This window comes from Paraburkholderia sp. RL18-085-BIA-A (assembly GCF_046027075.1).
In the GTDB taxonomy this organism is placed as follows: domain Bacteria; phylum Pseudomonadota; class Gammaproteobacteria; order Burkholderiales; family Burkholderiaceae; genus Paraburkholderia.
This window is the reverse complement of record NZ_JARESU010000008.1, coordinates 1-111,993: the sequence shown is the minus strand read 5'-3', so window position 1 is coordinate 111,993 and position 111,993 is coordinate 1. Positions and strand designations below refer to the sequence as shown.

106 protein-coding genes and 12 pseudogenes (1 of these 118 only partly in view) are annotated in these 111,993 nt (G+C 59.5%); 69 read left to right on the top strand and 49 right to left on the bottom strand.

Annotated elements, in window-relative coordinates; translation table 11 throughout:
* From garD to P0D89_RS08090, 7 genes are all read left to right on the top strand, one after another.
* Positions 1-924: the 3' portion of a galactarate dehydratase gene (gene garD, locus P0D89_RS08120; protein WP_408358779.1), read on the top strand. It extends 666 nt beyond the left edge of the window; only the last 924 of its 1,590 coding nucleotides appear in the window; its start codon lies off the left edge, out of view; its stop codon occupies positions 922-924.
* 65 nt (positions 925-989) lie between these two features.
* Positions 990-1,832 (top strand): NAD-dependent epimerase/dehydratase family protein, encoded by an 843-nt coding sequence (locus tag P0D89_RS08115; protein ID WP_408358777.1) that lies wholly within the window; start codon positions 990-992, stop codon positions 1,830-1,832.
* Complete coding sequence (locus tag P0D89_RS08110) at positions 1,829-2,764, top strand: SMP-30/gluconolactonase/LRE family protein (protein ID WP_408358775.1); 936 nt, start codon at positions 1,829-1,831, stop codon at positions 2,762-2,764. The genes P0D89_RS08115 and P0D89_RS08110 overlap by 4 nt, the downstream gene beginning before the upstream one ends.
* A 585-nt stretch (positions 2,765-3,349) precedes the next feature.
* Positions 3,350-4,342 carry a TRAP transporter substrate-binding protein gene (locus tag P0D89_RS08105; protein WP_408358773.1) on the top strand — a complete coding sequence of 331 codons (993 nt, stop codon included), beginning with the start codon at positions 3,350-3,352 and terminating at the stop codon, positions 4,340-4,342.
* Between the two features lie 161 nt (positions 4,343-4,503).
* The gene (locus P0D89_RS08100) at positions 4,504-4,983 is read left to right on the top strand and encodes a TRAP transporter small permease (RefSeq protein ID WP_408376407.1); all 480 of its coding nucleotides are present in this window, start codon (positions 4,504-4,506) and stop codon (positions 4,981-4,983) included.
* 7 nt (positions 4,984-4,990) lie between these two features.
* Entirely contained in the window at positions 4,991-6,343 is a 1,353-nt protein-coding gene (locus P0D89_RS08095; RefSeq protein WP_408358769.1) for a TRAP transporter large permease, read from the top strand.
* Positions 6,344-6,423: 80 nt separating this feature from the next.
* Entirely contained in the window at positions 6,424-7,644 is a 1,221-nt protein-coding gene (locus P0D89_RS08090; RefSeq protein WP_408358767.1) for a porin, read from the top strand.
* Positions 7,645-7,955: 311 nt separating this feature from the next.
* Here the strand turns inward: P0D89_RS08090 and P0D89_RS08085 are convergent, their stop codons facing one another.
* From P0D89_RS08085 to P0D89_RS08075, 3 genes and pseudogenes are all read right to left on the bottom strand, one after another.
* Positions 7,956-8,168, bottom strand: coding sequence for a 4-oxalocrotonate tautomerase (locus P0D89_RS08085; RefSeq protein WP_408358913.1), 213 nt, complete (start codon positions 8,166-8,168; stop codon positions 7,956-7,958).
* Between the two features lie 40 nt (positions 8,169-8,208).
* Positions 8,209-8,985 carry a class II aldolase/adducin family protein gene (locus tag P0D89_RS08080; RefSeq protein WP_408358765.1) on the bottom strand — a complete coding sequence of 259 codons (777 nt, stop codon included), beginning with the start codon at positions 8,983-8,985 and terminating at the stop codon, positions 8,209-8,211.
* Between the two features lie 66 nt (positions 8,986-9,051).
* Positions 9,052-9,992 (bottom strand): annotated as a pseudogene (locus tag P0D89_RS08075) (urea transporter).
* 255 nt (positions 9,993-10,247) lie between these two features.
* On the opposite strand from P0D89_RS08075, the gene P0D89_RS08070 reads away from it, so the two are divergent.
* Entirely contained in the window at positions 10,248-10,802 is a 555-nt protein-coding gene (locus tag P0D89_RS08070) for a putative glycolipid-binding domain-containing protein (protein WP_408358763.1), read from the top strand.
* A gap of 372 nt (positions 10,803-11,174) precedes the next feature.
* Here P0D89_RS08070 and P0D89_RS08065 read toward each other — a convergent pair whose 3' ends face one another.
* The 3 genes from P0D89_RS08065 to P0D89_RS08055 form a co-directional block, all read right to left on the bottom strand.
* A complete protein-coding gene (locus P0D89_RS08065; RefSeq protein ID WP_408358761.1) occupies positions 11,175-11,834 on the bottom strand; it encodes a GNAT family N-acetyltransferase in 660 nt (219 codons plus the stop codon).
* Positions 11,835-11,979: 145 nt separating this feature from the next.
* Positions 11,980-12,882, bottom strand: coding sequence for a sap1 transcriptional regulator SapR (sapR, locus tag P0D89_RS08060; RefSeq protein WP_408358759.1), 903 nt, complete (start codon positions 12,880-12,882; stop codon positions 11,980-11,982).
* 144 nt (positions 12,883-13,026) lie between these two features.
* Positions 13,027-13,914, bottom strand: coding sequence for a DMT family transporter (locus P0D89_RS08055; protein WP_408358757.1), 888 nt, complete (start codon positions 13,912-13,914; stop codon positions 13,027-13,029).
* Positions 13,915-14,028: 114 nt separating this feature from the next.
* Between P0D89_RS08055 and P0D89_RS08050 the strand changes: the two genes are divergently transcribed.
* Positions 14,029-15,468 (top strand): aminotransferase-like domain-containing protein, encoded by a 1,440-nt coding sequence (locus P0D89_RS08050; protein ID WP_408376406.1) that lies wholly within the window; start codon positions 14,029-14,031, stop codon positions 15,466-15,468.
* A 30-nt stretch (positions 15,469-15,498) separates the two neighbouring features.
* Here P0D89_RS08050 and P0D89_RS08045 read toward each other — a convergent pair whose 3' ends face one another.
* From P0D89_RS08045 to P0D89_RS08035, 3 genes are all read right to left on the bottom strand, one after another.
* Positions 15,499-16,578: a TAXI family TRAP transporter solute-binding subunit gene (locus P0D89_RS08045; RefSeq protein WP_408358753.1), complete on the bottom strand. Its 1,080-nt coding sequence runs from the start codon at positions 16,576-16,578 to the stop codon at positions 15,499-15,501.
* A 191-nt stretch (positions 16,579-16,769) separates the two neighbouring features.
* A complete protein-coding gene (locus tag P0D89_RS08040; RefSeq protein WP_408358750.1) occupies positions 16,770-18,170 on the bottom strand; it encodes a hypothetical protein in 1,401 nt (466 codons plus the stop codon).
* Positions 18,171-18,566: 396 nt separating this feature from the next.
* Entirely contained in the window at positions 18,567-20,102 is a 1,536-nt protein-coding gene (locus P0D89_RS08035; protein ID WP_408358748.1) for an MDR family MFS transporter, read from the bottom strand.
* Positions 20,103-20,204: 102 nt separating this feature from the next.
* Between P0D89_RS08035 and P0D89_RS08030 the strand changes: the two genes are divergently transcribed.
* Entirely contained in the window at positions 20,205-20,954 is a 750-nt protein-coding gene (locus tag P0D89_RS08030; RefSeq protein ID WP_408376405.1) for a TetR/AcrR family transcriptional regulator, read from the top strand.
* A gap of 141 nt (positions 20,955-21,095) precedes the next feature.
* Here P0D89_RS08030 and P0D89_RS08025 read toward each other — a convergent pair whose 3' ends face one another.
* Complete coding sequence (locus tag P0D89_RS08025; RefSeq protein ID WP_408358745.1) at positions 21,096-21,815, bottom strand: ribonuclease activity regulator RraA; 720 nt, start codon at positions 21,813-21,815, stop codon at positions 21,096-21,098.
* Between the two features lie 517 nt (positions 21,816-22,332).
* Between P0D89_RS08025 and P0D89_RS08020 the strand changes: the two genes are divergently transcribed.
* Positions 22,333-22,845, top strand: a complete 513-nt coding sequence (locus P0D89_RS08020) for a response regulator (protein WP_408358743.1) — start codon at positions 22,333-22,335, stop codon at positions 22,843-22,845.
* Between the two features lie 154 nt (positions 22,846-22,999).
* Here P0D89_RS08020 and P0D89_RS08015 read toward each other — a convergent pair whose 3' ends face one another.
* Positions 23,000-23,593 (bottom strand): Fur family transcriptional regulator, encoded by a 594-nt coding sequence (locus P0D89_RS08015; RefSeq protein ID WP_408358741.1) that lies wholly within the window; start codon positions 23,591-23,593, stop codon positions 23,000-23,002.
* 210 nt (positions 23,594-23,803) lie between these two features.
* A complete protein-coding gene (locus P0D89_RS08010) occupies positions 23,804-24,430 on the bottom strand; it encodes a glutathione S-transferase family protein (RefSeq protein WP_408358739.1) in 627 nt (208 codons plus the stop codon).
* A 180-nt stretch (positions 24,431-24,610) separates the two neighbouring features.
* On the opposite strand from P0D89_RS08010, the pseudogene P0D89_RS08005 reads away from it, so the two are divergent.
* A pseudogene (locus tag P0D89_RS08005) lies at positions 24,611-25,021 on the top strand (NERD domain-containing protein); the annotation flags it as partial.
* A 349-nt stretch (positions 25,022-25,370) separates the two neighbouring features.
* On the opposite strand, the gene P0D89_RS08000 reads toward P0D89_RS08005, so the two are convergent.
* Complete coding sequence (locus P0D89_RS08000; RefSeq protein WP_408376404.1) at positions 25,371-25,706, bottom strand: helix-turn-helix domain-containing protein; 336 nt, start codon at positions 25,704-25,706, stop codon at positions 25,371-25,373.
* A gap of 492 nt (positions 25,707-26,198) precedes the next feature.
* Here P0D89_RS08000 and P0D89_RS07995 point away from each other — a divergent pair, with 492 nt between their 5' ends.
* The 6 genes and pseudogenes from P0D89_RS07995 to P0D89_RS07970 form a co-directional block, all read left to right on the top strand.
* Complete coding sequence (locus P0D89_RS07995; RefSeq protein WP_408376403.1) at positions 26,199-26,540, top strand: hypothetical protein; 342 nt, start codon at positions 26,199-26,201, stop codon at positions 26,538-26,540.
* A gap of 95 nt (positions 26,541-26,635) precedes the next feature.
* Entirely contained in the window at positions 26,636-27,358 is a 723-nt protein-coding gene (locus tag P0D89_RS07990; protein WP_408376402.1) for a hypothetical protein, read from the top strand.
* Entirely contained in the window at positions 27,355-27,735 is a 381-nt protein-coding gene (locus tag P0D89_RS07985) for a hypothetical protein (protein WP_408376401.1), read from the top strand. Before P0D89_RS07990 ends, P0D89_RS07985 begins: the two co-directional genes overlap by 4 nt.
* Before the next feature lie 55 nt (positions 27,736-27,790).
* Positions 27,791-28,417: an RNA 2'-phosphotransferase gene (locus P0D89_RS07980; RefSeq protein ID WP_408376400.1), complete on the top strand. Its 627-nt coding sequence runs from the start codon at positions 27,791-27,793 to the stop codon at positions 28,415-28,417.
* A 51-nt stretch (positions 28,418-28,468) separates the two neighbouring features.
* Positions 28,469-28,894, top strand: coding sequence for a putative phosphothreonine lyase domain-containing protein (locus P0D89_RS07975; protein WP_408376399.1), 426 nt, complete (start codon positions 28,469-28,471; stop codon positions 28,892-28,894).
* A gap of 99 nt (positions 28,895-28,993) precedes the next feature.
* Positions 28,994-29,419: pseudogene (locus tag P0D89_RS07970) on the top strand (SIR2 family NAD-dependent protein deacylase); the annotation flags it as partial.
* A gap of 58 nt (positions 29,420-29,477) precedes the next feature.
* Here P0D89_RS07970 and P0D89_RS07965 read toward each other — a convergent pair.
* On the bottom strand, positions 29,478-29,831 hold the full coding sequence (locus tag P0D89_RS07965) for a hypothetical protein (protein ID WP_408376419.1): 354 nt from the start codon (positions 29,829-29,831) through the stop codon (positions 29,478-29,480).
* 948 nt (positions 29,832-30,779) lie between these two features.
* Here P0D89_RS07965 and chrA point away from each other — a divergent pair.
* Positions 30,780-32,123 (top strand): chromate efflux transporter, encoded by a 1,344-nt coding sequence (gene chrA / locus P0D89_RS07960; protein ID WP_408376418.1) that lies wholly within the window; start codon positions 30,780-30,782, stop codon positions 32,121-32,123.
* Positions 32,124-33,591: 1,468 nt separating this feature from the next.
* On the opposite strand, the gene merR is transcribed toward chrA, so the two are convergent.
* On the bottom strand, positions 33,592-34,008 hold the full coding sequence (merR, locus tag P0D89_RS07950) for a mercury resistance transcriptional regulator MerR (protein ID WP_408376398.1): 417 nt from the start codon (positions 34,006-34,008) through the stop codon (positions 33,592-33,594).
* A 67-nt stretch (positions 34,009-34,075) separates the two neighbouring features.
* Here merR and P0D89_RS07945 point away from each other — a divergent pair, with 67 nt between their 5' ends.
* The 3 genes from P0D89_RS07945 to P0D89_RS07935 are packed head-to-tail and all read left to right on the top strand — an operon-like array spanning position 34,076 to position 34,935.
* Positions 34,076-34,426, top strand: a complete 351-nt coding sequence (locus P0D89_RS07945) for a mercuric transporter MerT family protein (protein WP_408376397.1) — start codon at positions 34,076-34,078, stop codon at positions 34,424-34,426.
* Positions 34,427-34,435: 9 nt separating this feature from the next.
* Positions 34,436-34,723 carry a mercury resistance system periplasmic binding protein MerP gene (gene merP / locus P0D89_RS07940; protein ID WP_408376396.1) on the top strand — a complete coding sequence of 96 codons (288 nt, stop codon included), beginning with the start codon at positions 34,436-34,438 and terminating at the stop codon, positions 34,721-34,723.
* Positions 34,723-34,935: a GDCCVxC domain-containing (seleno)protein gene (locus P0D89_RS07935; RefSeq protein ID WP_408376417.1), complete on the top strand. Its 213-nt coding sequence runs from the start codon at positions 34,723-34,725 to the stop codon at positions 34,933-34,935. The genes merP and P0D89_RS07935 overlap by 1 nt, the downstream gene beginning before the upstream one ends.
* Positions 34,936-34,987: 52 nt before the next feature.
* Here the strand turns inward: P0D89_RS07935 and P0D89_RS07930 are convergent, their stop codons facing one another.
* From P0D89_RS07930 to P0D89_RS07920, 3 genes are all read right to left on the bottom strand, one after another.
* The gene (locus tag P0D89_RS07930; protein WP_408376395.1) at positions 34,988-35,602 is read right to left on the bottom strand and encodes a class I SAM-dependent methyltransferase; all 615 of its coding nucleotides are present in this window, start codon (positions 35,600-35,602) and stop codon (positions 34,988-34,990) included.
* Between the two features lie 70 nt (positions 35,603-35,672).
* Entirely contained in the window at positions 35,673-36,326 is a 654-nt protein-coding gene (locus P0D89_RS07925; protein ID WP_408376394.1) for an NrsF family protein, read from the bottom strand.
* Positions 36,323-36,982, bottom strand: coding sequence for a sigma-70 family RNA polymerase sigma factor (locus tag P0D89_RS07920; protein WP_408376393.1), 660 nt, complete (start codon positions 36,980-36,982; stop codon positions 36,323-36,325). Before P0D89_RS07920 ends, P0D89_RS07925 begins: the two co-directional genes overlap by 4 nt.
* Positions 36,983-37,115: 133 nt before the next feature.
* Between P0D89_RS07920 and P0D89_RS07915 the strand changes: the two genes are divergently transcribed.
* The 5 genes and pseudogenes from P0D89_RS07915 to P0D89_RS07895 all read left to right on the top strand — a co-directional run bounded on the left by P0D89_RS07915 (position 37,116) and on the right by P0D89_RS07895 (position 39,828).
* On the top strand, positions 37,116-37,436 hold the full coding sequence (locus P0D89_RS07915) for a BufA1 family periplasmic bufferin-type metallophore (protein ID WP_408177513.1): 321 nt from the start codon (positions 37,116-37,118) through the stop codon (positions 37,434-37,436).
* 16 nt (positions 37,437-37,452) lie between these two features.
* Positions 37,453-38,343 carry an MNIO family bufferin maturase gene (gene bufB, locus P0D89_RS07910; RefSeq protein WP_408376392.1) on the top strand — a complete coding sequence of 297 codons (891 nt, stop codon included), beginning with the start codon at positions 37,453-37,455 and terminating at the stop codon, positions 38,341-38,343.
* Positions 38,315-39,130 carry an HvfC/BufC family peptide modification chaperone gene (locus P0D89_RS07905; protein ID WP_408376391.1) on the top strand — a complete coding sequence of 272 codons (816 nt, stop codon included), beginning with the start codon at positions 38,315-38,317 and terminating at the stop codon, positions 39,128-39,130. Before bufB ends, P0D89_RS07905 begins: the two co-directional genes overlap by 29 nt.
* Complete coding sequence (locus P0D89_RS07900; protein ID WP_408376390.1) at positions 39,127-39,609, top strand: DoxX family protein; 483 nt, start codon at positions 39,127-39,129, stop codon at positions 39,607-39,609. The genes P0D89_RS07905 and P0D89_RS07900 overlap by 4 nt, the downstream gene beginning before the upstream one ends.
* A gap of 4 nt (positions 39,610-39,613) precedes the next feature.
* Positions 39,614-39,828: pseudogene (locus P0D89_RS07895) on the top strand (GDCCVxC domain-containing (seleno)protein).
* A gap of 39 nt (positions 39,829-39,867) precedes the next feature.
* Here the strand turns inward: P0D89_RS07895 and P0D89_RS07890 are convergent.
* Both P0D89_RS07890 and P0D89_RS07885 read right to left on the bottom strand, forming a co-directional pair.
* Positions 39,868-40,419 (bottom strand): annotated as a pseudogene (locus tag P0D89_RS07890) (YncE family protein); the annotation flags it as partial.
* Between the two features lie 100 nt (positions 40,420-40,519).
* Positions 40,520-41,581, bottom strand: coding sequence for a DMT family transporter (locus P0D89_RS07885; protein ID WP_408376389.1), 1,062 nt, complete (start codon positions 41,579-41,581; stop codon positions 40,520-40,522).
* Between the two features lie 149 nt (positions 41,582-41,730).
* Here P0D89_RS07885 and P0D89_RS07880 point away from each other — a divergent pair, with 149 nt between their 5' ends.
* The 4 genes from P0D89_RS07880 (at position 41,731) to P0D89_RS07865 (ending at position 44,819) form a co-directional block, all read left to right on the top strand.
* Complete coding sequence (locus P0D89_RS07880; protein WP_408376388.1) at positions 41,731-42,006, top strand: metal/formaldehyde-sensitive transcriptional repressor; 276 nt, start codon at positions 41,731-41,733, stop codon at positions 42,004-42,006.
* A gap of 12 nt (positions 42,007-42,018) precedes the next feature.
* Complete coding sequence (gene dmeF / locus P0D89_RS07875; protein WP_408376387.1) at positions 42,019-43,296, top strand: CDF family Co(II)/Ni(II) efflux transporter DmeF; 1,278 nt, start codon at positions 42,019-42,021, stop codon at positions 43,294-43,296.
* 3 nt (positions 43,297-43,299) lie between these two features.
* Positions 43,300-43,518, top strand: a complete 219-nt coding sequence (locus tag P0D89_RS07870; protein ID WP_408376386.1) for a DUF1289 domain-containing protein — start codon at positions 43,300-43,302, stop codon at positions 43,516-43,518.
* Between the two features lie 95 nt (positions 43,519-43,613).
* Positions 43,614-44,819 carry an MFS transporter gene (locus tag P0D89_RS07865; protein ID WP_408376416.1) on the top strand — a complete coding sequence of 402 codons (1,206 nt, stop codon included), beginning with the start codon at positions 43,614-43,616 and terminating at the stop codon, positions 44,817-44,819.
* Positions 44,820-45,036: 217 nt separating this feature from the next.
* On the opposite strand, the gene P0D89_RS07860 is transcribed toward P0D89_RS07865, so the two are convergent.
* From P0D89_RS07860 to P0D89_RS07840, 5 genes and pseudogenes are all read right to left on the bottom strand, one after another.
* Positions 45,037-45,657: a cation diffusion facilitator family transporter gene (locus P0D89_RS07860; protein ID WP_408376385.1), complete on the bottom strand. Its 621-nt coding sequence runs from the start codon at positions 45,655-45,657 to the stop codon at positions 45,037-45,039.
* 73 nt (positions 45,658-45,730) lie between these two features.
* Positions 45,731-47,035 carry an Nramp family divalent metal transporter gene (locus tag P0D89_RS07855; RefSeq protein ID WP_408376384.1) on the bottom strand — a complete coding sequence of 435 codons (1,305 nt, stop codon included), beginning with the start codon at positions 47,033-47,035 and terminating at the stop codon, positions 45,731-45,733.
* Between the two features lie 65 nt (positions 47,036-47,100).
* Positions 47,101-47,499 carry a CopM family metallochaperone gene (copM, locus tag P0D89_RS07850; RefSeq protein ID WP_408376383.1) on the bottom strand — a complete coding sequence of 133 codons (399 nt, stop codon included), beginning with the start codon at positions 47,497-47,499 and terminating at the stop codon, positions 47,101-47,103.
* 60 nt (positions 47,500-47,559) lie between these two features.
* Positions 47,560-48,729 carry a permease gene (locus P0D89_RS07845; RefSeq protein WP_408376382.1) on the bottom strand — a complete coding sequence of 390 codons (1,170 nt, stop codon included), beginning with the start codon at positions 48,727-48,729 and terminating at the stop codon, positions 47,560-47,562.
* Between the two features lie 23 nt (positions 48,730-48,752).
* Positions 48,753-49,400: pseudogene (locus P0D89_RS07840) on the bottom strand (YncE family protein); the annotation flags it as partial.
* Between the two features lie 182 nt (positions 49,401-49,582).
* On the opposite strand from P0D89_RS07840, the gene P0D89_RS07835 reads away from it, so the two are divergent.
* The 23 genes and pseudogenes from P0D89_RS07835 (at position 49,583) to cueR (P0D89_RS07725) (ending at position 70,363) form a co-directional block, all read left to right on the top strand.
* On the top strand, positions 49,583-49,987 hold the full coding sequence (locus tag P0D89_RS07835; RefSeq protein WP_408376381.1) for a hypothetical protein: 405 nt from the start codon (positions 49,583-49,585) through the stop codon (positions 49,985-49,987).
* Positions 49,988-50,071: 84 nt separating this feature from the next.
* Complete coding sequence (locus P0D89_RS07830; protein ID WP_408376380.1) at positions 50,072-50,374, top strand: hypothetical protein; 303 nt, start codon at positions 50,072-50,074, stop codon at positions 50,372-50,374.
* The gene (locus tag P0D89_RS07825) at positions 50,371-51,816 is read left to right on the top strand and encodes a TolC family protein (RefSeq protein WP_408376379.1); all 1,446 of its coding nucleotides are present in this window, start codon (positions 50,371-50,373) and stop codon (positions 51,814-51,816) included. Before P0D89_RS07830 ends, P0D89_RS07825 begins: the two co-directional genes overlap by 4 nt.
* A gap of 1 nt (position 51,817) precedes the next feature.
* Entirely contained in the window at positions 51,818-53,113 is a 1,296-nt protein-coding gene (locus tag P0D89_RS07820) for a multicopper oxidase domain-containing protein (RefSeq protein WP_408376378.1), read from the top strand.
* A 58-nt stretch (positions 53,114-53,171) separates the two neighbouring features.
* Positions 53,172-53,519 (top strand): copper-binding protein, encoded by a 348-nt coding sequence (locus P0D89_RS07815; RefSeq protein WP_408376415.1) that lies wholly within the window; start codon positions 53,172-53,174, stop codon positions 53,517-53,519.
* Positions 53,520-53,586: 67 nt separating this feature from the next.
* Positions 53,587-53,961 carry a copper homeostasis periplasmic binding protein CopC gene (gene copC, locus P0D89_RS07810; protein ID WP_408376414.1) on the top strand — a complete coding sequence of 125 codons (375 nt, stop codon included), beginning with the start codon at positions 53,587-53,589 and terminating at the stop codon, positions 53,959-53,961.
* Entirely contained in the window at positions 53,961-54,899 is a 939-nt protein-coding gene (locus P0D89_RS07805) for a CopD family protein (protein WP_408376377.1), read from the top strand. Before copC ends, P0D89_RS07805 begins: the two co-directional genes overlap by 1 nt.
* A 367-nt stretch (positions 54,900-55,266) precedes the next feature.
* Positions 55,267-55,641 (top strand): annotated as a pseudogene (gene cueR, locus P0D89_RS07800) (Cu(I)-responsive transcriptional regulator); the annotation flags it as partial.
* A 116-nt stretch (positions 55,642-55,757) separates the two neighbouring features.
* A complete protein-coding gene (locus P0D89_RS07795; RefSeq protein WP_408376376.1) occupies positions 55,758-55,955 on the top strand; it encodes a heavy-metal-associated domain-containing protein in 198 nt (65 codons plus the stop codon).
* Between the two features lie 48 nt (positions 55,956-56,003).
* Positions 56,004-58,496 carry a heavy metal translocating P-type ATPase gene (locus P0D89_RS07790; protein WP_408376375.1) on the top strand — a complete coding sequence of 831 codons (2,493 nt, stop codon included), beginning with the start codon at positions 56,004-56,006 and terminating at the stop codon, positions 58,494-58,496.
* Positions 58,497-58,705: 209 nt separating this feature from the next.
* Entirely contained in the window at positions 58,706-59,068 is a 363-nt protein-coding gene (locus P0D89_RS07785) for a hypothetical protein (RefSeq protein ID WP_408238474.1), read from the top strand.
* 92 nt (positions 59,069-59,160) lie between these two features.
* Positions 59,161-60,456, top strand: a complete 1,296-nt coding sequence (locus P0D89_RS07780) for a TolC family protein (protein ID WP_408376374.1) — start codon at positions 59,161-59,163, stop codon at positions 60,454-60,456.
* A gap of 11 nt (positions 60,457-60,467) precedes the next feature.
* The gene (locus P0D89_RS07775; RefSeq protein WP_408376413.1) at positions 60,468-61,994 is read left to right on the top strand and encodes an efflux RND transporter periplasmic adaptor subunit; all 1,527 of its coding nucleotides are present in this window, start codon (positions 60,468-60,470) and stop codon (positions 61,992-61,994) included.
* Positions 61,991-65,197: an efflux RND transporter permease subunit gene (locus tag P0D89_RS07770; protein WP_408376373.1), complete on the top strand. Its 3,207-nt coding sequence runs from the start codon at positions 61,991-61,993 to the stop codon at positions 65,195-65,197. The genes P0D89_RS07775 and P0D89_RS07770 overlap by 4 nt, the downstream gene beginning before the upstream one ends.
* Positions 65,194-65,541 carry a copper-binding protein gene (locus P0D89_RS07765; RefSeq protein WP_408376372.1) on the top strand — a complete coding sequence of 116 codons (348 nt, stop codon included), beginning with the start codon at positions 65,194-65,196 and terminating at the stop codon, positions 65,539-65,541. The genes P0D89_RS07770 and P0D89_RS07765 overlap by 4 nt, the downstream gene beginning before the upstream one ends.
* 95 nt (positions 65,542-65,636) lie before the next feature.
* Positions 65,637-67,484, top strand: a complete 1,848-nt coding sequence (dsbD, locus tag P0D89_RS07760) for a protein-disulfide reductase DsbD (protein ID WP_408376371.1) — start codon at positions 65,637-65,639, stop codon at positions 67,482-67,484.
* A gap of 66 nt (positions 67,485-67,550) precedes the next feature.
* Complete coding sequence (locus P0D89_RS07755) at positions 67,551-67,910, top strand: hypothetical protein (RefSeq protein WP_408376370.1); 360 nt, start codon at positions 67,551-67,553, stop codon at positions 67,908-67,910.
* Between the two features lie 133 nt (positions 67,911-68,043).
* Positions 68,044-68,358, top strand: a complete 315-nt coding sequence (locus P0D89_RS07750; protein WP_408205857.1) for a hypothetical protein — start codon at positions 68,044-68,046, stop codon at positions 68,356-68,358.
* Between the two features lie 54 nt (positions 68,359-68,412).
* The gene (locus P0D89_RS07745) at positions 68,413-68,640 is read left to right on the top strand and encodes a DUF2933 domain-containing protein (RefSeq protein ID WP_408376369.1); all 228 of its coding nucleotides are present in this window, start codon (positions 68,413-68,415) and stop codon (positions 68,638-68,640) included.
* A 91-nt stretch (positions 68,641-68,731) separates the two neighbouring features.
* The gene (locus P0D89_RS07740) at positions 68,732-68,887 is read left to right on the top strand and encodes a hypothetical protein (protein ID WP_408376368.1); all 156 of its coding nucleotides are present in this window, start codon (positions 68,732-68,734) and stop codon (positions 68,885-68,887) included.
* Positions 68,888-68,916: 29 nt separating this feature from the next.
* A complete protein-coding gene (locus P0D89_RS07735; protein WP_408376367.1) occupies positions 68,917-69,492 on the top strand; it encodes a PCYCGC motif-containing (lipo)protein in 576 nt (191 codons plus the stop codon).
* A 43-nt stretch (positions 69,493-69,535) separates the two neighbouring features.
* On the top strand, positions 69,536-69,853 hold the full coding sequence (locus P0D89_RS07730) for a P-II family nitrogen regulator (RefSeq protein ID WP_408376366.1): 318 nt from the start codon (positions 69,536-69,538) through the stop codon (positions 69,851-69,853).
* 111 nt (positions 69,854-69,964) lie between these two features.
* Complete coding sequence (gene cueR / locus P0D89_RS07725) at positions 69,965-70,363, top strand: Cu(I)-responsive transcriptional regulator (RefSeq protein WP_408205847.1); 399 nt, start codon at positions 69,965-69,967, stop codon at positions 70,361-70,363.
* Positions 70,364-70,435: 72 nt separating this feature from the next.
* On the opposite strand, the pseudogene P0D89_RS07720 reads toward cueR (P0D89_RS07725), so the two are convergent.
* From P0D89_RS07720 to P0D89_RS07675, 10 genes and pseudogenes are all read right to left on the bottom strand, one after another.
* Positions 70,436-70,589, bottom strand: a pseudogene (locus tag P0D89_RS07720) (arsenical-resistance protein); the annotation flags it as partial.
* Positions 70,590-70,766: 177 nt separating this feature from the next.
* Entirely contained in the window at positions 70,767-72,038 is a 1,272-nt protein-coding gene (locus P0D89_RS07715) for an arsenic transporter (protein WP_408376365.1), read from the bottom strand.
* Positions 72,039-72,045: 7 nt separating this feature from the next.
* A complete protein-coding gene (locus P0D89_RS07710; RefSeq protein WP_408376364.1) occupies positions 72,046-73,353 on the bottom strand; it encodes an MFS transporter in 1,308 nt (435 codons plus the stop codon).
* Entirely contained in the window at positions 73,347-74,447 is a 1,101-nt protein-coding gene (locus P0D89_RS07705; protein ID WP_408376412.1) for a metallophosphoesterase family protein, read from the bottom strand. The genes P0D89_RS07710 and P0D89_RS07705 overlap by 7 nt, the downstream gene beginning before the upstream one ends.
* A 129-nt stretch (positions 74,448-74,576) precedes the next feature.
* A pseudogene (locus tag P0D89_RS07700) lies at positions 74,577-75,122 on the bottom strand (hypothetical protein); the annotation flags it as partial.
* Between the two features lie 24 nt (positions 75,123-75,146).
* Positions 75,147-75,713 (bottom strand): hypothetical protein, encoded by a 567-nt coding sequence (locus P0D89_RS07695; RefSeq protein WP_408376363.1) that lies wholly within the window; start codon positions 75,711-75,713, stop codon positions 75,147-75,149.
* Between the two features lie 386 nt (positions 75,714-76,099).
* Positions 76,100-77,473 carry a sigma-54-dependent transcriptional regulator gene (locus tag P0D89_RS07690; protein WP_408376362.1) on the bottom strand — a complete coding sequence of 458 codons (1,374 nt, stop codon included), beginning with the start codon at positions 77,471-77,473 and terminating at the stop codon, positions 76,100-76,102.
* Positions 77,455-79,035: a sensor histidine kinase gene (locus tag P0D89_RS07685; protein ID WP_408376361.1), complete on the bottom strand. Its 1,581-nt coding sequence runs from the start codon at positions 79,033-79,035 to the stop codon at positions 77,455-77,457. The genes P0D89_RS07690 and P0D89_RS07685 overlap by 19 nt, the downstream gene beginning before the upstream one ends.
* Positions 79,036-79,314: 279 nt before the next feature.
* Positions 79,315-80,127: a DUF2971 domain-containing protein gene (locus tag P0D89_RS07680; RefSeq protein WP_408376360.1), complete on the bottom strand. Its 813-nt coding sequence runs from the start codon at positions 80,125-80,127 to the stop codon at positions 79,315-79,317.
* A gap of 148 nt (positions 80,128-80,275) precedes the next feature.
* Entirely contained in the window at positions 80,276-80,782 is a 507-nt protein-coding gene (locus P0D89_RS07675) for a LysR substrate-binding domain-containing protein (RefSeq protein WP_408376359.1), read from the bottom strand.
* 32 nt (positions 80,783-80,814) lie between these two features.
* Here P0D89_RS07675 and P0D89_RS07670 point away from each other — a divergent pair.
* Both P0D89_RS07670 and P0D89_RS07665 read left to right on the top strand, forming a co-directional pair.
* Positions 80,815-81,193, top strand: a pseudogene (locus P0D89_RS07670) (efflux RND transporter permease subunit); the annotation flags it as partial.
* Between the two features lie 419 nt (positions 81,194-81,612).
* Positions 81,613-82,761, top strand: coding sequence for a DUF3800 domain-containing protein (locus P0D89_RS07665; RefSeq protein ID WP_408376358.1), 1,149 nt, complete (start codon positions 81,613-81,615; stop codon positions 82,759-82,761).
* 304 nt (positions 82,762-83,065) lie between these two features.
* On the opposite strand, the gene P0D89_RS07660 is transcribed toward P0D89_RS07665, so the two are convergent.
* On the bottom strand, positions 83,066-83,284 hold the full coding sequence (locus P0D89_RS07660) for a hypothetical protein (protein ID WP_408376357.1): 219 nt from the start codon (positions 83,282-83,284) through the stop codon (positions 83,066-83,068).
* Positions 83,285-83,357: 73 nt separating this feature from the next.
* Complete coding sequence (locus P0D89_RS07655) at positions 83,358-83,588, bottom strand: hypothetical protein (protein ID WP_408376356.1); 231 nt, start codon at positions 83,586-83,588, stop codon at positions 83,358-83,360.
* Between the two features lie 125 nt (positions 83,589-83,713).
* Here P0D89_RS07655 and imuA point away from each other — a divergent pair, with 125 nt between their 5' ends.
* From imuA to P0D89_RS07635, 4 genes and pseudogenes are all read left to right on the top strand, one after another.
* Complete coding sequence (gene imuA, locus P0D89_RS07650; RefSeq protein WP_408376355.1) at positions 83,714-84,421, top strand: translesion DNA synthesis-associated protein ImuA; 708 nt, start codon at positions 83,714-83,716, stop codon at positions 84,419-84,421.
* Positions 84,351-85,820 carry a Y-family DNA polymerase gene (locus P0D89_RS07645; RefSeq protein WP_408376354.1) on the top strand — a complete coding sequence of 490 codons (1,470 nt, stop codon included), beginning with the start codon at positions 84,351-84,353 and terminating at the stop codon, positions 85,818-85,820. The genes imuA and P0D89_RS07645 overlap by 71 nt, the downstream gene beginning before the upstream one ends.
* A gap of 6 nt (positions 85,821-85,826) precedes the next feature.
* Positions 85,827-88,976, top strand: coding sequence for an error-prone DNA polymerase (locus tag P0D89_RS07640; RefSeq protein WP_408376353.1), 3,150 nt, complete (start codon positions 85,827-85,829; stop codon positions 88,974-88,976).
* A 48-nt stretch (positions 88,977-89,024) separates the two neighbouring features.
* A pseudogene (locus tag P0D89_RS07635) lies at positions 89,025-89,555 on the top strand (SOS response-associated peptidase family protein); the annotation flags it as partial.
* A 178-nt stretch (positions 89,556-89,733) separates the two neighbouring features.
* On the opposite strand, the gene P0D89_RS07630 reads toward P0D89_RS07635, so the two are convergent.
* A complete protein-coding gene (locus P0D89_RS07630; RefSeq protein ID WP_408376352.1) occupies positions 89,734-90,213 on the bottom strand; it encodes a hypothetical protein in 480 nt (159 codons plus the stop codon).
* Between the two features lie 112 nt (positions 90,214-90,325).
* Between P0D89_RS07630 and P0D89_RS07625 the strand changes: the two genes are divergently transcribed.
* A complete protein-coding gene (locus P0D89_RS07625; RefSeq protein ID WP_408376351.1) occupies positions 90,326-90,712 on the top strand; it encodes a hypothetical protein in 387 nt (128 codons plus the stop codon).
* Positions 90,713-90,887: 175 nt separating this feature from the next.
* On the opposite strand, the gene P0D89_RS07620 is transcribed toward P0D89_RS07625, so the two are convergent.
* The 3 genes from P0D89_RS07620 to P0D89_RS07610 are packed head-to-tail and all read right to left on the bottom strand — an operon-like array spanning position 90,888 to position 95,210.
* Positions 90,888-92,531, bottom strand: a complete 1,644-nt coding sequence (locus tag P0D89_RS07620) for a hypothetical protein (RefSeq protein ID WP_408376350.1) — start codon at positions 92,529-92,531, stop codon at positions 90,888-90,890.
* A complete protein-coding gene (locus P0D89_RS07615) occupies positions 92,521-94,032 on the bottom strand; it encodes a site-specific integrase (protein ID WP_408376349.1) in 1,512 nt (503 codons plus the stop codon). The genes P0D89_RS07620 and P0D89_RS07615 overlap by 11 nt, the downstream gene beginning before the upstream one ends.
* Positions 94,029-95,210 carry a site-specific integrase gene (locus P0D89_RS07610; RefSeq protein WP_408376348.1) on the bottom strand — a complete coding sequence of 394 codons (1,182 nt, stop codon included), beginning with the start codon at positions 95,208-95,210 and terminating at the stop codon, positions 94,029-94,031. The genes P0D89_RS07615 and P0D89_RS07610 overlap by 4 nt, the downstream gene beginning before the upstream one ends.
* 88 nt (positions 95,211-95,298) lie before the next feature.
* On the opposite strand from P0D89_RS07610, the pseudogene P0D89_RS07605 reads away from it, so the two are divergent.
* The 4 genes and pseudogenes from P0D89_RS07605 to P0D89_RS07590 all read left to right on the top strand — a co-directional run.
* Positions 95,299-95,733 (top strand): annotated as a pseudogene (locus tag P0D89_RS07605) (SOS response-associated peptidase family protein); the annotation flags it as partial.
* A 203-nt stretch (positions 95,734-95,936) separates the two neighbouring features.
* Positions 95,937-97,625 (top strand): hypothetical protein, encoded by a 1,689-nt coding sequence (locus P0D89_RS07600; RefSeq protein WP_408376347.1) that lies wholly within the window; start codon positions 95,937-95,939, stop codon positions 97,623-97,625.
* 345 nt (positions 97,626-97,970) lie between these two features.
* Positions 97,971-98,513 (top strand): hypothetical protein, encoded by a 543-nt coding sequence (locus tag P0D89_RS07595; protein WP_408376346.1) that lies wholly within the window; start codon positions 97,971-97,973, stop codon positions 98,511-98,513.
* 87 nt (positions 98,514-98,600) lie between these two features.
* Positions 98,601-98,831, top strand: coding sequence for a hypothetical protein (locus P0D89_RS07590; RefSeq protein WP_408376345.1), 231 nt, complete (start codon positions 98,601-98,603; stop codon positions 98,829-98,831).
* A gap of 115 nt (positions 98,832-98,946) precedes the next feature.
* On the opposite strand, the gene qatD is transcribed toward P0D89_RS07590, so the two are convergent.
* The 5 genes from qatD to P0D89_RS07565 all read right to left on the bottom strand — a co-directional run bounded on the left by qatD (position 98,947) and on the right by P0D89_RS07565 (position 104,081).
* Positions 98,947-99,693 (bottom strand): Qat anti-phage system TatD family nuclease QatD, encoded by a 747-nt coding sequence (gene qatD, locus P0D89_RS07585; protein WP_408376344.1) that lies wholly within the window; start codon positions 99,691-99,693, stop codon positions 98,947-98,949.
* Positions 99,693-100,829, bottom strand: a complete 1,137-nt coding sequence (gene qatC, locus P0D89_RS07580; protein WP_408376411.1) for a Qat anti-phage system QueC-like protein QatC — start codon at positions 100,827-100,829, stop codon at positions 99,693-99,695. Before qatC ends, qatD begins: the two co-directional genes overlap by 1 nt.
* A gap of 122 nt (positions 100,830-100,951) precedes the next feature.
* Positions 100,952-101,836 carry a Qat anti-phage system associated protein QatB gene (locus P0D89_RS07575; RefSeq protein ID WP_408376343.1) on the bottom strand — a complete coding sequence of 295 codons (885 nt, stop codon included), beginning with the start codon at positions 101,834-101,836 and terminating at the stop codon, positions 100,952-100,954.
* On the bottom strand, positions 101,836-103,677 hold the full coding sequence (locus tag P0D89_RS07570; RefSeq protein ID WP_408376342.1) for a KAP family P-loop NTPase fold protein: 1,842 nt from the start codon (positions 103,675-103,677) through the stop codon (positions 101,836-101,838). Before P0D89_RS07570 ends, P0D89_RS07575 begins: the two co-directional genes overlap by 1 nt.
* A 182-nt stretch (positions 103,678-103,859) precedes the next feature.
* A complete protein-coding gene (locus P0D89_RS07565; protein ID WP_408376341.1) occupies positions 103,860-104,081 on the bottom strand; it encodes a hypothetical protein in 222 nt (73 codons plus the stop codon).
* 473 nt (positions 104,082-104,554) lie between these two features.
* Here P0D89_RS07565 and P0D89_RS07560 point away from each other — a divergent pair, with 473 nt between their 5' ends.
* Positions 104,555-105,451, top strand: coding sequence for a Hachiman antiphage defense system protein HamA (locus tag P0D89_RS07560; protein ID WP_408376340.1), 897 nt, complete (start codon positions 104,555-104,557; stop codon positions 105,449-105,451).
* Positions 105,435-108,575, top strand: a complete 3,141-nt coding sequence (locus P0D89_RS07555; protein WP_408376339.1) for a DEAD/DEAH box helicase — start codon at positions 105,435-105,437, stop codon at positions 108,573-108,575. The genes P0D89_RS07560 and P0D89_RS07555 overlap by 17 nt, the downstream gene beginning before the upstream one ends.
* An 84-nt stretch (positions 108,576-108,659) precedes the next feature.
* Here P0D89_RS07555 and P0D89_RS07550 read toward each other — a convergent pair whose 3' ends face one another.
* Together P0D89_RS07550 and P0D89_RS07545 are read right to left on the bottom strand one after the other, a co-directional pair.
* On the bottom strand, positions 108,660-108,980 hold the full coding sequence (locus P0D89_RS07550) for a hypothetical protein (protein WP_408376338.1): 321 nt from the start codon (positions 108,978-108,980) through the stop codon (positions 108,660-108,662).
* A gap of 12 nt (positions 108,981-108,992) precedes the next feature.
* Entirely contained in the window at positions 108,993-109,673 is a 681-nt protein-coding gene (locus tag P0D89_RS07545) for a hypothetical protein (RefSeq protein WP_408376337.1), read from the bottom strand.
* Between the two features lie 211 nt (positions 109,674-109,884).
* On the opposite strand from P0D89_RS07545, the gene P0D89_RS07540 reads away from it, so the two are divergent.
* The gene (locus tag P0D89_RS07540) at positions 109,885-110,088 is read left to right on the top strand and encodes a hypothetical protein (protein WP_408376336.1); all 204 of its coding nucleotides are present in this window, start codon (positions 109,885-109,887) and stop codon (positions 110,086-110,088) included.
* A gap of 257 nt (positions 110,089-110,345) precedes the next feature.
* Positions 110,346-110,750, top strand: a complete 405-nt coding sequence (locus tag P0D89_RS07535; RefSeq protein WP_408376335.1) for a hypothetical protein — start codon at positions 110,346-110,348, stop codon at positions 110,748-110,750.
* Between the two features lie 185 nt (positions 110,751-110,935).
* Here the strand turns inward: P0D89_RS07535 and P0D89_RS07530 are convergent.
* Positions 110,936-111,993, bottom strand: a 1,058-nt coding sequence (locus P0D89_RS07530; RefSeq protein WP_408376334.1) for a tyrosine-type recombinase/integrase, incomplete at its 5' end; no start/stop codon positions are given.

Below are 111,993 nucleotides of genomic sequence, written 5' to 3'. Positions count from 1 at the left end.
ATCGCGGCAGCTGCGAATGTCGGCGAAGTCGCGGACATCGGCGAGGTCGCCGCCGACCAGAATGGCGACGTGGTGGTGCTGCAGGACGAGGCGCACGTCGGCTTCCAGTCGATGATCGAATCGATCATGCGAACCGCCGAAGGCCATCTGAGGCGCCTGAACAACCGTCGCCGCGAAACCTGCCCGGCGTCGGATCTCGTAATCGGCGTGCAATGCGGCGGCAGCGACGCGTTCTCCGGACTGACCGCGAACCCCGCCGTGGGTTTCGCCACCGACCTGTTGGTGCGCGCCGGCGCGACGGTGATGTTCTCGGAAGTCACGGAAGTGCGCGACGGCGTCGATCAGCTGACGGCGCGCGCGGCCAACGCGGACGTCGCCGCGGCGATCATCCGGGAAATGCAGTGGTACGACGATTATCTGAAGCGCGGCGGCGCTGACCGCAGTGCGAACACCACGCCGGGCAACAAGAAGGGCGGTCTGTCGAACATCGTCGAAAAGGCGATGGGCTCGATTATCAAGTCGGGCAATTCGGCGATCTCCGGGGTTCTGTCGCCCGGTGAAAAGGTGCGCCAGAAGGGCTTGATCTACGCGGCCACGCCGGCGAGCGATTTCATCTGCGGCACGCTGCAACTCGCCGCGGGCATCAACCTGCACGTGTTCACCACCGGCCGCGGCACGCCGTATAGCCTCGCCGAAGTGCCCGTCATCAAGGTCGCGACGCGCTCGGATCTCGCGCGCCGCTGGCATGATCTGATGGACATCAACGCCGGCACGATCGCCACCGGCGCGGCGTCGATCGAAGAGGTGGGCTGGGAGTTGTTCCGCCTGATGCTCGACGTCGCCAGCGGGCGCAAACAGACTTGCGCGGAAAAGCTCAAGCTGCACAACGCGTTGACGCTGTTCAACCCGGCGCCGGTGACCTGATTCCCGGCGGCGCGGTTTGCCCGTTGCCCCAAGCTGATCCGATTGCAATCACATAACAGAAAGACATGACTGACTCGAATCCTGACCGCCTTGCGGCACAAAAACCTTTCCGCCGTCTGCTGCTGACGGGCGCCGCGGGCAACCTCGGCAAACAGTTGCGCGGCGCGCTCGCCGCATGGGCCGATGTCGTGCGCGTGACCGATATCGCGCCGCTCGGCGAAGTGGCGGCCCATGAAGAAGCGTCCGTCGTCGATCTCGCCGACGAAGCTGCGGTGCACGCGTTGCTCGAAGGCGTGGACGCGGTGATCCATCTCGGCGGCATTTCCGTCGAAGCGCCGTTCGAAGACCTGCTCGAAGCGAATATCCGCGGCCTGTACAACCTGTACTCGGCGGCGCAGAAGCAGGGCGTGAAGCGCATCATCTACGCCAGCTCAAATCACGCGGTGGGTTTCCATCCGGTGACTTCGGTGGTCGATGTCGACGCGCCGCTGCGTCCCGATAGTCTGTATGGCGTGACCAAGTGCTTCGGCGAATCGCTATCGCGCTATTACTTCGACCGCTTCGGGCTGGAGACGGTGTGCCTGCGAATCGGCTCGTCGTTCGAGCAGCCGAAGAACCCGCGCATGCTTGTCACCTATCTGAGCTACCGCGACTTCATCGAACTGGTGCGCTGCTCGCTGCTGACCAACCGCGTCGGCCACGCGATCGTCTACGGCGTGTCGAACAACCGTATCTCGTGGGTGGACAACACGAAGGCGGCGTTCCTCGGCTTCCGTCCGCAGGACAGCTCGGCGAAATTCGAGCACCTGTTCCCGGCCGGCGCCCCCGACGCGAACTTCGACGATCCGACCCAACTGTTCCAGGGCGGCCCATTCGTGCTCGCCGGTCCGATGGAGCCGAAACGGTGAGCGCCCCGCAGAATCCGCGCGTGGAACGGCTCGAAGGAGCGGGGCAGGCGCCGGCGTTAGTCGGTGAAAGCCCGGTCTGGCGAGCGGCGGAACAGGCGCTCTACTGGGTGGACATCCCGGCGCGGAAGATCGTGCGGCTGCGGGTCGAGTCGGGCGAACGCTCGGAATGGGTGTTGGCGGAGCAGGTCGCCTGCATCGCGTTCGACCGTCACGGCACGGTGCTGGGCGGCTGTGACACCGGACTCTTCGCGATCACGCTGAGCGAAGCGGCGCAAGCCGGCAGCGGCGGACCGCTCGCGGCAAGCATGCGCAAGCTCGCCGCGCCGGAGTTCGGTGCCGAGGGCATGCGCTTTAACGACGGCCGTTGCGACCGGCAAGGCCGCTTCTGGTCCGGCACGATGGTGCAGAACATGGCGGCGGCCAACCCGGCCGGCGCGCTGTACCGCTTCGATGCGCAAGGCGTGTTGTCGGCACCGGTGGTCGACGCGCTGATCACGCAGAACGGCCTCGGCTGGTCGCCGGACGGCACGACCATGTATCTGTCGGACTCGCATCCGTTGCGCCGGCTGATCTGGGCGTTCGACTACGACATCGAGTCGGGCGAGCCGCGCAATCGGCGCGTGTTCGCCGATCTGCATCATCACGCGGGCCGTCCCGACGGCGCGGCGGTGGACGCCGACGGCTGCTACTGGATCTGCGCGAACGACGCGGGCCTGCTGCTGCGCTTCACGCCGCACGGCAAGCTCGACCGGCAAGTGCCGGTGCCGCCCACCAAGCCCGCGATGTGCGCGTTCGGCGGGCGCGATCTGGATACGCTGTTTGTCACCTCGATTCGCCCCGGCGCGGGCGCGAGCGAGCACGACGGCCATCTGTTCGCGTTGCGTCCCGATGTAACCGGCTTGCCGGAGCCCGAATTCGCAGGCGTGCTGTAAGGTAGCTTGTACGCAATGAACGCCGGGCAGAGGTTTTGCCCGGCGCTTTGCTTTCAGATTGCTAATTAATTCATCACTCGTCGTACAACACTGTGGCGTATAGACCACGGTCGGCGATGACTTTCCACGAAAAAACCGAGCGCTGCGATTCGCCGTCGATATCTCCCCCATTTCTCCCCCCAAGCGGCGCGGGGCTTGGCGGGCACGCATCGGCCGATTCTGCGGGTAAATACTGTCTGTACAATTTAAACAGCGTTTTATAGACTTCTTCGTATGTCGTCGTACAACATATAAGCCCAAACAAATTCCTTTCTTTGAATTTTGGGATTGCAGGAAACGAGGCGGCTTCTGAGCGCGACCGAAGGTCCGCGAGATGACGCCCAGGTCACTGAGGTAACAGAAGTGAAGTGGTCTGACAGGAGTACTGAGCATCTGTGCCGGGGACGTTGTACAGGCCAGTACGGCAACGCGGTCGTTGGCCCTTGGGGCTGCGGCGCCGAGCCGGGAGACGCATCAAAACCATGTCGCATCCGCAAGCGGCCCTCCGCAATCGATTGGATGGTCAATTTTTCAAGGAATGTCACGATGAACAATAAATTTGCCTATTCCCGTGTGTCGATGATCGTCGCGGCCGCCGCGCTGGCGTTCAGCGCTGTGTCGGCTGAAGCGCGCGTGTTCCGCGTTTCGGACGTGCATGGCGACACCTATCCGACCAATATGGCCGTGAAGTACATGGGTGAACAGATCAACAAGGCAACCGGTGGCAAGGATTCCGTGAAGGTATTCGGCAACAGCGCGCTGGGTTCCGAAAACGACACGATCGACCAGGTGCGCATCGGTGCGCTGGACATGGCGCGCGCCAACGGTGCCGCGTTCAACGAAATCGTTCCTGAATCGATGATCCCGTCGCTGCCGTTCCTGTTCCGCGACATCGACCATTTCCGCAAGGTAATGTACGGCCCGGAAGGCCAGAAGATTCTCGACGCGTTCGCGGCGAAGGGCATGATCGCGCTGACGTTCTACGAGAGCGGCGCACGTTCCATCTACACGAAGAAGCCGATCCATTCGCCGGCTGACATGAAGGGCCTGAAGGTGCGCGTTCAGCCTTCGGACCTGATGGTCGACGAAATCAAGGCAATGGGCGGCACGCCGACCCCGATGCCGTTCGCCGAAGTCTATACGGGCCTGAAGACCGGTCTGGTCGACGCTGCGGAAAACAACATTCCGTCGTACGAAGAAACCAAGCACTTCGAAGTCGCGCCGGTGTACTCCGAAACCCAGCATTCGATGACGCCGGAAGTGCTGGTGTTCTCCAAGAAGATCTGGGACACGCTCACGCCGCAGGAACAGACGATCATCAAGAAGGCCGCGGCTGACTCCGTGCCTTACTACGAGAAGCTGTGGACCGCGCGCGAAGCCGACGCGAGCAAGACGGTCACCAAGGGCGGCGCGACCATCGTCGCTTCGTCGCAGATCGATCGTGCGGCTTTCGTGAAGGCGATGCAGCCGGTGTGGGTGAAGTATGAAAAGACCCCGCAAATGAAGCAACTCGTCGACGAAATCCAGGCAGTCAAATAAGGTCCGCGTTCCGGACCGGCAGTAGCACTGGCAGCAGCGGCGGACACAGTCTTGCGGGAAGTCCCGCAGGCTGTTCCGCCGCGCGACGTGGTGCGCCGGTCTGGTCGAGCAGGATTGCTGAAATATTAAAGACAGGTCTGTCGTGAGCAAGGACGGGGTCAATGAGTTTCTTGAAACGCCCAAATGATTTACTTTTTCGCGCGCTGGCTATCGTGGCATCGACAAGCCTGGCCGTGCTCTGTGTGCTGGTGATCTATAGCGTCGTGATGCGCTATGTCTTCAGCGACGCACCCGATTTCGTCGAGCCCATCGCGTTGTTGCTGGTGATCGTGATCGCCATGTTCGGCGCCGCGCTGAAGGTCCGCGAGGGCGGCCATATCGGTCTCGACTCGCTCGTCAAGAATTTGCCGGAGAAAGGCCAGACCATCGCGGCGGGGATTCAGCATCTGTGTCTGATCGCGTTTGCGGTGGCGGTGTTCTTCGGCTGCATGGAGATGGCGATCACCACGCGAGAAGACCGGATCCCGATTCTCGGCTTGCCCGAAGCGTTGCGTTACTGCATCCCGGTCGTTGCCAGCGTCTGTATTGCAATGTTCTCGTTCGAGCACCTGCTGGCGCTCTTCGCAAAGAAACAAAAATAGAACAATCATGGAACTTGCCCTCCTTGCCGTTAGTTTTCTCGTATTCCTCCTTCTCGGGGTTCCGGTTTCATTTGCATTGGGATTGTCGTGCGTCCTGACGTACCTGTATGAAGGCTTGCCGGCGGCAACCGCGATGCAGTCGATGATCTCGGGCATGAACGCGTTCTCGTTCCTCGCGGTCCCGTTCTTCATCTTTTCCGGCGAGCTGATGCTGCACGGCGGCATCGCGGACCGCATCCTGCGTTTCGCACAGGCCACGGTCGGGCATTTCCGCGGTGGCCTCGGCATGGCCAACGTGGTCGCGTGCACGCTGTTCGGCGGCGTGTCGGGTTCGCCGACGGCGGACACTTCCGCGATGGGCGGCGTCGTGATTCCGCTGATGAAACGCGAAGGCTACAGCGCCGCGTATGCGGTCAACGTCACGACCCACTCGTCGCTGGCGGGCGCGCTGATGCCCACGTCGACCAACATGATCATCTACGCGTTCGCGGCGCAGGGCATCACCGGCACGCTGAACGGCGTGCACATGAGCGGCGTGTCGATCGGCGATCTGCTGTTCTCCGGTCTGCTGCCGGTGCTGTGGGTGATGGGTCTCGTGCTGATCGCCGCTTACTGGCAAGCGGTCAAGTACGGCTATCCGCGCCGTCCCGATGGTTCGACCGAACTGCAGCGCTTCCCGGGCTGGATGGCGGTGTTGCGTACGTTCATCGGCGCGGTGCCGGGCCTGATGGTGATCGCGATCATTCTGGTCTGCGTGGCGAAAGGCATCGCCACCGCGACCGAAGCTGCCGCGATTGCCGTCGGGTACTCGCTGATCCTCACGATCGTCGTGTATCGCACGCTGACCATGAAGAAGCTCGGTCACGCGCTGTCGAAGGCGGCCAAGACCACCGGCGTGGTGCTGCTGCTGATCGGCGTGTCGAACATGCTGCGCTTCCAGATGGCCTTCCTGGAGATTCCGGACGCGATCGAACGCATGCTCGACGGCGCGACGACGCTGCCCTGGCTGATGCTGCTGTACATCAACCTGATCCAGATTTTCCTCGGCACGTTCGTCGACATGGCGGCGCACATCCTGATCACCACGCCGCTGTTCCTGCCGATGGCGATGCACAACGGCGTGGGTCCGGTGCAGTTCGGCATCATGATCCTGCTGAACTGCGCATTGGGTCTCGTCCATCCGCCGATCGGCTCGGTGCAGTTTATCGGCTGTGCAATTGGCAATGTGTCGATCGGGGAAACCACCAAGGTGGCGTGGCCGTATTACCTGGCTATCTTCAGCGCGATCAACATCGTGACGTACGTGCCGTGGTTTTCGACGTGGTTGCCGAGCCTGATCAACGGACACCCGGTGTTTTGATTCGAAAACGTATGAGTCCACACTCGGCGGCGCTCTGACAAGGCCGCAAACAAAGAAAAATTTTTAACAGAGGAGTAGAAATGAAAAAGGCAGTGGTAACCTCGGCCCTGGGGTTGGTCGCCCTGGGCGCGCATGCGCAAAGCAACGTGACGTTGTACGGTATCGTCGATACGGGTATCGGCTATCAAAACAGCTCGACGACGCTGAGCCCGACGACGGGCGCGGCATCGGCGCGACCGTCCCCGGGCGGCAGCTCGCAAGTCAAGATGATCAACGGCATCTGGGCTGGCAGCCGTTTCGGCCTGAAGGGCGCGGAAGATCTGGGTGGCGGCACGAAGGCGATTTTCCAGTTGGAGCAGGGCTTTAACAGCGCAACCGGCGCGCAAAGCGTGTCGGGTCTGGCGTTCAACCGTCAGGCATGGGTAGGTGTGACGAATGGCACGTTCGGTACGCTGACGGCTGGCCGCCAGTACACGTCGTACTACACGCTGCTGTCGCCGTACAGCCCGACCACGTGGCTGACAGGTGCATACGGCGCCCACCCGGGTGATATCGACTCGCTGGATACGCTGTACCGCGCCAACAACTCGCTGGTCTATACGTCGCCGAGCTTCAGCGGTCTGACGATCAGCGGTTCGTACTCGCTGGGCGGCAACCCGGGCAGCTTCAGCGCCGGCCAGACCTGGAGCGCGGCAGTCCAGTACCTGAACGGCCCGTTCGGTATTGCAGCAGGCATCCAGCGTATCGACAACGCGTCGAACGGCGGTACGACGTGGAACTCGACGACGTCGAACAACGGCTCGCAGCCGGCCGTGTCGGCGATCAACAACGGTTTCCAGACGGCAGCCAAGCAGCAGCGCGTTGCAGTGACGGGCGGCTGGGCGTTCAACTCGCAGTGGGACGTTTCGTTGGCCTACTCGAACGTGCAATACTCTCCGGGCGTCAACTCGTTCTTCCACAACACCGCGATCTGGAACACGGGCGGTGCTGTGCTGCACTGGAAGCCGTTCACGGCGCTGGACCTGGCCGCTGGCTATAGCTACACCCGTGCGACGGAATCGAACGGCATCACGAGCGCGGCGACCTACAACCAGTTCAATCTGTCGCAGTACTACTCGCTGTCCAAGCGTACCGGCCTGTATGCGCTGGAAGCGTATCAGCGTGCTAGCGGCCAGACGCTCGCCGGGAACGGCAGAAGCATCATCGACGCAACGGCAAGCATTGGCGACGGTCAGAACGGCTCACCGTCGTCGTCGCGCAGCCAGGTTGCTGTCGGCGTGGGTATCATCCACAAGTTCTGATCGGGTAGCGTAGTGGCGGCTTAGCGTTATGCCGCCACGACAACGGATTGCAAAAGCGTTGTTGAGCAACAACAGCTGCGCGCGCAACGCGCGCAGCTTTTTCGGCGATGCGCGGCTTTTCAGCACCGCGCGGGCGGGCCCGACGATCGTTTCGAGCCAGATAGACGTCATCCCTGCAAGCCGGCTAATTTCGCACCGGCAGCCATTCCCAGCATCTCGTTCATCGCGGCTCGTGTGCGATCCGATGCGTCACGTACCGGCTCCGCGACGCTCAGATTTCCAGACTTTCAAGCACTCAAGCTCTCAAACGCTCAAGCTTCGGCGTCCGACCATAAACGTCCGCCCGTTGCCCAGTTCTCGCGTTTTACGTCGGTGAGGATAATGTCCACCGAGTTCGGCTCGACGCCGAGCGAATCGCAAGTCGCCTTGGTGATGGCTTCGACGAACTTGCGTTTCTGTTCCAGCGAGCGGCCTTCGAAGAGTTCGATATGAAACGTGGGCATGGCATGACTCCGTTGAGCAATGAAATAGAGGCGAGTGAGGCGCGGCTTCAGTCACGGTAGTTCAGTCGCGGTAACCGCGATCGATCCGGTCGAGCTTGCGCAGCAACGCAGGCCATTCGAGCGCGCCTTCGATTGCGCCGCCATCGTACAGTTGTTCCGCCGTGCGTGCGGCGACCGCGTGGTTCGGCACCACGAGTTCCGTGCCGCATGCCTGCGCCTGCAGCTGGATCTCGCAGGCCTTCAGCAGCGTCGCCATCAGCACATAGGCTTCGGCGACCGTGCGTCCGGCCGTCAATGTGCCGTGATTGCGCAGCAACATCGCGGGTTTGTCGGCGAGATGCGCGACGAGGCGCTCGCCTTCGGCCGGCGTGAACGCGAGACCTTCGTAGTCGTGATAGGCGAGCTGACCGTAGAAACGCAGCGCATGTTGCGAGGCCGGCAGCAAGCCGGCCGGTTGCGCGGACACCGCGACGCCCGCCGTATTGTGCAGATGCATTACGCAGAACGCGTCGGCGCGCGCCGCGTGGACGGCGGCGTGCAACGCGAAGCCGGTCGCGTTCACCGCATGGTCGCTGGCGCCGACGATGTTGCCCGCGATGTCGATCTTCACGAGATTCGACGCGCGCACTTCATCGAATGCGAGGCCGAACGGATTGATCAGGAAGTGGCCGGGTTCGCCGGGGACGCTGGCCGAGATATGCGTGTAGATCAGATCGTCCCAGCCGTTGAGCGCGACGAGCCGATAGGCTGCGGCGAGGTCGACGCGGGTTTGCCGCTCCGAGTCGGAGAGCGGGCCGGACTCGGCAATGCGGGCCGCCGGTGTGTGAGTGAACGACATGTCTGTCTCCTGAAATTGCCGGGTCGCCAACGCGTGCAAACCGTCGCGCGATGCCGCGGCATTGCGTCAATTCGCGCGCGTGGGCGGAGTCGTGACCGAGCTTGCGCTGTGCGTGCGGTGTGCCGGTTCGGATGCGATGGCGCGGCGCTTAACGCGCTGTATGAGCCATTGCATGCACCACGTCGCGAGTACGAAGGGCGCTGTCATGAACGGCCAGCCGAAGTAAGCGGCTGCCGCTTGCAGCACGACCGCAAGCGCGACGCCGCCGAGCATCAATGCCACGCCGCAATCGGCGAGCGCGAGCGCGGTGAGCGTGCCATTGAATCCTAACAGGCCGGCGCCGAACGAGCTTGTGCTTGCGCCGAACAGCAGGTGCGCGGCGCTTGCGAGTGCCGCGCCGGTCAGCGCGCACAGCGCATGCCGGCGCGATGCCGCGGCAATGCCGGTCAGCACGAGCAATCCCGCTAACGCGCCAGGCGCAAAGGCGGTTTGTGCGAGGCCGGCGAGTACGCCGCTGCTCCATTGCGCCGCGCCGTACACGTGCAGCGGTGCCGCGCTGGTTGGCAACGTGCCGCTCGTCATCGTGGGCAGCCAGAGCCACGTAACGATCAGGCACGGGCTCGAATAAACGCCCAGTCCACGCGCACGCAGCCAGCGCGACCCCACGGCTCCAGAAGCCACGCGGCGCCCGTCGCCGCGAGAATCGCCACGGCCGCGGCGGTCGCGGGGTCGGCGCTGAAGCTGAACGCGGCGAGACCCGCCAGCGCGCCGTTGAAGCCGTGCAGCCCGGCGCGTGTGTCGTCGTCGCGATGGCCGGCCAGCACCGCGCTCACGTTGGCCGCGACCGCGCCCATCAGCGCCGCACACGCGAGGCGCAAGTCGGTCAGCAGCCACGCGGCGAGCAGGCACGCGCCGGTGAAGGCGTTCGGTTGCAGCACGATCTGGCCGAGGCTGCGCAACAGCGTGCGCAAGGCGGCGGATTGGGCTTCGGTCGCGGCGGCGTGCATGGTTTGGCGGCGGCTTGATGATGGGCTTTCGATGATGCCGTGCATGCCGCAACGTGAGGGTCGGCGCGGCAGTCAGCCCGGTTGATGGCGAACCGCGAGCATAGTGCAGCTACGCTTTATCGGGCATCGTCGCGGGTTGATAGTGGTTATTTGCAACACATGCGCATCGCGCGCGCCATGTCGGCGCACCGCCATCTTTTCGCGCTACGATAGTTGCCCGGCGCAGGCCGCGCCGTTTCGCGAGGAGACAGATCGATGCGTGAACTACGGTGGGTATCGGAAGAGGGCGACGGTCTCGAACATCTGGCGTTCGACGCGAGCGCGGACGGCTTCACGGTGGAGAGCGTGGTGGTCGGGCAGCGCTACGGCCATGCGTACGGGTTGCACTACACGGTGCGCTGCGACGCGCAATGGCGCACGCGGCATGCGTGGCTGAAGATCGTCGGCGGCGCGGAGCTGGAGTTGCACGGCGACGGCGCCGGCCATTGGCGCGACGGCCACGGTCTCGTGCTGAGCACGATCGAGGGCTGCATCGACATCGACATCGCCGCGACGCCGTTTACCAACACACTGCCGACCCGCCGTCTGCAACTGGCCGAGGGCGAGCGCCAGCCGATTCCAGTCGCTTATATCTCGACGCCCGATTTGCAGGTCACGCGCGTCGAGCAGGCGTACATGTGCATCGCATTGAATCGCGAGTATCGCTACGAGGGCATCTTCCGCAACTTCACGGCGAACATGCAGGTGGACGACGACGGCCTCGTGATCGACTACCCGACGTTGTTCACGCGCCTGCCGCGTGCGCGTTGAGCGTTGCCGCAGCTTTCCCAATGCTCGGCGACGAAGCGCTCGATGCTCGCCGCGATTCGCTCGCGCTCGCGCGGCAGGACCCAGTGGCCCGCGTCGATTTCGATCCGCCGGTATGCGCCGAGCCAGCCCTTCTAGTCCAAGCGACAAAGCCAGACCCACGTAGCGGTCGCGCAGCGGCACGATGAATTGCACCGGCGCATGCGCATGACGCGCAGGCGGCGAGTTAATCGACGGTGTATTCGCTGCGGGGTGTGGCGCTTGCCGGTTCGACGGAGCCGGCGGGCGAAGGCGGAGAAAGCGGCGTCCTGGGGACGGCGGGATTTTTAACGCAGTGGCCAATGCGGTAGCCAGACGAGCCACCAGCGCGTTGCTTCAGCCGCGTCGCTGCGCCGCGCTGTCTGTCACATCGCGGGTCGCATCGCCGGCCAGGTCGTCGGGCACGGTAGAGTCGCCGCGGCCTAGCTTGCGCTGCATCAGCGTGGTGTCGAGCCAGCGGCCGTGTTTGAAGCCCACCGCCTTCAACGTGCCGGTCAGCTCGAAGCCCAGCTGCTTGTGCAGCGACAGCGAACCGCCGCTGCCGCCGTCGGCGATCACGGCGACCATCTGACGCCACGGCCCGGCTTCGCAGCGCTCGATCAGCGCCTCCAGCAACACGCGGCCGATACCGCGTCCGCGATAGGCGTTGCTCACGTAGATCGAATCTTCGATCGTGTTGCGATATGCGGCGCGGGGCCGGTAGGGCGTCGCGTAGCAATACCCGGCGATTTCGCCCTCGATCTCCGCGACCATGTACGGCAAGCCGTGACTGCGCACCGACGCGAGCCGCGCGCGCAGATCGTCGACAGAAGGCGGCGTTTCTTCGAACGACGCGACGCCGGTCAGGACGTGGTGCGCATAGATCGCCTGAATCGCGGGGAGATCGGCTTCGGTGGTGTCGCGGATTCGTGCGGCGGCGAGTGCGGCTGCGAGTGCGGCGGCGCTGGCTGTGTCCGTTGCTGCGGAAGGCGAGGGCGCGGGTTTGGTGTTACTCATACGTGTTCCTGGCGTGGCCGCTGACTATGATGAGACGTTTTACTATGCCTGCCGCGCGCGCCGATTTGAAGCGCGTCAAAAATCGGCGCAATGGGCGCTTGCCGTTGTCGCTCGGCGATTTCCGCGGCGAACGAAGCGGCGCGCTTCACAAGTCGAACTGATCGAATTCGCTTTGCAATTGCCGGTTTCGTGCGACGCGTTCGTCGATTGCCGGCCCGAGCCGCTCCACGATCGCCGAGATCAGCAGATTGAACAGGCAGGTGAGCGGCGCGAGCGAATCCCAAAACTGTCCGACATCGGTCTTCACCTGCAACAGATCGCCGTCGAAATCGCGCGCCCACGGACAGTAGATATCGGTGACGAGCGCGAACGGCAGCCCGCGCCGCGCGGCGGCCTCGCAATAGCGGCGCGCGGCCTTCGAGTAAGCGCGGGTGTCGGTGACGATCAGGTACGGCGACTTGAATTCCGAGTTCAACGAATCGACGTATGAGCCCGACATGCCATCGGAATAGAACACGCGCGGGCGGATGTATTCGAGGTAGCTGTAGAACGCGTTGCTGATGCCGCGCGTGGATTGAATGCCGAGGATGTAGACGGCGTCGGCGTTCGCAATGCGCTCCGCCACGCGGGCGAACACCGGCGATTGCGCGAGCTGGTAGACATGCTGGATCGCGCCGGTCTCGAGTTCGAGCCAATGGGCGAGCGCCGCCTGATGAGCGTTCGGCGCGCTGGCGTGCGTTGCGGTTTCATCGGCTTGACTGGTGGTGCCGGCCGCGCGGCGGAACGCGTCGAGCCGGTCGGTGATCAGCCAGGGACGCTCCTGCGCGCCGCGCAATTCGCGCTTCAGATCGTCGAGGTTCCGATAGCCGATGCTGCGCAGGAAGCGCCCAACCGAAATGCCGCTGGTGCCGGCTTGCTGCGCGATCTGATCGGCGGTTTCGAGACCGAGCCGGTCGAGGTTCGCGAGCATGTAACTGGCGACGCGCTTGGAGGTCGGCGTGAGTTCGGCAAAGCGGGCTTCTACGGTTTGGGCAAAAGCGGTCGGCATTGTGAGTCGCGGCGCGGTGGTTGGTCGATCATCGGGATGATGACATATTCAACTGGCCGCCCCCGCAGTTCGGGCATGTAACTCGCGGTGGTTGCGGCAACAGCGGCTCGCGTGACCGCAACCGCGCTCCTGGCCCGTGCTCTTTCAAACCGCCGGCCGCACCGGCGCGGTTCGCGAGAACCGCCGCGCGCCCGCCACGCAGGCCACCACCACGACGGTGACCAGAATCATCGCGGGCGGCACCTGCTCATGCAGCAGCAGACCGGCGAGCAGCAGCCCGAAGAACGGCTGCAGCAACTGCAACTGTCCCACCGCCGCGATGCCGCCGAGCGCCAGCCCGCGATACCAGAACACGAAGCCGATCAGCATGCTGAACAGCGACACATAGGCGAGGCCCCACAGCGCCGCATGGCTGACTCCTTCGAACGACGCGGGTCGGGTCCACCATGCGAGCGGCAGCATCAGCGGCAGCGACAGCACCAGTGCCCACGAGATCACCTGCCAGCCGCCGAGGTGCCGCGACAGGCGCGCGCCTTCGGCATAGCCCAGCCCGCATACGACGATCGCGCCCAGCATCAGCGCGTCGCCGATCGGCGATGCGTCGAGGCCGTGGCGCAACGCGAATGCGACCACCGCACTGCTGCCGAGCGCCGAGAACAGCCAGAATGCCGGTTGTGGACGTTCGCCGCCGCGCAGCACGCCGAAGATCGCGGTGGCGAGCGGCAAAAGCCCGACGAATACGATCGCATGCCCGGAACTCACGTGGCGCAGCGCCAACGCCGTCAGTAGCGGAAAGCCGACCACCACGCCGAGCGCGACCACCACCAGCGGAATCACATCGCGGCGGGCGGGGCGGGTCTGACGGAACACCAGCAATAGCAACAGGCCGAGAGTCCCCGCAATCGTGGCGCGCGCGACGGTCAGGAATACTGGGTCGAGCCCTTGCACGGCAAGACGCGTGGCCGGCAGCGAGCCGCTGAAAATCAATACGCCTGCGAGACCGCTCAGCCAGCCGTTGGTTGTCTTGTCCATCTGAAGAGTCCACGCCTATGAAATAGAACGTATAGCATCCGCTTTGCCGCCAAAAACGGTAAGCTACAGATCAGTACACTTTGTACGAACTGTACGGAACATGGAGCAGTACAGATGGCGGCAAGTGAGAACAGTCCAGCTACGTCGGGCACGCGTGTCGGCACGGTGATGGACAGCTTGCGCGAGCGCATTGCAAGCCGCTTGCTGATGCCGGGCGCCCGTGTGCCGTCGATTCGCGCAATGACCGAGGCACTCGGCGTATCGAAGTCGACCGTGGTGGAAGCATACGACAGGCTGGTCGCGGAAGGGGTGATCGTCGCGCGGCGCGGGTCGGGATTTTTCGTGTCGGGGCATGCGCCGCCGTTCGTGCTCGCCGATCTCGGGCCGCGTCTGGACCGCGAGGTCGATCCCTTGTGGCTCACGCGCCAGTCGCTGGAGACCGGCGCGAAAGTGCTGAAGCCCGGTTGCGGCTGGATGCCGCCTTCATGGCTGCCGGAAGACGGCGTGCGCCGCGCGTTGCGCGCGGTGGCGCGCGATCCGCACTCGCCGCTCGCCGACTACGCGAGCCCGGGCGGCTTGCCCGCGCTGCGCCAGCAGCTCGCGTGGCGGCTCGCGCAGCATGGCGTGGAGGCGCCGCCCGAGCAGATCGTGCTGACCGACGGCGGCACGCACGCGCTCGATCTGGTGTGCCGCTTCCTGCTCGAACCGGGCGACACCGTGCTGATCGACGATCCGTGCTACTTCAATTTTCAGGCGCTGCTGCGTGCGCATCGCGCGCGCGTCGTGAGCGTGCCGTACACGCCGTCCGGCCCCGATCTCGCGGCCTTCGAGCGGGTGCTGACCGAACATCGGCCGCGCCTGTATGTGACCAATTCGGCGATCCACAATCCGACCGGCGCGACGCTTGCGCCGGCCGTCGCGCATCGGCTGCTGAAGCTCGCGGGCGAACATGATCTGCTGATCGTCGAGGACGATATCTTCGCCGACTTCGAAGACGAGGCCGCGCCGCGTCTTGCCGCGTTCGACGGGCTCGCGCGCGTGGTGTCGATCGGCAGCTTTTCGAAGACCTTGTCCGCGGCGGTGCGTTGCGGCTACATCGCCGCGCGCGCCGAATGGATCGAGCCGCTGATCGATCTGAAGCTGGCTACGACGTTCGGCAACGGCCAGCTCGCGGCGAGCGTCATGCACCGCATGCTGGTGGACGGCACTTACCGGCGCCACGTGGAAGGAATGCGCGCGAAGCTCGCCGACGCGATGGGCGAGACGGTCAGGCGCCTGGGCTACGCGGGCCTCGACATCTGGACGCGCCCGCGCGGCGGTATCTTCGTGTGGGCGCGTCTGCCGGATTCGCTCGATGCCGCCGATGTCGCGCGTCACGCGCTCGCCGACAACGTGGTGTTCGCGCCGGGCAACGTGTTCAGCGCGTCGCAATCGGCGGCGGGCTTTTTGCGCTTTAACGTGTCGCAATGCAACCGGCCGAAGGTGTACGAGGTATTGCAACGGGCGATGGAAGCGTCGGCCGTGTCAGGCGCGAAGGAGCGGGAGCGCGCCTGAACGCGCGCGCGTCCCGCTATCGAGCCGAAGCTACTTGCACAGCAGAAGCAGGCGCTCCTGTTCGCTGCAGGTGGGACGCGGTTTCGGCGTCCCTTGCGTGGCGGCCGTGGCGCTCATTGCCGCGCTCCTGTTCGTCAGACAGGCGCGCAAGTGCTTCTCGACCGGCCCGTAGTATTTCCAGCCGCGCACGAGCGTCGGCAATTCGAGCTTCACCTGCTTCCATTTCGGATGGCCGTGCTCCTGCAGATTGTCGAAGTTCGCGCACAGCGAGTCGGCAAAACGATTCAGATTGCCGACGGTATCGCGCAAGCCGTAATCGTAGGTGACGAGAAATGCCTTCACGGTCAGCGTCGGGACGTCTTCCTTGAGCCAGGTCGGATAGCTGGTCGCGCGGATCGTCGCGGGGAAGTAGGTCTGCTTGGCGCGCGCCGTTTCGGGCGCGGCCGGATCGACTCGCAGCAGGCGGATCTGTTGCAGCAGCTCGGGATTCATGTCGTTGAACAGCTTCGCTGGCTGCCCGACCACGATGATCGCCACGTCCACCTTTTTCACGATCAGCGCGGCCAGCGCGTCCTCGTTGCTCAGGTGCACGACGTTCTGCTCGGGAATCGCCTGGCCGAACATCAGGTGATAGAGCGTCGTGGCCGATTGCGCGGTGCCGCTGCCGATCAGCCCGACGCTGATGGTTTTATCCTTGATGTCGGCGAGAGTTTTCAGCGGCGAGTCCGCGCGCACCACGACGTTAATCTCCTCGTCGTAGAGCGGCATAATGAGCCGTAGCGGACGGATGGCGGTGCCGGCGTCGGCGTTGCCCGCGTTAGCCATGTCGATGTAGGCCTGGTACACGTCGGACTGCACTAGCGCGAGCTTCACGCCGGGCTCGAAGCGCATGCGCTGCACGTTCTCAGCCGAGCCCTTCGACGCCACCACGTCGAGATCGATCCCCACCGGCTGCGCCACCCATTTCGACAGGTCCTGACCGATCTGGATATACGTGCCGCGCTCGGGCCCCGTGACGATCTTGTAGTGCGCCGGTTCCGCCGCGCCTGCCAGCGAAGACACGACCATCAGCGCCAGCCCCAGCCATCCTGCCAGAAGTCTCTTCAGCATGGTCTATCTACCTATTGGTCAGGTTTGTACAGCTTCGTGCGCAGTGCGCACGAAGCGCCGGTGAGCCGGTTGCCATGTCATGTTCAATGTGCCGCGACGGCCGTGTCCGTGTGTTGCCGCTCAAAGAGCAAACAATATTGTGTGCGATCGGCGCCGCTAGCTGCTATGTAATTCGGTATCCAAACAATTCTTTACTGGCTGGGTGAGGGGTTCGCGGCGAGCTTGCCGCCGGTCGACGGCGCGCGGCTCCAGCCGGAGTCCCTGATCGCGCGTTCGCGCGCGTCGAGGCTGTTGCCGTTCGCACTGGCGCCTGCGGCAGTTGCCGCGGCGCCTGCGCGCGGCGCGGTCGTGATGGGTTGGCCGTTTGCCGGCATGCCTGGCGGCAACGGCGTTTGCAACTGGACCGCTTGCGATCCCGGGGCGGGCTGCGCTTGCGCGAGCGGATTGCCTTGAGCCGCCGCGGCGTGCGGGTTGAGCGGCGCCCAGCCGGTCTCGCGGATCACGCGTTCGAGGATGAGCTTCGCCGCGTCGTTGCTGGTGTCGATTGCGAGCGCTTCGTTCGCGTGCTGGCGTGCGCAGGACCACGACTGCTGAGCGACGCACGTTTGCGCCGCCTGCAATGCGCTGTCGCGGCGTGCGATCAATGGCCGCAAATCGGCTGTGAGCTTCTGCGCATCGGCGTTGCCTGGCTGCAGCGACTGCGCGGCGGCGAGCGACGCTTGCGCGGTAGACAGATCGTTGGCGCGGATTGCAAGGCGCGCCGATTGCAGCGCTTGCGACGCGTCGCGGAACTGCAGCGCCGGTTTGGCTGGCGCAACGGCCACCGGCGGCGCAACGGCCACCGGCGGCGCGGTGGCGACCACCGGCGGCGCAGTGACCACCGGCGGCGCGGCCATCGCCGGCGGCGGGGCGGGCGTCGCCGGAACGACCGGTGGGGTCTTGACGGCGTTGTTCGGAGTCGCAGGCTTGACTGCGACGGCCGGCGCGGTCTTTACCGCGTTGTCCGATGTCGCGGGCTTGACCGTGGCGGCCGGGCGGTTCGATTCAGCCGGTGCCGCGAATGGCGCGATCGTGCCGGTCGTCGAGCGGGCGTCCTGAGTTACGACGGTGGTCTGCTGATCGCTGACGATGTCATCCGAATCGCTGCTGTCGCTGAAGAGTACATACAGCACGTACCCGAGAGCGAGCAGGAAAACCGCCCCAATGACGAGCAGCACTTTGCGAGCAGTCAGTCCCGTGTTGTACGGAGGATAAGGCGGGTCGTCGAACTGAGGCGGCAGTGGAACCGGCGCACCGGTCGACACGAGCGAGGTGCGGCGCGCGGCTTCGCCAGGAAGCGCGTCGGCGGGATGCGCGGCGCGAGCCGTGAGATCGGCTTCGCCCCGCACGGCCGGCTCGTCGTCGAAGTGTTGGACGGCCGGGCTCATCGCTTCGGCGCGGCTGCCGGAACGCGCGTCTCGTTTAAGCGGGCTTTCGTCGAGCGGATGTACCGCGCCGCAATACGGGCAGTAGTCGACCTGGCGGTACAACGCACCACCGCAACGTTTGCAGGGCGTAGGAAAGCTATGACCGAGTGCTGTCTGGGTGGACATGCCGTGGACCCACCTGTGGAAAAGGATGCCATTACGGCATGCTCCGGATCGTGTTGAGGCTGGAGCCTTGTCCGCGGAATCACGATCCACATGCGCCGGAGAGTCTTGGAGACGCAAGCGCAGGCGTGCGTTGTCGTCGTTTGCAATATGTGGTGTTTCGCTCAGAACGTCAATGTGCGTTGGCCCCTATGCTGTGTGCGCTACCGCACACTTTGAAGTAAGACGAAACAGTGTCGATGCCCTCAGAACGAGCGGATGCACCTTCTTTCAACGCGCTCCTTTGTGCAGGTGCAATACGCGAATGCGTGGCGTAGAAACAGCACGAGGTCGACGCGCGTGCGTTCGACCTCGTCATTAAGCGCTTGCATCAAGCGCCGGAAGAAAGCGCGGCAGCGATCAGTGCTTGCGCAGCGGATGGTCCTTCAGCAACCACGCGAGCACGAAGGCCAGTACCACCACACAGGCGGCCGCGAGATATACCGTATGCAGCGCGCCGGCGAATGCGTGCAGATAGTCGTTGCGCAACGCTTCGGGCAACTGGTGGATCGTGGCTGGCCCCAGCGCATGTGGCAGTTCGGTGTCGGGCGGGATCAGCTTTTCGATCCGCGCGGCAAGGCCGTTCGAGAACACCGCGCCGAAGCCGGCCACGCCGATGGAGCCGCCGATCGAACGGAACAAGGTCGCGCCCGAAGTGGCCACGCCCATATGCCTGAACTCGACGGTGTTCTGCACGGCGAGAATCAGCACCTGCATCACCATGCCGAGACCGCAGCCCAGAATACCCATGTAGAGATACATCACATGAATCGGCGTATCGATCTGCAGACGCGAAAGCAGCAGCATCGCAACTGCCACGAGCAAGGTTCCCATGATCGGAAACATCCGGTACTTGCCGATCTTGCTGATGATGCGGCCGGTCACCATCGACATCATGAACAGGCCGCCCATCATCGGCAGCATCTGCATGCCGGCTTCCGACGGCGTCGAGCCCTTCACCACCTGCAGATAGAGGGGGATGAACGTCACCGAGCTGAACAGCGATACGCCGATGATGAAACCGATCAGACTGCTCAGCAAAAACGTGCGCTGTTTGAAGAGTTCGAGCGGCATGATCGGTTCAACCGCACTGCGTTCCTCGTGAATGAAACCCCAGATCGCGACGAGGCCCATGCCGAGCGTGAACCACAGTTGCGGTGACGTCCACGGCAGGATCGTGCCGCCCTGGCTCGTGAACAGGATGATGCAGGTGAGCGCACCGGCGAGAAACGCTGCGCCCATGTAGTCGATGGCGTGCTTCACATGGCGAACGTGCGGCTTGAACACCGCGCCGATCACGACGAGCGAAATGATGCCGAGCGGCAGGTTGATATAGAAGATCCAGCGCCACGTGAGGTGCTCGACGAGAAAGCCGCCGAGCAGCGGCCCGATCACGGTCGCGAGACCGAACACGCCGCCGAACACGCCCTGATAGCGGCCGCGTTCAGCCGGTGGGATCACGTCGGCGATCGCGGCCATCGTCACCACCAGCAGCCCGCCGCCGCCGAGTCCTTGCAGCGCGCGCAGCACGATCAGTTGGCTCATGTTCTGCGCGATGCCGCACAGCGCGGAGCCGGCCAGGAACACGATGATCGCCGTCTGCAGCACGATCTTGCGGCCGAACAGGTCGCCGAATTTGCCGTACAGCGGCACCACGATGGTCGAGCTGAGCAGGTAGGCGGTCACCACCCACGAGAGATTGTTGAGCCCGCCGAGTTCGCCGACGATGGTCGGCAGCGCGGTCGAGACGATCGTCTGATCGAGCGCGGCGAGCAGCATGACCAGCAGCAGCGCCGGAAACAGCAGGCGGATCGGCGGGTGGTCCGCGGCGGGCGAGTTCGCGCGTGAATCCTGCGGTATGGGCTCGGCGGGGTGAGTCGGAGTCGATTGTTCCATGGCAGGGCATTGAAATTAATTAATTCGGAGATTAATATATGCGACATCGTCCCACTCGTCAAATTGAATGCAATGGCAAGGATTCCATCAGATGACCGAACGGTGAAAGGTTCGCCGCGCGGCGCGCCCGAAGTCAAAGCGAGCACTACGTCGAAAGGCCAGGTGAAAGCCGCATCAAGTGAATCGACGAGCGCGGCCACCGCCGTGCGCGCGCGGCGGCCTGGCAGGCCGACCGGGGCCGCGCGCGGGCTGGAGCAGCGCAGCCGCCTGCTCGACGCCGCGCTGGAGTTGTTCGCGCGACAGGGCATCGTCGACACCACGCTCGGCGAGATTGCGCGCGAGGCGGGCTTTACGCCGGCGATGATGCATTACTACTTCAAGACCCGCGATCAATTGCTCGACGTGCTGGTCGAGGAGCGCTTTGCGCCATTGCGCGCGGGGCTAGGGGTGCCGTTCCAGGAGAATCCCGACGACGCCGTCGCGGCGATCACGCAACTCACCCAGCGGCTGGTGCGAGCGGCAAGCGACCATCCGTGGTTTGCGCCGCTGTGGGTGCGCGAGGTCATCAGCGATGGTGGTCTGCTGCGCCAGCGCATCCACGAGCGATTCGGCGATACGCATCAGAAGGCATCGCTGGCGGCCATCGCGCGCTGGCAGCAAGAAGGGCGTCTGAATGCGGGGCTGGAGCCCGCGCTGGTGTTCGTCACGTTGATGGGGTTGACGCTTCTGCCGCTAGCCACGTCGAAGTTGTGGCGCAATGATCCTTTGCGGCGCAACATCGGAGGCGAGGAGATCGCGCGGCATGCGGTCGCTTTGCTGGTTCAGGGGATTGGTCCGGGTAAGGCCGGCTGAAGTGCTACGCACCTTGCAATGTGCGGATTTCGCCGGATTCCGTGGCCGGCCCGCTCGCGACTCGCCGCGTTGCTTCTTGACAGCCTTTTGCGATCTTGCACGCCACGTCCGGCATGCGCGTCATCGCCTCAGCCTCACGCGTTACGCTTTACGGCGCTTCTTCCATTCCTCAAAAGCCGCCTTCGTCGTTTCGTTCGGCGGATATGTGCCGGGCAACGCGGCGCCGTCACGAATCCGCTCGGTGAGAAACGTCTCCAGCTGTTCCTGCTCGGCGGCAGCTTGCGCGACATCGGCGGCCATCTTGCGCGGAATCACCACCACGCCGTCCGCGTCGCCCACGATCACATCGCCCGGAAACACGGCGACGCCGCCGCAACCGATCGGCACATTGATATCCACTGCATGGTGGCGAATCAGATTAGGCGGCGCGCTCGCGCCCGCGCAGAACACCGGCATGCCGAGCGCGGCGATCGTCGTGCTGTCGCGCACCGGGCCGTCGGACACCATGCCCGCGACGCCGCGCATCTGCAAACGTAGCGAAAGAATCGAACCGAACGACGCGCTGCCGCGCTCGCCGCGGCAATCCTGCACGAGCACGTGAGCGGCCGGAATCGTTTCGACGCATTTGCGCTGCGCGTACTCGGGGTCCGCAAACAGTTCGAGCACGTCGATGTCTTCGCGCGACGGAATGTTGCGCAACGTGAACGCGGGTCCGACCAGATTCGCGCCGCTGTGCGCGGCGAGCGGCGCGACGCCCTGCATGAACGTATTGCGCAAACCGCGCTTGAACAACTGCGTGGTCAGTGTGGCGGTGCTGACGTGACGAAGTGCTTCGAATGTCGCGGAGTCGAGATCGGACATGGTGTCGGATGGCCTCTGATTGGGACGGGCAAATGGTTCGCGCACGCGCCGCGACAACGCAAAAAGCGAAGCCGCAGATGCGGCTCGTGCGCCCACGATGATAGCGCTGCGCACGTCCCGCTCACGCGATGCTGGAGCGAAGATCGCGTAAGGGTGGCGAAACCCATCGCCCAATCGGGTCATGCAAATGCACGGCCGGGCGCGGCACGCTACGTGCTACAGGAAATGTGGATGTGCACGCCGCGCCGGCTGAACATGCCCGCCGGCGACGCAGGAAAAAATACGAATGACGGAAAAGACGCCAGACTGAGATGCGAGCGAACGGGGTTCGCTCGCATGGCCGCGGCGTATCGGGTGCGGCATCGGGTCTGCCAGGGCCTGCCGGGCTGTGGCGCCGAGAGCCGGTTTTTCATCGGCGTGCAAATTTGGCGCGTTACCGTGCACGCGTGTTGCACTCGGGCTCTGTTCTACAATCTTCGCCTGTTTGCAACTCCGCGCATGAAATCGAGTCGGAACCATGAACACCAACATCGCAGCCGCGCAAACCGGCGGCAAGCAGCAGAACGAAACATTGGCCACCTCTGACGGCCTAACCGGTTTTTTAGAGCAACAACGGAAAATGAACGGAGCATTGAGACTCGATCACGCCACGATCGTGCTCGTAGAAGACGACCCGGATAGCCGGGAATCGCTGACCTTGCTACTCGAGGCGGAAGGCGCCAATGTCTGCGCCGCGGCGGATGCGGAAGAGGGCGTCGAAGCGGCGCTGCGGTTGTTACCCGACGCTGTCGTCTGTGATCTCGACTTGCCGGCCATGGATGGCTTCTATCTGATCCAACGGCTGCGCGACCACGAAATTCGCAGCGATCAGACGCCTTCAGTCGCGGTGGCGCTCACGGGCCACACCGACGACGCGTACCGCTTGCGCAGTATCGGCGAAGGCTTCCAGCATTTCATGACCAAGCCGGCTTTGCCGGATGACCTGGTGACGTTGCTGCACGATGCGATCGTCGCTCGCGCTGCGGGTTGATCGCGGGTCGCGTGGTCGAGGGTGAGCGAGGTGGGCTCGCGGCACGTGGACGCCGCCGGCCTGAAGGCGATTCCGGCCTGGCGGGCGTTAAGCAGTTGACGGTCATCAGACGGACGCCGCCTGCGGCCCGCGATCCGAGCCGCCGGAGACACCGTTACTTTGCGGTGGCCACAGGTGTCGCCGCGACCGTGCCGCCTTCGCCGCCTTTGCCATTAGCCGCCGCTTCGGCTGCCTGACAGGCGGCGCACAGTCCCTTCAGTTCGATTTCATCGCTTGCGAGGCGGTAGCCCGCGTCTTCGATTTGCGCGACGAGCGCTTGCCGCAGCTTCGGCTGATGCAGCTCGGTAACGCTGCCACATTGCTGGCAGACCACCAGGATGCCGTGCTGACATTGCGTCAGATCGTGGCACACGGTGAATGCGTTGATCGACTCGATCCGATGCACTAGCCCCGCCGACAGCAGAAAGTCCAACGCGCGATACACCGTGGGCGGCGCCGAGCCCGGATGGATCTGGCGCATCTCGTCGAGCAGCGAATACGCTTTGGTCGCGCGCCCCGAATTCAGCAGCAATTCGAGCACCTTGCGGCGAATCGGCGTGAGCTTTTCTCCACGTTCGCGGCAATATTCTTCCGCGAGGGTCAGTGCGGCTTCCTGCGAATCACCGTGTGCGTGCGCCGGCTCATGAGCATGAGCGGAGTGGGCGGAGGTGGCCTGATCGGCGGGCGCGGAGGGCTTGGCGGTCTTCATGCGTCGATTATAAAGGTGCGCAGTGTTTGCTGTGCCTCGCGCAGCGCCCATGCGGGATGCGCGTTGCCGTTGCGGCTGCGCGCCTTGACGAGGGAGGCAGGCCGCAGGACACTTGCGCGGCTATACGACAGCTCGACAGGCGGGCAGGCAAGCGGCTCGACAAAACGCGCGCCGAGCCTGAGCGGCCAACCCACACACTAACCGAACGACTCAGGTCAGCGGAAAATCGACGTACTTCTTGAACCCCGAGCGAGTCGCAATACGCGAATACCAGCGCTCCAGATTCGGCAGCGACGCACGCTCCACGCCGTCAAGACCGAACCAGCGTTTCGCGTACGCGCCGATCACGATGTCGGCCAGCGTGAACTTCTCGCCTTCGAGAAAGAAGCGGCCCTGCAGATGCGTATCCAGCGTGCGCCATAGCAGGCTGACCGCGCTGAGATCGATGGCGAGTTTGGCGGTATCGCGTTGCGCGTCCGGCGTGCGGACGAGGGCCCAGAAGACCGGGCGCTCGGCGGGTTGCAGCGTGGACAGCGACCAGTCCAGCCAGCGGTCGATGCTCGCACGCTGTTTCGGCTCGGATGGATAGAGCAGGCCCGATTCGCCGTATTGCAGCACCAGATATCGCAGGATGGCGTTGGACTCCCACAGCACGAAGTCGTCGTCGACCAGGGTTGGGATCTTGCCGGTCGGGTTCATCGCGAGGTAGTCGGGCTCGTTGTTGCGGCCGAATTGCAGGCCCGCGTCGATGCGCTCGTATGGCAGCACCAGCTCGTCGCAGCACCACAAGACTTTCTGAACGTTGACCGAGTTGGCGCGTCCCCAGATCGTAATCATCCGGTAAATCCTTTTTCTCTCACGGTTGGCAAGCCGCGCGCGGCGCGCGGCGTTCGACCAATAACCATACACGATGCGCGCGGATTACGCGTCGTAAGGGGCGGCCCGGCACATTCCCGCCGAACGCCCGCGCCCCCGCGTTGCGTACAATGGCCGCACCCGAATTCGACGAGGCACCGCATGGCCCGCATTGTCCCCGACGACTGGAAAAGCCTCGCCGCCACCGGCGCGGCGGCACGCGAGCGCGAGACCCTCGCGTTGCTCGAGGAGGCGCTCCCCGCTGACTACACGGTCTATCACGGCGTCCACTGGACGCGTCTGAACCAGAACTTCTCGGTGTTCGGCGAAGCCGACTTCGTGATCGTCAGCCCCGCCGGGCGCGTGATGATCGTCGAGCAGAAAACCGGCTTCCTGCGCGAAACGCCGAAGGGGCTCGTCAAGGTTTATCTCCAGACCGAGCGCAACGTGGCGATCGCGCTCGCGCACACCGTCGAAGGCTTGCATCGCCGCTTTACCGCGGCGTTCGGCGCCGTTTCCCAGAATGCGAATATTTCGGCGGATTGTTGTCAATTCCGGGCTCGACGCCAAGCCGGGTCCTCACGAGCAACTGTTGTGGGCTGTCACGCCTAACGCAACGGTTTTTTTGGCCAGCATTGCGGCGTCTGGAGCGCACCGGTCGCGCATCAAGACCTTCTTAATAAAACTTAGGCAAGCCGGCTCTGCCGGCGCGTCAGCTTCGAGTGTGTGCAACTTCGGAACCGCCGCTAGGCGGCTGTCCACACCCCCGTGGTGTGGGCAGCGAAGTTGTGCACACGGGGAAGTGGCGTAGGACTTGTCTGACCAGTTGGGTTGATTTTGAGACGCCATCGTCGCGCGTCGTTGATACCGGCCGCTCAACGTCGCCGCGGATAGACCAGCAAATGCTATTTCGGCCAGAGGGTCAGCCTGCGTCGCGTCGCGGCTTTCTTACTAAATCAACGTCGACAGATTTCTTGCGTCCCGTTTTTATCGGGGTGGGCAACTCTTTGTGTTCGGTTAGCAGTTGGACCTCGCTGACTCCAAGCGCTAAAGCCAACGAGACCAAGGTATCGAGCGTCACGCTCGCGAGGCCGCGCTCAATCTGACCGACTTGAGTGCGATGCAATCCCGCGCGCTGCGCCAAGGTCTCTTGGGACATGCTCTGTTTGCCGCGGAATAGCTTCAGGTTTGTCGACAGCCGCTGCCTGACTGCCGCGTGACGCGAGATTGAATTGTCTGCCATATGGGGCAGGAGCATCAATCATCCTGCCGACGAAATCTACAGTGTGTAAAGTGGCAGTTTATAAACTGGCAGTCTTTACACTTCATGTTTTTCATTTTAAACTATCAATGCTGCAGTTACTTCTAGCCAACGGGCGGCCTGGAGCCTTAGCGACGTTGCATGCGTCTCCGTTTAACTGACCTCGCAAAGGTCGCAAACCTTTGTAGCAAAGTTGGCACTAACGGGGGTTTTCTTGGTATACCGGCCCCGCCCAGTTGCTGCGGTGAGCGGTTTCGCGATGGGTTGACAGCGGGCGACTGGGTCTCGTGCGACTAGCCTATAGGCAGAAGCAATTTTCCGCGGGGGACCGCTTAACGCGCGACGAACTGTTAACTAGCACAACGTTGATGTTGTCGCGACGACCGTCGACGCCCTCTAGGCAAGGTTTGCATGAGGGAAGGATGACACCGCAAAGCAGCGCCTCAAAGCCAGCAAAAGTGGCGCGCGCAAGCAACCAAGGAGATTTTGATGGCCCGTCAGCCCGTTCCTCTGGCCGCAGTCGAGTCCGATGTCTATCTCTCGCGTTGGAGAATTTTCGAGACCGATGATGGTTTGCAGCGTCTCGTCGGCTACGACTCCGTCGACCGGGGACGCGTGAGTTCTGCTCTCGTCACGTTCAACCAGGAAACGATGCGCGTCCAGGTGAGCGATGGTCTTATCTACCAACTCCTTGGCGAGCCTGGAAACTTTTGGGATGTTATCGATACCTGGGACATCTGGTTTCACACCATCACCCGCGGACAGGGGGGCGCCGTTAAAGATGTGACAGAGCAGATGCGCGGAAAATCTGCGGGGGACGACGATGCCTAGCGTTCGCATGTAGTTGCACGCGCGGCGGAGAGATGCAGTGGCGATTCGACTCTGCACCCATAGCACCCAGCCTCGCTTAAGTAAAAGGAATGGCCATGCCGCCTCGGTCTACGCGTGAGACGAAGAACGACACATTACTCAATGAAGAGTGGATACAACATATCCTACGTCGCGCCGTCGTCGCCGCTATCCTGTGCGACCCGAAAATCATTGAAACGATGCTGCAAATCCCTGATGCAGCGCTCGGCCGACTCTTCAAGAATCATCTCTGTGAAGCCATGGGCATAGCTACGGTATACGGAATTGACCTACCGGCGCTTCGAGAGGAAGAAGAGAATCTTCGAAAGCGCGTCGAACGCGCGTCGAAGGGTACACCGGAACATGAGCCTTTGCCAGGGGCTAATAAAGCGAACGCTGAGCGCTATCCGCTCGTGATTCAAGGCAAAGTGCTTCGAACTCACGACTTTTGCAACGCTGCCGGCATCACAGAAAAGAAGCTGGATAGGCTTGTCGCTTCTGGGCGAATGTTCCGCCTCTTCTTTGGCGCCGAGTCGTACTATCCAGCCTTCTTCCTCGCGCCCATGATTTTCCGTGACGACTTCAGAAAAGTCATTCGTAGTCTTGGCGAGATTGACTCATGGACAATGTTCGACTTCTTCACGACACCCGTTAAGACGTTGGAAGGTGACACGCCACTCCAACGACTTTCGGTCGAAGATGTCAAATCGGTTGTGAAAGAGGCCGCGACCTTTGCGCAACAATATGTGCAGCTTTTCCATAGGCACGAGACCTCAGGTTCTAACGTCCGCCGGTCATGAAAGAACTGCTGGCCTTCGCCGTCAATAGCTCCGCACTTCTGGTCGTGCCGGCAGTCGCGTTCGTACTCAGCTTGGTCATGCTGCGCATCAAAAAGAGATACGTGAACGACGGGATTTTGTTCGGGTTCAAGCCTACCGTGGAATGCGACCGCCGCGCATCACAAGAGGGAAATGAGATGAACTCGAGTACCGATATTGACCTTGAGATTGCGCTTCGCAAGTTCCATGAATTGGGCTTGGCGGACGGGGACTTGGGATATGCATATTGGTATAAAGTCGGGCAGCTACTCAAAGGAGCGGCTGGCATGCAAGCGCAAATCGACGCGCTCAGCGAAGAGTTGGAACAGTTGCGCGCCACGCGGCAGAAAAGGAATTGAAACTGATGCTTGGTTCTGCTCCTAGTTTGGGACACTCCCGCGGATGCATATCTACATGAACATGAACGCCGACGAGCATCTGACGACAGACCACGTCGCGGTTAGCAGACTTCTTTCGAAGATTTTGCGACATGAACCCGAGATGATTGGCATCCGGCTCGACAGTCAGGGCTGGGTATCTGTCGACGAACTGATACTCGCAATCGAACGCGCTGCGCGTACCGCGGGTGCGTCAAAGAGGTTGAGAACGATGCCAGCAGTTACGAGAGACGTCATTCTGGCGGTCGTCGCGACGAGCGACAAACAGCGCTTCTCACTATCCGCAGGCGGCGAGCGAATACGCGCGGCGCAAGGTCACTCGATAGAGGTGAACCTAGGCTATGCCGCAATAGAGCCCCCGGCCATTCTGTATCACGGCACCGCGTGGAGCAACTGGGCGAGTATCAACGTTGAAGGATTGACACCTCGAATCAGGCACGCCGTCCATCTGAGCACGAACATCGACACGGCAACGCGAGTAGGTGCTCGCCACGGGTCACCATTGGTTCTCGTCGTGGACGCTTCGCAGATGTACGTCGATGGGCACGCCTTCTCTCGCTCGGATAACGGCGTTTGGCTTACTTCGGTAGTTCCGCCTACATACCTGTCTCAATTAAAACATGATGAGCGCGGGCAGAAGTGATGACAGCGTGTGCTCAGCGAGACCCAAGACATTCTTCGCAACCGACTTGAAATGAACAAGCAATCGCGTCTTGAAGAGCTGCTATTGAGTAGGTCCGAGCGCCCCTCGGAAGACTTCAGTCGGAGCTGGCAGATGAGGAAATCCCCTAGCTGCGGCATCATCCGCTCGGGACCTACAACCGGCAAGTGGTGCATTTTCGCGGCTTCATCCGATGTCGACCAGGCATGGGCGAAAATCAAATGCGCCGTTGAGGGCGACAACCTATTGTTTGCGAAGGTATCGACGGCTCTGCGCAGCATGGGTCGTGATAGTCACGTCATTTGCGTGTACACGCAAGATTGGACAGACAAACAAGACCTCTTGCACGTACGTGAAGTGTTACGGTCGCTGGGCTTTATCGGCGAGCTCCGGTACAAGCGTGACATCGACACCCTGAAGAGAATTTACGGCCCTGACGAATGGTATCTACGCGCGTAGCAGCGGTTGAACTCGCGTGGCGACGTGGCGTTGCTGGCCCCGCCCGCACCGTCGACTTTGTATCGCGCCACACCCTCTTGCACAAAGACGCTTACACAGATGACTGATTTGCGAGATGGAAAGCTTGAGAAAGCAGCCGGCTGGCTGCGGGACGCCGACGGACTTCTCATCACTGCTGGTGCCGGCATGGGCGTCGACTCCGGCCTTCCTGACTTTCGCGGTCGAGATGGCTTCTGGCGCGCTTACCCAGCGCTTCGACACCGAGGTCTTTCGTTCGAAGATATGGCAAACCCCGCGATGTTCGCGGAGCATCCGAAACTGGCTTGGGGTTTCTACGGACACAGCCTCAAGCTTTACCGTGAAACCGTCCCGCACGAGGGCTTCGCGATTCTGCGTCGGTGGGCGGACCGCATGTCGCGTGGCGCATTCGTGTTCACGAGCAATGTTGATGGGCAGTTCCAGAAGGCCGGGTTCTCCGAAGACCGAGTCCACGAATGCCATGGGTCGATTCACGCACTGCAATGCTTGGATGGCGACCTAACTAAATACCGGAGCCGCCCACGACGGTGTATCAAACAGTTACTCAATCATCTTGAAACTCACTCGCGCTCCGTTCGTTCAGACATTTCTGCCAGCGTTGCGTGAGGAGGGCCACAGTGAAGGAGGCTCGAAGTGGAACTGCCGGAAGTTCGGAAATTTCGTCGGACTGCAAGGGGCCGCCCTCCGCCAATGCCACCATTCCGTCCCAGACAAAAGCGTCAGGCTCCTCTCCGTTGCCAAACCACTCGTGGTATTCGAAAGGTTCAGTATTTGTTGGCATGTCAAAGACGCCAAACGTGAGACATTCCTGACCCGCGCAGCCACTCTCGAACAATACAGGAACGCACCCTGCTTTTTTCCACATGTCGATGGCTTCCCAGACTTCCGGGTCAGACATGTCGACCAGCCAATACAGTTCTACGTCTTTAACCCGCAGTCGAATGAAAACGCTTGCAGCGAAACTCGTAGCACCCGAACGTTAGACAAGCCTCTTCGTGGCCGCTGGCCATGAGGTCCGTTATAGAGGTTGGCGCCGGGCATGTGAGAACTGGCGTGGTTTGCCCCAATTTTTCCAGCTTGCGCGGTCCGGGCTCAAAAAGCCAAAGAGGCACTAACGTACCGAAGTTCTCACATCGAACATGTATGTCAATCTTGCTCATTCGTTATCTCCATCGCTCTCATATCTTGAATGACTTCATTCGTATAGCGTTTTTTATAGATGATGATTTGCCAGAAGAAGAAAGCACGAGTGAAAATCAAGGACATTTTCGGGTGTACGGGTGCGCGGCGCCTCGCGATACTCCGGATGAACATCGACACTCGAAAGCAGTGCCTTCGGACAGGGGCGCCTGGCGATTGGTGACTCCCTGGCTGCCCTGTGTACAGCTTCAAAAAAAAGCTCTTCGAGCGAATCTGCTTTGTGCCGCATACCCATTTTCCGTGTGTGAAGGTCAAGTAAATCGTGGGTGATTGCTTCATGTCGTTTTGTGGTCGTTGTCGACGACCCGACCTCTGGAACTGTCCGCTCTGCTCGCGAAAGGCTTGGCCCACGCGGGACCGTGTTCGTCCAAGACATCAAACTCTCCAATCGCTGCTGCAGACAACTCGCTCGGACGCTGCCTCAATGTAATGCCGGCCCATCACTGTTGCGTCGCCGTAGGCAGGCGGACCAACTCCTGGAAGAAGGCCGAAGCATGCAAGTAGAATAAGTCATCTATCGACAGTAAAACCGCGAACGTTCTGTGGTGCCGCCACCGAGGTATCGGCACACCGCTGAACATTCAATCGCAAGCTGAAGCATTCGGAGTTTCAAGTGCAACAAAGTCAACTGGAGCCAGGTAACGAAATGAGCAATCAGCGCATTGAGGCGCTCGAGTCGGTAACCTTCGGCCAGGCGCTTTGGTACTGGCTCAAGCTAGGCTTTGTCAGCTTCGGAGGTCCCGCCGGGCAGATTGCCATCATGCATCAGGACCTGGTCGAGCGAAAACGCTGGATTTCTGAAAAGCGGTTCCTGCACGCATTGAACTATTGCATGGTTCTTCCCGGACCAGAGGCGCAGCAGCTCGCCACCTACATCGGTTGGCTGATGCATCGGACGTGGGGCGGCATAATTGCAGGAGGACTCTTCGTTCTTCCGTCCCTCTTCATCCTGATAGGACTTTCCTGGGTCTACATGACCTTCGGCAGCGTCCGGGCCGTAGCAGGCGTGCTTTACGGTATAAAGCCGGCGGTCACGGCCATCGTGGTCTTCGCTGCATACAGGATTGGCTCCCGCGCACTGAAGAATGCGTGGCTGTGGTCAATTGCTGCGGCGGCATTCCTTGCCATATTCGTAGCCAACGTCCCGTTTCCGCTCATCGTCCTGGTGGCCGGCATCATTGGTCACTTTGGGGGTAAGTACGCTCCATCCAGATTCGTGGTCGGCGGAGGACACAAGTCGGGTGACAAGGCGTTTGGTCCCGCATTCCTTGACGACGACACGCCCACCCCTCGACACGCGCTCTTCACATGGAAGCGATTCACTGTCGTGCTTGCGGCCTTCATGCTCATATGGCTCGCGGCCATTGCGGCACTTTCGCTTGTATACGGCTGGACGGGAACGCTTACGCAAATGGCCTGGTTCTTCACGAAAGCCGCCCTGCTCACTTTCGGGGGCGCGTATGCGGTGTTGCCGTACGTTTACCAGGGTGCCGTCGATAACTACCACTGGTTGACCGGACCGCAGATGATAGATGGCCTGGCGCTCGGAGAGACCACGCCCGGACCACTCATCATGGTGGTTTCCTTCGTCGGCTTCGTTGGTGGCTGGACCAAGGCAGTGTTCGGACCGGATGCAATATTAGCCTCTGCTATCGCCGCATCCATCGTCGTGACGTTCTTTACGTTCCTGCCGTCATTCCTGTTCATTCTACTCGGCGGTCCCTTCATCGAAACGACTCACGGTAATCTGAAATTTACTGCGCCGTTGACAGCCATCACATCCGCTGTGGTTGGCGTCATCGTGAACCTCGCCGTGTTTTTCGCCCTACACGTGTTGTGGCCACATGGCATGCAGGGCGGATTCGAATGGCCCTCGCTGCTTATAGGTGTGGCTGCCGGTATCGCGCTGTTCCGGTTCAAGGTCGGGGTGATACCGGTCGTGCTCACATGTGGTGTCATCGGACTCGCACTGAGACTGTTTGCTTTTTGAGGGACCTTTCACCAGCACCAGTCGCCGATGCTGCTCACGCCGCCGCACGCCAATAGAAGACCAGATAGCCTTCCACTGTTTTCCGCGCGTCAATGGATAGCCCGCTGCGGTCACTGGCCATTGCGCAGACTGCTTGAAGTGATGGTTTGGGGCGGCCGCTGCTCGCGCACGCGGAAAGACGTGGCGCGCGTGGCCGCGACCACAAGGTACGCGAACGGAAGGTTCTCACCGCTGCGATTGCAGCCAGCGGAGCCTTTTGCTTTGCCATCAAATCGTTACGCTGCATGCCAGCAAGTTATCCACAGCGTTGCCAACAAAAATTGGGGATAACTTGGACGGTGCGGGGAAGGAGCCGCATGCAACACCCCGCGGGTGTTGTGGACCTCCGCTCAACCATTGCTCCTAGCGGTGCGCTCGGGTAAGTGTGCCGTTGATGACCTTCTTGTAATTTCACGTTCATCCGTACGCCATGCAAACCTCTCTATATTTTGCTGTGCCCGCTGTTTCGGCGTACACAGTTAAGGAGAAGGGAATGAAGTGGCCACATGGTGGCGTGCCGTCCTTAGGCTTGGTATTGAGCGCGAGAAAATCGAAGATTCAACTCACAGCAAGCATTATTTCGATGGTAACGGCTATCGCAACCACTTTCGTTACTCCCCACTCCCGCTACATGTCTTACCCTCAGCATCCTTCGGGAGAAAACCGTGCGTAAGTTAATTGCGTTGCTCGGTGTGGCAGCGAGCCTGGGTGGGTGCGTCGTCGCCCCAGGATATGGAAACGCTCAGCCATACGAGTCGGTCTACGGCTATCCCTCGTACGGGCCTGAATTCGGGACCTGCAGTTTTTGGAGCGACTGCGGTGGCTGGGGCGGCTATCACTGGCACGGCGACCGTTGGCACGGCGGACATGAAGTTGGACACGAGGGCGGACATGGAGGTGGACACGGCCATGGAGGCGGGCATGGAGGCGGGCATGGAGGTGGAGGTGGGCATGGCGGCGGCCACTGACACGTTTTCCTCGTCGGACTCTATACGGCCGCTCCCATTTTTCTTTGAATCTATTCAAAGGGATTAAGGGGCGCGGGTCACCGGCCTTTCATCGGCTGCTTTTCAGCATGTCGTGTACCTGTCGTCAGGGGCACCGCTACGGCGCCCGCGTTCGCCGAAAACGACTACGGTCAAGCATCTTCCAATCGGGTTATCACCTCGTCTGGCGCGGATGCGGAAACCAGCAGTTGAACAGCGGTGCACCGACATACTTCGCTCCCCAGACGGCCACTCACGAAAAAACCCGAGAACAGGTGTATCAAGAACTGCTTCATGCAGAACGGCAAGGCCTGGCTCCGTCGTGCCGTTACGACTATCCGCCAGGCGCGAGAACCCTCGAGCGCAATCGCAAGCGATACGCCGCTGCGCACAGCGGGTCCGTCACGGCGAACAAACTAAACGGACCAATACGGCAGGTTGTATCAACTGTCGTGAGTGCGTTCGCCGCCGTCCATGAGTGCGTCGATGAGCGGGCACGAAACCTTGCCTTTCGACGTCGAGCAGCGTTGTACCAGCTTCGCCAATGCGGCTTCCAGCATAGATAAATCCTGTATGCGCTGGCGTACGTCGGCAAGCTTGTGTTCGGCGATTGCGCGCGCAGAGTTGCACGTCTGGCCGTCGTGCAGGGATAACAGCGCCTCTAATTCATCCAGCGAGAATCCAAGCGATTGGGACCGCTTGATGAAACATAATCTCGTCAGCACGGCCGTCGGATATCGCCGAATGCCACCTGCGGGACGGGGTGGTGTCGGCAGTAACCCTCGACGATGGTAATACCTCACTGTTTCCACATTAACCTCTGCCGCTTCCGCCAACTGTCCGATGGTCATCTCTTGCATGGCGCGCTTGACTCCGCACTTGGGTGCGCACCTAGACTAAGCTCAAACAGTCCTCAAAGGAAGTGTCATGCGACCTCGCTGGTCAACTACCGGCCCCGTGCTTGCAGGAGCCGCTGCCGCGCTCGGGGCATCGGCTTGCTGTGCGGGGCCCTTGCTCCTCGTTGTGCTGGGACTGGGCGGCGCCTGGGGCTCACACCTGACCGCATTGCGGCCGTTTCAACCCCTATTTGTCGCCATATCCATCGCCTTTTTCGCGGTCGCTTTCCGTAGGCTCTACGCCAGGTCCGAAAAATGTACGGCGGGCGAAGCCTGCGCGGCGCCTTCGGCGCGACATCGGCAGCGCTTCATTTTCTGGGTCGTGATGCCGGCCGCGCTCGCGCTGATTTCGTTCCCCCTGTATGCGCCGCTCTTCTATTGAGAATCTGCCATGAAGAAACTGATTGCTGTGCTCGTCACGACGGCGCTGACCGCGTCCGCGGCGCTGGCCGAGGGACTTCGCACGGTTACCCTTGACGTCACAAACATGGATTGCGCTGTGTGTCCGATTACGGTTGGCAAGGCACTTGAGAAAGTGCCCGGCGTGACCTCGGCCAAGGTCGACTTCGCAAGCAAGCGCGCGGAGGTGGTATTTGACCCGAAGAAGGCTTCAGTCCACGCGTTGACGAACGCCACAGCCGATGCTGGCTATCCGTCTCACGTAAAGCAGGTGCCGTGATGGCCGCAGTCGTGCTGGATTCGAGCATCAGGTGTCCGGCGTGCGGGCACATGAAAGAAGAGACGATGCCCACCGACGCCTGTGTGTGGTTTTTCGAATGCGAGCATTGCAAGACTGTGCTCAGACCGAAAGCCGGTGACTGCTGCGTGTACTGCTCGTACGGCACGAACAGGTGCCCGCCGATGCAGCAGTCCGGTACCTGCTGCGCCTGACCAGGTTCACGCAATTGGTCAGGCGCGACGCCGAGGCGGGTCAACCTGACAGTCACAGTTTCCGGAAGCTGCAGTAAAGAAACTGCTGGCTGGAACCAGCCGGCGTGTGGTGGTCCTCGAGTCTGCTTGTGACCAGTTCAAAACCTGGACCAAATTCGTCGGAGAGCTGCTGAACGTCGTATCGCCTGACATCGAGCCCGCTGCACCTGTTTGGTCCCAGTGGTCCAAATGTGGCAACTACAACGCGGCCACCCTGCTTCAGTGTTCTCGTCAGCAGGCGGATGTAGGCGTCTCGTTGCGATGGCTCCGTCAGGAAGTGGAAGACGGCGCGGTCATGCCACACGTCGTATCGGTGCTCAGGCAGGTCGACCACCATAATGTCGGATTCGACCCACGTTACCTGCCCGGCGATAGAGCCCAAACGCTGTTTCGTCGTATCGAGAGCGACGGCGGACATATCGAGCACGGTCAGGTTTCGATATCCACGCTGAAGCAAATCATCGACCAGCGTCGACTCTCCTCCACCCACATCAATAATGGCTGCGTTCCGGTCCGACACGGCTTCGCAAATCAGCGTCAGCGAGACGTCAAGGTGCGGTCGATACCAGCTGACTGCATCGGGGGCCTTCGACCGGTAAACGTCTTCCCAGTGCTGTTTGCTGTCCATATTGCATCCTTAAACGCCGCACCTTGTCTTGAGGACCTTTCTTTGGCGCTAATGCGGGGGTACCCAAGCTTCAGCGTTGCGCCACCCAGCCTAAAAGTCGCTGACCATACCAGCCGCTCAGCGACAGATAAAGCCCGGTGACGCCAAGGTTCCACAGCAATATCATCACCGTTGCGTCGAGCGGGTGGAGAATCGACAGCGCTACCGCGGTTATTGCAGCGACCGCGAGACTGCCTGCCATCGTGACCGGGCCCGGTGACAGTCGAGCGACGTGGCGCAGCATAATCAGCATCGCGAGCGATAGCGGCGTACCGACCAATACCAGGGTAGCGAAGCATCTGGCCGTTTCGCCGACGGACATGCCTTCCGGTCCAATCGTGACCCAGTTGGTCAGGCAACCGTAGCCAATGGTAGCTACCCAGGCGAGAAAGGCCGGTACGGGCAACAGAAGCCAATGGCGGGACCTGCCTGGCACGCTGGCAACAAATGCCGCCGTGGCGGCCAGAATACCTGTTGCCACGGCTGCAGCTACGCCGGTGGCGAAGAGAGGCTGATGCAGTTTGACCGCCAGGTCGGCACGCACCCCATGCGCGATGCCGACGAAGAGCATCACAGCCGCGGCAAACAACAACCAGCATGCAGCTCTCGCCACAGGGGGACGCAGACGCCGGACCGGTGTTGCGTCCGCGACCAGCACGTCAATCAGGTCGGAGGTCCGGGTCATGATTTGCTACCTCGCTGCTGGAACATTTCCCGCAATCGTTTCATTGCCCGGTGAGTGGCTACCTTCAACGCTGCAACCGACGTTCCGCTTGCGGCCGCGGCCTCGAGCAAAGACATTTCTTCGAGCTTGAGCATGCGCATCGCGTCGCGCTGTCCCACAGGCAATTGCTCGATAGCTTCTCTCACCAGACGGGCGTTCATGGCCTCTTCCTGTAAGTTCGCTCCATCAGCAGCAAAGGTTTCAAGCTCGTTTTCCGCTGAAGATTCATGTGCGCAAACGCGTCCCCTCCGACGCAGACCGTCGACGATGCGTCTGTTTGCAATTGCGACCAGCCACGGCCCGAACGGACGGGAAGGGTCGTACGTGCGGCGGACTGAGTGCACGGTGAGCAGCACATCCTGAACCGCGTCCTCAATGTCATCGGCATTCCGGATGTGCCGTGCCGCAAGCGCACGAAGATACGGGGTTATGTCCTGGAGCAGCCGACGATAGGCTTCCTGGTCGCCGGTCTGCGCGCTGGCCATGGTGATGGACCAGTCCATTTTGCCGTCAGCACGGCTGGCAACCGGCGCGGCCTGACCGTCCGGGGCGAACGACTCCAGGTCCTCGCTTTCGGAACCTGAAACCGGACTGGGTGGGTGTGGATGGTGGGGCATGCGGAAATTTTGTGGCCCGGACGATAGATTGTCACGCAGAAAAAGTTTGCCCGGGACGTAACCTTTTGGTGTGGCCGGCCGAACTTCCCTATACGGCCGCGATGTCGGGCCGCAACCCTCAGGAGCAAGCGTGATGAACAAACATGTTATGGCCGCCTCGACCTTGTCGTCGGCAATCGGCTTGGCACTTGCCATGCAGGTAGTACCGGTCCAGGCCCAGACCATGAAGGATATGAGCGGAAAGCCGCAAGTTGTGAAGGACAACATGGCCCGGATGGAGGCGAACAAACTGGAGAAGTGCTACGGCATCAATGCCGTATCGAAAAACGACTGCGCTGAAGGAGCCCATTCCTGTGCCGGACAATCTACGCAGGCACGCGACCCCAAGTCCTTCGTTCTGCTGCCCGCCGGCGATTGCAGCAAAATCCAGGGCGGCAAGCTGAAGCCGGCTTGAGCGAAGGGGAATGGTCATGGATGCCGCTTCTGAAGCCTCGCAATATGCACATGGCGTGATTCCGGCGTGCGCCGGGGTCGGGCTGCGCTTTCGCCACCATCACGAGGTCGTTGAAGGGCATCCGCCCGCCGCCTGGTTCGAGGTGCATACAGAGAATTACATGGGAGGCGGGAGCGCGCCAGCTTACCTGGATGCCATCCGCCGGAACTATCCAATCTCGCTTCACGGCGTAGGCCTTTCATTGGGCAGCGCCGAAGGGATGGATGTCCGGCACCTGGAGCGTGTGCGCGACGTCATCAAGCGTGTCGAGCCAGGACTGGTTACAGAACACCTGTCCTGGAGCATCAACGGCGGCATCTATCTCGCCGACCTCTTGCCGCTCCCCATGACGGAAGAAGCGTTGAACATTGTCTGCATGCACGTCGACCAGGCCCAAGCCCACCTGCAGCGGCGGATTTCGTTAGAGAATCCATCGACCTACCTACGTTTCCGCCACTCAACCATTCCCGAATGGGAATTTCTCGCCGAGGTCTCGCGGCGCACGGGGTGCGGCATTCTCTGCGACGTCAACAATATCTATGTCAGTGCCAGCAATCACGGCTGGAATGCGCTGACCTATCTCGATGCTCTGCCGGCGGACTCAGTTACCGAGGTTCACCTGGCCGGCCACAGCGTCCGACAGCTTGACCAAGGACAGATAATTCGCATCGACGACCATGGCTCGCGCGTCGTACCTCCGGTGTGGGACCTGTTCGAACAGGCCCTCAAGCGCTTTGGACCCGTTCCCACGCTGATTGAATGGGACACCGATGTCCCGGCGCTTGAGATTCTGATGGAAGAAGCCGCGATTGCAGAGGCCGCTATTGAGAGGCAGCGAAATGACAATCTGTGCACCCACGCTGCTTGAGTTGCAATGCGCGGTCCGCCGGGACGTGCTTGGGCTTGCCGATGGCGACGCATCTGGGTATGTGGTACCCGACGGCCTGGTTCCGCACGCGCGGCTCGCCATCTATCGAAATACGGCGAACAGCACGCTGCTTACAGCATTGCGGCTGACCTATCCAGCCGTGCAGGCTCTGGTCGGGTCCGAATTCTTCGAAGGCGCGGCTCGACTTTTTATTGAGCAATGCCCACCGTCGAGCGCTCAGCTAGACAGCTACGGCGAGTCGTTTCCGGAATTTCTGGCGCGGATGCCGGAAGCGGCATCTCTTGTCTATCTGCCAGATACGGCACGACTTGAATGGGCCGTGAATGAGGTGCTGCACGCGCCGGACGCAAAGCCGCTTGACTTGCGGCGGCTTGAGCATTTCGACACAGTCGACATGCACGCCGTAAGACTTTTGCCGAGTTCTGCCGTGCGGGTACTTGAGTCGTCCTTTCCCGTCGATGCCATCTGGCACGCGGTGTTGTCCCGGGACGATAGCGCATTGGCAAACATCAATCTGGCCGCTGACCCGGTCTGGTTGTATGTCCGCCGAGGGCCTTCGGGTGTCGAGGTGAACCGGATGGCAGAAGGACAATGCCGGTTCACGGCTGCCTTGCTTGCGGGGCGCCCCTTGCATGATGCCCTTGTCGACGTGCCGGACGCTGAGCCATCTGTCTGGCTTGCACACCTTCTTGCATCTGGATGTTTTGTCGACATCTGCCTATCAAACGAAGCATCCAGCCAAACAATTGGGAGGCAAGTCACATGATGCCGGATTCCCAATCCGCTCATCGCAGTTCGAGACTGACTGACCGCGTACGACGCGCCGTCGGGTGGCTGGAGCGGGTGCCGCACACGGTTCTCGCGCTTCCACTGAGGCTCGCTGTTGCCACGGTCTTCTGGAACTCGGCGATGACCAAACTGGCCGACTGGAATGCCGCGCTCGAGTTATTCAGGGAGGACTATCGACTGCCGTTGCTTCCTCCCGAGCTTGCAGCCTACCTGGCAGTGTCTATCGAACTGACAACACCTGTTCTACTTGTGCTCGGCCTGGCGACGCGACCCGTTGCGTTGGTCCTGCTCGGCATGACAACTGTTATCGAGGTGTTCGTGTATCCGCAAGCATGGCCTACGCACATCCAGTGGGCCGCGATGCTGCTGGTTCTGCTGTGCCGAGGAGCCGGCAAATGGTCATTGGACTACCTGGTACGCAGGCGTTTTAGTAGCCGCCCAACATCAAACGTATAACGCGATGAATGCGATTGTTCTGGAGTCGACCATTACGTGTCCAGTGTGCGGACATAAGAAGAGCGAGACCATGGCCGCCGACGCGTGCGTCTGTTTTGCGCACGCGAACATTGGAAAATCCTGCTCAGGCCGAAACCCGGAGATTGCTGCGTGTACTGCTCATACGTCACCAACCGGTGCCCTCCGATGCAGCAGCCAGGCTCCTGCTGCGTTGACTGACCCCGGATGGGCTTTGGCGCCTTCCTGGTCCGAACGAAGTCAGGCGGCCCCATGGCGCACGGGCTCCAGAATACGCAGCATCGTCCGGCCCTCCAGGTTCTTGAGTGGGAAGTAGGCGCGGTGTGTCTCGAGGTCTATCGCCACGACATGCGCGTTTGGGCCGACATGACCATCACCCAGTCTTGAGACCGCGCTGCGTTCTACCCGAAACATTGAGACGACGTCTGCCTCAGCGGTGACGTACAACAGGTGAAGTGAAGGGTCGTAAGCGAGGACATCCGGGTCCTTTCCGACCGCAAATGACGATGCCACGCGCATCGTGCGAATGTCGAGAACGACGAGCCGGTCGTTTCCCTCGCATGCGATGAAGGCCACCCTCTGGTCGGCATCTATCAGCAGCCCGTGGTTGCCGCGGGCGCCCGGCACGTCAATCCTCCCGACTATCTGGTCCGTAGTCGGGTCGATTTCAAACAGCTGATTCCGCGTCTGGACGTTGACGAAGATGTGCCTTGAGCTCAGGTCATACTGCGTGTTGCCTGCCCCTCCTCCGAGCGAAATGGTCGCGATTCGTCGGCTTGATGTCACGTCGATGGATTGGGGGCCGATGGCCCCGATGACAAACCGAGGTCCGACTTACCGGCGCAGAACGCACCGGCCGTCGAGCTTTCAAAGCGAAGATTCGCTTCCGTCGTCAATGGATATGCCGATGGTGGATGTCGGGAAAGTGCGCATGCGTGTGAGTAACAGGCGCGTGCTGATGAGGATGCGTGTGGGGCTCCTCACCGTCCCACTCAAACTCGTGCGTGTGCTGATGGTGCTCGTCGTGCCGGTGCCGATGGTTGTGGCTCAGAACCTCGTGAGTGTGCGGATGTTCATGCCGCTCACGAACATGAAGCCAGATTCCCAAAGCCATGAGCACGGCCGCAATCCAGAAAGATAACGATGGCACCTCGGGCCAGAGGAAAAGCGATAACGCGACGCCGAATACTGGGGCGACAGAAAAATACGCGCCGGTTCGAGCAGTACCGAGATTTCGCAGGGAGACGACAAAAAGAACCAGGCTCACGCCGTAGCCAGCGAAGCCAATGAGCATGGCAGCCGCCATCTTCCCGACGCCTGGCAGATGTGCGCCAAGAAGCAGCGCAATGCAGAGATTGACTGAGCCGGCGACAAGACCTTTCAGGCAGGCTATGACCATCGCGTCGTTCGCCGACACCTTCCGCGTCAAATTATTGTCGACTGCCCAGGCAACGCAGGCTGCGGCGACGAGCAGTGCACCAAGCGAGACGGCAGTGTCGCCAGGCTGCCACGAAAGGACGACGCCGCCTGCCACTATCGCGACCATCCCAAGAAATATCTGGACGTCGACGTTCTCGCGGAATACAACCCAGGCAATCACCGCCGTGAACACGCCTTCAAGATTCAGTAGTAGGGAACTGGTTGCAGCGGGAGTTGTGCTGAGACCGAGCATCAGCAGCGCAGGTCCGGCCACCCCGCCCGCTGCGATTGCCCCGAGAAGCCAAGGCACTTCGGCGACCTGAATCCGGCTTTCGTTCTGGCGCTCTCCAGTCGTGCGGCGGAGGCGCTGAACAAGAATTCCGACGGCAAGACCGACGCCACTTCCTAGGTAAAAGAGGCCTGCGACCATGAAAGGCGACAGCGTGCCAAGCAGCGTCTTGGCGAGCGGAGTCGTCGCGCCGAATAGCGCGGCTGCTAGAAGTGCGGTGAAAGCGGCGTTGTGACGTGCGTTCATGGATTGACGGCTGCAAACATTAACCGGGTTTGGGAAAGTATCTAGCGAAATCCGCGAGTACGGAGAAGTTAGCGCAAACAACCAATAGCCCCACCCCCTATGATAGACTTTGACAATTATATACCCCGGTGGGGTATTTGGAGGGTGCGATGAGTCATACGGTGCAGGAAAAACAGAAGCTCCTTAACAGGGTCCGCCGTATCAAGGGGCAGGTTGAAGCCATTGAGCGGGCGCTGGAGGATGAGCATGGCTGCTCAGATGTCCTGCAGCGAATTACGAGTTGTCGCGGCGCGATGAATGGCCTCCTTGCCGTCGTACTGGAGGACCATATCCGGAATCACCTTGTCGATGCAGAAAGCGGCGAGGAGCCTGGTGACAGCGCGACCGAACAGCTCATCGAAGTTGTTCACAGCTATTTCAAGTAATTAGGGTTGGAAATGAGTGATTTCAAAGACGCCGCGTTTGGCGCAGGGCATGACCACATCTTTCTAGGGGCCGGTCATGAAAAAAATGAACGCAAGACGTGGGCTGTGATTGCGCTGTGCAGCGCGATGATGCTGATTGAAATCGTTGGCGGCAGTATGTTCGGCTCGCTTGCGCTTGTCGCCGACGGCCTGCATATGTCGACGCATGCTGGAGCAATGCTGATTGCGGCGCTGGCGTACACCTACGCGCGCAAGCACGCCACCGACTCCCGCTTCGTGTTTGGTACCGGCAAGCTCGGTGACCTTGCAGGGTTCACGAGCGCCATCGTGCTTGCGATGATTGCATTGCTGATTGGCTACGAGGCGGTGTCGCGTTTTCTGTCGCCGGTACCCATTCACTTCGACGAAGCGATTCCTATCGCGGTGGTCGGCCTGCTGGTCAACCTGGCAAGCGTGTGGCTCCTGAGCGGAGGCGACCACGGCCATAGCCATGGTCATAGTCACGGACACGGCCATGGTCACGACGACCATGCTCATGAAGACGAGGTGCAGACGATTTTCGCGCCGTCTGGTGTGTTTGCCGTATCCATCTTCGAGGATGACGTACCGCCCGTTTTCCGGATTACGCCGGCGACGAAGGGTTCACGACTGGACGCGTCAGCAGTAAGCGTGATAACGGTGCGACCCGATGGCACGCAGCAAGTATTTACGCTTGCGGAACGTGACGGCTATCTGGAATCGAAGGAAGTCATTCCTGAGCCGCATGCTTTCAAGGCCATCGTGCGGATGCCGGACGGCAAGCACGAAGTCGAGTTCGAAGAGCATGAGCACGGCCGCGACGTGCATGAAGCAGCGACCCGGGACCACAACATCCGGTCGGCCTACATCCACGTGATGGCTGACGCGGCGGTATCCATACTGGCTATTATTGGCCTCGTACTGGCACGCGCATTTGGCTGGCTCTGGATGGACCCGCTCGCTGGTGTCATTGGCGCGCTGGTAATTGCAAACTGGTCGTACGGCTTGATGCGAGACACGGGCGCAATCCTGCTCGATATGAATCCCGACCGGCGTATGGCCGAGAACGTCCGGAACGCTATCGAGGACCGTGGCGACAAGGTCGTCGACCTGCACGTATGGCGGGTGGGTCCGGGTCACATGAGCGCCGTGGTGTCGGTGGCGACGGGTGAACCCCAGCGTGATTCGCGCTTCTATCACGCGGTGCTCGAGCGCTTCAAGGGGCTGTCGCATGTCACCGTTGAAGTGCAACCTTCACACGCGGCGCCCTGACCCATGGCAGTCAAGTCGCCGTGCATCGATGTGTGTGCCTTCGATGGCAAGACCAAATTGTGCGTTGGGTGTTTTCGCACGCTCGATGAAATTCGGGCTTGGAAGAAGATGACCGACCACCGGCGCCATCAGGTGATTAACGACCGGGCGCGGCGGCAGGCCAAGCTGCACCTCGAATCGCCAGCGTTGTCAACCGAGCAACCGCGAACGCCGGACACCTGAATCCACAAGGAGTGCCGTCTCAGCTTCATTCTCGTGACTGGCTTCAAACCCCTGGGCGACAGAACCGCACCGGCTCATTGGGAAATATGGGTTCCATGCAGACTGAACAGCGAGTCAGTGTTCTAAGGAAAATTCCGCGAAGCGTCTGGGTACTTGGCTGTGTCAGCCTGTTCATGGATGTGTCGTCCGAAATCATCCACAGTCTGTTGCCGATGTTCTTGATGGCAAGTCTCGGTGCCAGTGCAACGACGATTGGCCTCATCGAAGGAATCGCTGAGGCGACAGCCCCTATCGTCAAGATGTTCTCAGGGACCCTCAGCGACTATCTCGGCAATCGGAAGTGGCTCGCAGTTGTTGGGTACGGGCTGGGTGCGCTAAGCAAACCGCTTTTCGCTTTGGCGCCGACTATCGGAATCGTAGTGACCGCGCGCATTGTGGACCGGATGGGCAAAGGCATCCGAGGCGCGCCGCGCGATGCGCTCGTGGCCGATGTCACGCCATTGCATCTGCGTGGTGCGGCATTCGGGCTTCGTCAGTCTCTGGACACCGTCGGCGCGTTCCTTGGGCCACTGCTGGCCGTTGTCATCATGCTGGTGTGGGCAGATAACTTCCGGCTCGCTTTCTGGCTTGCCGTCATTCCTGGACTGCTAGCCGTCGCCCTGTTGACCTTTGGCATCGAAGAGCCGGTGCGGGAGCCGGGCGCAAAACGGGTCAATCCGTTTCGCTGGGACAGCATCAGGCAGCTCGGCACCAGCTACTGGTGGGTGGTCGTCGTGGGTGCCGTATTCGCGCTGGCTCGTTTCAGTGAAGCTTTCCTCGTACTACGCACCATGGGAAGTGGCGTGCGGATTGCCCTGGTTCCGCTCGTGATGGTCGCATTGAACGTCGTTTATGCGCTCTCGGCGTATCCGTTCGGGAAACTTGCCGACACGATGAGCCACACAAGGTTGCTGGTCGCGGGCGTCGCTATTTTGATTGCATCGGATGTGGTGCTCGCACATGGCACGCACTGGAGCGTTGTGCTCGCGGGGGTGGCGCTATGGGGTCTGCACATGGGGATGACCCAAGGGTTGCTCGCCACGATGGTCTCTCACACCGCGCCTGCGCAACTGCGCGGCACCGCGTTCGGTTTCTTCAACCTGCTCAGCGGCATCGTTACGCTTGTGTCCAGTGTTATCGCCGGTGCCTTGTGGGACCGCCTGGGTGCAGCCGCCACGTTCTACGCGGGAGCAGGTTTCTGCGTCCTGACCATCGCGTTGCTTTTGTTCGGTCGGACGCAGGACACTACCGCGGGTCGCTGAGCCAGAGCGCTTGCAGAGAAGGCAGAAGCTCTATTTCCGCCTTGCCAGACGTAGGGCAAACAGCAATAAGGAGTGTCTGCAACGGCTGTCACGGCATGTTGATGCACCTGCGGGGCGTTCCAAAGAAGCGGCTCGGCTGTCCGGGTAGTACCTCACGTGCTTTCGTTTCTCGAGACCTGCGCCGAATGAGTAGCCGTCGGAATGAATAGCGACGCCGTCATTGTTCAGAAAACGCGGCATCGCTTTCGCCGGGATTGCGCGACTGCTGCCAAATCTCAACGGCCTCCTTCGCCACGTATATGCCGATGGCAAGACCGACGACCAAATCGGCATAACGCCATCCGGTCGCCAGGACCACCAGGCCGGACGCAAGAACGCCGAAATTTGCCACCACGTCAGCGCGCGTACATATCCAGCTGGCTCGCATATGGACTTCGCCTTCCCGGTACTGTGCAAGCATCCGCAGGACCGTAACGTTGACGCAGAGCGATAAAATGGAAAACCCAACCATTGCGGCACCAAGCGGGTCGCTTCCGAAGAAAAATCGGCGAATGACGTCGGCGACGATACCGACGCTCAGGAGCATGAGCGTTGCGCCGGTCCAGCGAGCCGAGTACTGCTTGAATCGCAGGCCCCTTGTCACCGCCATGAGGCCGAGTCCGTACGCGGTCGCGTCGGTGAGCATGTCCAGCGCGTCGGCCATCAATCCGCTTGACTGAGCCCAAAGGCCGGCCGCCATGCCGACTACGAACATGGTGGCGTTCAACCCCAACGGGATACGAAGCGTCTTCCCTTCTTTTTCGCTGTTCGCCGATGCGTGGCTGCAATCGCAAGACATAGTCAGTTCTCCGGTCCCCTGACGCTCGCTTCCATTCTAGTCCCCATGTAGTCCGACGCCTTTCAAGCCGTGATTACCCAGGAAGCGCTACCCCGAACGTTTGCAGCAGCAAAAACGCATTGAGAGACAGGACAATAGCGGCTGCTATCGTGGCCAGTATGGTAGTGAACGTGCGGTTCTTGCGAACGCCCATAATGTCCTGTCGACAACTGAACCATAGCAGCGCCATCATCGGAAACGGCAAGGCAAGACTCAACACGACTTGGCTGATGACGAGCGCATTGGTCGCGTTCACCCCGAAACCAACAACGACAAAACTGGGCACCATTGTCACGACCCTTCGCACCCAAAGCGGGATACGAAAGCCAATGAAGCCCTGCATAATCATCTGGCCAGCCATCGTGCCCACGACCGAACTTGATATCCCGGAGGCGATTAGCGCAAGGAGAAAAATGCCTGCAGCGCCAATGCCCAGCAGCGGTGCCAGTGTGTGATATGCCGTCTCGATTTCGGCGACATCAGGGTGTCCGTCGTGGAATGCGCCAGAAGCCATGATGACCATGGCCATATTGATAAGACCGGCGGTGGCCAATGCGATGACGACCTCGAGGTTCGAATACGCGAGCAGCGTGGTGCGTTCAGCTTCTGTCTTTGGGAGCACGCGACTTTGAGTCAGCTCCGAATGGAGAAACAGCGCGTGTGGCATGACTGTCGCGCCAATAATGCCGACAGCAATAGTGAGCGCCTCTGAATCCGGAAGACGCGGTGAGAACGTATGAACGAAGACTGCCGGCCACGCAATTGGCACGATGAATAGCTCGGCCAGGTAGGACAAGCCAATCACTCCGACCAGTCCACCAATTGCCAGCTCGAGTGGACGGAAACCCGCGCGCTCAAACAACAGAAGCGCATAGGTCACGAGAGCGGTGACCACCATGCTGACAAACAACGGCATGTGGAACAACAGTGACAGGCCGATTGCTCCGCCCAGAAACTCGGCCAAATCCGTGGCCATGGCGGCCACCTCGCTTACGCCCCACATGAGAAGGACAAGGGGCTTCGGGAAGTGTTCGCGGCAGAGCTCAGCGAGGTTTTGCCCGGTCACTATCCCGAGCTTCGCTGAAAGCGCCTGAAACAGCATGGCTATCAGGTTTGCCAGTAGCACAACCCAGAGGAGCGTATAGCCGTACTTCGCGCCGGCCTGAATGTTCGTCGCGAAGTTCCCCGGGTCCATGTAGGCGATTGAGACGACCACCGCCGGGCCGAAAAATGGCAGGAACACCAGCGCGCCTCGACCTTCGAGCCGCTCCCGCATCGCCGACGTGGTTTGCTCCGTCAGGGTTTTACGTCTGTCCTTGCGACGAGCACGGTCGTCCATTGCCACTCCAGCCTGTCACCGGCTGCACGCACTGCACGTCAGCAGCCTGTCTGCGCATTACAACATCATTCGCCAGCGTGCTTGGCCTGCCACTTCTTCATGTACGCAATTTCCTCATTTTGTGCCTTGATGATGCTCTTGGCCAGTCGCTTCATATCGGGGTCCTTGCCGTACTTCAGTTCCACCTTCGCCATATCGATGGCGCCTTGATGATGGGGAATCATGTGCGCCACGAAGTCCTTGTCGGTGTTGCCACCGTATGGGGGGGCGCTCATCTCCTTCATCATCTTTTCATCCGCTTCCTTGAACGCTGGCGTTGACGGACTTGAGCCAGTGTCAGCCGAACTGGACATATTCATTCCAGGCATGGATGCACTCTGCTGGGCGTTTGCGGGGAGTGCTGCAATGGCCAATGCGGCAGCTGCGCCGATAGACGAGACTCGTAGGGCAAAAAGGCTCTTCATCTTCAATCTCCTTTTACGAAGGGTCATTCTCTGTGGCGATGATGTTGATGGTGTGCGTGGTCATGGCGCTTGATGCCCATGCCCACCGTGGTTGTGCGGACCGCTTTCCATCATTCGCATCATCTCAGGACCGCCGGTCCTGAAAAATACAAACATCAAGACGGTGAAGACTGCAGCAAAGATGACGTCGAGCACGGTGGTGTAGTTGAAGGTAATCGCGGCATCCACGACTGCCGTATGACGTTCCGTTGGAACCCAGCCCAGCACCTGGAATAGGCCTTCGACCACCAGTGCGGCCGCGACCATCGCAAGGTAGAACGTGACAGCAAGGAAGGTCGTCATCTTGCCGCCATAGTACTTTCTGTAGATATTGAGAATCGGAAGGATGATGAGGTCGCCGAAGATGAACGAGGCCACTCCGCCGAAACTAATGCCGCCGTTCCACAGCACGGCAGCGAGGGGCACGTTCCCGACGGAACAGGTAAACGACGCGACGGCAATCAGTGGGCCGACAAACGCGCCCCAAATCATCGCGGCCGTTAAATGACTGACGAGAAAAAACTTCTGCCAGAAGCTGTCGGGCACCCATGCGCCGAGAGCGCCCGCGACGAGTAGCCCGATACCGATGTCGCGCCACAGCATCGACCAGTTCATCACGTAGCTGTGGCTGATAGCTATCCACCCGTCTCTGGATGAGAGGCGTTGCTTCCAGGTCCCGTGCTGTTCGCCCATCGACATGGCCGCATGACCTTCCATGCTGCCGGCGATACCCTTGTCCGCCTCCTTGATAGCTTTGCTTTTGAGCGAGTCCTTGAGAAAGAGCCGGAAGAGCAGCACCAGAACGACAATCATGATTGGGCCACCGATGAACTCAGCGGCGGCGAACTGCCAGGAAATCAGCACCCACATCAGCACGCCGAGTTCGAGCACGAGATTCGTCGCTGCGAACTGGAACGCCATCGCGGAAGTGAAGTCGCCGCCCTTACGCACTATCGAGCGGGCCATGGCGACGGCGGCATAGGAGCAGGATGAGGACGCCGCACCGAGCAGACTGGCGACCGTCAGCGAGCGAGGCGACGCGTCAGGCAGAAGCTTTGACATCTCAGACTTCGAGGCAGCGACTTCAATCACGGCGGAAAACAGGAAGCCGAGACTCAATCCCCAGAATATCTGCCAGAACATCGTAAAGGCCATCCAGAGAGCATGACCCAGGGCAGTGATAATCTGCATCGCAACCTCCTGCGTGGAAGCTCCTATATGAGCGGCGCGCGGTTGTAGAAGTAGATACCGTGAGGCGATTTTCCGACCTTGATGGTGTTAACGAGCTTGTGGGTTTTCATATCGATGACGCCGACGTAGCGGGTGAACCGGAAGGTCACCCACAGGTATCGTTTGTCGGGCGTCAGTTCCATGTCATCGGGACCAGCAAGCAAACCGTTGATGGTGCCCACATTGGTCAGCGTGTTCTGGTCCAGAATGCTGATAGTGCTGCCGACCCGGTTCGACACTAGAATGTGCTGTCCATCGGCGAGCGACCGGAAGTTATGCGCACCCTTGTCGGTATGGATGGTCTTCATGATTTTGCGCGCCCGCCAGTCGATGACCGCGACGTAGTCCGCGCCGGTCATGCCAATCAACAGGTATTTGTCCCCCGGCGTGAGCCAGAGACCGGCGGGCGACTTGCCGACGGGCATTTTCCAGAGCACGGTTTGGGTTGCCAGGTCAATCGCCGCGACCTCGCCTGAGACCTGCAGCGTGACGAAAACAATCTTGCTGTCAGCAGAGAAAATCATGTGGCTCGGCATCGCAGCCAGCGGCACGCGCTTGGCGAGCCCGAAGTTTTTTCCGTCGTAGTGGTAGATGTCCACACGGTCAAGGCGCAAGCCGTTCGTGACGAACCACCCCAAGCTTGAACCTTCCCATGGCGGGAAGGTCAAGTGCCGCGACGCGTCTGCTCGCGAGCCGTCGTCGCAGGTCAGAGGCGGGGCAGGAAAACAGAGGGTGAAATCGCCAGAGCGCGGTTACACACTGACGCGGTCTCTGTCTTACAGCCTTCGTGAACTGCGTGCTAGACTTCTGGACCATGTTCTATTGGCGCAAACTCTTCGTCGTCGTGCTGCTGATACTGAGCCTTCCGGTTCAGTCGTTCGCGGCCATCTCCATGAAATGCGGGTCGTCGCATTTCGGGAGTGAAGTCGCGTCTGCACACCATGAAGACGCTGATGAGTCGCTCCCGCACCATCACACGCATGATGTGACAGTGGCTGGCAGCGACCATGACAGCCATCCCCATGGCGGCGATGTGCACCATGCACATTCGTGCTCGACATGCGCATCCTGCTGTTTCGGCGGCGCCTTGCCGGGCGCCCCCACGGTGGTGACATCCGCCGACGCTGTTCATTTTGCTCTTCCGATTCCCCGCTCCGACCGCATCGCGTCGTTCCTGACCGGCGGCATCGAACGTCCTCCCCGAATCTCCTTCGTCTAGTCCTTCTGTCGCGGCGTAGCCGCGATGGGAAATTTCGACCTGATGGCCTGTCGGCTATCCAGGTGACTTACGACGAGAAAATCCATGCGAATGTTTATCGCGGCGCTAGCCGGGGCGGCGGCATTGTTGCCGACGCTCGTGCACGCCACTACTGCACTTCCTGACCCGACGGATGCGGCTGCATCGGTTCCGACGGTTAGCGTGCCGTCCGTCTTTGCGGACTATCAACCATACCGGGACCAGAAAGCGCCCAGCTGGCAGGAGCTCAACCGGGCAGTAACGACCTCGCCCGGAAAGCCGGGGATGAGCCACAGCAAGATGCCTTCCGGCGGCGCCGGTGCCAAGAGTAACGACCCCACCTCTCATCAAGAGGAGTCGGCCAAATGATGCGGCATTTCTTTTCGTGCGGCCGCGTCGTCGCTGCGGCCACCGCACTAGCGTTTCTTGCCGGCTGTACGACCTTTTCAAAGGACGGCGGCTTTAACACCGTTTCGACGACCGCATCGGAGCGTCTTGGGAAGGACGCCTTGCTGGTGAAGACCGACGAGGACCGCGAGGCGGTTGCAAAGCGGACGCAGGAACTTCTTTCAAAGCCGCTCAGCATGGACGACACCGTGCAGATTGCCTTGCTGAACAATCGGGGACTGCAGGCTTCATACGGCGAACTCGGCATCTCCGAGGCCGACCTGGTACAGGCCGGACGCCTGCCTAATCCGGGATTCACGTTCAGTCGCGCGCATGGGAACGACTCCCTGAGCATCAATAGAACCTTTACGCTCAGCTTGCTGAATGTCCTGACGATGCCGCTCGCGACGCGCATTGAGAGCCGCCGCTTTGAACAGACCAAGCTGCTGACTGCAGATGCGATGCTCAAGGTCGCGGCCGACGCCCGCCGGGCCTACGTCAACGCGGTTGCAGCCCAGCAGTCGGCAGCGTACGCCGAGCAGGTAAAAGATTCCGCCGAGGCCGGTGCCGAACTCGCGCTGCGGATGCAGCAGGCGGGTAATTTCAGCAAGCTCGACTACGCGCGCGAGCAGGCGTTCTATGCAGATGCCGTGGCGCAACTAGCGAAGACGCGACAGCAGTCTGTCGCCGCTCGGGAGAAGCTGACCCGCACGATGGGCCTGTGGGGAGCGGGCACGCAGTACAAGCTGCCCGACCGTCTGCCGGACCTGCCTAAGGACCGTCCAGAGCTGAAGGACCTTGAGAGCTTCGCGATGCAGAGCCGGCTGGACGTCCAGGCGGCGAAGCTGCAGACGCAGAGCGTCGCATCGTCACTGGGTCTGAGCAAAGCGACGCGTTTTATCAACGCGCTGGATGTCGGATATCAGAACAATTTCACGACGTCCGACGGCCACGAACAGGGCTACGAAATCAGCGTCGAGATTCCCATCTTTAACTGGGGCGGTTCGAAGGTTGCACGCGCCGAAGCAATTTACATGCAGTCGGTCAACCGCGTCGCCGAGACCGCGATTAACGCACGGTCCGAAGTTCGCGAGTCGTACTCGGCGTACGTGACCGACTACGACGTCGCGAAGCACTACCGCGACGAGGTCGTACCAATCCGCAAGACCATTTCCGACGAACTCATGCTTCGCTACAACGGCATGCTCGCGAGCGTGTTCGAACTGCTCGCTGATTCGCGCGACCAGGTCGGCGCGGTGAACGGCTATATCGACGCGCTGAAGGACTACTGGCTCGCCGAGTCCGACCTGCAACAGGCGCTCGGTGGCCGTCTCCCGCCACTCGCGATAGCTTCCGCGCCATCCGCACCCACGACGCAACCCACGACGCAACCGGCGTCGTCTACAGATTCCGAAGGTAAATGAAATGGTGTCACGTCGAGATTTTATTGGTGGCTCCGGGGCGGCGCTGCTCGGAGCAGCACTGGTCAGCAAGGCTGGCGCTGCGTCGCTGCCTGAGGCGCCCACGATGGCCAAGGCCACGATGCAACCGCCGCTCACGCCTCCGAATGGCCGTCCCTATACGCCCGTTGCAACGCTGAATGGCTGGTCGCTGCCCTGGCGCATGAAGAACGGCTGGAAGGAATTCCACCTGACTGCGGAGCCCGTGGTACGTGAAATGGCACCCGGCATGAACGCGAATCTCTGGGGCTACAACGGCCAGACGCCGGGGCCGACCATCGAGGCAGTGGAAGGCGACAAGGTCCGCATCTTCGTGACCAACAAGCTGCCGGAGCACACCACCGTTCACTGGCACGGGATGCTGTTGCCGTCGGGCATGGATGGCGTCGGAGGACTCACGCAACCGCATATCGCTCCAGGCAAGACGTTCGTCTACGAATTCGAGCTGGAGAGGCACGGCACCTTCATGTATCACCCGCACGCCGACGAGATGGTGCAGATGGCGATGGGAATGATGGGCACGTTCATCGTGCATCCGAAGGACCCAACGGTCATGCCCGTCGACCGCGACTTCGTGTTCATCATGTCCGCGTACGACATCGACCCGGGGAGCTTCACGCCGCGCGTCAATGAGATGACCGACTTCAACATGTGGACATGGAATTCGCGCGTGTTTCCGGGTATCGACCCGTTGCCCATCCGTGCTGGCGACCGCGTGCGTATCCGCTTCGGCAATCTCACGATGACCAACCACCCCATCCATCTGCACGGTTACTCCTTCGAAATAGCCGGCACGGACGGTGGCTGGATTCCGAAGGGCGCGCGCTGGCCGGAGGTCACCTCCGACGTCGCGGTCGGGCAGATGCGCGCCATCGAATTCACGGCGAACCGGCCCGGCGACTGGGCATTTCATTGCCACAAGTCGCACCACACGATGAACGCGATGGGACACCAGGTACCGAATTTCATTGGCGTGCCGCAGAAGGACCTCGCCAAACGCATCAACAAGCTGGTGCCGGATTACATGGCAATGGGAAGCACGGGTGGCGCGATGGGCGAGATGGAGATGCCGCTGCCCGATAACACGCTGCCGATGATGACCGGCACCGGCCCCTTTGGCCCGCTGGAGATGGGCGGCATGTTTAGCGTCGTGAAGGTTCGCGAGGGACTGGGACGCAACGACTACCGCGACCCGGGCTGGTTCAAACACCCCAAAGGAACGGTCGCCTACGAATACACCGGTGAGCTACCGGAGAGCTGATTTTTGTCTTGCCGGCATGCAGCCGGCTCAACTTTTGTTTAACGCAGGGGAAAGAGTGATGAAGAACGTATTTGCATCGATTGCAGTTAGCTGCGCATTAGCAATCTCCGCATCGGCCTATGCGGCCGGCGACATGGGCAACATGGACATGAGCAGCAGCAGTGCCAAACCGGCCGGTGAAAACGCCGCCATGTCGCATGGGGAAATCAGGAAGGTCGACGCTGCAGCCGGGAAGCTGACCATCAAAGCCGGCCCGATAGAGAATCTGGGCATGGAAGCCATGACGATGGTGTTCAAGGTGAAGGACCCGGCAATGATTTCGCAGGTCAAGGTCGGCGACAAGATTGATTTCGTAGCCGAAGAAGTGAACGGTGTCGCGACGGTAACCAAGCTGCAGAAGCAGTAATGGTGCATGGGGTGTTGCCATTAAAAGCAGGCAACACCTACTTTGACTATTCAGGATGCGCAAGAACATGAAAACATTCACTCGCAAGCACTTGATGGGATTAGCTACGACAGCCGTCATCACATTCATGCCGGCTGCTGCGTTCGCGCACGGCAAGCTCGAGAGCGCCGTCCCGGCCTCCGGTGCCACGGTCGACGCGGCACCGGACACGTTGCGACTCACGTTCAACGAGGACCTGGAGTCCGCCTTCAGCACCGTGAAAGTGACCGACGCAAACGGCACCGCTGTAAGCAAGGAAAAGGCCAAGGTCGATGCCGCAAATCCGCGGGTGTTGACCATTGCTGTCCCGAAGCTGTCGTCGGGTTCCTACTCCGTGCAGTGGGCCGTCATGACACATGATTCCCATAAGACGAAGGGCGCATACGGCTTCCAGGTGAAGTGATGAACGACGGTCTCCTCGGCATTCTGCGGCTCGCGTTCGTCGCTCTACAGAACCTCGGCTTTGCAGTTGTTGTCGGCGTGCTGCTCAGTGACCGGTGGCTCGCGCGCCGACCCTCACCGTGGCAGACAGGCGTGAGCCGGCGGCTGGTTCGCGCTCTACGTATTGCGTCGGTCGGCGTACTGATGTCCAGCGCGTTTGCATTCTGGATTCATTGCGCGGTGATGAGCGACTCCACGCTGCTGGAGGCGGGGCCTGCAATCCGCTCGATGCTGGTGGAGACCGATTTTGGTCATGCCTGGTCGGTTGGCGAGGGACTGATGCTGTGCGTGGCCATCCTTTCGTTCATGCAGACGGGCAAGTCGATTCGATTTCCGCTAGCCATCTGGTTGGCCGTGGCTGGTGTCGCCCTCGCTCGAAGCAATGGGGGCCATCCGGTCGATGCTGGCCTTTTCAGCCTGCCTGTATGGGCGGACTGGATACACCTGCTCGCCATCAGCACGTGGGTGGGCCTTGTGCTGGTTGCGACTTACGTTGTGATGCCGCGTTTGTTCGAAGCGGAGGGAACCGAGCTTGTGAACAGTGGTGCGTTCGTTCAGTCGCTCTCGGACGCTGCCACGTTCGCGCTGATTTTGCTGTTTGCTACTGGTGCGTACAACGGGTGGCGCGGCGTCAATTCGGCGGGCAACCTGGTCGGTTCGCTTTATGGACAGATTTTGCTTCTGAAACTTGCGCTGGTGCTCGTTGCCGCCGCGCTCGGCGGGCACAATCGCTTCTTTCAGATGCCCAGCCTATTGGCGTCTTTGACAAATGCGTCATCGACATCGCCGGTACGCCACCTCAAACGCTTCGCCGCTGTCCTGCATGTCGAGTCGCTGGTCCTGGCGGGCGTGCTGGTCGCTGCTGCCGTGCTTGTCTCCAGCCCGCTGCCGGACGCCTAGTAGCCAGTTCGGCAGCGGTTGTTTCTCACGTCCACGCAGATGGTCACCGCCGCAGGGTCCATTGAGGGCTCAGCCAGCCTCGATTGACTCCCAGGCAAAGGCCATCTTTTACAGGACCCGAACGCATGTTCGGGTCCTTTTTTTATGGCTCCAAGCCTTGTCATCGAAGCAACAGATTCACGTCAAGGCAGCATTCGCCGCCAGCGGCGCGAGCTACGGCAGCCCACATGTGATGCATGAACCCATCAGGAACCGCTTGCACTAGCCGCCGCCTGCAGCGGTGGCGCACACGCTTGACCTTCCCATCATAGGAAGGTCCACAGTAAAAAATGTGCGGCGTACGGACCGTGCTCTAAAGGGGCTCAATATGAACATTGGTGAAGCGGCGAAGGCGTCCGGCGTATCGGCCAAGATGATTCGCCACTATGAGGAAACCAGACTGATTCGGCCGGCGAAGCGCACGCAGTCCAACTACCGCGTGTATTCGCCCAGCGATGTGCAAATACTTCGGTTCATTAAGCAAGCGCGCCGACTCGGTTTTTCGATGAACCAAATCACCGTTTTGCTCGGGCTGTGGCAGGACGGCCGGCCGAGTAGTGAGGTCAAACGCCTGGCCATGGGGCATATCGGAGAGCTGGAGCTGCGTATCCGCGAACTCGTTCAAATGAAAGAGACCCTCGAGAACCTGGCGAAGCACTGCAGAGGCGATTCTCAACCTGAATGCCCAATCCTGAATGACCTGACTGCAACGTCATTGACCCACCCCGGTCATGAGACGGTGGACTGCCGCGGCGCGCTTGACCTTCCAGTAGGGGGAAGGCCAATGCTGGATTCATTCAGCCTGAACGGAGAGAAAAAATGGAATTTGAAGTGAAAGACATGACGTGTGGTCACTGCGCGGGCCTCATCACGAAAGCGGTAAAAGACGTGGACCAATCCGCGATGGTCCACGTATACCTTGACCAAAAGCGGGTGAAGGTTGTGTCTGAGATGTCGCCCGATGAGTTTCTGCATGCTATCTCCGAGGCGGGTTACAGCCCGATGTCGAAAGATTGACTTGCGCCCCGAGCCTCCCTTGGCTCGGTTGGGGTTATCCATGAGGTGATGAAAATGGAAGCGACAGTGCCGCAGGCCGGCGGTAGAAAGCCGACCAAAGAATGGACTTTGCCAGTGGAAGGAATGACTTGCGCGTCTTGCGTGAGCCGGGTTGAAAAAGCGATTTCAAAAGTGCCGGGCGTCGAACGGGCGACCGTGAATATCGCCACCGAGCGTGCGAACGTAACGACGGACTCATCCGTCGTGCCGGATGCGCTTGTTGAGGCAGTGAAACGCGCAGGCTACGAAGTGCCACAGTCGTCGACCTCGCTTAACGTGGGCGGCATGACATGCGCATCCTGCGTTTCGCGCGTCGAAAAGGCGCTGCTCCGGATAGCCGGCGTGACTGACGCCGTCGTGAACCTCGCAACAGAGACCGCAACGGTGCGCGGCTTTGGAGTTAGAGAGGATGCGCTCGTCGTCGCCGTCTCGAAAGCGGGCTATGAGGCATCGTTGCACACCGACGAAGCGAAGCAAGCGCCGTTGCCCCGGCGAGACAGCGAGATGCTGGCAGTTTTAGTCTGCGCGCTGCTCACGCTGCCGCTGGCCGTGCCGATGGCGGCCCAGTGGTTCAGTCTGCACGTGATGCTGCCACCGTCCGTTCAACTCGTGCTCGCAACAATCGTGCAGTTTGCCTTCGGTGGGCGGTTCTACAAGGCTGCATACAAGGCGGTTCTGGCGAGAGCCGGCAATATGGATTTGCTGGTTGCGCTCGGGACTTCCGCTGCGTATGGGCTGAGCGTGTATGAACTGATGGCTCACCCTGGCGAAATGGGGCACCTCTACTTCGAGTCGGCCGCCATCGTCATTGCGCTGGTGCGTTTCGGCAAATGGCTGGAAGTGCGTGCGAAACGTAAGACGGCCGAGGCCATACGGGCGCTGAATGCTCTGCGGCCCGAAACGGCGCGCGTGCGCGCAAACGGCGAAGAAAAGGACATTCCACTGTCCCAGGTAAGAGTAGATGACAGCGTGGTGGTTCGTCCTGGCGAGCGAATTCCAGTCGACGGCGTGATTCTGGAAGGCCAAAGCGATATTGACGAGTCGCTCATCACGGGTGAGAGCTTGCCGGTGTCCAAGGGCGCAGGCGACGCGGTCGTCACCGGCTCAATCGTGGCGCATGGCTACCTTGCTGTGCGGACGACGGCCGTCGGCGCGGACACGATGTTGTCGCGCATTATTCGGCTGGTCGAGTCCGCACAGGCCGAGAAGGCGCCGATTCAGCGTTTGGTGGACAAGGTCAGCGCGGTATTTGTGCCGGCTATCTTGGGCATTGCATTGCTGGCCTTCTTCGGCTGGCTCTGTGTGGGTGGAAGTGCCGAAATCGCATTGCTGAACGCGGTCGCGGTACTTGTCATTGCCTGTCCCTGCTCGCTCGGTCTTGCGACCCCTACCGCGATTATGGCGGGCACCGGCGTGGCGGCCCAGCACGGCATACTCATCAAGGATGCCGAAGCCCTGGAACTGGCGCATAGGATGAACGTAGTTGCGTTCGATAAGACGGGCACGTTGACCGAAGGCAAACCCAGCCTCGTCATATTCGAACCGGCGCATGTGTCACGAAACGAAGCTCTGCGGCTTGCTGCGTCGGTTCAGCAGGCGAGCGAACACCCACTTGCCCGTGCGGTCGTCGCGGAAGCACAACGCGAAGGAGTTGCACCGAGCAGCGTCGCAGACGTCACAGCGCTGCCCGGTCACGGCATTGAAGCTACCGTGGACGAGCGGCAACTCGTCATTGGCAGTGACCGGTGGTTGGGCGGACGCGCTGTCGAGGTGCCGAGCGAACTGCAACAAGCCGCCGAAGAAGCGCAGGCCTCGGGTTTGACCGTGTCATGGTTGATTGAAACCAACCCCGAGTCGCGCGTGCTCGCCTTGATGGCCTTCGGCGACGCCATAAAGGACACCGCGCGTCATGCTATCGGAGCGCTCTCAGAGATGGGCGTGCGTACGGTCCTGCTTACCGGTGATAACTGGGGTAGCGCGCAGCGCGTGGCAAAGGAACTGGGCATCGACGAAGTGCATGCAGAATTGCTGCCCGAGGACAAAGCGAACACCGTCGCCGCGTTGCGTAAGGCTGGCGCGGTTGTCGGTATGGTCGGTGACGGGATAAACGATGCGCCCGCGCTGGCAGCGGCTGACGTTGGCATTGCCATGTCAACAGGCACGGATGTCGCGATGCATGCAGCAGGCGTGACGCTGATGCGTGGCGACCCGTCGTTGGTGGCCGACGCGATTGACATCTCACGCAAGACGTATCGAAAGATTCGGCAAAACCTCTTTTGGGCGTTCGTCTATAACGTCGTCGGCGTACCTCTGGCGGCTTTTGGTGTGCTTAGTCCCGTCGTGGCGGGAGCCGCGATGGCCTTCAGCAGCGTGAGTGTTGTCAGCAACGCATTGTTGTTGCGCACGTGGAAACCGAAGGCAGGCAGGTCGGCGTCAGGCACTGTTGAAATTGGCGCCGTTCAGGAAGAAAAAGCACGCGGTGCCTTAGCCACACCTCACTGAGCGGTGGCCTTCAGCGGGATAGCATGCATGGCCGGGTGCCGGAAGTGCGTCCATTTCCGTTGAGTCCTTTCGCTGGCGGGCCGATTGCCGGCGGCACGCGCTGCGCCCCGCCACCATAATCGTCGGTCGGTGCCGGCGCTGTGCGCTGAGCGCCACTAGCTACACATTCGCGGGTACATGGATAAAACGGCTCCGCTATAATCACAGCCATGAAATTTCTTCGGACATTGCTCCTCCTGTTGCTTTGCGCCGCGCTGCCCATCAGTGGGCTGGCGGCCAGCGGCCTGACCGGAGAATGTCCAATGCAGATGCCCATGTCCGCTGACGAAGGCAGCGCCATGTCTTCGGACATGCCCGGCTGCGAGACGATGAAATCCTCGCAACCGGGGAAGGCCAAGGGGTTCTTCTGCAAGGCAACGGCGCAATGCCAGCTCGGCAGCCTGTATCACCCTGTCTCCGCTGCCGAGGTAACCCGTCCCGCCGGGCTGTCCAGTCCCGTCGTATTCCACTACGCACAGTCGCTGCCCGTCCGTGAACCGGCCGGTCTCTGGCGACCTCCTCGCACCCTCTAATCCCTTGCTGACAGGTTCGCCGCGTTTGCGGCGAGGTCGTCCTGCGTCCAGGACGTGGATTCCCTGTGGGAGTCCGCCGTTGGGGTTAGAACATGCCTTTAACTATTGGCACGCCGTCATGCCGGCGTGCGCCACTGCGCGCGCATTCACTTTTTGCAGCGCTGATTCTCGCGAGCGTTTCAGCCTACGCTCAGGAAGCACCCGTCACGCTTGACGCGGCATTGCAGGCCGCCACCGACCGCTCCGCTGCCATGGGGGCTGCACAGGCTTCGGTCCGTGCGAGTTCGGAAGCGGCCGTCCGGGCCGGCCAGTTGCCCGACCCGATGCTCAAAGCTGGCGTCGACAACCTGCCTGTGACCGGGCAGCAGAAATTCACAATTGGCCAGGATTTCATGACGATGCGCCGTATCGGCATCGAGCAGGAATGGGTGTCGGGCGACAAGCGCCGACTCCGGTCCGCATTGGCGAATGACGTCGTGGACCGCGAGCGGGCCGGCTACCTCGCCCAGCTCGTGAACACCCGCCAGCAAACGGCCACCGCGTGGCTGAACGCGGTCTATGCGAAGAAAGCTGTCTCGCTGCAGCAGGAGCTCGTTGGCCACATGACCCATGAGCTGGATGCGACGAAGGCCTCTTATCGTGGGGCGAAAGCGACTGCGGCCGATGTGATGCAGGCCCAGGCGATGCTGGCGCAGACCCAGGACCAGTTGCTCAAGGCCCGGCAGACGTTGCGGACCGCGCTTATAGGTCTGTCCCGCTGGACCGCAATGCCCGTTTCTGATGTGACGGGCGACCCGCCGGCGCCGCAGTCATATGTGTCATCGCTGCCGCCTGAGGAGCTGGGTGAGGTGCAGCCAGTGCTCGTCGCAGCATCACGGGACATTGCCGTCGCCGATGCCGATACGGCCGTCGCGAACAGCAACCGCAGTCCCAACTGGACATGGGAGGTCGCCTACCAGCAGCGCGGAGGCGGATTCTCGAACATGGTGTCGGTTGGCGTCAGCATCCCGCTGCCCATCCATCGCAAGAACTCCCAGGACCGGGACGCGGCGGAGAAGGCGGAACTGGGCACTAAGACGCGACTGATGTACGAGGACGCGCAGCGTCAGGTCGAAGCGGATATCCGTACGCAGTCAGCCACGCTCGCGAGCGGTCGCGAGCGCATTACCAATCTCACCCGCTCCCTGCTTCCCGCTGCGGACCAGCGCGCCCAACTGGCGGCTGCAGCGTACAAGGCAGGCACCGGCTCGCTTGCGGACACTTTCGCTGCCAGGCGCGCGCAACTCGACGCCCAGCTTCAGGTGCTCGACCTGCAGCGAGACGTATCCCAGACCTGGGCCCAACTGGAATACCAGGTCGTGCCCGCCTCGATGTCCGTCAGTCAGTGAAGGAGAACAACATGCAAAAGAAACAACTGGCACGTGCGGCTCTTACGATGTTTGCCGCAGCAGCCTTGCTAGGCGTCGGCTATGTGGCCGGCACCCATCGTTCGGCGATGAGTGGCAAGAGCGCTGGTGCGGCAACACCCTCCAGCGACGGAACCGACCCGAAGACTGGCCGGAAGGTACTGTACTGGCACGACCCGATGGTGCCGAACCAGCATTTCGACAAGCCGGGCAAGTCACCTTTCATGAACATGCAGGTAGAGCCGGTCTACGCCGATGAAGGCGGCTCGAACGGCATCAAGATTGACCCCGGGTTGCAGCAGAACCTGGGGATTCGATATGCAACCGTACGCCGGCAGGAGACAACGGAAGGATTCGACGCGGTAGGTACTACGCAGTTCGATGAGTCGAAAGCCGATGTCGTCCAGTCGCGAGTGACCGGCTACATTGACCATCTTTACGCCAGCGCCCCAATGCAGCGCGTAACGAAAGGCGCACCGATAGCGTCCCTGTTCGTTCCAGATTGGCTTGCGCCGCAGGAAGAGTATCTGGCGCTGAAACGTGGCGGCATGGATGACGGCATGCTTGCGGCGTCACGTACGCGCATGCGGGCGATGTCGATTCCAGACGGTGTGATTGCAAGTCTCGACCGAACTGGCAAGGCGCAGACACACATCACGCTATCCGCACCGGAAACCGGCGTGCTGACCGAACTGAACGTTCGTGATGGCGCGATGGTGTCGCCCGGACAGACGCTTGCGAAAGTCTCCGGGCTCGACAGGCTGTGGCTCGTGGTGGAGGTGCCCGAAGCGCTGGCGCTTCAGGTCCGACCGGGCATGAGCGTGGACGCCGTGTTTGCCGGTGACCCGGCCCAACATTTCACGGGACACATCCGTGAAATCCTGCCGGGCATCAGCACGAGTAGCCGTACGCTTCAGGCTCGCCTCGAAATCGATAACGCGGACTTCAGGTTGACGCCGGGGATGTTGATGCGGGCGCGCGTCGGCGCGGCAAAAAAGGTATCGCGGTTGCTGGTTCCCTCGGAAGCCGTCATCACGACGGGTAAGCGGTCGGTGGTCATCGTCAAAAATCCAGACGGCAGGTTACAACCTGTCTCGGTCACCGTTGGCAATGATGCCGGCGACGACACCGAGGTGGCCAACGGCCTGACCGGGGGCCAGCAGGTCGTCGCATCCGGCCAGTTCCTGATTGACTCGGAAGCGAGTCTGAAATCTGTTCTGCCGAAGCTAGAAGCAACCGCACCGACCGGTGCGAGCGCGCCGCCTCCTGCACCTGCCGCAGCACCACAGCAGACCTACGACACCGCAGGTAAGGTCGAACAGGTGACGGCCGGAGACATTACGTTTTCACATCAGCCGGTTCCAGCTCTGGGCTGGGGCGCGATGACGATGGCATTCGGCAAACCGTCGCCGACGGCGTTTCCGGATGTGAAGCCTGGCCAGACTGTCCATTTTGTCTTCAGGCAGTCGGGTGACGGATACCAGTTGACCAGGGTTGAACCCGTCGGAGGCGCCAAATGATTGCGCGTCTTATACGGTGGTCCATCCACAACCGCTTCCTGGTGCTGCTCGCGACCGTGCTCGTTACGGCGTGGGGTGTCTATTCGGTCACGCAAACGCCGCTCGATGCGCTACCCGACCTGTCCGATACGCAGGTCATCATCAAGGCGTCGTACCCGGGCAAAGCACCACAGGTCATCGAGGACCAGGTGACCTATCCGCTCACGACGACGCTGCTAGGTGTGCCCGGTGCGAAAACCATCCGCGCGTATTCGTCGTTCGGCGATGCGTTTGTCTATGTGCTGTTCGACGACAAGACCGACCAGTACTGGGCACGCTCGCGGGTACTCGAGTATCTGAACCAGGTACAGAGCCGCCTGCCGCAGGGCGCGACCGTTTCGCTTGGACCCGATGCGACCGGCGTGGGCTGGGTGTACGAATATGCACTCGTCGACAAAACCGGGCAACACGACCTTGGACAACTTCGTGCATTGAACGACTGGTTCCTCAAGTTCGAACTTAAGTCAGTGCCGGACGTCTCTGAAGTCGCGTCCATCGGTGGCATGGTGCGCCAGTACCAGGTTGTGCTCGACCCGGACAAGCTGCGAGCGTATGGCATCACCCAAGCAGTGGTGGCCGACGCATTGGGCAAGGCCAATCAGGAGTCGGGCGGTTCGGTGGTTGAAATGGCCGAGTCGGAGTACATGGTCCGTTCCTCTGGCTACCTGCATACGCTCGACGATTTCCGCAACGTCGTATTGCGCACGAACGATGCAGGTACGCCGGTTCTGCTCGGCGACGTAGCCCGGATTCAAATCGGACCTGAGATGCGACGTGGCATCGCCGAGCTGAATGGGCAGGGCGAAGTAGCAGGCGGCGTCATCGTCATGCGCTCCGGCAAGAACGCGCTGACGACCATCGATGCGGTGAAAGCGAAACTGGCTGACCTCAAGCGTTCTCTGCCAGCCGGTGTCGAAGTCGTGACCACCTACGACCGCTCCCAGCTCATCGAGCGCGCCGTTGACAACCTCAAGGACAAGCTCATCGAGGAGTTCATCATTGTTGGTTTGGTCTGTGCGGTGTTCCTGTTCCACCTGCGCAGTGCGTTCGTGGCGATTCTGTCACTGCCGATAGGGGTACTGGCCGCCTTCATCGTGATGCGCTATCAGGGGGTGAACGCGAACCTGATGTCGCTAGGAGGCATCGCAATTGCCATCGGGGCGATGATTGACGCGGCCATCGTGATGATTGAGAACGCTCACAAGCATCTCGAAGCGTACGACCACCAGCATCCGGGCGAACCAATCACAACGGCACAACGCTGGGAACTCATCGCGACATCTGCAGCGGAGGTCGGGCCGGCATTATTCTTCTCGCTGCTCATCATCACGCTGTCGTTTATCCCGGTGTTCTCGCTCGAGGGGCAGGAGGGAAAGCTGTTCTCTCCGTTGGCTTTCACCAAGACCTACACCATTGCCGCTGCTGCCGGATTGTCGGTGACACTGGTGCCCGTGCTGATGGGTTATCTGATTCGAGGTCGCATTCCTCACGAGAACTCGAATCCAATCAATCGGGTGCTGATTCGACTGTATCGACCGTTGCTGGAAGCGACGCTGCGGCGGCCGTGGGTTGCGATTGCGCTGGCGGTGGTTGCGCTGGCCGCTTCGGTGATTCCGCTGTCCCAGCTCGGCGGCGAATTCATGCCACCGCTCGATGAAGGCGACCTGCTGTATATGCCGACAGCGCTTCCGGGAATTTCGGCCGAGAAAGCAAGTGAACTGCTGCAGCAGACCGACCGGCTCATCAAGACGGTTCCGGAGGTGCAGACTGTCTTCGGCAAATCCGGCCGGGCCGACACCGCTACAGACCCGGCACCGCTCGAAATGTTCGAGACCACAATCCAGTTCAAGCCACGCAGCCAGTGGCGACCAGGCATGACGCCGGAAAAGCTGGTCGATGAACTGGACCGGACGGTCAAGGTGCCAGGGCTGTCGAACGTGTGGGTACCGCCCATCCGTAATCGTCTGGACATGCTGTCTACCGGCATCAAGACGCCGGTCGGCGTCAAGATTTCCGGCAGCGACCTCGCGCAAATCGACCGGATTGCGGCGCAGGTCGAAACAGCGGTCAAGAATGTGCCGGGCGTCACGTCTGCACTGGCCGAGCGCCTGAACGGCGGTCGGTACATCGACATCGACATTGACCGCCAGGCGGCTGCACGTTATGGGCTTTCCGTCGGCGACATCCAGTCCGTCATTTCTTCGGCCGTCGGCGGAGAAAACGTAGGTGAAGTGATTGCTGGCCGCGAACGGTTTCCCATCAACATCCGCTATCCGCGTGAAATCCGGGACTCACTTGAGAAGCTGCGTCAGTTGCCGGTCGTCACAGACCGTGGCGCGCAAATCCAGCTCGGTGACGTCGCGCACATCATGATTGCCGATGGCCCTCCGATGATTCGCAGCGAGAATGCCCGGCTCTCGGGTTACGTCTACGTGGACATCCGTAACACGGACCTGCAGTCGGCGGTCGAGGCAATGCAGCGCGCTGTTGCGGAGAAGGTGACGCTACCGCCGGGCTATTCGATTGCATGGTCCGGCCAGTTCGAATATCTCGAGCGTGCAGCGGCGAAGCTGCGCACGGTCATTCCCGTGACGCTCGTCGTCATCTTTGTGCTGCTCTTCCTGACCTTCAACTCCGCGGCCGATGCACTGCTGCTGATGTCGACGGTGCCGTTCGCTCTGGTCGGCGGCTTCTGGCTCATCTGGATTCTGGGTCATGCAGTGTCGGTCGCAACCGCGGTCGGGTTTATCGCACTCGCGGGTGTCGCAGCCGAGTTCGGTGTCGTGATGCTGCTCTACCTGAAGGGTGCACTGAATCGCAGGCTGGAAGCCGGAGAACTGCTGACCGAGGCGCTTCTGTTCGATGCGATTCGCGAAGGCGCCGTGTTGCGCGTGCGTCCGAAAGCGATGACGGTTGCTGTCGTGCTGGCTGGTCTCATCCCCATCATGGTCGGGCACGGCGCCGGTTCGGAAGTCATGCAGCGCATCGCCGCACCGATGGTAGGCGGCATGGTCACGGCGCCAATCCTTTCAATGTTCGTTATCCCTGCAGCCTGGTTCCTGCTGCAACGCCGCCGCGCGCGAAGGCTTGGCCATGCGCGGCTCCCCCATGCAGTACCTTCCGGCATGAAAGTGCCATCTACTCAGACTGGAGAAACTCAATGAAGAAGTTGATTGTTGCGTCTGTTGCTCTTGCAGCTATCGTCGCTGCGCCCGCGTTCGCTGGTGATGATATGGCCGGCATGGACATGTCCAAGCCGTCGGCTTCGAAGACGTCATCGAACACTGCGCTCACCGATGCGGAGGTCAGGAAGGTGGACGCTGCGACCGGCATGGTCACGCTGAAGCACGGCGCGTTGGAGAACGTCGGGATGCCGCCGATGACGATGGCGTTCAAGGCGAAGGATGCCGCGATGGTCAAGCAGGTTCACGAGGGCGACAAGGTCAAGGTCCGCGTCGAAAACGTCAACGGCACCCTGACCATTGTGAAACTGGAAAAGCAGTCATGATGGGGCGCTGACACAGCACTCGCAGGCTCGCCGCGTGACGGCGGACCTGCGGTCGCACGTCTGCGCATCTTGTGAGTAGAGGCACTGCAATGCGAATGACATCATCCGACCTACGGCAGCGAATTTGCCGTCAGACAGACGCAGCCAAGGGCGCGTTGCGCATCGCGCTTGGCTTGCTATTCGTTTTCATGTCTCTGGCCGCTTACGCGGTGAGCGAATCCGACCTGCTACCCGTCAACGAAGCCTTCCCATTGACGGTTAGCGTCAGCGGTCCACAACAGGTAACGCTCGACTTCGGCACGAAGCCTGGCTACTACCTGTACCAGGACCGCTTCAGCTTCGCGGTGGATGGTGTGCCCGTTAAGCCGGACCAGATGCCGCCCGCAGAATCGAAAAACGACCCGACATTCGGCATGGTCCAGGTCTATCACCGGCCTGTGCAGATTCGCGTTCCGTTGCCCCGCGCCATCACGGCGAGCACCGTGCTGTCCGTCACGTCGCAGGGGTGTGCGGACCTCGGCGTCTGCTACCCACCGCTAACCCGAAGCTACCGGATAGCTTCCAACGGCATCGTCACCCCCATTGCGAACGAAGGGAATGCATCAGCGGGGGCGACCGAGTTTCCAGTTGTCGGCGAAAACCGGGGCATCGCTGTTTTCGGCCTGACTCTGCGACCGGCGAATGGCCTTGGCCTTCCCGAACTGCTGGGCTTCCTGCTTGCCGGCCTGTTGATGGCCGGCACGGTGTGCATGTATCCCCTCATTCCCATTGTGACCGCTGTTATCGGCGGAGGTCAGCAACGCCCAGCCGTGTGGCGCGGCTTCGCACTGTCGGTCACTTATGTGCAGGGACTTGCGGTTACCTATGCGGTCGCCGGCACCATTGCGGCACTCATCGGCATCCCGTTGGTGGCTGTAACGCAAACGCCCTGGGTGCTGGCTGCCTTTGGTTTGCTCATGGTCGTCCTCGCGCTCGGCATGTTCGGTCTGTTCAGACTGCAGTTGCCAACGGGCTGGCAGACCAGGCTTACCGAGTGGAGCAATCGGCTGCCCGGCGGCCGGATTGTCCCTGTGTTCGTGATGGGCATGCTCTCCGCACTGATTGTCGGCCCATGCTCCACACCAGCACTGGCGGGTGCGCTGCTGTATATCGCCAACAGTCGCGATGTCGTCGGCGGAGCGCTGGCCTTGTACGTGATGGGCATCGGAATAGGCATTCCGCTACTGCTCGTCGGCACGTTCGGCGCACACGTGCTACCGAGGTCCGGTCCCTGGATGGTTGCCGTCCAGAACACGTTGGGCGTCATGCTGCTTGCAGCAGCATTGTGGTTCGTCTATTCGCTACTGCCGGATTGGCTGCTGATGGCATTGGTCGCTTTGCTGCTAGCCGCTTGCGCGATGATGCTGCGCGCCATCGACCCGCTGCCGCCGAACGCACACGGTGTGCTTCGCGTGGGCAAAGCACTGGGTGTACTGCTACTGGTCGCGGCGATTGCCGAACTGGTCGGCGTTGCGTCGGGGAATTTTGACGTTCTTCAGCCATTGCGCGGTGTTATGCGGGGAGCACGGACCGACACGGTTATTGCAGCACGGTTTGAACCGATACAGTCGACTACGGAACTTGACCGAGCGCTCGAGACGGCGCGCGGCCAGCCTGTCATGGTGGATTTCTACGCCGACTGGTGTATCAGCTGCAAAGAACTGGAGCGATTTACCTTTACCGACGCGCGCGTGGTTAACGAGTTCGCGCATTGGAAACTGCTGCGTATTGATGTGACGAAGAACACACCCGAAGACGCTGACATGTTGAGGCGATTTAGGCTGTTCGGGCCACCGGCGTTAATTTTCTATGACCGCAATGGCCATCAGCAGGTCGACGCACAATTGGTCGGTTTTGTTGGTGCGGACGCGTTCCTCGCGCATCTAAAGCATTGGGGCCAGTGACCTACCGGGTAGTGCGCGAGCGTCACGCTGCCCTTTGGCGAAGCCGCGTGGACCAGCTATACTGAAATGATGAAATTCTGGGCCAAACTCGTTGCCTGTCTGCTTATCGCGTGGCTGCCGCTCCTCGGCTACCCCGCGCAGGTGGTGCTTTGCCCCGAGATGCCGCCGTCGACAATGCAGTCGCAGATGAAGGCGCCGCATACACCGGGCATGGTGGCGTGCGCACAAGATGCAAGAGCCCACGTAACGGGTTCTCAGCCCGCATGTCACGGCAGCCTGAGCGGTCTCGGCTGTGGCATGGCTGTCATACCCACGACGCACAAGACGGCAGTCGTGACTTCCTCGCCCGTCTACCGGGCCACCAACCTCATTCTCATACCGCAGTTCATCCCCGAACTGCCAGCGCCTCCACCTCGCTCCGTGTAGTTCCCTCGTCGACGAGTCTCGAACGGCCCCGCGTCGTTGTGCACGCACGCGTGTCGCGAACGCGGAGAGCGTCGGCTCGCGCCTAGACAACTGCTTTCTCAGTGACACGATTTAACCGAATCCGGAGATATATATGAACGCGAAATCACTACTGACTGCTGCCCTGTTGACACTCCCGTTGGGTACAGGCGCTGTGGCAATGGCTGCCGGTGGGACCGGCAATGACGCGAGTCGCCCCCCGCAAACGCGCGAGCACAGTCCCTCCATGATGGGCGGTATGGGAATGGGAGGGATGGGCGGCGGCATGATGGGCAGTTGTCCAATGATGGGCGGCAATATGGGTATGGACCCGAAGACCGCGATGCGCATGCATGGGGAAATGATGAAGGCGATGGGCGACATCATGCTCAAGTACTCGGACCAGGCGGGTACGTCTCCATCGAAGTGACGCGGATTTCTTCCCAACACTGATATCTAATCCAATTCCAGAAAGGAAACAAACATGAAGTGCAACACAAAGACCATGGCGACGATTGCACTTGCGCTCGCGCTCGTCATTGCCTTGGGATACTGGGCACTCCCTCAGTTCAGAGGCGCCCTCGCACCGTTCATCCTGGTGGCCTGCATGCTGGTGTATCCGCTCTCGATGCTGCTCATGATGCGGACTACGAAGTCCAGTACCGACAAGTACGACGTGCAGAGTGACGCCGTGACGGGTCCGAAATCTTGACCCGATTCATCACGTCACGTTGAAGTCACGCGGAGCAGCGCGATATCGCTGCCCATCACGCTGCTCCGCGACTGGTGCGAAGGAGGAGTTCATGTTCGACAACGCTCGAATGCTCAACGTCGTCGTTATCATTTTCGCCGTCATTGGCCTCGTCGCTGTGCTCGGTATCGTCGGCATGGCTGTGATGCACGTAAGCATGATGCACGGTGTGCATTCTTGCAGTGAGGCGATGCATCTCTGGCGATAGCCGCTGGCCTGTGAAAAAGGAGGGTTGCAATGAAAAATCGGATAAGCAAAGGGGAGGAGCATCAGGCGCGCGCGGCGCGTTCACCGGTACCCATTGGGGGCAGGTGGCGTCTCGTGGTGGTGCTGGTCGTGCTGATTCTTGCGATACCTGCGGCGGTTGTTCTCGGGCCGTTCTTTGCACGGCACCCGGTGCTTGGTTCGACGACCGGGAAAGCGGGTCTGCAAGAGCAGGTTCACTCGGAAACTGCGTGGCATGTGGGGATGTTGCGTCCTGATGGGTTGCGCATCATTCCCAGTGGCCGGTCGGATGCATCACACGTCCTGAACCCGAATCAATTTGCTGATAAGGACATAAGGCATTCCTACTGGGTCGCGACGCAGATTCCTGCGACGCTCAACAAGCTTTATTGTTGGTGCGGTTGTGAAAATCGCGGCGTACACCGTTCCAATCTCCAATGCTTCGAAGACCAGATGGCGGTGACATGCGCGGTTTGTCAGGGTACGGCAGAGATAGCCTGGCGGATGACACAAGCTGGCGTTCAGGACGCGGGCAAGATTCAAGCTGCAGTGGATGTGAAATGGGCACCAAACGGGCCAAGCGGATAGCAGCAGACGGTTTCGCTAACAATCAACCGCTGAGGAGGACGACATGGAACTGAAATGCGTTGTTGCCATTGTCAGGCTCGATGTAGTGGAAGCACTGGAACGGAAGTTGGGCGCCATTCACATCCATGGCGTGACCGTTACCAAAGTGCGGGGATTCGGCGTACATCCGAATTACTTTGCCGACGATTGGACGACGGAGCACATCAAGATTGAAATCTTTGCGCAGGCGGAGAACGTCGATGCACTTGTGAAGACTATCATGGATGTCGCACATGTCGGCGCAGGTGGAGATGGGGTCGTTGCGGTGATTCCGGTGGAGAAATTCTTCCGCATTCGCAGTCAGGCGGAAGCGATACCGTGACTCGATGGCGGACATCGGTCCGCCATCGTGTGATGCTTGACCTTCCCATTGCGGGAAGGTCTAAAAACAGAGGTATACGGCAGATTGGCCGGCCAGACAAAGGCGGCTGAGATGAACATTGGCGAAGCGGCGAAAGCATCCGGTGTGTCGGCGAAGATGATTCGCCACTACGAGCGGACTGGACTTATCAAGCCAGCGGGCCGCACCGGGTCGAATTACCGCGTTTTCAGCTCGACCGATATCGAAATTCTTCGCTTTGTGAAGCAGGCGCGTCATCTTGGTTTTTCGATTAGACAAATCGCTACCATGCTTGAGTTGTGGCAAAACCGCAGCAGACCCAGCGGCGAGGTCGAGCGCTTGATTAACCAGCATCTCGCGGAGCTAGATTGTCGGATTCGCGAGATGACTGCGATGAAGGAGACCGTGGAAAATCTGGCGGTCCACTGTCGCGGTGACTCACGGCCGGAGTGTCCGATACTGGATGGACTTTCAGCACTACAGAAGTGGTAAGGGCGATGGCGCTCCGTCGCGGGGCCACGCCAATACGAAAGCCGCCTTCGCAGGGGAAGGCGGCTGAGTCAGTCACGATGTCCGCTGGTACCAGTGTCGCAGAGTTGACCACCTTGACGACGACCAGCATGACCGGCACTTCGATGGGTACGCCGACCACAGTCGCCAACGTGACGCCCGATTTCAGACCGAACAGGCTAATTGCCGTCGCCACTGCCAGCTCGAAGAGGCGTCGCAAACTCAGTCTCTCGAAAAGCCCGCTCCGGGTACGGTGGACATATGTGTTGGAGGTCTATCGCATGACCGACATCTATCCAAGAGCGGCTCAACAATCGCCCGAGCGGAGCCGCGCGCAACGAGCGGCCTCTGGTTTGCTTTAGGCAAGCTCGCATCTTGAGTGGTGTTACAGATTCGCGCTTAATGCAACCGCAGCCAATGCGACGGCGAGAGCGGGCAGGGTCACCACGACACCCAACTTCAAGAAAGACCATGCGGACACTTCAATGCCGTCGCGACGCAGCGCTGTGAGCCAAAGGATGGTCGCCAAAGAGCCAGTGACGGAAAAGTTCGGGCCAAGGTCCACACCAACCAGAATCGCGCTGGCGATAGGCGTGGACGCGTGCGCGGCGGTAAGCGCTGAGCCCGCGATAAGGCCTGCGGGCAGATTGTTGATAAGGTTGCATGCGACGGCAACGACCGCGCCGGATATCCAGCCCGCATGAGCGGGAATTGTTTTCGCGGCGGTTTGAACTGCGTTAGCCAGATGGTTAATAACACCGGTGTGCTGCAACCCTTCAACCAGCACGAAAAGTCCACCGACGAGAGGGAGTACCGCCCACGATATTTCGGTGAGGTGATGGCCCAGAAACTGTCGTTTCAAGAGGCAAACGAAAACGAACAGCGCGAGCCCTGCGCCGAAAGTCGGTAGGCCAAGTGGAACGTCGAAGGCAGAAGCTGCAAGCATTACGACTGCCATCGCCACGATACCGAATCCCGTCGCCTTTCCCGCGCCGGAGAGCCTGGGCACGTCGACATCGGCCTCGATTTTCTGCTCTAGAGAATCGCGTTGCATAAAACGGAGGACCAGATACGTGGCGACAATACTCAAGACAGACGGGATAGCGAAACGACCGAGCCAATGCATCAAGGTAGGAATATGGTCGCGAAAAATCACCAGATTTGCCGGGTTCGAAATCGGCAAAACGAAACTCGCAGCGTTGGCAATGAACGCGCAGATGTAAAGATAGGGCAACGGCTTTTCGGCTTTGACCGCGTGTGCGACCGCCAGGACTGCAGGCGTCAGAACAACTGCTGTTGCATCGTTAGACATGAAGGTGGTCACGACTGTACCAACGCAGTACATCAGGAAAAACAACCGCTTCGCCGAGCCTGCTGCTCGCTTTGCGGTAAGCGCCGCCAGGTAGTCGAACAATCCCTCCTTTCGAGCAAGTTCCGACGCCATCATCATGCCCGTCAAAAACAGGTACACGTCGGTGCCCTTGCCAATTGCATGCAGGGCATCCGACCAAGGCAACATGCCAAATCCGCATAAGGCTAATGCTCCCAGCACGGCCCACATCGCCTCCGGCAGTTTGAATGGGCGAGTGATGACGCCCAGCGTCGATATTGCCGCGATGGCCCAGACAGAAAACGGCGAGGTGAGTAACGCGTTCATTGTGTAATCAGGGAGAGGTAAGAATCAAATGTTGCGAGTCGGTACGCCGGGTTGCGGTACTGTCCCCGGGAGGCCTGGTCTCAGGCATAAAGACCGCGAAAAATATCAGGGCGAGCGCACCGATGGCGGACAACGTGAGAAAGCCTGCTGTGAAACCGAATTTCTCGACGACGTACCCTCCTGTGACATTACTCAGCGCCCCGCCTACTCCCACGGCCAACGCCATCAATCCTTGTGCAAGATTGAAGCGGCCAGTCCCGCGCATTAAATCCGACGCGATGACGACAGCGACAACGCCAAAGATGCCCGAGGCCACGCCATCGAGCAGTTGAATGGCGACGACAGCATACGGACTGCTGGTCATTGAGAAGAGGAAGCCACGGACAGGCAGTACTGCGAGTGCAACCAGGAAAATCTTCCTTCTCCCGACGCCCTTCTTCATCGCACGCCCGACTAGCGCAGCAACCACCACCATCATCAGCTGCGCGGCGATAACGCACGCGCTTAATGCGATGACATCGGTGCCAGGGTGAACCTTGGCGATGACTTGCCCCGCAAGCGGCAGCATCGCCGCGTTTCCGATGTGAAAAAGAATGACCGAGACGATAAAAACCTTGAGGTCACGCTTTTTCCAAAGTTCTGAAAAGGCGATGGGACGGTGCCGACCATCGCCTCCTGCGCGGCACTCCGAACCTCGTGCGAGCGCGTGGTCAATCTCCTTGGGTTTGATGAATAGCACCACACCCGCGCTCGCCACCGCAAATGCGCAGATAAGATAGAACAGCCAGATGACTCCGACATACTGACCCAGCGCGCCGGCCAGTAGCGCTGCGGTGAAGTTGCCTGCGTGATTGAAGCTCGCGTTGCGGCTTATTTGTGCGGGCAGCAGGCGATGGCCCACGATACCGAGACTCAGTGCAGCAAGGCATGGAGGAATGATGGCCGACGCCGCGCCCAGCGTGACTTGCACCGCCATCACCGCGGGTAGTTCCGGAAAAAAGGCGATGAGCAGGCACCCGGCACCAATCATTAGACCCGAAATCGCGACGAGCAGGCGCTTTGCACGAACCGCGTCAACTAACAAGCCGGCGGGAATTTGACACATGGCCGCCGCGATGCCACTTACCGCCATCACAAGACCGATGTTGCCTGAGCCCCAATGTTGGGTGTCTCTGAGATAGACCGACAGAAACGGCCCCAATCCACCTTGCACGTCAGCCATCAAAAAATTGAGGCCGTCCAACCCATGCAGGCTGCGACCGGCGGGCGATTTCGCTGGTTCGCCGCCGGTCGCCGGTTCGCCTGAGCTCACCATTTTCTCCCGTTGCGATTTGGTCCAAGCTGCGTACCGAAGATATGCTTTTCGTCCCACGCGCCTACGGTATCCTCATCGCTCCCGTGTGCGCGCCGCTTCTCCAAGGTCTCGGGTGTTGTCACGATATCGATGCTGTCGATGTCGCTTGAGCCGCACAGGTCGGTCGCCCGAACGGAAATCTTGAGGGGTTCGTCCGGTATTTCGGTTTCAAGTGTCCATGATTGTGTCGATGCGTCTAGGGCCATCGGCCGCCACTCGGTGTCGCCGATGCGGCACTCAACCCGTTCGATGCCTTCGGCGCTCCACGCCTTCGCGCGGACCGTGGTGCTTCCGGACGGGATGTGATTGGGCGACCGGGAGCGGGTGACCAGGCGGCGGTCAGCGGGTGAAGTAATCATGGCTACCGGCCACGGTTGGTCCAGTGGCTTGAAGCGCCAACTGACCACGTTTCCGTCGATAGCGAGAATGGAAAATCCGGCCGGTCCTTCCTCTATCTGTCCAGTCGAGCGCGTCGCTGCGTAAATCGTCTTCCCGTCATTCGCGAGTTCGTTGTAGTGCGTATGACCCATATCGACGACCAGAACGCGGTGGTCGCGCAGAAGCTTATGGAAGGTTTTCGCTTCGTCGGCGTCGGCCAGGTCAGCAGGGTAGGCGTGAGCGAAAACTGCGGTTTCAAGGCCCTGGGTGGAAGCGCTCTCCAGCTCTTCCTTTAGCCACTTAAGCTGCCTTTTGCCAAGCCTAAAATCGGGTCCGCCGGTGCCAGCAGATACATAATCTAAAAAGAGACACTTGCAGCCGGCGGCGGTGATTGCCTTAGGCAGTTGTTGCGCTCCAAGTACTGAATGGAATGCATCAAGGCTCCTGGATTTGAAGTCGTGGTCACCCGGGAGGATGTGAAGCGGTAGCCGCAACTTGTCCAACTCGGAGCGGAGAATCTGATATTGCTCAGGTGTCCCATCGTCAGCGTTGTCACCCGGCAGAACCGCGAAATTGATGTGTCCCGCCAGATGCGTGTTGGCTTGCGCGATGATGTCCCGGAGCGCGAGGTGGTTGGGTTCTTCGGCGTCGGTCAAATGTAAATCGCCGATATGCATCCACGTTAACGGGCCACCGCTCGCGGCATCATTACTCGCCGGATTGTCCACTTGCTCTGGTGCAATCTCGCTCTCGCCAGGAAAAGAAAGGTTGTGGCTCTGTTCGCTTTCGCCCGCGTTATTCGCCTCGGCGCTGTCCGCGTCGACGGACTCAGCGATGTCATCCACCTCAATGGTGTGGCCATACTCGTTCTTCACCCCGTGACCCCAGACCTGGATATGCGCACCCGGTTCGAGATAGCTGACAAGTTCAGCCGCGGCATGAGGAGCCATGCGAATGGTCGTTCCGTCGGCGAGAAGTGCGCCACGGAGTTCACCCTTCGGGCCGTACAGGGAGAGCTTGACCTCACCCGTGACTTCCATCGGCTGCTTTTCTGCGTGAGGCTTCTTATGCTTCTTGCCATCGTGCGGACCTTCATCGAGAATCGCCACTCCGGAACTGGACGTCAGCAGCACTGCAGCAACGATGTCGGCTGACCGAGGCTTCACGCCTCGTATGATTACCGTGTCGCCGATGCTGATGTGCTTGGCGACCTGCTTCGACATATGCGGGGGAAAATGTACCTGCTGATTCTCGCCGAGGATGAAACCGTCAAGCTCCCCATGCGGGTTCATCAGAAAGTGAGTCACGATACCGCGCGTTTCTTGCAGGCAGTCAGGGTCAATCCAATGCATCGTCTTACTCCGAAAAGTGGAAAATTAGTTAGGGATGTTGTTGTAGAGCTGGATGACGTTGTCCGGCGTGCCGAACGCAGTCGCTTGCAACGCCTCGCCATACTGGTTGCGCGTGCCATATCCGCGAGCAGCGATGACAACGTCGGGACGCAGGAGGCTCATGAACTGTCGTGCGACGGGTGGCGGCATCTTGATGATGGTTCCGTCGTTGAGCATGACGCCGTCGGGCTCTCCTCGCGGCGCAGTAGTGACCCGCATGATGGTCCCCTTGACGCTCAGCTTGACGAGGCCCGCACCACGCAGCGCCGATGGGGCATGCGTCAAATCGACCGGTGGGGGTTGGTCGACGAGCTGTTGCCCGGTCCGTACGTTTGTAATCTGCTGGGCGCTCACGTTGCCGCTGCCGTCCCGCAAGCCGACGATTCGGACGGTGTCGCCACGATGCACTAGGGTGACCAACTGCGAACTCATGTGCGGCGGGAAGTGAACAAGCGCGCTGTCCGCGAGGATGAAGCCGTCGACATCGCCTTCCGGATTGATGACGAACCGGCTTATCGTGCTGGTTGCGACCAGCGACTGTTGTTGCGCCATGAAGGGAGCTGGCGCGGGCGGAGGGGCCTGGGGTGCCATTTCTGGGATATGGCCCACGGGTGGGGCAGCGACAGGCGGTGGTGCGGGTATATTTGCAGGTGCCGGCGCGGGCGCCGTTTGCGCGGCGCACGCAGTCGCGACGACAACGAGAGAAATCGCCGCAGCGCGTGCGAGGTTCGAACCGGGACGTGTGTAGCTCGCAAGCTCGTGCAGGTTCGCGATGCGAGATATTGACTTCGATGACATGGTTCTCTCCGTTGAACGACACGAAGAGAATTGCAAGCCCTATGCCAGGCGCTCGGAGCCCAGCCTATAAGGCTTCCCGGCCGGATGGGCCACGCAAGTGTCAAGTGGCCCGACACTCCGGTGTTGGCTTTCTGGACATCTCATTCGATTGCGAGGCTGGCTATCTTTGCGTAGAGCGTTTGCCGGCTGATGCCGAGCCGGCGGGCCGCGTCGGCACGGTTGTTCCCAGCGAGTGCCAAGGCATTGCATATCAGTGCGCGCTCAACCATTTCCACGGCTGCTGGAAGAGCCATCTCAAGCAGCTGTGCCGGCAGGCGCGAGTCTGCCTCGCCCGGCTTTTGCGTCAGAAACGCCAGGTCGTCCGCAGTGATAGCCGGCCCAGGGGCTAGAGCGCATGTGCGCTCAATGGCGTTCTTGAGTTCCCGGACGTTTCCCGGCCATCGATACATCACCAGTAACCGCTGAGCGGGCCCCGACAGCCGCATTGCATGGCCCCTGATGGATACAGCATCAGCGAGAAAGTGTTCGGCGAGTGGCAGGATATCGGCCAGGCGCTCCCGCAGCGGAGGCAGGTGAATCGGTATGACGCTCAAGCGATAGAGCAAATCTTCGCGAAACTCGTTTGACTCGACCATTCCCTTCAAATCGCGATGGGTCGCCGCGACCAGCCGTATGTCCACCGGAACCTGACGATGGGTACCCACCGGCGTGACATAGCGCTCCTGGATGACCCGCAGGAGCTTGGCTTGCATGGACAATGCCATGTCGCCGATTTCGTCTAGCAGCAAGGTCCCGCCGTCTGCCGCGGCAATGCATCCAACACGGTCGCTGGCTGCGCCGGTGAATGCGCCTTTGACGTGTCCGAACAGTTCGCTTTCAAGCAGGTCTGCGGGAACCGCCGCACAGTTCACGGCCACGAAAGGCATGCCGCGTCGCTTCGACACACCATGGAGAACACGGGCCGCGACCTCCTTGCCGGTGCCCGTTTCACCGGTGATGAGAACCGTGGCGTCTGACGAAGCGGCGCGCCCGATTTGCTTCTGTACTTCGCGCAGCGTGTCGCTGACTCCGAGCAGACGAGGCTTCTTGTTGGCGGTCTCAGACGTGAAGGAGGCCGCTTGCTCATCAACCGCCGCCGAAGGGGCTTCTGACGAGACAATGCGTTCAAGAAGCGACTGGATTGCTAGCCTGCCGACGGGCTTGGTCAAATGGTCGAACGCGCCAAGCGTCATGGCTCCAATGGTGTTGTCGCTGGTCGCGAAGCCTGTAAGCATCACGACCGGTAGCAAGCGCCAACGGGGTTCGGCTCGAATGGTTTCAAGTAGCGCGAGTCCATCCATGCCGGGAAGCCGAAAGTCGAGAAAGACGCAGGTGAACGCTCGCGCATCCCGAAGCACTTCGAGGGCTTGCTCGCCCGAGTTCGCCTCCTCCACGTCGTGTCCGAGGTCAAGCAGGGTCTCCACAAGACCTTCGCGAAATCCTTCGTCGTCGTCGACTACGAGTATGTGTGCCATGGGATGTCAATTACAAAACACGCGCCGTGTTCGGTGTCTGCGACATAAGCCCGACCGCCATGCGCCGTGGCAACTTCCCGCGCGACGGCCAGGCCGAGTCCCGAGCCGTCAGGCCTGCCAGTGACGAAGGGCTCGAAGATGCGTTCCCGGTCGATGGCGGGAACGCCCGGTCCGTTGTCGATAACGACCAATCGCAAACTTTTCCCTCCGGCGGCGTCAATCCCGCTTGCCCTTACGACGACCTCGCTATCGGGCGGCGCATGCCTGATGGCGTTCAATATGAGGTTGTCCAAGGCGCGAGCCATTTGCGCGGGGTCGATATGCACGGAGCAATTCCCCTGCTCGAGTATGTTTGGTTGCAATGCCTCCACGTCAACGTTTAGATTGATGCCTTTCGAGGCTGCCTGCTCCTCATGCGCACTGACAGTTTTCGCCAGCCACTCGGCCAGGTTCGTCGCTTTCTTCGTGACAGTCACGGGCTGCGTCAGTGCGAGAAGGCTGGATACCTGTGTTTCAATGCGTTCTACTTGCACAAGAATTGAAGCCAGGGTTTCACGCTGTCTGCTGCCATTGCCCAGAAGGGCGTTTTCAGCCTTCAGTCTAACCGCGCCCAAAGGGTTGCGAATCTCATGTGCAACTTGCGCCGCGAGTCTACCGAGGGACGAGAAACGCTCGGCTTGCATCAGTTGGTCGCTCAGGGCAACCGCCCGCTGCTGAAGCGACTCGGCGCGAGCGACATAGGCGTTGAAGGCGTCGACGATTTTGTCGAGGTCGGGCTCTCCCACTGCCCGCAGTCGAACCGGAGCCCCGGCATCAGGTTGAGGCGACAGTCCGAGTTCGAGCTTTGACAGATTGTTCTTCCATCGACGTAGCGCCAAGCCTAAAACGACGGCAACGAGAAGGATGCCACCGAGGACGACCGCAAGTGACGAAACCAGGACTTGTCCGTACGGACCAAGGGGCGCATGGGCTCGGGTCAGTGTCCAGACATAGAGGTTTACGGCGCCGCCGACGACACACGCGGAGACCACCGTTACGCCTTGTCCTGCGCGGACAGAGTCAGATACCGAAGCATGAGTTGTCGCGGAGCGTCTCAAAGCGCGGAGTATCAACGGTGTTTCTGCCTCTGGAATGTCGCGTTTGATGCCGCTTCCCTGATACGTGGGAAATGAGTATGCAAGGAAACCGTTCGGTTTCGATGCTGGCGCTGAGGTGGAACGGCTGTGGTCACTGGAATCCGCTGTTTCCGACGGCGAACCGGACGTCGTAGCTGCGCGTGAATCCCAAAAGCCGCCTTCGACAGCTGGGGCCTGGACCAGGACGGCGTCGAGTACCGCATGCATCAAATCGGCATTGTAGGGGTCCGGATTCAACTGCCGTGAGAGTGAATAGCGAGAAGCGACGTGCTCGCAGGCACTGGCCGACTCCTGGCTCGCCATCGAAACTTGCCTGCTTTGGTCTAACTGAATGAGAAGCCAAATCACGCCGGCAAGGACCATGCAGACTACCGCAACCAGCGCCCAAAGGAGCACCAACTGGGTGGCAAAAGATAGTCGCTTCATGGTTGGGGACGTCCCTAGCAAAACAGGCTATCATTTATGAGAACCGTTTCGAAAATTCTATTGGGTGGTGGAACGTCATTAGAAGCACGTTTGGTACCTAGATAGATATTGACGTCTTTTTCCCCGAATGTGGAGGGTCTCCGGCGCTAGAGGGATGAAATTCCGCCGGAAATCGTGTCGTTCTGCAATTTCGTCCGAGCAACGGCCTGAAGTCGGCTCAACTTCACCAAGTGATGTTCGCAGCGTGACGAAAATTCTCTTTTCGACCGAGTTAGAACGCTAGACGGTCTTGTTCACGATTGGGCTTAGCGGATGCTTGTCAATCATCAAACGAGCGACTTCAGCTAGTGGGGAGTTCGTGCCAACGAGCAGGTGCGCGGTTCGAGGCGACACAGTTGGATTTCGAGATTCGCCGGGATACACGAAGACCTCCTGCCGGAATTTGTAGCCGACGTTGTCGACAGCTGACAACGTCAACCCGATTTTCGTGTCACGTATCAATTCATAAATCTGCCTCTGTTCAGGGATTGACGTCCTTTCGCCAAGCGCGACGGTCACGATGGCTTCCTCTGGAACATTGGTGGTAAAAATGGGGAAGCCTCTGACATCGAGTTGTTCGGTCCTCGTACAGTCGCGGAGGGCGCGAACAATCCGTACTTCCTGTTCGTATTTCCATTCGATGGGTTTGGCACAAAGTTCTGCCAACGGCATAGGCTCGGACTTATAAGAGTCGATGTGTTTCTTCGGCCGCTCCTCGATATAGTCGACCGGGATTTGACCAGCGAAGAACTCATGGTCGGCATCGAAAGAAATGACGGCCCCCTGATACTGGTCGGCGTAGTGCGACCACATCAAGATTGAATTGGGACACCTCGACAGACAAAGAATACCAATCTGCTGATTGAGTTCATCGAGTATGTGTCTTGAGGTGAAGTCGCTGGCGACCTGACCGTCAGTCAACTGGACCACCGCCTCCAATGAATTCGCGCGACGGGGAGCAAGGATGTCGAACGAGAAGCTGACTTGTTCTTCCGCCTGGTCGGTTCGAACGATTATCTCCGGCAAAAGTTCGAACGGGTCGTTGAACGCCACCCGGCTGGGTCATGCGGATGGACCCTCCGAGTATCCGCTTCAGCGTGCCGATGTTGACGTACTTGTGGAGAAGGTTTTTCGCCATCTGTGCCTCGTGTTGGTGTGCAGTGAAAGTGTCACGCGTTGCGCGTCAGACCTTACATCGCCTTCACAGAAACGTGAAGGCAGGTTGCGGCATTACTAACTGAGACAATTGCTCTTGCACAGTCACCCGGACAGCATCGGCGAAGATTTTAGCCGCTGTCGACCTCCTCTTTCCAATCGGGTACAAAAAACCATACTCCAAGGGTATCTCTTTTGCGGGCGGGCGAATGACAAGGTTCTGTGCGCCAGACGAGATTGCTACAAAAGGCTCAGCTAAGGCCACGCCTAAACCCTGTGCGGCGAGTTCGCCGGCGATGAGGCCGTCCGTCGTTTCGTACCATATGTTAGCCGTTCGGTTTTTCTCGCGGAACAGGCGCTCAAGATTTTGTCGAAGCAGCGGCCTCGAATGAGTCGCGACCAGCCGCAGCTCCAGAATGTCGGCGAACGAGATGACCTCTTTCTCCGCTAACTGATGATACTCGGACATGACAATGACCGCCCGCGTCCTGATAAAGGGCTTGACCTCGATACCTGAATTGAACGATGCGCCAGTGGCCACGTTCTGCTTCAATTCTAGTTGATTGGATGTTTCGAGTGGCCCCGGTGGTCCGCTCCTCCGGCTACCTTCATTCGCTTGATGATTTTCGCAACGTCGTGCTGCGCACGAACGATGCGGGGACGCCCGTTCTGCTCGGCGACGTGGCGCGCATCCAGATTGGACCTGAGACGCGCCGTGGCATCGCTGAACTGAACTGTCAGGGGGAGGTCGTGGGCGGTATCATCGTTATGTGTTCGGGCAAGAACGCTTTGACGACCATCGAGGCTGTGAAAGCAAAACTCGCTGACCTCAAGCGGTCGCTGCCGCCTGGCGTCGAGGTGGTCCTACGACCGCTCGCAACTCATCGACCGCGCGGTGGACAACCTCAAGGACAAGCTCATCGAGGAGTTCATTGTCGTCGCGCTGGTCTGCGCGGTCTTCCTCTGACGGGCATCGTGCACGTTGCAATCCGGGAGGAGGATGGGCAGACCTGGTTACCCGCCAGGATTTGCGCGCGAAGCTCGCTAACCGGCCTAGGGCGGCATCGTGTTCGCCACCATCCAGAAGTCGCAGCCGACCTTGCGGGGTCAGATAGATGCGCTGACCGCGCGGGCGTGACGTTTTGGCCGCGCTCGGCGGCGGCCCATTGCACACAAGGCTCTCGTGCCCTCGTTGCGATTGCTTCTTCATTTTCATTCTAACTTCCAGTAATACCCGTCCAACGATGCCCGAGGCGGGCCCGTCGCCGTGCCTGCTACTGCCGACATCGAAGCGGCGAAACCGGCCACAAAATTACCTCTTTTCGGCTGATTGTTTCGCCGGTCACCGCCATAAACTGAAGGCCCAAAGGTTGAAGGCGACGCATGATGGCCACAAGCGAAGAGCTGCTCGCACTTGGCGAGGGCGAAGCACCAGTTCCCGGTGAAGATGCGCAAGGGACCGTAGAGGACCCTGCGGAAAAGAAGGTTCAGCGTCTTCGCAAAGAAAAGCGCGACCTCATCGACTCGCTGGCCAGCGGCGATTTCTCAACCCAGAGAGCGCGCGTCGCATACATCCTGAATATGTTTCCGGCGGCCCGAAACAACGACGTCACCCTGGCGCTCAAGTATTGGGCAGAGTTTCAGCCAGCGTTCTTCAATCCCGACGGTATCAAGCCCGAGCATCTGTTCGAGCTGGAGCACGTACCACTTCTCGTTCGAGCGCGCGCCAAGATTCAGAACGAATACGAGCTGTTTCAGGCCGATGTCAAGGTACGACGTCGCCGCCGGGGCCGCGAGGACGAAATGCGCGATGCAGTCCTCGAGGATGTAGCGCCACGGCAAACGCTCCAGGTGTTCGCCGACGAGACGGGCAAGACCGAGGCGCACGTCATCGTAGGAGCTGTGTGGGTATTGAACGGCCGCGCCGTCTTCGACGTGTCGCAAGCCGTCAACACGTGGAAGGCCGGGTCCACATTCGCGAAGAGGGAGATGCACTTCGCGAGGTTCGGCAAAGGAGACATTAGCGCGGTAGCCGACTACCTCGACGTCATCAATGCCCACCGCGAGTTCCTGAGCTTCAAGCTTATCGCGGTCCGGCGAGACAATCTGAAGCGAAGCATCGAGGACACCGTGCAACGTCTGCACGAGTTCATGCTGCTCAAAGGTCTGGAGCACGAGGTGAACAGCGGGCGAGTGGGACTACCTCGGTACGTCACCGTGACTCTCGACGAGGAGCAGTCTCTTGACCAGATTGCGATTGAAGGCATGAAGCAGCGTATTCACGACGGTCTTCAGACCCGCCATGGAAATGAGCTGATTCTTGAGTCCATCGTTGCCGTGTCTTCGAAGAATAGCGCTCTTGTGCAGCTCGCGGACGTCGTCGCGGGCTCGGTGAACCGTCGATTGAACTTCACTGGCACTCGCAACCATAAAGACGACATTGCAGACCTTGTCATCGAAAGACTCGGCATCGAGCTGGACAGCAACGAACGTGATGCTGACCTGGACGCGACGGTCATGTTTCGCATCTGAGCAGCGTTCGCGTCACTGGCGCGCCGAAGCGTGCGAACGCCATCGAATAGCATGTCATTGGGTCGTTCAGTGTTCCAGGGGTTGACCACCGAAGCGTTTGATTGGCGAGAACGATGTAAGCGGTTGCGGCGCTCATATATTTGTAGAAAACCTAGTTTTCTTTCATGATTATTCGGATTGTGTGGCTAAACACTCGCCCAGAGTGACGGGCTTCGACGCGAGATGTGATAGAGCTGTCGCGCACAGCAGCATCACATCGGATGTCGCCTGTGACTGAGTGGTTTCACATCAGTCTCCCCCCGCGCTAGCCGTGGCTATCGACCCACGCACGACACCATGAAAGGCCTGCTGATTCTGCCTCTTCATTAGTATCGAAGGCGCCAAGCACTCCAGACGCCTCTACAACCTTCGAGTCGCGCATGATTGTGCCGCTTCCGGCGAATCGTTCCGGTCGCATGATGTCTTCCTGCTGCAGGATGGCATGGCCCCACAGCGTGTACCCACGATATTTCGCAGTTTGCATCTGTTGACCTCTGAAGGTCGTCCGTACCGCTTCTTATCAGTGATTGCCTCAGCTCTAGCGGCTCGACATGTATCTACTGCTTGAGCCGCCCGGTGTCGATTCCTGCCATCTTCAACGTAGCGTCAATCATCTTCAGCTCCTGGACGAAATCGAGTGCCCATTCTTCGCCGTCGCAGCGCACGGTCATGCCGTTGTGCATCGAAATCAGATAACGCGCCTTGAACAAGGCATCGACAAGCTTCGATTCTCGTTCGGCCTCCCGAACCCACTCGTCCGCTCTCCTGGTGGAATCTCCTCTGAACAAAAGGAAGCTGGATGTTGAGCCGAGCGCGCGATGTCGCGAGGCCAGTTCCCCAAATAAAAGTGACAGTTCACCGCACTGAAATTGCGTGTACGATACTGTATAAATATACAGGTTTTTGATGCCGCATGCTCAGCGCTTTAGCCACCGCCGAAGAGATACATCCGTCCTTGTGGCGTGCGTCGCAGCTCGCGCGTGGCCGTGGGCGGGTCATTGAGACCGGCTATCCCGCGCTGTCTGCCGAGCTTCCCGGAGGGGGCTGGCCGGTCGGAGCGCTCGTCGACCTGATGGTCCAGCAAGCCGGGGTCGGTGAATTGCGACTGTTGCGCCCGGCACTCAGTGGTTCGGGCAACCGCCCTGTGGCGTTTGTGCAGCCGCCGCACACTCCGGACGGACTTGGACTCAGCTACATCGGACTTCCCATTGACCGGGTGTTGCGGGTGAAAGCGCAGAAGACCGCAGATGCGCTTTGGTCGGCTGAGCAGATTCTGCGGGCAGGCAGTTGTGGTGCGCTCATCTTCTGGGTGCAATACGCGCAGGCCTCGTCGCTGCGGCGCCTGCATCTGGCTGCGCAGTCATCCGAGACACTTTTCGTGATGGTCAGGCCTCTGGCTGCGGCACAGGATTCATCTCCCGCGCTTTTGCGGCTCGCTTTAAGACCATCCGCCGACGGTCTGACCGTCGACATTGTGAAACGACGAGGGCCCGCGCGCGCAGAGCCTCTGTCGATTCCCCTTCAACCTACTCCTGTATTGCTTTCCCGACATGCGCGTCTTTCTCGCCGTCCACTTGCCGAAGTTGCCGCTCGAGGTTTTCCGACCGAAGTGGTCATCTGAGCCCGTGCACGGAAGTGCAGTACTGGAGAAAGACAAGGTGGTCATTACAGACAGCACGGCACGTGCAGCTGGCGTGCGCCTCGGGATGAAGCGCGGCGGAGTGCTGACACTGTCGCCGGAAACGGAGATGCATGAACGCGATGCCGCAAGGGAAGCAGCGGCACAGCGCGAGGTGGGTGTTGCCCTGATGCGCTTCTCCCCTGAGGTCGCCTTGCTTGACGAAGCGACGGTCGTGGTTGAGGTCGGCGCGAGTCTGCGACTTTTCGGCGGGTTGCTCGCGTTGTGCAGGGAAGCGAAGAGTGCCCTCGGGACGCTTGGGCTCACGGCGCGCATCAGCGCTGCGCCGACCGGCCAAGGAGGATGGCTACTCGCGAAGTTCGGAAACCGGCGCGTGCTCAAGCTCGCGTCGCTTGAGCAACGGCTGGCCGCTTTGCCGATGATGGCTGTTCCCGAAGTTCGTCCGTTCGGGGAATGGTTTTCCGGACTTGGCTGCGAGACTATCGCTGACGTTAGGCGTCTGCCACGCGCAGGCCTGCAGCGGCGATGCGGTGAACATCTGCTCGACTCACTCGACCGCGCATTCGGCACCGCGCCCGAACTGTTTGACTGGCTCGAACTGCCACCCACTTTCTCCGCACGTATCGAAATGCCGGACCGGCTTGAGCATGCTGACGGCGCAGTGTTCGGTGCGCATCGACTCATCGTGCAATTGTGTGGCTGGCTTTGTGCCAAGCAACTGGCGGTTACGGCCATCAAGCTGCTGCTCGAACATGAGCGCGGACGCGACGCTATCGAGCCGACGACCATCGACATCGCATTGGGCGAGCCGACCTGGAAGGAGGACCATCTCGTCAGGCTACTGAAGGAGCGGTTGCACCGGATTGAGCTGGCTGCGCCGGTCATCGCGTTGCGCCTCGATGCGTCGAAAGTGGTATCGGCGGCGCCGGCTTCCGACACGCTATTCCCGGAGCCGGGAGGTTCGAAGGAAGACCATGCACGCCTTCTTGAGTTGCTCGTCGCTCGACTCGGAGAAGAAAACGTTCTTCGCCCGGCGCCTACCGCCGACCATCGCCCGGAGGTCGCAAATCGTTGGGTGCCGGTGACGCTTAAGTCGAAGCAGGAAGCACTTCCGCAGGGTCTTCCGAGACCGACATGGATGTTGGACAACCCTGTGCGACTGCTGATGCGTAAGCATCGTCCGTTCTATGGGTCTCCACTGCGGATGGTGTCACCCGGTGAACGCATCGAAGCCGGCTGGTTTGATGGTGAGCTGGTGACGCGCGACTACTTCGTGGCGCAGGGGGAAGACCAGAGTTGCTACTGGATATATCGCGAGCGTGTCAGCAGCCGCGATGCGGAAGAGGAGCAGCGATGGTTCCTTCACGGACGGTTCGGTTGATGCGTCATGGACACCACCTTCAATGTCCTTCCGGCGTATGCCGAGCTCTTTTGTCTCTCGAATTTCAGCTTCCTGCATGGTGCTTCGCATGCGGAGGAACTGTCTGAGCGCGCGGCACAGTTGGGCTATTCAGCACTCGCGGTCACCGACGAATGTTCGCTAGCTGGCGTTGTGCGGGCGCACGTCGGCGCGAAAGAAGCGAAGCTGCCATTTATCGTCGGCTCGTTCTTCCGCCTCGTCAATGCCGACGGCTCGCCCGCATTCGGACTCATCCTGCTCGCCAGGAACCGCGAGGGCTATGGCAACCTGTCCGAGCTGATTACGCTTGCGCGCACCCGGGCAACCAAGGGCGAATATCGGCTGACGCCGCAGGACCTCTCCCGCCCCGAGAAGGAGTATCGGCACCTGCGTGGGATGCCAGATTGCCTTGCCATTCTCGTACCGGATTTCCCGGCCAACGAGGATGTCCTTACCGCGCAAGTCGAATGGCTAGACGATACCTTCACTGGCCGGGCCTGGGTAGGTTTGGTGCTCCACCAACGCGCCATGGACGACATTCACCGTGGCTCGGTCGAGTTCATCGCGCGCAACCTGGATGTACCCGTGGTAGCGCTGGGTCAAGTCGTCATGCATGTGCGCTCGCGCAAGCCACTTCAGGACACGATGACCGCCATCCGGGTCGGCAGGCCTGTACACGAATGCGGTTACGACCTGGCGCCAAATGCCGAGCAGCATCTGCGTTCCCGACTCCGCCTCGCCAACCTGTTCCCGGCCGAAGCGCTCGCAGCGACCATCGACATCGCGAGCCGCTGCACGTTCTCGCTCGACGAGCTGCGCTATGAATATCCGGACGAACTGGTACCCGCGGGCATCACCCCGAAAGCCTATCTTCGACAGGAAACATACATCGGCGCGCAGCGACGCTTTCCATCCGGCATCCCGCACAACGTACAGGGGCAGATTGAGCACGAGCTTGAGCTCATAGCCGAGCTGGAATACGAACCGTACTTTCTGACTGTGTACGACATCGTTCGCTTTGCGCGTAGCCAGCACATCCTTTGCCAGGGTCGTGGCTCGGCCGCCAATTCGGCAGTGTGTTATTGCCTGGGCATTACCGAGGTCGACCCTGCACGCGGCAACATGCTGTTTGAGCGATTCATCAGCAAGGAGCGCGGTGAACCGCCCGACATCGACGTCGACTTCGAACATCAGCGTCGCGAAGAGGTCATTCAATATATCTATCGCAAGTACGGCCGCGACCGCGCGGCAATCGCCGCCGCTGTTTCAACCTACCGGCCTCGGGGCGCGCTGCGCGAGACTGGCAAGGCCCTCGGCGTTGACCCGCAGATTGTCGACCTCGTCGCGAAAAGCCACCACTGGTTCGACACGAGCCAGGACCTTCTGAAGCGCTTCGCCGAGTCCGGGCTTGACCCGGAGAAACCGCTCATCCAGGCTTGGGCGCGACTGGCCTCCCAGCTCCTTGGCTTTCCGCGCCACCTGTCCCAGCACTCTGGCGGTTTCGTTATCAGTCGCGGGAAGCTCACGCGGCTCGTCCCTGTCGAGAATGCGGCGATGGCGGACCGGTCCGTCATCGAGTGGGACAAGGACGACCTCGAGGCGCTCGGCCTCCTGAAAATCGACGTGCTCGCGCTCGGCATGCTGTCGGCCATTCGTCGTGCGCTGGACATCGTGTCGGAACAGCGCGCTGAGCGATTCGAAATGCAGGACATCCCCGCAGAAGACCCGCAGACATACGAGATGATTTCCGCCGCGGACACCGTTGGCGTGTTCCAGATTGAATCGCGGGCGCAGATGAGCATGTTGCCGCGCATGAAACCGCGTACCTTCTATGACCTCGTCATTGAGGTCGCCATTGTCAGGCCAGGGCCGATTCAGGGCGGTGCTGTCCATCCTTACCTGCAACGTCGTCAAGGCTTCGAACCCGTGACGTATCCGAGTGAAGCGCTGAAGACGGCGCTTGGGCGGACGCTCGGGGTCCCGATTTTTCAGGAGCAGGTCATGCAGGTGGCCATCCTGGCTGCCGGTTTTACAGCTGGCGAGGCTGACCAGTTAAGACGGGCTATGGCCGCGTGGAAACGGAAAGGTGGACTTGAGAAATACTATGACCGTATCGTCAACGGGATGCAGGAGCGCGGCTATGACCAGGCTTTCGCAGAAGGCATCTTCGAGCAAATCAAGGGCTTCGGTGAGTATGGTTTCCCTGAAAGCCATGCGGCCAGTTTCGCGCTGCTCGTGTATGCGAGTAGCTGGCTTAAGTGCCATGAGCCTGAGGCATTCCTTGCTGCCATGCTGAACAGTCAGCCAATGGGGTTTTATTCGCCATCACAGCTTGTGCAGGACGCACAACGCCACGGCGTGAAGGTGCTGCCAGTTGACGTTGCTGTCAGTGGCTGGGATTCTGTCTTGGTGCCATCGCCCGACAATGACCGGCCAGCAGTCCTGCTCGGCATGTCGCTGCTGCGCGGCATGAAGGATGGCGCTGCAGAGCGGATTGAAAATGCGAGAGCCGTGCGACCGTTCGATACCGTCGCTGATTTGGCCCGTAGAGCGCAACTGGACCGAAAGGACCTCCATGCTCTTTCGGACGCCAACGCGCTCGCGTCGCTTGCCGGCAATCGCCGCGAGGCGTTATGGCAATCGGTCGCTGCGGTGCCTGACAAGGACATGCTTGCCGCAGCGGGGGTGCAGGACGAGACGCCCGATTTGGGCGCGCCCACGGAAGCGAACGACATCGTCGCAGACTACAGGTCTGTCGGGTTGACCTTGGGGCGGCATCCCCTCGAACTGCTGCGTCCGCAACTGCTCGCAAACCGGCTGATGCCGGCGTCGACGCTCCGCGCCTATCGCGACGGGCGGTTAGCAAGAGGCTGCGGCCTGGTGACGGTGCGCCAACGGCCAGGAACTGCGAAGGGAGTCATGTTTGTCACCCTTGAAGACGAGACAGGAAACGTGAACGTCATCGTTTGGCCAAGCCTGTTGGAAAAGCAAAGGAAGGAGGCGCTTGGGGCGTCGTTGCTTGCGGTGTACGGCACGTGGCAATGTCAAGGGGAAGTTCGACATCTCGTGGCACAGCGCTTGGTTGACATGTCCCATCTGCTGGGCGGCTTAATCACTGCGAGCCGGCACTTTTGCTAATCGAGGTAAAAAAGTTGCGTATTATCGAAGCATTGAACGGAGGCATCCATGTGCTACTCGGCTCAGATTCAGGCTGACTACCGCAAGTTCGTACGCATGTTCGGCGCCATCATGGACATAGGCGAATTCTCGCGCCTGTTTTTCGAGCGTGTCGAAGGTGTCGGCAAAGCGAAGGTACCCAAAGCGATGGAGGATGCTTTCGCCGAACCTAACGCCGACGCTGAACGCGAAATCAAAGCCTCCATCGACCGGTTCAATGCGGTTCAGAGTGCGAAGCTTGAGCAGGACCTGTTCAAACAGCGGAAGCGGCTGGCAGATGCCGAACGCACGCTTCAAACAAAAATCACCAGGGCTGCGACGGAGAGCCGGCGAATTGCTACGGATAAAATTGCTTGGACTCTTGGCAAGCTTGACGACATTCAACGCACCACAGCCAAACCACGCGATTCGCGCATATTCCCGGGACATTACGCACCCGTCCTGGTCATGAAAAATGGTCAGCTCGTCGTCAAGCCCATGCGTTACCAGTGTCGCATTGCTGGCAAGCCTGCGAGCTATGACATGAAATACCCCGGCACCTAAAACCTTTACTCAGGGAATCCTGTTGCGCTTGCGCACGCATGCTGTGGCTATCCGAGCGGGCCTTTGCGGTCTAATTGGCGTTGCGCAACACTTGTGGGCCAGAACCTGAGGAAAAACGCAACGCTCTGGAGACTAGAGCCATCCATACCGTCATGAGTGTTGCGTTTGGGTTCTACTATTTCGGTCCGACAGAATGGGATAACTGTACAACTTTAGTCACGAACGAGCCAGGCAACGAGCCCTCACGAGCAAGAGCGTCCCGTATCTCGGAGTAATTGCTGTAAAACCGCTGCAGTTTCGCTGTCCCGCCGAGTTCGGCCATGGCTCGTATCATCGCGACGTGACTCGCCACCCTCGCTGCCTCGTTCGCCTCAAGCTCTTGAACCCGGTCCGCCGAGGCCTTCAGCTTGATTGCTGCCTCAGTGGTCCCGCTGTGAGCCACGCGCCGGGCGGTGGTACGTAAATCTTTCTGCTTCTCTTGGTACTTTTCTAGCAATGCTCGGCGTTCCGCATTTCGGATGAGACTGGATGCTTCGTGTATTGTCGGATGTAGGCGAGCCGCTGCGCGCGCAGTAACGTCTTCATCTCGCGCCAGAAGACTCTCCAGAATTGCGATGAGCTCTGCGTGTGTAGGGTCGTTGGTCTTACGTGCCATGCAGCACACTCCTTGGTGAGTTTGATTGTGATAGGTCTGCGCCAGCGGGAAAGACTTGCGTGCCAGGACGAGTTGCCATAAGTCTCTCGACCCCATCGAGCCGCGCCTTTCCGTGAGCTATTTGACTCTCGCGACCCACCGACCCGTACGGACGAGCTTCCGCCTTATCCAGCGCCTGTTTAAGCCGTCCGTGCAGCACAACGATGTTTCGCCGATTTTCTGGCAGGTCGGTAGCGGACAGATGCCGGCAGCCAGTGAAGCATTCGAGATGCTTCGGGCACGGGTCAACGGTAAAAGAATTGAGACAGAATCCATAGGGTGTCGCATGGAAGCCGTCGGCCTCTGCGGAGAGAAATCGCAAGGCGGCTTCGTCACCTTCTTCAGCTTGAATGCGCTTGAATTCACGCACAATTGGTCCTTGCGCACGGCCAGATTCAATCAGCTTCGCGACAGTCGCGGCTTTGTCAGAACCGAGGATGTCAGTCCAAGCATCGGGTAACTCTAACTCGTCTAACTCCTCGGCCAAGCTTCGGTGGTCGTACTCGTAACTTTGCGTCACGCTGCGTCGGTTAAATCTCTTCGAGATGATTGTGTCTGCGACGCCAAGTCGGAAAAGCTCGGTATTCTGGAGATGTCGTAGTGAGTGACTCTTGAGGCTCAGAGCCTTGTCCTCTTCAGTCTTTCCATAAATGGAGAAGCGATTCCTCTCTTTCCGACCCTCCCAGAGCAGACTGCAGAAACGCCTGGTCCGCGATGTCCACGCCCGCCAAAAATCTCGGGTCGACTGGAAGCCTATCGCGGTGCCCTCCAATTTCTTTGGGGAACAGGAAAAGCAGTTCCCATGGTGCGAGCGATTCGCCATTCGCGCGCGCGATTGGCGTTAGGTGGGAGCCTCGGTTAGGCAGTCGATTGAGCATGAAACGTTCAACGTCATCGACGAGAACCACCTTTCCCCGAAGCCCTAGGGTGTCGTCGCGCGTACCCGACGAGTCGCGAACTAGAAGACCGGCGCGACGTGCATCCTGGTTGTAGAATGCGCCTACGGCAGCAGAGACCATGGTGAGCTCGCTCTGCAATTTTCCGAGCGGTTCCAGTTCCTTGACGTCCCAGTGCTGTTTATAGCGTCGAAGGACTTCTTGAATCTCCGCCGTCGGCTTTCTTACCCAGACTGCACATCCTGTCACTCGGGTGTACATCTCAGCAACATCGACCAGCTCTTCCTTTTTGTACATTGGAAAGATGCGCCCGGACTCGTACTGGGCTTTCAGTGTCGCCCGAAGTGGAGCCGTCAACTCGGCCACGTGATTGAGGGTGTCTTCGAGTGCATCCCTGAAAATTTCTGGTACGAACTGAGTGGTTTCATAGAGCGCAGTAGTACCTTGCTTTTCTGCAAAATGGCGAAGGGAAAGCGAATTCGAGATTCCACCAACATCTTCTGGGTTGCGTCCATTTGCGTCGAAGTAAGCTCGCGTTCGCTGGCAGTCGAGAGGCAATAGAGCGACTTCACCTAATCGAAGTCCAGTAAACAGCAATATTTTGACCATGGCGAATCGCAATGCATCATTGAAACTTAGCGGCCTTTCGGTGAAAACGATGCGGACCAGCTCCCAAAATGCACGCTGTTCGGGCAAGCGCTTCTCGTTTTTCCGGTCAGCTAGTTCGCGGGATGAGGTTTTCGCAGCAACGTCGAAGTCTGAGCGCTTCTTGTCTTGATTGATTGCGCGTGAAACCAATGGTTTCAATGGGCATGTGTCGAACAAGTGCAATGGGTCCACGAACGTGCTAATGAGCGACACCAACACAGTCGTCCGGCCGCCGGAAGGCTGGCATCGGTTCGATAGCTCACAGGCGAGAACGATGTCGTCTGCCGTCACCAGCCACGGCTCCTTGTTAGCCACCGTTGCAAGAAAGCGCCAAGCATTCGAGGACTGTTGGGTATATGCGGGACTTTTCTTGCGGACTACGATGTGCTCAAGCGTATGAGCCTTGATGATGTCCTGCCATGCTTCGGAAACTGGCCCTGTGATTTCAATACGACCCTGACGGAGTCCTGCTTCCGACAGTTCGCAAAGGGCGGCTTTTGACTGGCTAAAGACCTGCAGCTTCAACGGACGCGGACGTCCATCTTTGGCAAGCTTACGTAGGTCCCAACCCTGGCCTGAAAGCGCCACGCCGGCCGCATCTAGCTTGATTCCCCAATCGATACCTGAGCGCTCTGCCAGCGCACGAGCTTCGCGCACAAGCAAATCGAAACGCCTGTTACGCTCTGGGATGTCAGTCAGTTTCATTCGCGTCGTCATGCTGATGTTATTTGGCATGGTCATCGTCTTCTAATTGCGAAATGACTTGTTGCACTTCGTCTATGGTCCGTTGCAATTGCAAATAGGCTGGCGAGTTCGCCTGCCCTTTGTCTGCATCTTTGTAGAGATGGACAACACTGCGTAAGTCCTGCAAGACCTGCTCGTGCAGATGCGCATCGCGTACTGGCATGAACTTTCCGCAACCGTAGCAGGCGGTTACCGGGTTGAATGGGCAGGCAGATTGTCCGGTCGTGCAGCCGCCAATGCCCGCGATAGGGATGCCATGTGGCATTCCACCTATCTGTTGGTCACCTTTGAGAGCCGCCAAGTCGGTGAACGAGATGAACCGGTCCTTGGCAATACGCGCCACGGTCTGGAAGGTTTCTGATATTCCCAAGGCCTTGTTCACCAGTTCGGCTTGGTTGGCCGATGCGCGAAAGTACACGAGACCGGTTTTCATGTCCGTATGGCCAAGCGCGGCAGCAAGCTCTTCCTGACTTGCGCCAGAGTCAACCAGTCGTTGCGCAAGCGAATGTCGCATGTCGTAGGCTCTTCGTCCTTTTACAGGCAATATTTCGTCGAATTTTGCTCCGAGAGCCAAACTAAGCTGTTGTCGGCTACTGAATCCGAATAGAAAAGACCCCGGCGCTGCGTCGGCTTTTGCGTTCAGGAGTTGCACGAAGAGAGGTGCCCACTCGCGCTTGACCTTCCGAATTAACGATAGCTTTCCTAAGGTCGTATCTCGTTGCTTCAACATCCTGAAATCGATATGGACCATAAAGCTGGCATCCTCCGCGCTTTGTCTCGTCGAGACATCCCGGAAGCGGAGGATGCCGAGTTGTCTGGGCCGCATGCCAAACTGGTAAGAGCAGACCACGAGACAGGCGAGCTCAAGTTCCTTTAACGCAAGTGTCGTCGCGCTAAGGACCGTCTCGTCAATCCAGCGAACTAGACTCGCCTCTTCATGCACTGAGAGAAATGCATCTCCAGAGCGAACGACTGCATAGTTGTCTTTTCTTTGCGTCGCCACGAGCGCGCGCCGAGCGAAGTCCCGATATAGCGGCGACCAACCTGCGAATCCGACGTTACACATGAAAAAGACAAGCGACTTCAAGGCCATTTGGACATAGTACGGCAGGTCTTCAATGCAGGCTGGCCACGCTAAACGCAAGTCGGCCGGCATAGCAGTCGCAATGGCTTCTATGGTTTCCGCCGGAATGGTACTAAGTGCAGATACCTCGCTTAAAACGTACCTCGCTGACTTGCTCATCAGCGAATAAATAGTGAAATATCGAATTAAAGGCCGGATGCGTAGGTCGAATTTCAGCAGGTGAATCTTGAGCTTCTGGCCGTCGGAAAAAATCGCGACATATTCCTCGGTGTCGTCCGGCCTAATGGACCAATTTCGCTCTCCAAAATCGTCCTCGCACACAATAACTCTGGGCAAAGGTGGGAGTGCTGCAATGGCCTGCAGGAAAACAACAGCGCTTTGATGGGATACAACCGAATTTGCGCTCATTCTGGAAGGCTCCGCAGCACAGACACGCGAGCGTCAAACCCGTCGTTCCAAGAATCGTTGAGACTTTCATCCAAAGCAGCCTTTGCATATAGGAGTGGCATCAACGACTTTTTCGCCCAACCAAAGAAACTCCGCAGATGCATCATGGTTTGTTCAGGAGTTTTGCCGGATTTCAGCAGCTGCGCAGTTCGAACCACGGCGCACGTATGCCTCAATGGATGTGGAGTCAGCCACCGCGCCCCCGTGCGTTCAAGCAACTGTTCCCGAATGGTCGGCGGAAGCACTTCAGTCAGCCTGCGCAACGCCAGGTTGACGCCCTCAAGCGACAGCGGAGTCCCGCGAGAGCTACTCAGATAGAACCCGTGGTCGACATTACCCCGATAATTCTCACCGTAGGCCAGCAGCGCCTGCGCGGTTTCATGTGCGACAGGAATAGTCCGGATGGCATTGGCAGTTTTGATGCTCGGACGGGTTCCTCGGGGGTCGTCTTCCGTCTCATTACTGCGCACACTCATGTACCAGCGCCTGGCGCCCGTCCGTAAATCAACCTCGGACTTCAAGAAGTTGGCCGGTAAGAGCAAACACTCGTCGCGTCGAAGACCTTGATAGAGCAACAGACATATAAGGACATATACTCGCCACTGAGTATCAGTGCTGTAAAAGGGGTTGTTTTCCGAACCGGGGGTCGCTGCGTCAAGCAGCGCAGCAACCACATTCCGAGGTAGGGCTCGCAGCTTGGTGCCAAGGCGCTTGCGGAACGGACGAAGGCCAAGGTAAAGTCTGTCCAGTTGGGCCATACGCGCGCGGACCTCCTCCATCTTGTTCCCGGCCGCCGGGTCGCGTTCCAATCGTTCACAGATGTCACGCACAAAATGGAACGCGGTATTCCAGCGCGATTGCGCGGATTCGGTCGGAACCGGCACGTTACGAAGTTGCGCGAAAAAGGCTTCGAGAGCATTCCCTAGTCTGTCGAAATCAACCACGTGCAGTGCGTCATCAAGCGAGCCGCCAAGCTGGTCGACATGAGCGTACAGCGCCTCAATATGTCCAAGCTTTCTTTTCAGTGTGGAGGGCGCCAGGCCCGCACCGTGGAACATTGTCCAAACGGTGGCCCAATAACGGGGAATTTTCTGGTCGTCGATAAGGACGTGTTCGTAAGGTGGTGCGGAGGTGAGCATTCAAACGCAACGGTAGTTATGTACACGTTCGTATAGCTGCGTTTGGTCGTCATGTTGTTACGCAACACCTGCTATCAGTGCATGTTCAACCTACAACGCCCGTCGCGACAATCTCGAGGGTTTCTGGAAGCCATGTTTTGGGTACACCCATGGCGTGATGCTTGTCGACGTTTTTTACGAGAATGTCAGCAAGGCCAAGATGGAGGGGACCCGGTCAGAAACGCATGAACGAGCCGAAAATGTCGTCCTTGAATTTCGGCCAAGCGATGGTCAACTGATGTTGGTCGCCTGTCTTTGGTCTCGATGGTCGGCGCCGGGTGAACCTGATTTGTTGTCGTTTGCAGCTGTAACCGACGAGCCGCCTCCCGAGGTTGCGGCAGCTGGCCATGACCGATGCATCATTCCCATAAGACCGGAGAACATCGACGCGTGGCTGAACCCGGACGCATCCGACCTCGCTGCGTCGTACGCGATTCTCGATGACAAAGAGCGACCGTACTACGAGCATCGACTGGCTGCGTGACCGCGAATGCCGTCGACCGAAGACTGTGTTGCAATTTGCGCGGCAAGCGTCACCATTGGCCGGATTCGGCTCCAGCCAACCCTCTACAGGGGCTGGCCAGCCGGTGTCCGCGCCGTACTTCTGCAAACGGTCTGAATTTTCTGCTTCCGCCTCTGTTGCATCGGCGGCTCTTATTAGTGAAGTCTTGCGCACGAAGGGCGCACATGGATGCTGATAAATACAAGTACCGCTACCGGGCTGTAGTTGAATACGCGAACGGCGCGATGTTCAACGTGGGTGAACCGGAATCGTGGGAAATTTCGACAAAAATTCCCATTTCTTTTGAGGAATTGTTCGGCAAGTCTGACCAGGGTGACGACTATGATGCCGCCCATCATTTCATCTCTTACGAAATTCTTTCGCACACGATTTCGTGGAATCTAGTTCCGAGCGACGTCGACCAAGAAGACGCGCGAACACAGCTCAGAGCAGCCCACGACTTCGCCACGCCGACGAATTCAGTGGAGCGGCTTCGTGACCTCGTGATGGTCCGCTACGACCATCAGCTGCTGTGTGCGGTATACGACGGCGAACTTAATCTGTACGACACTTTGACGTTCATGAGAATAGACGTGACCGCAGGACGGCTTCGCTATGAATCGCTGCCAGTGTCCGCTTTGGCCTATCCCGAGACGGAAACAGAGCCAACGCTTTGGGCTCGTCGGCAACCAGCCCCTCTATTTGCCGGAACTGGCTTTAGTCCGGAATTGCTGAAGCAGACGACGTTGACCAAATATCTCCAATATGACACTTGGACAGCGGCTGCAGCCGCGATGCTCGTTTGTGGCATCCAAGCTCCCATTGTCGATGGCCAGCTTTGCGCTGAGATTCCAGAAAAAGGAGCAATGGGCCTCGACAATTGTTTCCTTTCTGGCAGTCAGGACCCGTTTCACGAAGCCAGGCGCGTGCTGGGCATCTGGCGGAGCCAGGTCAATCCGCCAACGAAAATTCGTCCTCTTGATTTCGTTCGATGGTGTCAGGCGAGGGGCTTCGATGTTGCCAGGCTGCGAAGCCTCGAAGGGGAGGTGTCCAATAGGGAGCGCGGCGAGATGAAGGCCGCGCTGGGCTCGGGTGTAGTCGTGATTCCCAGTAGACCGCTGATTTCATGTGACTGGCTAGCGGACCATATTGCGTTTTCGATTGTCTCGATACCCGACGATGAACGCCTGACGATGGTCTTCAAGGTCGAGGTAATAAAGCAAACTCCGGCTGTAATTCAATCGAAGCGCGAACCGTTGTCTGGTGCCGATTGGCAAATTTTGCGTTCGGTATGTGGGAATCCCCCAACGCGATGTTCGCGCGCCCAATTCGCCGAGTGGCGCGAAGTCTTCGAACAGGCAACCAACCGCCCAGCATGGTCGCTGGGCGGAGATTTTTGCGAGAGTGCCGAGATGCAAAAGGCGCAGGCTAGATGGTGTGACGTATCGACAGCGCACAAGGCCCAAATAGCACAGAGCGTTAGTAATGGTGAATTCGCGCTGGTAACCGCGGAAGGCATTTCGACCATAGACACCACGGTGGGTTTCATCCGCCGAGATGATGTAAAGCGGTATCTCGAGCGCTATGACCTGCGATGGCAAGATTCTCAAGGACAGACGCGCAATTCTGAAGGACGCGCCAACATCTCGGTTAAGCCAGAAATTGTTGTTCCAGAAGTTGCCCCCGATACTCGTGCATTGTCGACCATTGACCTGACACCCGCAGACTGGGCATTGATGAGCAGTTCGCAACGCCAAAGTGCATCCCGAACGATGGCAAACACCGCCGAGCTCACCGAGCAGCTCGCCCGCTGTAAACGGCGGTCTAAATCCGCCGCTAAACGGCGGCGGGTGTTTTCCGGGAACGATTTTTGAGCATCGCGCTGGCGAAAAGTCTCGCAGCGGGGTCAAGGGCAAGCGCAGCTTGGCGCAGCGAATCCTTGACGCCGCGAAGGGACGAAATGCTGGCACTGGGAGCGACCCCAGTCGCTCCCATAAAAGCGCATTCTCGCCGCCGTTTAATGGCGGTTTCCCACCGCCGACAACACCCGCCAAGCAGCTGAACGCCGCGCTTTGGGGCGATACACATTGATTGATGCTGGGACAGCGATTGCCGCGACTGGTGAACGCTCCGAAGCACTAATCGAAAAGCTCTCCAACGCTGCACGGCGAGGTGACCTTCCGATGCACGCTCCAGGCGAGCGAGCACGGTATGAATATATGAACGACAGGCCGGTTAGGACGTTCTACGAAGAAGCGTATTGGAATGACCTAAACACATGGCTTGAAAACCACGAACCACGCATTACGTTCCGTTTTGCTGCACCGCACGTCGAGGCAAACGTTAGTGCGGTCTCTCAACAAGTTGTCAATGTTAGCCAGCCAGCCAATCAAGCTTGCGAAAGGGTGGCGAACAACTCAACGCTACCGGAGCAGGCCGGCCGTGCTGAGCCCACAGCTCCGTCGCGCGTGACGCGGCATACGATGGCAACTCGTGGGGACCTGCTAACACCAGTGATTAAAGCGGTTGTAGAAAAAAAGGGAAGCTATGACACCAACGTAGTTTTCACACCCCTGCGAGAAATCGCCATCGAAGAGGACGGGCCATTCAACGGTGTGGACGACGGTGGCGCGCTCCTTTGGACAGATGCGAAGGGTACCAAGCAGCGGTTGACAAGAAAAGCTTTGGCGGAACGCCTGCGCATCATGAGAAAGCGAGATATGGCAGGCCTGAGCATCGTTGTACAGGACAAGGCAGGCTAAGGCAGGCGTCTATCGGGATTTCGGTCTGCATGTAAAAGAATCCGTATCACCTTCAATTGGCGCCACACGGCGGGACGGTGATACAGCATGAAAGAGAAGCAACGGGGCGTGCGACCAACACGTCCGCGCAAACTCTATCTCGTGGGGAGCGCTGCGCTAATTCACGCGTGCGGCGACTTCGTTGTGCAGCTCGACACGCACAAGGTCGGCGCAGCTATCTTCTTTTTCATCCTCGCGCTTGCAGCAGTCTCCGCGGTGTTCGTTGCCATGACGCTGCGCGTGGGCAAGCCGTCGGAGGCGCATCGACCATCTGAGTGAGCTGCCACAAGGTGGAACATTCTCAAATGCGAAACATAACTGTCGGGTCCAAGTTGGCATCGCGCTCATCACTGGGGTTAGCCGAGCAAGAGGCCAGCGTGCCGACGGCGGGCGTTCACCGAGCGCTCGGCCACCCCATTACCTCAAGCAAAATCCCGCCGTTTTCAGTTAGAGTCTGCAGCGCGTCCGATTCAGAGCAGCCCCAACTCGCGGCCAGCAGTTGTGCAGTCCGCGCCATGCTCCATGGCTGAATCGGGGCGCCGCCTTCGCACGCGAAAGGCCCATCACTTTCGGGAACGACTCTGTCGCGGGGAAGTCTAGCTGCGAGAGCTCGACCGGCGGCGCTCGCAAACGAAGCCGGGCCCAAGCTGAACCAGCACCCCATCTTGTGGGCGACTTCCATCTCGGTCAGGGTTCCACTGAACCAATGAAGAACGGCGGTGCCGAATTTGGGGTTCTTCAGGAGGATGGACAACACCTCCTTTACGGCCCCTCTCGAGTGAATACTAAGGGTCCTACCACCGAGTTCTTTGCTCTGAGTTACGACGGCTTCGAACACAGTCCTTTGGGTCGGCAAACTCGACTTGAAGCGATATGAGCCATCCATTCCCACTTCGCCGATGGCCATAGCTTGCTCCATCTGCTTGAGCAGCTGCGGAAGCTCCCCCGCGCGCTGCTCGACCAGTTCCGGATGCAGACCTGGGGTGATAAGCACGCGCGGAACGTGACCAAGGACCTTTGATGTGGCTTCATAGGCGCGCGGGCTTGTCGTCACGAGCCACGTGAACTCGTTACGACGTGACGCCTCATCGGTGACGGCTCTCGCGCCCGGATAGAGGTCTAAGTGGCAATGGAAATCCATCAGAGGACGCCGTCTCGACGGAGAATTGCTTCGACCTCAGAAAGGCCGCGTCTCATGGTGTCCCGATACGATTCTCGGTCGGCCGTTGGGGCGAATCCAAGCGTAGCGCCGAGGAATCGGTCGAGCCCTCGCTCCTCGACGGTGAGGACCGCAAGCGCTGCTGCCATGGCGTCATCGGGGCCGCTAGATTTCTCTGCCACCAAAAGTGATTCGTGCCTGTAGACCGTTTCATCTTTCCCGGCGCCCCAAACATGAAACGCGCCTTTTCGAATCATGCACGGGACGCATCGCCCGCAGTGTTGTCGATTATAGGTTCGGAATCGACCGCAGCTTGTCGTGTCGCTCGCCAGTTCCTCGAGCAGTTCCTGATTGAGGCACTCTCGGAGCATCTGTCCTTTCGTTTTGAATCGATAGGGTAGTTCAAGGGCGATGCTGATGCCGATTTCATCCAGCAGCTCTTGCATCATCGAGATGAATTGAGGGTGTGTCGTCTTCGTGCTCAAGCTCGATACGCGGCCCGGTACCAGGGGCGGGTTGATACAGATGAAGCCGTTCTCCGGCACGTACACCTGAACTCGCTCTCCTTCCACTCGAGACGCAGCAAGTACGGCGAACGCATAGAAAGCGAGTGACCGAGCACGGGTTGATGGTTCGCGTTGGCCCGAAAAATTGATGCCGTGGCTCCATTGCCAATGTGCGTCGGGGCCGCCTAGTCGTCGAGCGTACGAGATTTGCCGGGCGGAATCGTCATGAGCGAGTTGGGAGACGAATACGGGTCGGCGACGTTGCGACACAAGGTCAATTCCACCGACCAGACTGTCCAGGCCTCCCGAGAGAAGGCATACGCAATCGTGTGGAACGGCTGCGACCTTGCCCGCAGGCGGTGCTTCGCCGCCGTCGATGAAGTGAAGTTTCCAATAGTCGCCCGTCAGCAGCTTGAGCATCTTTTCCAAGTGCTCTTCGAGGCCGACCCACCGCATCGGCTCGTGCAGGCCCACCGTGAGGTCGATGACTCGAGTCCAACCATCTGCACTTGTCTCTCGAAGGCAAGCTAAGTCCGCCGCGCAAACAGCGAGACTAAACTGAACGAAATCCCACGTCGCTGCATCAGGGGCAAAGCCTCTACGTTTCAGCAATCTCTTCCATTTGTTGGCGATGTTTCCGACGTCCGCTCGCCTACTCGAACGGAAGAGCGAAAAGGCCTGTTCGCCAGGTTCAAGATTCTCCGGGAGGCTATCCGGACCGGTGCATAAGATTTTCATTCCCCGAATACCTCCAAAGTTGCCGACAGGACGTCGCGCGCAAGTCCATGGGTGTCTACCGGCCGTGGTCCCAATTTGTCGAGTTCTACTCGGACGAGCCCATGGACGTATTCACGGACATCGTTCCGTTGCATTTGCACTTGCTGGGGCGTGTACTTCAGCTTTTCGTAGGTTTGACCGAGCAGCAGGTCCATTCGGTTGCAGATGTCGTTGGCGACGGTGAAGCCGATGACGTCTGCGATTTGCTGGTCGGTGAGACCAAAGACGTCCACGTCGGGAGACGTCTCGTACAGCATCGAGAGAGTTTCCGTCGCCGCGTTGCGAAGCGACTCTTCGTCGACGCTTCCAGAGTTGGGTATGACCTCTCGCACCACTTCCAAGATGAGGTCGTTGGCAGAGAGATTTGCAGCGCGAACGCGCGCGACCCAATCTACGACTCTTGGATTTGTCCCATCACGTGCTTGGGTAAGGAATTGACCCAACGCCCCCGCGCCCTGCGCAGTTGCACGCATGGTTCTTGCCGCGCGGGCTGGGCCACCCATCCCCCGACCAACCATGCGCCTTGCAGCCGACTTGATTTGGTCTCGGCCACCCCCTCGCAACGCACCTGCCAAGGCGTTGCGAGCCCCGGCGAGGCGTCTCGCCGGGTTGAGCAGAGAAGGCGGCGGGTCTCCCGGCGCGTTAGCGCCGTTGTCTACCACCTGACCATCGTCGTCTGCGCCGAGGTCTCCTTCATCCGCGCCGTCTCCACCGTCGTTGTTGTCGTCGTTGTCTCCGCCATCGATGTCGCCGTTACCGCCACCTGCGGCGGGCCCCTCGAGCCATTCCGGGTCAAATGGCGAGCGTGGGCCGCCACCTTTGCTCGAAGTTGAGGTCCCCATTATTTATTCCTCTTTTCTTGGTTCTCGATTGCACGTCTAGCCTGCTTGTCGAAGGCGGGGTCGGCTGACCACCTATCTAGTACGTCCTTCGCCCATTGTTGTGCTTGCAGTTCGGGAATGATGCCAACACCGATTTGGCTGACGGGAGCGGAGAACAGTAACTCCTTGGCCTTTGCAGCATGCTGCGGGAACACTTTGCAGGTCTCGATGAGCATCAACACGTCCTCACGCTTTTTCCACGAGCGCTTCGGTGCCTTGAGCACCCACGCACGCGACATTGCCAGTCCAGCTTGTACCGGACCGGCCGTGGTGATTGCGGAGGTAAGTTGAACATTTTGCGCTGTAGCCGCGACAAGCGCGTCACGCAAATCACGGCCACCCGCTGTCAAATCGTCCACCCCAAAGTCACGGGTTGCCGTGTCGCGACTGAGGTGAAGAAGAGGGCGGAGGTCAACTTCACCCAAGGGTGGCGCAAGCCCGAGCCATTGGGATACGAACGCGTCGTCGGAAATGAAAAGTTCGTCCAGCGGCTCTCCCTTTTCATTAGCTTCTTCAGCAAGTCGCAAGGCGTCCACGCGGCCGTCATGCTCTGACGTCACAAGGTTTGCGAGCGCTGTCGCAAGCGTTGGGGCGCAACGTTCGACGAGATGCCATTTTGCGAGGGCCTGAAGGTCAAGCCTGATGCCTTGCGGCTCAGCCAAGCTGGAGCGAAGGAAAACCGTGTTGAGAAATCGCTTCATCAGGCGAGGGTTTCCGTCGACTGCGCCGGACCTCGTCAGCAATGGCGCTAACCCGTCGGCAAGCCGCATCAGCTCGACCATGTCCAAGCTACCGGCAGCCTGCGCCTCTAAAAAGTCCAGTGTGACGGAATCCCCACGCCATGCTTCTCTCAGCCTTTTGGACATAGCGACCTGGGCGGCTGCGAATTTCTCGTCCTCGAGCTGGCCGTCCTGACATGCTCTCTGCAACAGCAAGAGCGCGATATATGCTTTTGCTTCGTTCACGCCGAGCCGCGGAACATGCAGTGGAACCTGAATCAACTTGTCGAAGTAGTTCGTCGCTACCTCGTCCTTGATTTCCGTGCCAGCAAAATGAATGCGGACTGCACCCTTGATGAAATCGTTGTCGGCTGCAATAACGAACGCGCTCCGCTTGATAAAGAGTAGCAGCCGGATGGATTCGAGCGTGGAAATAGCGGTCTTGGGCAAGCATCGGTCAAGGTCGTCCACGAAGACGACCAAAGTGATTTTTAGCTCCTCCAATAAGGCTTCGAGCGCCACACGAAACTCATGTATCTCGTTCGGCAGTGAAAGTGGCTCCGCTTTTTTGAGAAGTCCATCGTCCTTGTCGTCGTCCTTCTTATCCTCGTCGTCTTTTTTATCGCTATCGAGCAGGCCGAATTTCTTCATGGCTCGGCCAATCATCCCAACAGGAACACCGGTGAAATAGGTAGCGGCGGCTTCACCACCCAGTTGTACGAGACGAAGCACGTTTATGCGTTTCAGAAGGCGTAGCGCTTTGTCGCGCAGCCCTTCTCGCTCGCTGGCTTCTTCGAGAATTTTGTCGCCAACTAACTGCAAAAGAGCGCTGCGAGCGCTATCGAAGTCTTGATAAAGCCAAGGATTGAACGTGACAAAAACGTAGCTGTTCTCGCCGGGCTCGTTGAACCCTTCGAGACGTTGTCCGACCATCTTTACGAGCGAGCTTTTGCCGGCGCCCCATCCACCGGAAATCCCGACAGAAATCGGCTCGCCGCGAGCTTGTTGGAGCAACTTCGCGCAAGCATCCGCTACGATGCCGAAATTTAGATAGTCAACGGTAGTTTCGTTGTCATGCCACACAGGTTTGGCCTCTCGATGTCGCCGCTCAGCTTTGCGTTAGCCCGCAAAAACGTTTTGTGGTGGATTCGATGCGTTGGTATAAAGCGTAAATCACATAAGCGCTCGGTTATACCAGATTTCTCTTTTATAGAGACGGTAAATTGATTTGGGATTATCGGTACATAAAGGGATTCGCATAGGAGCTAGTGGAAGTCGTACGATTCGACGTGCAAGCCGCCGAAAGGGTCGGCGCGGTTGACCAGATGCTGCGCCGCGATGTGCCTCACCTTGCCTTCGACCTGCCAAACGACGTACACGGCCAACAACGATGCGCCGAGAGCTTCGCGTCGATACTTCTCCAGCAGCGCGGGTCGGAGGATGATGTTCGTCTGACCGGATTCGTCTTCAATCGTGATGAACAGCACGGCGTCCCGTCTGAACGCTGAAACGGTGCCAACAGCCTACCCCCTTCACACTTCCCATCAGCTCGAAGCAAGACTTCCGCAATGACGTCGGAACTCCGCCTCAAACCGCGGGTATTCGCCCAACACTATCCGGAACTCGTTACTCGGCTCACGCGCCTCGAGAACCTTGCCTTCATTCGCTCAGACCTAGCTGAGGCGCTTGGGGCGGCAGGTTGTTTGGGTTCGAGCCCGCGTGCACTAGAATGGCGCAATAGATTGGGGATTCTCGGCCCGCGCCACGTCTTGCTCGCCGTCGATACATCGGTAGCGGAACATCGTGATGCAAGACAGAATCTCGTCAAAAACATTTTCATATTCAAATCGCATGTGCAGACGGGCTACAGATGGCCTTTTCCTATAATTTTCGCGGTTGACAATTCCGTCGCGTATCCGGTTTGAGCGGCTGAAAATGCCAAGGTTTTGAAGGCTGAGTTATGAAACAATTCCCTCCGGCGGCAGCTGTCTCAGCCGGCAGTCTCGATAATTCACAAAAAGCTGGGATGACGAACAAGTCTCTGTGCCCTTGGATTGCATGCTTAAAGTCCACGGGGGCAACGGTTGTAACCAATGAAAGCGAAAAAATCCAGGTATTGGAGCTTACGGCTCCAACCGACGGGAATGTCCTATCTGCCTGGGCAAGGTCCTTCCGGCAACGCTATTGTCTCGATGAAGAAATTGACGAACTCAGAGACGGCCTGGGAGTGTCGCGTGCAGACTACCTTCTTCAGTTTGCTTTCCCCGATGTCAGTTCACCGCCAGGTCCAAGCATTCGTGCAGGCGATTTTGCAGAATTGCTTGTATCTGACTACGTTGAGCATGTTCTTGGATACTGGGTTCCCCAAGATAAGTACGCAGATAAAGCTGTGCGAAACGAATCGGTTAAAGGCGTGGACATACTCGGCTTTATTTGTCCAGACCCATCCAATCCGGCGCCTGACGATTCTATGCTTGCATTCGAAGTCAAAGCTCTGCTTTCAGGGAATAAGTACGTTGACAGATTACAGGTTGCCGTAGACGACTCGTCAAAGGACTATCTCCGGAGAGCGGAGTCGCTCAATGCGACCAAGCGACGTCTTTTACGAGCGAAGAAAAAAGAAAAGGCGCTCGTCGTACAGCGCTTTCAATCGATAGCGGACCGACCCTATCTATATCGTTCGGGTGCCGCGACGATGCTATCGGGCGCCTCATATGACCCTGCCGGGCTAGCTTCAACTACAATCAAAAATCACCAAAACGCTGCAAATCTCGAGCTCCTCGTCATTAAGGGTATTGACCTGATGACGCTCGTAACATCGTTATACGAACGGGCTGCGAATGAAGCCGGAAACTAATAGTCGCAGGCTGTTCGGTATCACGCGCTCTAAGGGCAAGATGTACGAGTTCGGTTTGCCAGAATCGATGCATCTCGCACTGCCTGAGCGGACGGACCCCAACCAACTCATCCTACTCACAGTTGGCACTCTGGGCGACGTCGCAGCCGAAGTATGCGAGAGCGCCGCTCCCGTCGTCGACGCTCAAGGTTCGGGTTTTGACGACCTCGATTTTTCGGCCAGCTACCTAGACGCGCTGCTCGAGTCGAAGTATTCCGATTCTATTCGGGGCGACATCCTGCTCCTCGCGTCCGCGGCCTACTACATCGCTCGGCGTCCAGGGAGCAGTCTGGTGCTCGCGCGCTCCCTTGACGGAGAGCTGGACGATGACCCGCTCTCGCGCATGTTGCGCTGGGTGTTACAGGGTCCATGGGACCTCTATCCAACCGTCGAACATCGGTCGTTGGGAAGCGAGCTGAATACCATAGCTATGCTTCTATTCCTTCACTTCAATGAAGGGTCAAGTCGCGACGAGTTGGAGCATAGCCTGGTCAAACTGCGACGGCAGGCCTACGAGTCAGCGACTGCGCATGAGCTGCTGCTCGTTGACCTATTTGCCGCGGTTGTGAGGTTACGCCTCGCGGCTTCTGTCTGGACGACCCTTCCGTCGTTCACCGGCCTGACGACGGGACAATGGATACAGATACTACAACGGCAGAGCTTCCCAAAGGAGCTCTGGCCAGCTCAGACGCTTTTAGGGGAGCGCGGAATATTCAAAGGCGCTTCCGGTGTGGTTCAGATGCCCACGAGCGCGGGAAAAACGCGCTCCGTGGAAATCGTGCTGCGCAGCGCGTTCCTCTCAGGCCGCGCCAGAATCGCTGTTGTGGTTGCCCCATTTAAGGCGCTCTGCCATGAGATTGGCACAACCCTGCGGCAGGCGTTTAAGCCCGACGGCATTAAAGTGAACGAGCTATCCGACGCCATTCAGTTGGACTTTCTCGACCAGATAGCGGAGCTGCTTGGCAGCGGCGCATCCGAAGCGCGCTTTGTGCTCGTACTCACGCCGGAGAAGTTACTGTACGTCCTGCGGCAAACGCCGAAACTGGTCGACGACATCGGTGTAGTCGTCTACGACGAGGGACATCAATTCGATTCTGGCAGCAGAGGCATTACCTATGAACTTCTCCTGACTGAAATCAAGAAGCTCATATCGACAAACTCGCAGACGCTGCTTATATCGGCAGTCGTCAACAATGCGAAAGCGATTGGAGATTGGTTGATTGGAGAAGATTCAATTGTCGTATCAGGCCAACGGCTTACTCCGACGACCCGGTCAATCGCGTTCGCCAGTTGGGTTGAAACGATGGGACAGCTTTTGTTCTACGAGTCGCCTAGCTACACACAATACGATTATTTCGTACCTCGGGTCATCGAGCAGAGTTCCCTCACAGTCTCGAAGCGGGAGAAGCCCCGAAATTTTCCGGAAAAGGGTGACTCCAACGACATCTCACTTTATCTCGGAATTCGACTGGCACCCCAAGGTTCCGTAGCCGTCTTCTGTGGGAAAAAGGCCACCGCAGCAAAGTTTGCCGAGCGTGCTGCTGAGGTTTATCGTCGAGGCTTAGCATTAACGCCTCCAGCGGCTTACTCTGACCCAGAAGAGCTGTCTCGACTGCAAAATCTGGTCGCGGACCATTTCGGCGTTGCCTCATCTCTTTATACCGCAGCGGGCCTTGGAGTGTTCGTGCATCACGGCAACACGCCTCACGGGCTAAGGCTCGCGATTGAACATGCGATGCAGCGTGGATACATTCGATTCATTGCATGTACTTCCACACTCGCGCAAGGCGTTAACTTGCCAATCCGATATTTGATTGTCGCAGGGGTTCAACAATCGACCGAGCGCGTGAAAGTCCGTGATTTTCAGAATCTTATGGGCCGGGCGGGACGTGCAGGTATGCACACAGAAGGGCTTGTGATATTTGCTGACCCACAGCTGTACGATAAGCGGAACTCGTTCACTGAGGGATGGCGATTCGACCACTCAAAGGACCTTCTTACGGCCGAGAAGTCGGAGGACACGACGAGCTCGCTGCTGCAAATCCTTGCTCCCTTCAAAAGCAGAAATGGAACGCATACCTACGAAATCTCGGCAGCAGACGTCTGTAGGTTACTGCTCGGTGATGAAGCTAATTGGGAGCAGGCAGCAGCTTTCTTGGCGGCGTTGCCGGGAAAGAATCCGTTTGACCATGACATGGTATTGGAGGACCTGCGTAACCGGCGCAAATTGCTGGATGCGGTGGAAAGTTACCTCATGGCGAATCGTGGGGAAGATTCGTACCAAGAGTTCTTGTTGCGCGTGGAAGAGCTGGCGAAGTCAACCTTGGCATTTCACCTTGGTGATGAAGTCAAGAAAGCCGGAATCGTTGAGCTGTTTGCGCAGTTGTCAGCATATGTAAATTCTTTGGAGCCAGAGCCTGCGAGGCAAGCGGCTTTTGCGAAGACGCTTTTAAGTGCAAGGGACGCACGCAAAATAGCAGATTGGGTGAGCCAGCATGCGGAGGAACTGTATGTGCTCGAAAGCTCATCCGATTGGCTGAATGCTATTTGGCCGTTGATAAGCGAACTGTCCGATAGTCTCTTTTTTCACACCGTCGCCCCCAGCGGGCTAGGGCATGAAATCGCAGCAATGTGGCTTGACGGAAAACCCTATCATTCAATCTTGAAGCACGTCGTTGATGCGAAGGGTACTAGACCTTGGGGAGAAAAAAAGAGGCGAAGACTATCGGACGATGATGTCCTTGATTTCCTCGAAAAGACGCTTGCGTTTGAATGTTCGCTGCTACTCTCAGCGGTGGCGCAGTTTCTCTTCGGTGAGAGTACCTTTCAGAATCCGCTTGCTAAGCCGTTGAACCTTTTCCTGAAAGCATTCAAGTACGGTTTGCCGGACAATCTCGCGATTGCCTGCTATGAGTCAGGGTTTCCGGACCGCGTGATTGCACAAGAATTGCGCGATACACTGGTACTCAATGGCTATCAACTTGATTATGTTGGGCCAGCCATTAAGACACAGCGTGAGAGCTTTGAAGAGGTGCTTCAGAGGTATCCAAGCTATTTCTCGACCGCTTTCGAGTCGCTTGGCTGATTTATGGAACACCACGGTCCTATATTCAGACCAAGTGGCGAAGCTGCGCGGCCCGGCCACATGAACGAGTAATAAGGGGGGATGTCAGTGGCCCCACACAGCCAATCGGCGCGCGTGTGCGATGTATGCAAGCGGCTGTTTTCGCTGGGTCTCGTTTAGCCCACCGATTGCCGTGAGAGCCGCGTGCGCCGCGCCAACGAAGCTTAGAGCGTTTCCTGCCCACACAAGCTTGCTGTCTGTCGGGGTCGCCCACTGTATTCCGCTTCCGACAAGCGGAAACAGTGCACCGTACTTCAGCTTTTTCCAGCTGAACTGCATCGCGTCGCTGAGTTCTTCAACCTTTAGCTTGGACTGGCAAGTGAAATCGTTGATGGCGTCTGCACGGTCCTCCGGGTCGGCCAGCAACGCGATTTCGGCTCAGCGTACTTCAATCATTCTACGCAGCGCCGGGAGCAGGTCACCGTGCTTTTGCTTGAACTTCACAATGTCAGCGAGCGTCACTTTCCCTTCAGGCACTGGCAAGAGACATTCGAGAATTTCGTGCCTTGCATTTTCATGTTCTGGCTTCTTCAAACGACGTACTGTTGACCCCAGCTCAAAAAGGGATGCGTATTCCCACCTGTTTGTCACGGGTGCCGCGTCGACCTCGTCAAGCGCGCCTAGACATACTGTTAGATAGGCCATGAACAGACGCGCGATGGAAGTTTCAACCATGTACCACGAGTAGTCGACGCGCCCAGCAGCGCCGCAATTCAAAAGAAAATCGGCGATGCCCTCGAGCTTCTCGATATGGATACGTACGCGCGGTCGCAGCTTCAACTTCTCGGGCGAGTAAAGTTGTGTCTTAAGCTTGGGTTCTAGAAGCTTCACGAAGCCAGGAGCAAACTGCTCAACCTTCCACAGATGCTGTGCTGGGATAACCGTCTCTACCAATTCAACGTCGAGCAGTTGTCGCATGAACGCATCGAGCTCTTCAGGTCGATGCGCATACTCAATTGGGACGATGGCTGAAAGCTTGTCCCAATACAGCAGCGTTCGCAATGTCCATGTCGAATTTGGGACGGACATATAGGGGAAGTAAAGTGCATTGTTACGCATCTTGTTCCTATAGTTATTGTCATCAAGCGTACACGTGAAGCGAGTTTGCGAACGCATATCTTAGTTGCATTTCATTCATTTTGGCTGAACAGATTTTAACCGCGAAGGTGGGCGCAAGCTCTATGATTCACCTCGCCAGCCGAGGTTTTGGGTCAGCTGCGTCGATGCCCGAGGCGAGGAAAGCGAACGCTTCGCCGAGCTGCGCGAAGGCGTGACCCAGAAGTTGGAGCTCGCTGCCGACCCGCACTGGACGCTCTCGGCCGTTGAGCAGTTCGTCCTGCACGACGAGTTAGCCGGTAGCCGAATAACCAACGACGTTGACGTGATGCCACCGTTCGCAGTCGAAGAAGTGCAGCTATTGCCATTGGCCGAGTCGCGACGAGTAGATATGTTTCGCGGCCGCCTGTTCGGCTAGGTTCGCTTCTTCGCTGCGCGTCGCGTTCGGTAGGCAAACTATTTCAGGAAATAGGGCATGATTGATTGCGAGTGAGGACGTGGACGACATAAGTTCGCATCCTGTCTCTCGGCTCGGGTTTTTCCGCGGGATAGTTGGCCGGCCGCGGCCTCTCAGCCTTTGTGTGCGTGCGATTCGGCGCGTTATCTCCTATGCTGTTCTCAGCGGCGTTCAATTGACGCAGCTTTCGTTTTCACGCTTACGGACAGGAGATAGCGATGACGAGTCGAGAGACCGATGTATTGACGAAGACTCAGGTTAGGCGTTTTCAAGCTGCGCTCGCCGTCGAAATGTGTATGCGGACTGGATGGCGCGTCGGTGAGGCGTTGCCAATGGTAAACAAGTTAATCGCGGAGCGGCTCGCGCATTCCCAAATCGAGACCGCGATGCACTATTTGTCTGATTCGGGCAAGAGCGGCAGGGAGCGCGTAAAACGGCGAGAGATGTTTGACGCAGCCGAACTCGCACCTTACATCACGGTTGGGCATAGCCGCCAAAACGCCATAGTCGGTCGAATTCGAGAGGAACCCTCCTCGCCGTACAGTCGCGTCTATCAAGACCAAGGCCGCGCAGATGCGTTGTCCGCTCACCTCAGCGCGCTGCGCGAGCAGCTCGAAGACTGAATCCGGGCACCGGCGACCTCGGTGCAGCCGCCTGACGACTTTTCCCGTATGCGCGACAATGCTGCTTTGCGGCGTAGGGTCGCGCTGGGAAAACCGTCGGGGGCAGGGTGAGCAGCAAAGTTGAAATGCTGATTGTCGTTTTGCTTTTACATGTGCGGCAGATTGCGCCCGCAGCAAACGATTTTTCAGGACTCGGACGGGCTCAAAAGCTCATTGAGTTCTGAGGCCGCGGCCTCGACGACCTCAGCCAGCGAAATGAACGAGTTGACCTTCGGCTTTGGCTCACGAAATTGCGCGCCATAGTCCACAAGTATCTGCTGCAGGGACTGGACGACTTTCTTCGCATGAAGCAAGTTAAGTGTCTCCTTGAACTCTGTCTCAGTTTCGAACGCGAGATGGATGTAGTGGTCAAGAGCCTCGAGACTCTTGTGGCCAGTCCACTCCATAACCTTCATTTTTAGCGTTTCGGTCGAAAGGAGTGCGCGGCGGAGGTCGCTCACGCTTTGGTATCGGTGCGTCCTGATTAAGTCCCTGAAGATGTTTGTGGTGAATCGATGGCGAAACGCATGCATGCACGCCTCTTCGTCGTCGATGCCAGCTGCCTTGCGAAGTACGGAGAACTCACTCCCAAGCGTGTCAATTTCGAGATGTTTGCCGTTTGTCTCGGAGACAAACAGGAAACCGTGGTCGTTTGTCACTCCGACGGTGCGGCGTATGACTCGCTGGCGGTAATGCTTAACGAAAGAGAGAATGTCTTTCAGGTCAGCTTGCGTGACCGGGACATAGCGGAAGACGTCATCACGGCTTTGCTTGACAGTATAAATCTTAAGTTCGCCCGTTTTTCCTGCTTCCTCCAAGTCCGCGAGCGTCACCAATGAGACTTCCATTCGACGGCCGCCGGTGATTTCTAGGAGTCGGAGCATGATGTAACGCCGGCGCGTAACAAATGGCGACGCATCGAGAGTTGTGTTGGCTTCGAACAGTCGATTGACGGCAGATGTTGAGATAGGCTGGCGCCGTCGAGGAGCCCTGCGCCGCGTTAGAGCTTCGTGAACCCAGAACGTTCGTGTGATGGCTTTCCCACCGCCGGTAGGTCTTATTTGAACAAATTTTTTCTCTGCTTGGATATTTCCATTGGGGCCGAGCAGGTTCAGGCCAGGTATGAGTTCGTCGATAAATGCGAAAAAATTGAGCACCGTGGAGCCGATATTTGTTACCTGCTGCTCCTTGCGTTTTTTTTTCC

What these genes read in the sequence shown, in the direction of transcription:
- P0D89_RS08115 (WP_408358777.1), top strand. Translation starts at nt 990, where the DNA reads ATGACTGACTCGAATCCTGACCGCCTTGCGGCACAAAAACCTTTCCGC.
- P0D89_RS08105 (WP_408358773.1), top strand. Translation starts at nt 3,350, where the DNA reads ATGAACAATAAATTTGCCTATTCCCGTGTGTCGATGATCGTCGCGGCC.
- P0D89_RS08100 (WP_408376407.1), top strand. Translation starts at nt 4,504, where the DNA reads ATGAGTTTCTTGAAACGCCCAAATGATTTACTTTTTCGCGCGCTGGCT.
- P0D89_RS08095 (WP_408358769.1), top strand. Translation starts at nt 4,991, where the DNA reads ATGGAACTTGCCCTCCTTGCCGTTAGTTTTCTCGTATTCCTCCTTCTC.
- P0D89_RS08090 (WP_408358767.1), top strand. Translation starts at nt 6,424, where the DNA reads ATGAAAAAGGCAGTGGTAACCTCGGCCCTGGGGTTGGTCGCCCTGGGC.
- P0D89_RS08080 (WP_408358765.1), bottom strand. Translation starts at nt 8,985, where the DNA reads ATGTCGTTCACTCACACACCGGCGGCCCGCATTGCCGAGTCCGGCCCG.
- P0D89_RS08070 (WP_408358763.1), top strand. Translation starts at nt 10,248, where the DNA reads ATGCGTGAACTACGGTGGGTATCGGAAGAGGGCGACGGTCTCGAACAT.
- P0D89_RS08065 (WP_408358761.1), bottom strand. Translation starts at nt 11,834, where the DNA reads ATGAGTAACACCAAACCCGCGCCCTCGCCTTCCGCAGCAACGGACACA.
- sapR (WP_408358759.1), bottom strand. Translation starts at nt 12,882, where the DNA reads ATGCCGACCGCTTTTGCCCAAACCGTAGAAGCCCGCTTTGCCGAACTC.
- P0D89_RS08055 (WP_408358757.1), bottom strand. Translation starts at nt 13,914, where the DNA reads ATGGACAAGACAACCAACGGCTGGCTGAGCGGTCTCGCAGGCGTATTG.
- P0D89_RS08050 (WP_408376406.1), top strand. Translation starts at nt 14,029, where the DNA reads ATGGCGGCAAGTGAGAACAGTCCAGCTACGTCGGGCACGCGTGTCGGC.
- P0D89_RS08045 (WP_408358753.1), bottom strand. Translation starts at nt 16,578, where the DNA reads ATGCTGAAGAGACTTCTGGCAGGATGGCTGGGGCTGGCGCTGATGGTC.
- P0D89_RS08040 (WP_408358750.1), bottom strand. Translation starts at nt 18,170, where the DNA reads ATGTCCACCCAGACAGCACTCGGTCATAGCTTTCCTACGCCCTGCAAA.
- P0D89_RS08035 (WP_408358748.1), bottom strand. Translation starts at nt 20,102, where the DNA reads ATGGAACAATCGACTCCGACTCACCCCGCCGAGCCCATACCGCAGGAT.
- P0D89_RS08025 (WP_408358745.1), bottom strand. Translation starts at nt 21,815, where the DNA reads ATGTCCGATCTCGACTCCGCGACATTCGAAGCACTTCGTCACGTCAGC.
- P0D89_RS08020 (WP_408358743.1), top strand. Translation starts at nt 22,333, where the DNA reads ATGAACACCAACATCGCAGCCGCGCAAACCGGCGGCAAGCAGCAGAAC.
- P0D89_RS08015 (WP_408358741.1), bottom strand. Translation starts at nt 23,593, where the DNA reads ATGAAGACCGCCAAGCCCTCCGCGCCCGCCGATCAGGCCACCTCCGCC.
- P0D89_RS08010 (WP_408358739.1), bottom strand. Translation starts at nt 24,430, where the DNA reads ATGATTACGATCTGGGGACGCGCCAACTCGGTCAACGTTCAGAAAGTC.
- P0D89_RS08000 (WP_408376404.1), bottom strand. Translation starts at nt 25,706, where the DNA reads ATGCTCCTGCCCCATATGGCAGACAATTCAATCTCGCGTCACGCGGCA.
- P0D89_RS07995 (WP_408376403.1), top strand. Translation starts at nt 26,199, where the DNA reads ATGGCCCGTCAGCCCGTTCCTCTGGCCGCAGTCGAGTCCGATGTCTAT.
- P0D89_RS07990 (WP_408376402.1), top strand. Translation starts at nt 26,636, where the DNA reads ATGCCGCCTCGGTCTACGCGTGAGACGAAGAACGACACATTACTCAAT.
- P0D89_RS07985 (WP_408376401.1), top strand. Translation starts at nt 27,355, where the DNA reads ATGAAAGAACTGCTGGCCTTCGCCGTCAATAGCTCCGCACTTCTGGTC.
- P0D89_RS07980 (WP_408376400.1), top strand. Translation starts at nt 27,791, where the DNA reads ATGAACATGAACGCCGACGAGCATCTGACGACAGACCACGTCGCGGTT.
- P0D89_RS07975 (WP_408376399.1), top strand. Translation starts at nt 28,469, where the DNA reads ATGAACAAGCAATCGCGTCTTGAAGAGCTGCTATTGAGTAGGTCCGAG.
- P0D89_RS07965 (WP_408376419.1), bottom strand. Translation starts at nt 29,831, where the DNA reads ATGTCTGACCCGGAAGTCTGGGAAGCCATCGACATGTGGAAAAAAGCA.
- chrA (WP_408376418.1), top strand. Translation starts at nt 30,780, where the DNA reads ATGAGCAATCAGCGCATTGAGGCGCTCGAGTCGGTAACCTTCGGCCAG.
- merR (WP_408376398.1), bottom strand. Translation starts at nt 34,008, where the DNA reads ATGCAAGAGATGACCATCGGACAGTTGGCGGAAGCGGCAGAGGTTAAT.
- P0D89_RS07945 (WP_408376397.1), top strand. Translation starts at nt 34,076, where the DNA reads ATGCGACCTCGCTGGTCAACTACCGGCCCCGTGCTTGCAGGAGCCGCT.
- merP (WP_408376396.1), top strand. Translation starts at nt 34,436, where the DNA reads ATGAAGAAACTGATTGCTGTGCTCGTCACGACGGCGCTGACCGCGTCC.
- P0D89_RS07935 (WP_408376417.1), top strand. Translation starts at nt 34,723, where the DNA reads ATGGCCGCAGTCGTGCTGGATTCGAGCATCAGGTGTCCGGCGTGCGGG.
- P0D89_RS07930 (WP_408376395.1), bottom strand. Translation starts at nt 35,602, where the DNA reads ATGGACAGCAAACAGCACTGGGAAGACGTTTACCGGTCGAAGGCCCCC.
- P0D89_RS07925 (WP_408376394.1), bottom strand. Translation starts at nt 36,326, where the DNA reads ATGACCCGGACCTCCGACCTGATTGACGTGCTGGTCGCGGACGCAACA.
- P0D89_RS07920 (WP_408376393.1), bottom strand. Translation starts at nt 36,982, where the DNA reads ATGCCCCACCATCCACACCCACCCAGTCCGGTTTCAGGTTCCGAAAGC.
- P0D89_RS07915 (WP_408177513.1), top strand. Translation starts at nt 37,116, where the DNA reads ATGAACAAACATGTTATGGCCGCCTCGACCTTGTCGTCGGCAATCGGC.
- bufB (WP_408376392.1), top strand. Translation starts at nt 37,453, where the DNA reads ATGGATGCCGCTTCTGAAGCCTCGCAATATGCACATGGCGTGATTCCG.
- P0D89_RS07905 (WP_408376391.1), top strand. Translation starts at nt 38,315, where the DNA reads ATGACAATCTGTGCACCCACGCTGCTTGAGTTGCAATGCGCGGTCCGC.
- P0D89_RS07900 (WP_408376390.1), top strand. Translation starts at nt 39,127, where the DNA reads ATGATGCCGGATTCCCAATCCGCTCATCGCAGTTCGAGACTGACTGAC.
- P0D89_RS07885 (WP_408376389.1), bottom strand. Translation starts at nt 41,581, where the DNA reads ATGAACGCACGTCACAACGCCGCTTTCACCGCACTTCTAGCAGCCGCG.
- P0D89_RS07880 (WP_408376388.1), top strand. Translation starts at nt 41,731, where the DNA reads ATGAGTCATACGGTGCAGGAAAAACAGAAGCTCCTTAACAGGGTCCGC.
- dmeF (WP_408376387.1), top strand. Translation starts at nt 42,019, where the DNA reads ATGAGTGATTTCAAAGACGCCGCGTTTGGCGCAGGGCATGACCACATC.
- P0D89_RS07870 (WP_408376386.1), top strand. Translation starts at nt 43,300, where the DNA reads ATGGCAGTCAAGTCGCCGTGCATCGATGTGTGTGCCTTCGATGGCAAG.
- P0D89_RS07865 (WP_408376416.1), top strand. Translation starts at nt 43,614, where the DNA reads ATGCAGACTGAACAGCGAGTCAGTGTTCTAAGGAAAATTCCGCGAAGC.
- P0D89_RS07860 (WP_408376385.1), bottom strand. Translation starts at nt 45,657, where the DNA reads ATGTCTTGCGATTGCAGCCACGCATCGGCGAACAGCGAAAAAGAAGGG.
- P0D89_RS07855 (WP_408376384.1), bottom strand. Translation starts at nt 47,035, where the DNA reads ATGGACGACCGTGCTCGTCGCAAGGACAGACGTAAAACCCTGACGGAG.
- copM (WP_408376383.1), bottom strand. Translation starts at nt 47,499, where the DNA reads ATGAAGAGCCTTTTTGCCCTACGAGTCTCGTCTATCGGCGCAGCTGCC.
- P0D89_RS07845 (WP_408376382.1), bottom strand. Translation starts at nt 48,729, where the DNA reads ATGCAGATTATCACTGCCCTGGGTCATGCTCTCTGGATGGCCTTTACG.
- P0D89_RS07835 (WP_408376381.1), top strand. Translation starts at nt 49,583, where the DNA reads ATGTTCTATTGGCGCAAACTCTTCGTCGTCGTGCTGCTGATACTGAGC.
- P0D89_RS07830 (WP_408376380.1), top strand. Translation starts at nt 50,072, where the DNA reads ATGCGAATGTTTATCGCGGCGCTAGCCGGGGCGGCGGCATTGTTGCCG.
- P0D89_RS07825 (WP_408376379.1), top strand. Translation starts at nt 50,371, where the DNA reads ATGATGCGGCATTTCTTTTCGTGCGGCCGCGTCGTCGCTGCGGCCACC.
- P0D89_RS07820 (WP_408376378.1), top strand. Translation starts at nt 51,818, where the DNA reads ATGGTGTCACGTCGAGATTTTATTGGTGGCTCCGGGGCGGCGCTGCTC.
- P0D89_RS07815 (WP_408376415.1), top strand. Translation starts at nt 53,172, where the DNA reads ATGAAGAACGTATTTGCATCGATTGCAGTTAGCTGCGCATTAGCAATC.
- copC (WP_408376414.1), top strand. Translation starts at nt 53,587, where the DNA reads ATGAAAACATTCACTCGCAAGCACTTGATGGGATTAGCTACGACAGCC.
- P0D89_RS07805 (WP_408376377.1), top strand. Translation starts at nt 53,961, where the DNA reads ATGAACGACGGTCTCCTCGGCATTCTGCGGCTCGCGTTCGTCGCTCTA.
- P0D89_RS07795 (WP_408376376.1), top strand. Translation starts at nt 55,758, where the DNA reads ATGGAATTTGAAGTGAAAGACATGACGTGTGGTCACTGCGCGGGCCTC.
- P0D89_RS07790 (WP_408376375.1), top strand. Translation starts at nt 56,004, where the DNA reads ATGAAAATGGAAGCGACAGTGCCGCAGGCCGGCGGTAGAAAGCCGACC.
- P0D89_RS07785 (WP_408238474.1), top strand. Translation starts at nt 58,706, where the DNA reads ATGAAATTTCTTCGGACATTGCTCCTCCTGTTGCTTTGCGCCGCGCTG.
- P0D89_RS07780 (WP_408376374.1), top strand. Translation starts at nt 59,161, where the DNA reads ATGCCTTTAACTATTGGCACGCCGTCATGCCGGCGTGCGCCACTGCGC.
- P0D89_RS07775 (WP_408376413.1), top strand. Translation starts at nt 60,468, where the DNA reads ATGCAAAAGAAACAACTGGCACGTGCGGCTCTTACGATGTTTGCCGCA.
- P0D89_RS07770 (WP_408376373.1), top strand. Translation starts at nt 61,991, where the DNA reads ATGATTGCGCGTCTTATACGGTGGTCCATCCACAACCGCTTCCTGGTG.
- P0D89_RS07765 (WP_408376372.1), top strand. Translation starts at nt 65,194, where the DNA reads ATGAAGAAGTTGATTGTTGCGTCTGTTGCTCTTGCAGCTATCGTCGCT.
- dsbD (WP_408376371.1), top strand. Translation starts at nt 65,637, where the DNA reads ATGACATCATCCGACCTACGGCAGCGAATTTGCCGTCAGACAGACGCA.
- P0D89_RS07755 (WP_408376370.1), top strand. Translation starts at nt 67,551, where the DNA reads ATGATGAAATTCTGGGCCAAACTCGTTGCCTGTCTGCTTATCGCGTGG.
- P0D89_RS07750 (WP_408205857.1), top strand. Translation starts at nt 68,044, where the DNA reads ATGAACGCGAAATCACTACTGACTGCTGCCCTGTTGACACTCCCGTTG.
- P0D89_RS07745 (WP_408376369.1), top strand. Translation starts at nt 68,413, where the DNA reads ATGAAGTGCAACACAAAGACCATGGCGACGATTGCACTTGCGCTCGCG.
- P0D89_RS07740 (WP_408376368.1), top strand. Translation starts at nt 68,732, where the DNA reads ATGTTCGACAACGCTCGAATGCTCAACGTCGTCGTTATCATTTTCGCC.
- P0D89_RS07735 (WP_408376367.1), top strand. Translation starts at nt 68,917, where the DNA reads ATGAAAAATCGGATAAGCAAAGGGGAGGAGCATCAGGCGCGCGCGGCG.
- P0D89_RS07730 (WP_408376366.1), top strand. Translation starts at nt 69,536, where the DNA reads ATGGAACTGAAATGCGTTGTTGCCATTGTCAGGCTCGATGTAGTGGAA.
- cueR (WP_408205847.1), top strand. Translation starts at nt 69,965, where the DNA reads ATGAACATTGGCGAAGCGGCGAAAGCATCCGGTGTGTCGGCGAAGATG.
- P0D89_RS07715 (WP_408376365.1), bottom strand. Translation starts at nt 72,038, where the DNA reads ATGAACGCGTTACTCACCTCGCCGTTTTCTGTCTGGGCCATCGCGGCA.
- P0D89_RS07710 (WP_408376364.1), bottom strand. Translation starts at nt 73,353, where the DNA reads ATGGTGAGCTCAGGCGAACCGGCGACCGGCGGCGAACCAGCGAAATCG.
- P0D89_RS07705 (WP_408376412.1), bottom strand. Translation starts at nt 74,447, where the DNA reads ATGCATATCGGCGATTTACATTTGACCGACGCCGAAGAACCCAACCAC.
- P0D89_RS07695 (WP_408376363.1), bottom strand. Translation starts at nt 75,713, where the DNA reads ATGGCGCAACAACAGTCGCTGGTCGCAACCAGCACGATAAGCCGGTTC.
- P0D89_RS07690 (WP_408376362.1), bottom strand. Translation starts at nt 77,473, where the DNA reads ATGGCACACATACTCGTAGTCGACGACGACGAAGGATTTCGCGAAGGT.
- P0D89_RS07685 (WP_408376361.1), bottom strand. Translation starts at nt 79,035, where the DNA reads ATGAAGCGACTATCTTTTGCCACCCAGTTGGTGCTCCTTTGGGCGCTG.
- P0D89_RS07665 (WP_408376358.1), top strand. Translation starts at nt 81,613, where the DNA reads ATGATGGCCACAAGCGAAGAGCTGCTCGCACTTGGCGAGGGCGAAGCA.
- P0D89_RS07660 (WP_408376357.1), bottom strand. Translation starts at nt 83,284, where the DNA reads ATGCAAACTGCGAAATATCGTGGGTACACGCTGTGGGGCCATGCCATC.
- imuA (WP_408376355.1), top strand. Translation starts at nt 83,714, where the DNA reads ATGCTCAGCGCTTTAGCCACCGCCGAAGAGATACATCCGTCCTTGTGG.
- P0D89_RS07645 (WP_408376354.1), top strand. Translation starts at nt 84,351, where the DNA reads ATGCGCGTCTTTCTCGCCGTCCACTTGCCGAAGTTGCCGCTCGAGGTT.
- P0D89_RS07640 (WP_408376353.1), top strand. Translation starts at nt 85,827, where the DNA reads ATGGACACCACCTTCAATGTCCTTCCGGCGTATGCCGAGCTCTTTTGT.
- P0D89_RS07630 (WP_408376352.1), bottom strand. Translation starts at nt 90,213, where the DNA reads ATGGCACGTAAGACCAACGACCCTACACACGCAGAGCTCATCGCAATT.
- P0D89_RS07620 (WP_408376350.1), bottom strand. Translation starts at nt 92,531, where the DNA reads ATGCCAAATAACATCAGCATGACGACGCGAATGAAACTGACTGACATC.
- P0D89_RS07615 (WP_408376349.1), bottom strand. Translation starts at nt 94,032, where the DNA reads ATGAGCGCAAATTCGGTTGTATCCCATCAAAGCGCTGTTGTTTTCCTG.
- P0D89_RS07610 (WP_408376348.1), bottom strand. Translation starts at nt 95,210, where the DNA reads ATGCTCACCTCCGCACCACCTTACGAACACGTCCTTATCGACGACCAG.
- P0D89_RS07600 (WP_408376347.1), top strand. Translation starts at nt 95,937, where the DNA reads ATGGATGCTGATAAATACAAGTACCGCTACCGGGCTGTAGTTGAATAC.
- P0D89_RS07595 (WP_408376346.1), top strand. Translation starts at nt 97,971, where the DNA reads ATGAACGACAGGCCGGTTAGGACGTTCTACGAAGAAGCGTATTGGAAT.
- P0D89_RS07590 (WP_408376345.1), top strand. Translation starts at nt 98,601, where the DNA reads ATGAAAGAGAAGCAACGGGGCGTGCGACCAACACGTCCGCGCAAACTC.
- qatD (WP_408376344.1), bottom strand. Translation starts at nt 99,693, where the DNA reads ATGGATTTCCATTGCCACTTAGACCTCTATCCGGGCGCGAGAGCCGTC.
- P0D89_RS07575 (WP_408376343.1), bottom strand. Translation starts at nt 101,836, where the DNA reads ATGGGGACCTCAACTTCGAGCAAAGGTGGCGGCCCACGCTCGCCATTT.
- P0D89_RS07560 (WP_408376340.1), top strand. Translation starts at nt 104,555, where the DNA reads ATGAAACAATTCCCTCCGGCGGCAGCTGTCTCAGCCGGCAGTCTCGAT.
- P0D89_RS07555 (WP_408376339.1), top strand. Translation starts at nt 105,435, where the DNA reads ATGAAGCCGGAAACTAATAGTCGCAGGCTGTTCGGTATCACGCGCTCT.
- P0D89_RS07545 (WP_408376337.1), bottom strand. Translation starts at nt 109,673, where the DNA reads ATGCGTAACAATGCACTTTACTTCCCCTATATGTCCGTCCCAAATTCG.
- P0D89_RS07535 (WP_408376335.1), top strand. Translation starts at nt 110,346, where the DNA reads ATGACGAGTCGAGAGACCGATGTATTGACGAAGACTCAGGTTAGGCGT.